Origin of the sequence: Pseudomonas sp. GM55, assembly GCF_000282395.1 — a bacterium.
GTDB classification, from domain to species: Bacteria; Pseudomonadota; Gammaproteobacteria; order Pseudomonadales; family Pseudomonadaceae; genus Aquipseudomonas; species Aquipseudomonas fluorescens_CC.
The window spans coordinates 1-114,311 of the sequence record NZ_AKJJ01000044.1 but is presented as its reverse complement, the minus strand read 5'-3'; the positions used below and the strand labels follow the sequence as shown (position 1 = coordinate 114,311).

The window sequence follows — 114,311 nt, the reverse complement described above, 5'->3', positions numbered from 1 at the left end:
CGAAATTGGTGCGCAAGCGCAACAGTCCTTGGTGATTACTTGCCTAGTCAGTACCTGACACCTCATTTATGGTCTGGTTAATTGATCAATCAGGTGGGCTTTGGGATGCTGCAAAAGGAACACTTCAAAACTCTGAGCGGCTTTGGCTCCGTGCATGGCGTACCAAAGCTGCCAACGGGTTTTGCTGACGTCTTTGATAGCTACGAGATCGCTGCCAACGGTGTGAAACTGCACGCTGTCATTGGCGGGCAGGGCAAGCCATTGTTACTGCTTGGGGGGTGGCCACAAAACTGGTTTGCGTGGCGCTACCTGATGCTACCGCTCGCTCGCACGTTCACCGTGATCGCCGTCGATCCGAGGGGCGTCGGGCTCTCGGAAAAAGCCCAGGAGGGTTATGACTCACGGACCCTGGCCCAGGACATGTTTGCGCTGATGGACGCCTTGGGGCATGAGTCCTTCGCTATGGCCGGCCATGACATCGGCATGTGGACCGGTTATGCCATGGCACACGATCAACCCGCCCGAATCGAGCGCATTGCGCTGGGCGAGGCGCTTATTCCTGGCGTTTCGGACTCTCCGCCATTGCTGCCCGAGCACCGCTGGCTCAGTGATTTTCTCTGGCATTTCAACTTCAATCGGGCACTTGGCATCAACGAGCAACTGGTCAGTGGCCGCGAAGAACTTTACTTCGGTCACCAGTTCGCAACCAAAGCAGGTTCGCCAGAGGCAGTGCCTCGTTACGCGGTTGATTTCTACATCGAACAACTCAAGCGCGATCCACAAGCGCTGCGGGCCAGCTTCGACTACTACCGTGCAATAGATCAGTCGATTCCACAGAATCAACAGCGTAAAGCCACGCGCTTGACGTTACCGGTTTTGGCGTTTTCGGGGGCGCTGGCCTGTGGTGACAGCGTCGAAGCCGAGTTGCGCACAGTCGCTTCAAATGTCGAATCCGTGGTCATTGCAAATTGCGGTCACTATCCGGCGGAAGAGCACCCGGAGGCATTGCTGGCCGCGTTTGAGGCGTTTTTCGCGCCCTATGCACAATGATCCACTGCCGTTTGGTGAGAAATGGTGAGTCCATACTCATTGGCTCGCTGAACGATACCATTCGTACCAGAGACTGCCGTCATGTCTGTCGTTATCGCCCAGCTTAATCGCGCCAATCTAGGCAGCCATTTCCACGGTTACGGTCTGCGTACCGAACCAGAGTTGATCTCCCCCTTCATCGGGGTCGACCACTACTGGATGAATGCACCGACCTTTGCGCCACACCGGCACGCCGGAATTTCGGCGCTGTCCTATCTGCTTCTCGATTCCGAGACAGGGATGGCCAATCGTGACTCGATCGGAACCCAGAATGTGATTCAACCAGGCGGTTTGCACTGGACGACCGCCGGTCGTGGCGTGGCGCATGAGGAGGTCCCGGCTGAAACCGGAAAAACGGTGCACGGACTGCAGATCTTCGTCGCTCTTGCCCCCTCACGCAGGGACATCGCGCCGTTCCCGCTGATACTCGAAGCGCAGGATGTGCCGGTCATGCACGTACCAGGTGCCAAGGTGCGGGTACCGTTGGGGAGCTATCGTGAAATGAGCTCCCCGCTGAGTCCACCGACCGAAGTTACGATGCTCGACATCACGCTGGAGGCGGGGGCTGAACTGAGTGTGCCGATTGCCGCAGGCCACAGCATGTTCATCATGCCAATTGAGGGCACGGTGGAGGTGGCGGCCCAGCGCTTCGATCGTGAGGATCTGAAGCTTCCGGTGTTCCCGGCGCAAGATGTTCCACGCGAGGTCAAGTTAAGAGCCCCGCAGGGAAGTGCCAACGTAGTGCTGTTCAGCGGACCTCCGCTACCCTTTGTTTGAACCCAACGAAACGAGGATTTGTACTATGGCCGACGTACGATTCACTGCAGAGAACGCCGCGTTGTTGCTGATCGACCATCAGGTCGGCACGATGCAACTGATCAAAAACATAGACCGTGAGTTTGCCGCGAAACAGTCGATTGCGCTGGCCAAGATGGCGAAGATACTCAACATGCCGGTCGTGATTACGTCCAGCCAGGAAGATCATGCCCAGGGCCCGATTCTCCCGGAAATCGCCAAGGTGCTTCCAGAAGCGCACGCAGCACGGATCAAGCGTCCAGGTGTGGTCAACGCCTGGGAATACGCCGACTTCCGCGATGCGGTGCTTGCCACTGGGCGCAAGCATCTGATCATGGCCGGTGTGACCACCGACGTTTGTCTTATCTTTCCGGCGATCGATGCTGCGCTCGAAGGCTTTGCCGTGCAGGCCGTACTGGATGCTTCGGGCTCGCCCAGTGATCTTTCCGAAGAGTTCGCCCGTCAACGAATGCACGATGCTGGCGTCGTGCTCACCGCCACCAATACACTCATGGCGGAGATCGGACAGGATTGGTCCACACCTAACGGACAGCAACTGATTGGCTTGTTGTTCACCGATGTCTTCCCGGCCTTGGGGGCTGGCATCCAATAAAGCACGAGCCCGTCACATTGCCCGAAGCGCGTGACGCTTCGGGCAATGCGAGAGTTCACCGATCAGTTGGCTGCCGCATAACGAACATATTCGGCGCTGATCCGGTTTGAATGAGTAACCAGCCCGCGGACGAAGGATAATCGTGTTTGCTCATAGCGGGCCAACACCGCGGCAAAGGGTTCGTCTGCGCCTCGGTCTGCGAGCATTCGGGCCAGCAACGCCGCATCTTCCACTCCGGTCAAAAAGCCGCGCCCGGTCATCGGAGAAACGACGTGAGCAGCATCCCCGATGATTGCCAGTGCGCCACGAGCCAACCGCTGCGGCTTGTATTCGGCAATCGGAGCGCCGCTCAATACATTCGCTGAGCGCACGCCGACAGTCACTGCCTCCGCCCACATCTCAGGCCAGACCTGTGGGATCAGGGCGACTAGTTCAGACCTCACGTCTTCGCCGATCGTGCCGCGCCCAAGTGTGCCCACGATGTGGCCATCGGCAGTCAGGCAGCCGGTGCGACGGAGCAATGCTTCCTGATGCACATCGAACCATGCGAATGTGACTTGACGCTGACCTGGCTCCATCGAGCCGTCGCGACCAGGAAGGACTGCAGCAACCAGACGATATCCAACCACAAACTCAATCCATAGGCCGCCATCCGATGGCCAGGGGACGGGACGCGTCAGCGTTCGCTCCTCGACCAGTCCACGCCACACGAGATAACCGGCGTAGCGGGCAAGCGGTGCGTCGGGCGTGACCGCCTGGCGAACGATGCTGCGATATCCGTCCGCACCGATCACCGCGGCGGCAACCCTCTGGGTTCCGTCGGCAAAGGAGAGTTGTGCCCGATCGCCAAGGTCTGTGACCAAGGTGACGGCGTTGCCTTCTTCGAGGACGATGCCTGGCGTTGCGACAGCCCGGTCCCGTAGCCAGCTGTAAAGCGCAGGCCAGGTCGTCAATTCGCGATAGGCGGGGACCACGGGCAGAATGGGCGCAGCCCGCGGATCATGACCAGCCGTCGTCGCGAGCAGTTCCAGATCGATACTCAGGCTGTCTCCACCGTGCACGCGCCCCACAGAACGCTCAACGACACGAACGGGCACGCCCCTGGTCGCACAAGCGAGCGCCAGCGTGAGGCCGGCAAGGGATCCGCCGACAATAATGATTTCCGGGGGTGTAGTGTTCATCGCGTGTATGCACCCGCATTCGTGAAGGTATTCTGGTTCATCTGAAAGTCTTCTGCGTGACTGAAATGATCAGCGCGATCACCGCCACGCCGATCACGACCCAGAAATATTCCAGACTGGCGACCAGGGTCGATTGCTGCTGCAGCATTTGTGCGTGCATCGCCACCGAGATTTGGTTCGCTGTCGTGGCGCCCACTTCGGATGACAGTGCTTGCGCCAGTTGTTGAGTTTGCTCCACATAGAGAGGGTCGCTGGCGCTGAAATGCACGTTGAGGTTGTTGTATTGCAGGGTCGTACGCCATTGCAGGAACAGTGTGGCGGCCGTGGTGCCAATCGCCATGGCGATCTGTCCCATCATGTTTTTGATCTGATAGGCATGCGCGAAGAGCTTCTCCTCTTGCATCACGTCCCGAAAGGTTTGCATGGCCGCGGTCGACATCACCAACATCACAAAGCATCCATTGAGAATCAATGCCGGCAGAATGTTCGACCACAGATTGGCGCTGGGCGTCAGCGAGGACAGCAGCCAGCCAAAGCCACCCAGCGCAATGAATCCCAGAATGAAGAACTTCTTAGGGGCAGGGTACTTTGGAAGGAGAGTCGCCATGATGACCCAGGTGGCCAGGGTGCCGGTCAGTCCGATGGCCTGGAATGTACCGATGGTATCCCAGGAGTAGCCCAGTCCTGTTTGCAGGAAGTACGGCAAGATGTAGTTATTGGCGCCCAGTACAACGTAGGCGTAGCAAAACAGCGCCACACCCTGGAGGTAACGAGGCTGCATCAAGTCTCTGACCTTCAGGAAGGGCTTTGCCTTGTTGTGCTCCGCGTGGAAGAAGGTGTACACGCCCAGTGCTGCCAAGAGTGCGCAACCGACGAGGATGAAGGTGTCGTTATAAAAGTCGTAGTAGGACCGCTGTAAAATGTAGAGCAGAAAGAAACTGCTGACCGACAACAAGAGAATGCTTGCCAGGCTTGAGGGGGTTCGGTCCTCTTCGGGGATAGGGCTCGTCGGCAGAAAACGCACGCAAAGTGCTGCTGCAACCAGAGCACCGGCGATCAATATCCAGAAGATTGCGTGCCAGGTATTTTCGGCAACCACCAACGACGAGATGAAAGGCGCCGCAGCCGTCCCGCCAGCGAGCCCCGTGGCAAATACTTTGATTCCCGTGAACCGGCCAGGGCCGGGGGGAAGCAGGTTGATCATGAGGCGTGCCGAAGTCATGAACGAGGCCCCACCCAAGGCCATGACGACTCGGCCTACGGTGAAGCTGGTCAAATCAACGCTCACGCCACACACAAAAGCGCCGAGTACGAAAATGCTGATTGAGCCGAGCATGAAATTGCGCCAGCCCAGACGCTCCGTCAACCAGTGCTGTTTCGAAATCACCACCACAGCGATACAGGCATACAGGGCGGCAACCAGACTGAATTCTTCGGGGCTGGCCTCGATTTCGCCGCGAATCGGTGCATTGGCAAAAGCGATCATGCCCGCCTGCAAATATTCCAGCGCACAGAGCAGGCCCACAGTGAACAACAAGGCAGCGTGTTTTCTGTACATGATCCCCCCGTCAAAATTTCAGGTTTTTGGGGTCATGGTCACTGCCCTCATTGGCACTGATCACGCGTTCCACCACTTCATTGGCGTCCTGAAGTTCGTTCTTGAAAATCTCGGTGCTGTAAACCGGTTGTTGTGCAGCAGTCTTGTTCAGGACAGGGCCATTGCGATCGGAGGTATCGACTGAAACCCGCATGGACAAACCCAGGCGCAAAGGATTTTGTGCGATTTCCTGTGACCGCAAGGCGATCCTTACCGGCACCCGTTGGGACACCTTGATCCAGTTGCCGGTAGCGTTCTGGGCTGGCAGCAAGGAGAAAGCACTGCCGGTACCGGCATCCAGGCCGATAATGGTCCCGTGGAATATGACGCTGCGGCTGTAGGCATCCGCGCGCAGTTCAACGGGTTGGCCAATACGCAAGTCTTCAATCTGCGATTCCTTGAAGTTGGCATTGACCCAGACTTGATCAACAGGCACCACCGACATCAGCGCGACGCCCGGAGTGATTTTTTGTCCGACCTGCACAGTGCGTTTGGTGATTACACCTGTAACCGGCGAATAGATTTGGGTGCGATGCAAGGCGATGTAGGCATCACGCAGGTTGCTTGCCGCCACCAGCACATCCGGGTGAGTAGGAAGTGTGGTGCCATCGACCATTGCGAGACGAACGGCGAGGGCGTGTTTGGTGCCCTCAAGCCCTGCGACAGCGTTTTTGAGTACGTCTGCGGTGTGACTGATCTCTTCACGAGAGACGGCACCACTAGCGGCGAGTTGGCTGCGTCGACGTACATCCTCTTGGGCCTTGCGTACGTCGGTTTGACGCTGGTCGACTTCAGCCTGGAGTTGCTGGACCTGATAGTACTGGGTGCGTGCCTGACGAACTGCGCGAGCCAGGTTCGACGTGGCGCGCTCGTACTGGATTTCGGCATCCACGGCGTTCAATGTCACCAGTGGCGAGTTGGTGTCGACATGATCGGTGTTGTCGGCGCTGATTGCCGTCACCGTACCGCTGACTTGTGAAGTCACCTGAACAACATTGCCGTCGACATAGGCATCGTCGGTGGATTCGGAATCCAGTCTCATCAGGTAGGCAACGCACAAGGCGGCGACCAGAAAGGCTATGGCCACAATCAGCAGCCATGTGGGGCGGTACAATGTTCGCTGTTGAGTGGCGGCTGGGGAGGGCGATTCTGTAGTCATAACATCAATTACCTGCCAAGGAAGGAGAGGCGTTTTCGGGGGCAGGGATTTCAGGCATGTAGCCGCCCCCCAACGCCCGGCTCAGATTGGCCTGAAGGGAAAGTGCTCTGGATTTCAGATCAACCAGTTGACGTGTTTCGGTCAGCGTTGAGTTCTCAGTTGCTAGTACCTGCAGATAGGTTGCCAGTCCTGCTGCGTACCGTTTGTTCACCAGGTCGGCAGCTGCCTGTGCAGTGGCTACGGCTTCATTTTGTTGAGCCAGGCGTTCTTTCAACCAACGCAGTGAAGACAACTGGTCGGCGATATCGCGCAGGGCATCGATGACTGTCTGGTTGTAGTTCTCGACCGCCAGATCGTATGCAGCGTCCTGGGCGTCCAGGTTCCCGCGCAATCGACCGCCTTCGAAGATCGGCAGGCTGATCGCTGGGGCGAATCCGACTATGCGGCTGCTGCGCTCGCTGAAAGTATCAAAACCAAGACTTTGCAGACCTATGAAAGACGTCAGGTTAACGTCGGGATAGAAGCGAGCTTTTGCCACATCGATTTCATGGCCCGAGGCTTCGACGCGCCAACGTTGCGCGACAACGTCAGGACGATGACCGATCAACTCGGCGGGGAGATTGGTCGGCAGCACCACGGTATTGCTGGACTGAAGCTGGGGTCTTGTGATCGTCCGTCCCCGATCAGGCCCCTTGCCCAGTAAGGAAGCCAGTTTGTTCTGGTTGAGTTCGATCAATTCTTTCAGTGCGGCAATATTGGCTCTACTGGCGGGCAGGGAAGCTTGGGACTGCTTGATGTCGATCTGCGTATCCAGTTCAGCTGCGAATCGCTGCCGGGTCAGTTTCTCGATTTGCTCCTGCTGCGCCAACAGTGTTTGAGCCACATCCATTTGCTCATAGCTGTTCTGCAACGCAATGTAGGTTTGCACGATCGATGCAGATAGCAACAGCACCGCCGCACGCTCATCGACTTCAAGTGCATGTCGACGACCTACGGCGGCTTCAACGGCCGCACGATTTTTGCCCCAAAAGTCCAGCTCATAACCCACATTCAGGGTGGCCTGATTGACATTCTGCCAAGTGCCCCTTACCGGCACAGGTGTAGTGCCGTTGGAGCTGAAACGCTCGCGGGTCGAGCTCATCGCAGCATCGACATGAGGCAGTAACCCGGCGCCTTCGATAGCCTCCAGAGCGTTGGCCTGACGCACTTTCGCCGCCGCTGATCGCAGGGAAGGGCTGTTCGCCAAAGCCTCCTTGATCAAAGCATCGAGTTGCGGATCCTTGAAACTGATCCACCAGTTTTCAGTGGGCCAGGCCGCCGGGGACAGCGTGATTGCACTGTCGGCAAGTGTCTGGCTGACATCGGTGGGCGCGAGCAGATGTGACTGCGGCTTCAGGTCACTGAAGGAGCATCCGGCGAGCAGGACCAACATCATCGCTAACGACGCTCGTGGGGCGAGCCAATTAGTGGATCGAACATCCGTTGGACCCTGTGCATTGGGGCTGTACATGAGCGATATTCTCCGACTCAGCAAGGCGGGGCGTTGCGATGTGTGCCATGACACGGAACGCAGTGGCCCATCTCCGGGATGTGTGGTGGGGATCGCTTTGATCAAAGGTTGTGCGGCGTAGCAGGGTGGCAGAACCGGAATTGGAGGTCCTGCCAGCCAGAAACGTCCTTAACCTTGCAGCGCTTCCATGAGTACCTGCACCAATTGCCCGCCTTCTGGGGTTGCCCAGCTTCCGGCGAGTTCCGCAATCAGTTGGTTGGTGGTGGTGAGCGTCACGCCGCCCTTATCCATCCGCCGCAGGGCGATGTCATCGGCCATCACACTTGGTGAGCCACCTCCGTCGGCCACCACCTGAACGTCATACCCTTCGCGCACCAGACTCAGCGCCGGATAGACCGTGCACACGTCATTGGTGACACCGGCAATGATGAGTTTTTTACGCCCTGTGGCTTTGACGGCGGTGGCGAAGTGTTCATCGTCCATGGCGTTGACGATACCCAGGCGTTTAATGCGGGAAGCGAATTGGGTCGGGAGGATTTGCTCCAATTCACTCAGCAGCGGTCCCTGAGCGTACTCTTCCATGCTGGAGGTCAGGACCACCGGAAGCTTCAGAATGGCCGCCGCTTTGGCGAGCATCAGCGCGTTGCGTTTGAGCTCGTCGAAGGGAATGGACTTTACCCAGCCCATGGTCCCCACCTGATGGTCGATCAACAGCAAGGCGGCATTGTCAGCACTGAATTTTTCGTACGTCATGATGATTCTCCTGGCAGTAAAGTCGGGGCACCTAGCGCCCCGGATTTGGGGTTGTTTCGATCAATCAACGAGGTTGCAGCTTTCCGAATGCACCACGCTGATAGCCGTCAATGGCTTCAGCCAGCGCATGCTGAGAGGCGAGCGCCAGTGGTCCTTGCCAAAACACGGGTTGGTTCAACGGGACACCAGAAAACAACACGGCCTTGGCGTTGCCCCTAGGTGCGCTCAACCCAACCACGCGATCGTCACGCAGCGGTAGATTCACCGGCAGCGAGAGTTCGCTGAGATTGAAGGGAAGCCCGTCGACCAGCACTTCGCCGTCAATCGGCATCACGAACGCCACGTGACCTTCCGGGATCGGGACGCTGACTTCAGCGCCGCCCTCAAGAGAGATGTCCAGCACGCTGACTTCGGTGGGTACCGACAAGGGCGACGACACCTCAGCGAAACTGCCCAGTGGCACGCGCACCTTGACCCCAGGCAATCGCACCACGGGCACTTCCTGCGCTTCGAGAGTGAGCGCAAACGGCGCGTCAGCTTGGCGCTCCTGCGGCAAGTTGATAAAAATTTGCAGCATGTGCACCGTCTTGCCCGGCTCGGCCGGTACCTCCTCATGCACCACACCTTTACCCGCCGCCGTCCAATGCAGCCCACCGGGTTTAATCAGGTTGCGATTACCCAGCGCGTCCCGGTTTTCAATTCCGGTTTCGGAATCTAGAAACAGATAGGACACAGCTGAGAAACCGGCATGCGGGTGTGGTGGAAAAGTTGGCCCGCTGATCCAGGCATGATCGACAGCAAGGAAGGGGTCGATAGGCTTGGCGAACTGATTTCCACGCAGACTGAAAGCCCGGAACTGACTGCCGTGATTCATGCGTTGCAGACGTGCAATGGGTGACATGACTGTGCTCCTCAGACGCCTTGCACTGCGGGCAAAGTCGGGTAGTCGATGTACCCTTGCGCACCTGGTGCGTAGAACGAATTCTTGTCCGGAACATTGAGTTCTGCGCCTGTACGAAAACGCTCGGGCAGATCCGGGTTGGCGAGGAATGCGCTGCCAAATACGGCAGCATCGGCGCGGCCGTCAGCGATCAGGGATTCGGCGGAGTGTTGATCGAGTCCGCCACCGATCAGGTAGCTGCCGTCAAACAGTGGACGTAACAAGGCGTGGTAGTCGACATTGGCGCCGAACAGCGCGACATGCAGATAGGCGAGATTCAGCCCATGCAGGTGTTCGACCAGATAGGTGTAAGTTTCTTGCGGGTTGGCATCGACGATGTCGTTGAAATTCATTTCAGGCGAGATCTTGAGGCCCACCCGGTCACCGCCGATTTCCGTCGCGATAGCGGACAGCACGTCCAATACAAAACGCACACGGTTTTCAACCGATCCACCGTATTCATCCGTGCGCTGATTGCTGCCAGTCGAGAGGAACTGTTCAGGCAGGTAGCCCGACGCGGCATGCAACTCGACACCGTCGAAGCCAGCTTCCATGGCCAGGCGCGCCGCTTGGCGATAGCCTTCAATGACCGAGGCAATCTCAACCACGCTGAGTGCATGGGGGGTAACGAAATCCTGAAGGCCCGTCGCGGTCCAGGTCTGGCCAGCGGGTTTGATCGCGGAAGGTGCCTGGGGCAGGGCGCCTTTCGGCAGCAACGAAGGGTGCGAAATGCGACCGCTGTGCATCAACTGCATGAAAATCCGTCCGCCACGAGCATGCACGGCCTCAGTGACGTGCTTCCATGCAGCGACCTGCTCGGCGGTTTCGATACCAGGGGTACGGACATACCCCTTGCCCATTGCAGTGGGGAACACGCCTTCACTGATGATCAGGCCGGCACTGGCACGCTGTGCGTAGTAAGTCGCAACCAGTTCGCTTGGCACGCCTGCATCGTCGGCACGCGAACGCGTCATAGGGGCCATGACCATACGATTGGAGAGGGTGTAGCGACTGACCTGGACTTGAGAAAAGAGAGAATTCATTGTGGGGCTCCTCAGTAGTGATGGAGCCATCATTGATCAATCCTGATCCGGGATAAACTGGGTAAAAATGAATTGACTGATCCACTATTGGAGCAATGTCTCTGGTGGATGCAGCGATAGGGTCGAAAAATTAAGCTGAACCTTCATGCGCGACCTTTCAGTGGGGTAAGGGCAGGGGAGAGAGCTCTAGGAAGTGGCGATACACGAGATAGCGCTCCGCGTACACGTCTCTCACACGAGCGAAAGATCCCTGGGCCATATAGTAAGTACGTAAGGAAAGATTGCCCATCGTATCGGCCGCCAACTTGCGCCCACCCAAGCGTTTGAACCGAGATTTGATCATGAGGCTGACCCAGTCCTAAGGCGGGTTTCATGAGTTGCTCCAAGTGTTTGACGTGTGTTCTGAAGGAGTTGAACGGTGACCGGTTGCCGGCGTATGACTTAAAGAAACTCCGCGCAACCAAGTAGCTGTAAGCGGCGACGCAGCTATGATCAACGTGATCAGCAAGACACACGAGTTCGATACATGGCTCGACGGTATGGCTTGGAGGATTTTGACTTTGGCACCTTCTTTGAAACATCAGTGACTGTGCCCGCCGACTTCACCCGAGAAAAATGCGATTACAAGCCACCGGTGGTAAATCATTGAACGAGTGGAAATGAAAACCAACAGTGTAGGCCGGCCATCGAAACCACCAGTTGCCACTAGGAAACCGTGACATGAATGATGATCTAAAGGCTCAAAGCAATCCTTTCTCAACTGGTGGTGGTGGGGTTAACTTCGAAACTCGTGTGCAAGCCGCCTTTGCCGTCGCGTTGCTGGCTGGCTGGCTCGCCCCTGCCTTGCCTTCCGTCCAATGCAAAGGCGCAGCAAATTAAGTTTCAGAACAAATACGATGGAATTCAAACCGACGACTTCGTCCTCGTAGCCGGCGACGAGCACAGCACTGTGAGTACGCTTTACGCGCAGGTTAAGCACGAAATCACGATCAGCGACGTTGAAGATTCAATGTTTGCGCAAGTGGTGAAGGGGGCTTGGGCGGATTTCACCAGTGATACGTTTGATCTGCAAAACGATGCGATTGCATTGATCACCGGACCACTCCCCAAACTCGATGTAAACCATACGCTGCCCGTGCTCGAGTGGGCTCGGTACTCAGCTAGCGCGGATGAATTCATCCGTAAATCCCAGACCGAAGGCTTCACCAGCAAGACCAAGCTCGAACGACTACGCATTTTCAAAAGCCAATTGCAGTCAGCCAACGGCGGTCACACGTGTCTTGCGCCCCAACGTCACCTTCAACCTGTATCCGATAAAAAACAAAATGCCGGTCAGCTTAACTAACCGGCATTAGCTCTGAGTCCTGTTTTTTCTTGAAATTCTTTTTGTTTATCGCCCCGTTGCCTGCAGCGGGTATCCCCTGTAACAATACCTCTTTGCATCTTTGGCAACCATGTTAGGGCTGAGGCGTAGCTCTAGCAGTTAGGCGTACCAATTCGCAAATGTTAACTAGGGACTCTAATTCAAAAACTTTCCGCTCTATCTCTTCAATTTTTGATAAGGGAAGATGCCCTTCACATAATGCCCGGAACTTGTTCGTGAGCCGTTTTTTCTGCGCGTTGAGGTCATTTTCCGGACGGCTCGAATCATGTTTTCGCTCTACTTCACGTCCGTCCCGCAACTTGATGCGCACTATGGTTTCCGGCACTCGCAATCCCGGATCGAAAATCACTTGTGTCAATTCTTGCAAAGCCAAAATCTGTGGATCTGCTATGTTTTCGTCATTGAAAGCACTTGGGTCTGCTGTGTTTTTGCCGAGCAAGGCCATCGCCACCGTATGTTTAAGGCTGAATTTGGCCTGCAGCGGCGTTAAAGGACAAGCAATATTACAGATATCGTCGCAATGTGGATTCACGCGAATATCTAGCGCAACAACATTGGATGCCTCTACATTTTCAGTGCGAGCGAGGTAGAGTGCGCATTCAATAGCTGAGTGAGTCTCGTAACATGAGTTGTGGTATTTGAAAAGATTGGTTTCCAGATGATAGTCATAAACAGGCGCTTCGTCCGTGGTCTTCACAGCGAAGTCCGCTACATAACGAGGAGACCTCAGTGCGCAAAGTTCAGCCCAATCGGACGAGTGCGTCCGGGCGAAGCCAAGGCGATGACCTATCATGTCCTCCGGCACATCTACCCCTTTCTGAGCCAACATTGCGGCTACAAGACCGCCACGTGCAGCCTCCCCAACTTGCAACGCCTTGCATGAAGATCCAAATGCTGCCTTCAACCCTGCCGCACGAGTTGATGCAATCCCCAGCGCCCGTGACGTAGCATCCGCGTCAAGTCCAAGCAAACGAGAAGCCGCAGCAGCAGCTCCGAAACAGCCCATTGTTGCTGTCGCGTGAAAGCCGCTCGAATAATGATTAGGTGCAATCAACTGGCCAACTCGACAGGAAATTTCGTAACCGGCAATAAACGCCTCCAAAACGCGTGCACCGCTGGCATGGAGTTCTTCGCCAAGCGCCAACGCCGCTGCAAGCACTGGCGCGGAGGCATGGCCAGGCACGGAAAAATTTACGTCGTCGTAGTCTAGCGCATGCGATGCCGTGCCATTGATCGACGCCGCCGCAGAGGCTGGAAGACGATCCAGACTGCCTATAAGAGTGCAGCGAGGGAGACCTCCTTCCGACACCATAAACTCGACAAGCTTATCTGTAATTGACTCATCGGCACCGGCTATGCTGACACCCAGCCAGTCAAGTACGGCTTGGCGAGCAATACCCAGCACGTGTGGAGGAATATTCTCTAACCGGATGCTAACTGCTAAAGAGGCCAACTCAAAGGTGATGTTTTCTTTTTTATTTTCCATAATACCCTAACCGAAATGTAATTTTTCGCTTTTCAGATGTTTGCCGAAACCAAAATTATCAAACGTGCGAACTATTTAAACGCCCCCTAAGTTTGGATTTTTTCTGAATCAGAACATTGCACCGCAATTTTTTAATGCGTTCGAGCCACTTATCTAAACTACGAACCGACTCAGGGAAGCATCAAGCAATGCTCGCGCAAGCTCAAGCGACTAAAAGTCTTGATTCGTTTGAAAAAAGCTCAACTGCTAGAGTGGAGTTAAACCATCCTCTTTAAAACCGATCTCCCTCTAGCTTGATTTTTCCTCAACCATCTGAGGCGTAAAACTCGATTGTCAGCAGCGTGCGTTAACTTTGTAATTGAGTCGTCACGTGACCATTTCAGCCTTTGTCGTCGAGATCTGAGACCAGAGACCCGAGACCCGAATTAATCTGTTGTTCTTAATTATAACTTTCCAGCTACAATAATAACGAGAGCACTTGCATGACCATAAAAAAAAGAAAGCCGGTTTACAAGAACCTGACTTTTCAGGTTGTCGCTGCCATGGGGTTGGGAATCGCTTTAGGGTTCTTCGCACCAGAACTAGCGACTAAATTCAAAATCTTTGGAGATATCTTTCTGAAGCTAATAAAGACTGCCGTGGCCCCCTTGGTCTTTTTTACGGTAGTTCAGGGTATCGCTTCCGCGGGCGATATTAAACGAGTCGGTAAGGTGGGCGTGAGGGCGATAGTTTATTTTGAAGTTGTTTCAACGATCGCATTAGCCATAGGACTCCTGTGGGGCAATCTGCTTAATATCGGTGCCAACATGCATGGCGCCCACCCCAGTAGCGCTGCAACGGCGGCGGCCAACTCGGCTGTAGCCAAGGCCCATGCCCCCACATCGACCATGGAGTTCTTTTTTGGAATTTTTCCAGATAATTTTGTGGGTGCGTTCTCAGGTGGGCAAATGCTCCAGGTGCTCGTTATTTCTGTGGTATTTGGCTTCGCCCTTCTGGCTCTTAAGCCGGAACGTCGAAATTTCATTGACGACGGATTGACTCGGATATCTGAATGCTTCTTTGAGTTCATCAACTTGATTATGAAACTTGCTCCACTCGGAGCCTTCGGTTCCGTTGCCTACGCCGTCGGGAGCAACGGCAGTGCCGTATTGATGTCGTTGGCAAATCTTGTACTTATGTTCTACGTCATTGTCGCTTTTTTTATCTTTGTAATTTTAGGTGTGATATGCCGTATGTCCGGGTTCAGTCTGTGGCGATTCTTGAAGTACATCAAGGACGAAATCCTAATCGTTTTAGGCACTGCCTCGTCAGAAAGTGCCCTACCTCGTCTTCTGCAAAAGCTTGAAAAATTTGGCTGCTCTAAGCAGAGCGTCGGATTGGTGTTGCCCACTGGCTACGCGTTTAATCTTGATGGCACTTCGATTTACATGTCGCTTTGCATGTTATTCATTGCCAATGCCTATGGCGTTCCACTCAGCTGGGACCAGCAACTAGGGATTCTAGCGATCATGCTACTGACATCCAAAGGAGCGGCAACAGTCAATGGTGGCAGTTTTGTCGTTTTCGCGGCAACGGTGAGCGCGATCGGGGTGTTGCCGGTCGAGGGGCTCGCGTTGATTTTTGGAGTGTATCGGTTTATGTCCATGGCGAATGCAATCTGCAACACAATCGGTAATAGTGTGGCTACCGTAGTGGTATCTAGATGGGCGGGAGAGTTTTCAGAACAGACCGCACAGATTGAATATGAACGCACACTTGGACGAACACCCAATGCAGCCCTTTAATTTTCTTCGACGCGGGCCAGTGATTTTCGAAATGTGATTTGGCACGACTGCCTCGATTTCACCGACGTGTGAATGCAGGAAGGATCCGTAAAATAGGCCTGACAGTGTGCCTACTTAAATTAAGTGCACCATGTCGAGGCCTTTACGGGGAAGAGTCTGCGTCGGTGCTTCCCGGGTGGCAGTGTATTGCGGCTGTCAAACAACGGTTTGACGTGTCCGTTATCGAAATCATTGACGGAAAGCCACCATGTACCAATGAAGCCAAACACTCGCACCGTGGCCGCCCCCAGCGATCGTTTTTTTCGAACCGTTAACTAATGTCTATTACTGGCGTTTCATTCTGGCCTAGGAAAAGCTTGACTCCGCCAAACGTCTGCATGCAAGGATTGCGTGCGCGGACGATATGGTTATCTGCTGCCACCCCGTATCCGTCCGGCCAAGTCATCTACCCAACCCTACAAAGCCAAGCTACGCGCTTATATTTAAGTGGGCACCAGTTTTAGCCTTTTAAGCTGGTACTCCAAATCCTTCAAGGTCCAATTTATTCAAGAGTGCGCCCAGCCCAGTGCCTCGATTGCCAGTGTCGCGCTGAGCCATAGCCTCAACGCGAACCTCGTCCACAAATTGATTCGAGTGTAAACGCAAAAAAACACGGAACTGCAAACTGCTTTATTCCGTTACCCATGCAGCTAGCCGGAGCAAATTCGCAAGCTGCGTCATCGAATTTCTGCGTTGAAATCCCACACCCGCGTGACACTGTCAAAGTGAACTGGCCGACCGAAAGCGCCTGCCTGCGCGACCTTTCTTCGAGACCTGTTGCGATGATCCGCATCGACTCCATCTGGCTCGCCCGATACCATGGACATGCGCGCCGGTTCCGAAACCGCTCTGGCGCGTGTGGTCGCCGTGTTCGGTGCGGTGCAACTGCACTGTGCTTATTTGTTTGCTAACCGCCGCGTCAATCGCAAGAAAGTGCAAATGGGCGACGGGTGGGTATCTGGCTAGCGGCGCGCCGCCCGCATCAAGGCAAGTTCTCGTGGCCGGGTTCTCGACACGGCTCTCACATGGAACTAGGTGCCGAACAACTGCATGCCCTGGCGCTGCGTTTGCCTTGGCAAAGAGTTGGGCCAGGCAGCGCGATTTACATCATATAACGCCTGGCTCGACCAGCCCAGGCCGTGTAATTGTCCGATGAGCCTATCGTCGCTATTAGGCTGCTCTGGCAAAGTCGTCGGAATGACTTCGCTTCCGAATCTCAACCAATCCGCCACAAGTGATGATCGAGGCAATCCCAACGTAGATTCACGCAGTGAATGGGGGGCTTAGGGAGGGATAGGCTTTAGTGCTCATGACGGCATATCTTCGCGATCTTTAGTGACTAAAGACTGTCTGTTGAAGTCGTCTCTCGAGGAATTAGTTAAAATCGCCAATCGGTGGTGTAAATACTCTCAGACGGTGATGTATTACCTGGCTAGACATTGGGTCAGGAAGGTCATTACAGACTGCACTGGTGCGCTACTACGAATGTCGCTATGAGTCACCAGCCATACTTCGCGCTCTAGTCCCGGCCCAAAAATGGCGGTGGGCCGAAGTGAATATTGTTCGCCGAGGAAGTAGGGTAGTGCTGCAAGTCCGACACCTGCTTTCGCTGCCATTGCCTGAATGTTCAGATCGTTGCTGCGTAGCAGAATTGGGCGATCACCGGCTTGTTTCAGCAACCATAGCTGCTGAGTGGTTTGGTCCATGCTTTCGTCATAGGCGATGAAGGTCAACTGATCGGCGGGTGTCCGATCCAGATAATCGGCGGAGCCATACAAGGCAAACGGAATGGTTGTGATTTTTCGCGCGACGAAGTCGGGCTCTGTAGGGCGGCTCAAGCGAACAGCGATGTCCGCTTCCCGACGAGTGAGGGACGCGCTGCCTAAATTGCCCAGCAGTTGCAGAGAAAGTTGAGGATGTTGCTGACGAAGTTTCCCTAGGTGCGGAGCAATTAATGAACAGGCCAACGCAGGCGGCGCGCTGACTGTCACCTCCCCGACAACCCCGACCTGACCTGCTAACGCACTGCGCTCCACTGCAAAGGATTCGACTTCCATGCGTTTGCCCAAAATGGCAATTCGTTCGCCGTCCGCTGTCAGCACGTAGGACCTGGGGCGACGGTCTACCAATTTAAGATTCAATGACGATTCCAGTGCACTGATTCGCCTTGCTACTGTCGCGTGATCAACTTTTAACCTGCGAGCTGCTGCGGATAACGACTGTTCTTGAGCAAACACCGAGAAGTAGCGCAGATCTTCCCAATCAAACATCACGTACGTCCTTTGCCGGATTATGGTGCCTGCCTGTCACGTGGCAACGCCACATTGCCACGGCTAGGCTTCCGATTGAGCGGTTAACAAACAGCATCAGTTCTGAAAGTTGCACGATTGGGCAAATTTTCGATAACTGATTCGTTTCACACTCCCTGCGGTCGTACTGTAGGTCATATACGCCTCGATCACTTGGCACGTTGCGGAATCAGGTTCATCCATGGCAATCACCTTGGCCACATCGAGCTTCATTGCATAGCTGTAAGGGGTGGTGGGGGGCACGGTGTCCTGGTCTGCATAAGCAAAAGCGCTAACGGTTGCAATCACCAGAGTGCCAAGGGTGGTTATAAATTTCATGATATTTCTCCAGAAGTCACGTTGTTTACCTTCATGAGCGTCGTCATGTCGGCTTGTGATCATTCTGATGAAACACCCCCATGCTGAAAATTCCCCATCCCTGCACACGTTCTATGCATTTTTGCACAAAGGAACATCACTCATGCCCGGTCCTCACCATCGTGCCTCCGAGTATCTGTCTTAATAGTATTACTTATCCCAGCACTCTCAGAAATGCCAATGCGAATACAACTATTATACCTAACAGCGGAACCATGAAGAGTTGATAGAAAAGTCTGCTGCGCTCGGCATCTTCCTGGACACCTGCCAGTGCCATGGCGCCTGCAGAAGAAAACGGCGAGAACCCAGTCATGATTGCGCAGGAAGTAATGACGGAAAATAGGACTGTTGGACCCACGCCCGTCTGTGCAGCCAGGCCCGGTACGATCGGATACAACGTTGGCATTACTACACCAAGCGTACTTGAAAAAAAGCTCATAATCCCAGCGCAGATTCCGGTGGCGTAAACCACGGAGTTACTTCCAACATGTAATCCCAACCATTGAGATAAAACGTCGATGGTGCCAGCCTTCGTTGCTACGGAGATGAGCATTCCCATTCCACACAGCAATATGATGATTGACCACGGCACTTTGGTCAGGGCAATGCGTTCATCTCCGATTTTGCAAATCAGCGCCAAGACAACACCCAGTATTGAGATGAATGTTGGATCTACTGCTGATCTGATAGTTGTGAAGATTCCTTGTCCAGGGATAATTACAGCCAAAAGGCTAGGTATAACGACGAGTCCCAATATGACTAGCACAAGAATGACCGTTTTACGCTGCACTGCATCTAATAGAGGCGGAGCATCCACCACTAAACATCGGGTCTTGTAGCCTTGCAGCAACAGATAGGAGGCAACAAAGATTACAGTTTGTACGATTAGTGAATCCAACAATAATTGGTGTGTAAAGAGTTCCGCAGTGGGGGTGTTGAAGCCCATTTGTTCAAAGATTCCTTGGGTTACTCGACCACCGAGGCTAATGCTATTGAAAGTAGTGGCCATTCCGCCGCATACAACGATCACAGCCCCCAGCAGTCGACTCATGCCGGTTTTGCTTGCGACTGCCATAACTAGGGGGGAGAGAAAAACAAATACAGCGTAGTGTCCTGGTCCCACGCCAGAAATCAGCATTACCAGTCCATATAAGGCAAAAGGTATCATCGCAGGACGATTGCGTGTCGCATAGACGACCCGGTTTGCTATTTGCTCAAGTGTGCCGTTTGCGATAGCAAAACCGAAGAAAAACGTGACACCAAAGATGATTAGGAACAGTTTTGTAGGCCAAAGTGAGACCAAATCGTTCAGCGATATACCGGGTATGCAAACGCTGAGTAAATAGGCGAATACAATCGCCAAGAGTCCGGTGTTGACGTTTAGCCAATAGCCAATACCGATGGACGCCACGATCGCTAATAAAATCAATACAGTAAGCATCGAAACCTCTTCCTTTTATTCTTGTTGTTGACCGGGACCGATCGGCCCCGGGGAAGGGCGAGTATTAGTGGTGAGGGAGGAAGCGCGGGACATCAACGCCTTGCTTCCATCCAAGCAAAGCGTCAGCAGCGGCGTCAGCGAATTGCGCATACATCTCATCGGTCGGCCAGCCGATATGGGAAGTGAGGATTACATTGGAGAGGCCAGTCAAGGCATGCCCTTTAGGCAGGGGTTCCTGATCGAATACATCCAGTGCTGCGCCAGCTATACGACCTTCTGCAAGAGTGTGCACAAGCGCGGCTTCATCGATAATGGGGCCGCGTGCGGTATTGACAATGTAGGCTGATGGTTTCATCAAGGCCAAACGTCGTGCGTCAATCAGGCCTCTCGATTCTGCAGCCAACGTAGCATGAACCGAAACGATGTCTGACTGCTTCATCAACTCATCCAGGTCCAATGCCTTGGCTCCAACCGCTGTAGCGATTTCCGCTGTAAGCCTGGGCCCCCAAGCGACGACATTCATGCCAAACACTTGGGCAACCTGCGCTACGTAACGACCGATATTGCCCATACCTACAATGCCCAGCGTTTTGCCGCGCAGCACTCGCGTCATGGGCGTCGGCCAATCACCATTTTTGACCGCGTTGTCGACCCATGGGATTTCTCTCATCAACGCCATCATCAATCCGAAGGTGAATTCACCCGCACTGGTGCAGAACCCCCCTGTTGCTTTGGCAATCACGATACCCAGCTTTTGCGCGGCTTCCAGATCGATATGATAAGCATGATTGCCCGTTTGAGCGATAATACGAAGATCTGGCAATTGTTCCAAAAACTCCGCAGTGAACAAGGTCCGCTCACGATTGGCAATGACCGCATCAAAACCTCTCAAATCGCTCGGCCCGCTAATAGGTCCAGTGAAGATCTTGACCTGAGCGTGTTCACGCAATCGGCGGATACCAGCGGTATTTTCGTAGGCATGGTGAATATCATTAAGGACGGCAATTCGCATTTTCATATTCCTAATAGTTTAGGGAGTAACTCGGGCGGTGATCTATCGTCCAAGTTAGCCAGTACACCCAATACAGACAACTGAGTTTTTTGCCAGTCTCGATTGCAAAAAAATCAAGAGCGGTAGCTTGGTCAACAATGGCATCCACGTTGTCAGACGGCAGAAAAATCTCAATTCTATTTAACTCCACCTTTAGGTTCCAAGTCATGCGAGATAAGGATTAAAGCGTATTATTAGTTGTGTGGGGAGGTTAGTGATGTCGCGCTCACACAGTTTTTATTATGCTGAATGCAACAAGTCTCAATCTCCTTGTAAGCGGAGTGATTAACTTTGTACCGCCGATCGCTTGTTGTCAGCGATGAATGAAGTTGCATATTTATTCATTTTGCCAAGTGCGTATTTTCGTTTCCTGTGGAGACGCAGTTGACTTGGCAGCTTTCAGTCATCGTTTAAGGTCAATAAGCGAGTCACCGCCCATTCGCTATCCCGTGGTGCATCTTGCGGAGTAGGGTAAACCTTCGGTGCCCAAGGGGAGTCAAGTTGATGTATGGCGCTACGAATGTGGGGGCACGAGTAGATCGACCAGGTGTTCAATAATTTCAATCACGTCCTGGCCAGGACCAAAACAAGCTTTGACTCCCAAGCGCAGTAACTGTCGCGCGTCGGCGTCCGGAATGATTCCTCCCACCACCACCGAAACGTCGAGTTCGCGTTCGTTCAACAGGTTCAACAGTTCAGTGAGTAATTCGTGATGTGCCCCGGCCAGGCTGGAAATTCCAATCAGGTCCACCGGGCTATCGTCATCCAGTGATTCAAGTAATTGAATCGGCGTTTGAAACAGCGGCAGAAGGCGCACCTGGAAGCCTGCATCGGATAGCGCCGCAGCCATTAGCCGAACCCCTCGGTCATGCCCGTCTTGACCCAGCTTGCTCAGAACAATCCTGGGCGGCCGCCCATGGTGAGAGGCAAAATTCGCGATGCACGCAGCGACCCGCGCCCAACCAGGTTGTTTGCACACGGAGGGGCCAAAGTGACCGCGGTGAAAGCTCAGGTCCTGCCGAAATCGTGGCCAGACTATTTCCAGTGCCTGGGTGCATTCACCCAATGTCGCCCGAGCTCTGATAGCCGCCACGGTCGCCTCCAGCAAGTTGCCCTGGCCCGAGCGTGCGCACTCAGTAATCGAATGCAGAAGGTCTTCAACCCGAGTAGTGTCGCGCCTCAGGCGCAAGTGGCTCAGGCGTTGGCACTGACGGTCGTGCAGTGCCTGGCTGTCGATGGCGGACGCTCCTTCTTGCGTTGTCTGTACTTGTTCGCTTAAAGCAACGCGCCGTTGAATCCCGCCGTCAAGGCGGGCCTGGGTGGCCATTGCTTGCAAATGAATGGCCTGACTGATCCAACCGTACTCTATCGACTGCAGCACGCCACCCCGGGCATCCATCTCCGCGATTCGTCGACGAACCAGCGAAGCTATTTTTGCTGTCAGTGATTCCATCAGGTAGGACCCAGCCCAAGGATCGACCACATCACAGAGTCCGGTTTCCTGTTGAAGGATGTGCTGGGTGTTGCTGGCCAATCTCGACGAGGCCTCACTGGGTAGTGTCAAGGCCTCGTCCCAGGCGTTGGTATGCAGAGACTGCGTACCGCCAAATACCGCGGCCATGGCCTGGACGGTGGTGCGCGTAACATTGTTGAGCGGATCCTGAGCACAGAGCGACCAGCCTGAGGTCTGGCAGTGCATGCGCAGTGCCCGGCCTTTTTCACTCTGCACGCCCAGGGCCTGGGTGATTTCGGACCAGAGCAGACGGGCCGCGCGACACTTGGCGATTTCGGTGAAAAAGTCGCTGCCGATGCCGAAAAAGAAACTGATTCGTTCACAGAAACTTTGCAGGTCCAGCCCGCTTTTTTGCACCTCCTCGGCATAGGTTCTGGCGTTGACCAAGGTCAATGCCAGCTCCAGCACCGCATCCGCACCGGCCTCCTGAAAGTGATAGCCGGACACCGAAATCGGGTTGAACCGCGGCACGTGTTCGTTCAAGTAGCCGATCACGTCCGTGGTAATGCGCATTGAGGGTTCTGGCGAAAAAATGTAGGTGTTGCGTACCGTGAACTCTTTGAGAATATCGTTCTGGATCGTGCCGCTGAGTTGAGTCGCAGCGACGCCAGATTCTTCTGCGGCAACGATGAACGCTGCCAACACCGGCAGCACTGCGCCGCTCATGGTAAGTGACACCGACACCTGGTCCAGAGCTATGCCGTCAAGCAGTTCGGCCATGTCCTCGACGCTATCGATGGCGACACCAGTCTTGCCGACATCCGCCTGCCATTGCGGATCACTTGAGTCGTAACCGCGATGAGTCGGCAGATCGAAGGCCAGTGATATACCCGTTGCGCCCTCGGACAAACGTTGCCGCAGACGCTGATTGCTGGCGTCGGCACTCGCGAATCCGGTGTACTGGCGCACGGTCCAAGGTTTTTCCGGGTACATGCTCGAATAGGGGCCGCGCACAAAAGGCGCTTTGCCGGGCAGGCTGTGCAGGTGCTCGAGACCGTCCAGGTCACTGCCGTGGTACACCGGCTTGAGTCGCAGGCCTTCGGGCCGCCAGAGAGGAGGATGGCTCATGGTCGGCTGCAATCGGAGAGGTGGATTTTCCGGGTGAAAATGTCAGCCAGCTTGAAGAGGTCGCTGCGCCGATACACTTCACACCAGTGCAACTCTCGATGACCTGACTGGCAGGTGTGCAGTCTGAGCTGCACGCTGTCGCTGATATTGAGGTTGCCGTAGAAGTGCAGCTCGCGTTGACGAATGTGGCCGGGGTGGCGCAATCCCAATAGTGCCCATTCCGCACGTTCGACCAGGGCCTGAAAGTTGGCGAAGTACAGAAGGTCGGCACCGTTGAAGTCGATGTCAGGGCAGGGCGTAAAATCAAACACGCGCGCTTCGGTTGATTGACGGTCAATGCCGAAATGACTGCACCAGTCGCCGCTGCGTATTCGACGATTGTCGGCTTGCAGTGCTTGCAACGCCTCAGGTAGCGGGGTCGCGGGTACTTGAGTGCCGTTCAAACATGCTTTGCTGACACTGCGATTATCGCCCGGTACTTGACGGCTCACAAAGGTGGACAGCAATGCCAGTTGCCCCACAAGGCGATCACCCAGTCTAACCTCATGTTCGCTGTAATGCCGGGCCTGTCCACCGCGCCCGATCCGCGTATGAATCTGGAACGAGCGATTCTCGATGATGGCTTCCAGCTGTAAATTCCATGTTTTGACTGCGGTGAACGCGGCATAGGCGATGCGCCCTTGCTCATCCACGAAATCAGGCAGAGGCCGATCATGCAGTTGGGCCAGTGCGAGCCAATGTTGATGCCCGCATTCTTTCAATAACCAGTTTTCCGACAGGCCGGTGAAGGCCAGGTTGGGCATCGAAGCCAGGTAGGTTTCTGAACGTGAGACGGTGAAAGCAGAGGTTGTCGGCATGGTAGGCATCCTGGATCTGCTGTTATCGATGGCCCGTTTGGCTTATCGGTTGCAGCACTCAGAAGCGAAGGTCGTGCCAGCACGTTGATGGTTTCAAGCTAGTCGCTAACTATTTGATAATAAATATTATTTTTTAGTGTCCGATACGCCAGGGCATCGCTGATGGCGTCGCAGAAATTACGTAATTGCGTGGAAATACGAATTTTCGTAGAGGCTTTTACGAGATTGCGTGGTCAAGTGCCAAACCATGCCCACGATCGAATCAGTTCTCCAACTTGATTTCCAGCCGCTTGAACCTCGACGCCAAGGTCGTGGGTTTCAGGCCCAGCAGTTCGGCTGCGCCACCTTTTCCAAACAGTTTGCCGTCGGAGGCCTTGAGCGCGGCCTTCATGTTGTTGCGCTCCAGCTCCCGAATCTGCGCGTCAGTCATGATCTGGGACGAGGGGAAAGGCTTTTGGGTGACGGTGGTTTTAGGTTCGTCGGGTAAGTCCAGGTTCAGATCCGCCCCGACGGAGGTGATCAGCGCGCGCTCAATGACGTTTTGCAGTTCGCGAATATTCCCCGGCCAGGAGTAGCTTTGCAGCCGCTCGATATCGCTGTTACGCAAGCGCCGCCCTGGCATGTTCAGGCGCTTGCCGGTCTGCTTGAGGAAGTGCGCCGCCAGGGGCGCAATATCAATCGGACGTTCACGCAGCGCCGGAGACTGGATCGGGAAAACGTTGAGCCGGAAATACAAGTCTTCACGAAAATGCTTCGCAGCGACTTCCTGGCGCAGATCGCGATTGGTCGCGGCAATGATCCGCACATCGACCTTGCGGGTGCGTTCTTCGCCGACCCGTTCGAACTGGCCTTCCTGCAAAACCCGCAGCAGTTTACTTTGCAGCTCCAGCGGGATTTCGCCGATTTCGTCGAGAAACAGCGTACCGCCATCGGCCAGTTCAAAGCGCCCGACGCGATCTCGCACAGCGCCGGTAAAGGCACCGCGAATGTGCCCGAAGAATTCGCTTTCGAACAATTCGGCAGGAATCGCCGCGCAATTGACCCGGATCAGCGGGCTGGCATTACGACGGCTGGCCTGATGGATGGCGCGAGCGATCAGTTCCTTTCCCGTCCCCGACTCGCCGTTGATCAACACGCTGGCATCGGTGGGGGCGACCACGTCGATCTGTTTGATGATTTTTTTGATCGGCTCGCTCTGGCCGACGATCTCGCGGAAGTTGTGTTCGATATGAATCTCTTCCTGCAAGTAGGCGTTCTGCTCCTCCAGGCGATCCTTGAGGACCTTGAGTTCATCGAGGGCATTTTGCAGTTGGTTTTCGGTACTGCGCCGCTCGGTGATGTCGCGAAATACCACCACCGCGCCGACGATTCGGCCGTCCGATATCACCGGCGTGCTGGTGAATTCCACCGGGAACGAGCTGCCGTCACGGCGCCAGAACACTTCCTGGCGACCTTCATGAACCACGCCGTCGCGCACGGCCTTGTAGATTGGGCACTCTTCGACCGGGTAATGGCTGCCGTCGGCGTGGGTATGGTGATGAATGCGATGGATGTTCTTGCCGATCATGTCCTGGGGTTCCCAGCCCAACATACGCGCGCCGGCCGGGTTGACGAAGGTGGCCAGGCCTTCGCTGTTGATGCTGTAGATGCCGTCGCCCACCGAACTGAGCAACAGCTGGTTATCGCGCTCGCTTTCCTGAAACAGGTTGAGAATGTTGCGCCACTCGATCAGCCCGCCGCGCATGGTGCGCTCGGTATGCGCCTGGTCGCGCTGGTACTTTTCATGACTCAACTCGCGCATCACCAGAATCAAGTGCTGCTCACCCTTGATCTGCAAGGTGGTGGCGGAGATTTCCAGCTCGATGCGCTCGCCGCTTTTGCAGTTGCAGCTCAACTCTTCGGTCCAGCCACGACCTTTGTCCATCACTGCCTGGGTGAACACGATCAGGTCGGCCAATTGATGGCCGAACAGCTTGCTCACCGGTAGCTCCAGCAACTCCTGACGCGGGTAGCCGAGCAACTTACAGGCAGCAATGTTCAGGTCACCCAGCCGATCAGAAAACGGGTTGAGCAGCGCGATGGCCTCGGCGCAATGCTCGAACACCATGTGCCGCGACGAATACGCCAGATCGGCCCAGCCGTTGAGAGAGTCTGTTTCAGTCATGGCTACGAAGTCTCGTGATTGGCCGCTACGAATATTCGTATTTCTACGGGAATGCGTGATTCACCGATAGCATCAGATGCGCAATATAAAACCGGATCAGATTGTCATTCGTAACCTAATCAATCACTTACCACTGCACAGAAAATAATTTTATTTCCTGGCACGGCATTCGCTCTCTCTCCTGTAACCCGGCAGCCAACACAGGCTGGCGTTCAAGCACGAAGCAACTGGAGAGCGACACTATGCCAACCGTGGACATCCCCCATTACAAAGACGGCGACTTCCTGGTCAATTACGAAGAGAAAGTCTTCGAAGACATCAAGGCCGAGCCCGGCGAAAAAGTCCTGATCACCTTCCACACCATCGCCTTCGAGGGCTCCATTGGCCTGGTAAATATGCTTCAGGCCAAACGCCTGCTGCGCAAAGGCTTCGAAACTAAGATTCTGCTGTACGGGCCGGGTGTGCAACTGGGTGTGCAGCGCGGTTTCCCGACGCTGGGTGCCGAAGCCTTCCCCGGTCACCTGGCGGTCAACAAGCAGCTCATTCAATTCATGGAAGAGGGCGGTGAGGTCTACGCCTGCCGCTTCGCCCTGCAAGCCCTGTACGGGCAGACCGAAAAAGCCCTGATCGAAGGCATCCGCCCGATCAATCCGTTGGACGTAATGGACCTGCGCCTGCTGATGCGCCGTGAGGGCGCGATGATTATCGATACCTGGACGGCCTGATATGTAGGAGCGAGCTTGTTCGCGATGGCGGTGCGTCTGATACACCGCACCGCCCGCATCGCAAGCAAGCTCCTACAGGACCGTTGTCGATCTTACAAACACTACTGACCTCAGGACCCCTCATGGCCATTATTCGCGCAGCCGCCGTACAAATCAGCCCGGTGCTTTACAGCCGCGAAGGCACCGTGGACAAGGTCTGCCAACAGATCATCGCACTCGGTCGAAAAGGCGTGCAGTTCGCCGTGTTTCCGGAAACGGTGGTGCCTTACTACCCGTACTTTTCGTTTGTGCAACCGGCGTTTGCCATGGGCGCACAGCACCTCAAATTGCTCGATCAATCGGTCACGGTGCCATCCGCCGCCACGCTGGCGATTGGCGAGGCCTGCAAGCAAGCGGGGATGGTCGTTTCCATCGGCGTCAACGAACGCGATGGCGGCACGATCTACAACGCGCAATTACTGTTCGATGCCGACGGCAGCCTGATTCAGCATCGACGCAAGATCACCCCGACCTACCACGAACGCATGGTCTGGGGTCAGGGCGATGGTTCGGGACTGCGCGCGATCGACAGTGCCGTGGGGCGCATAGGCTCGCTGGCCTGCTGGGAGCATTACAACCCGCTGGCCCGTTACGCCTTGATGGCGGACGGCGAGCAGATCCACGCTGCGATGTTTCCCGGCTCCTTGGTGGGCGATATTTTTGCCGAGCAAATCGAAGTCACCATCCGCCATCACGCCCTGGAATCCGGCTGCTTCGTGGTCAACGCCACCGCATGGCTGGATGCCGATCAGCAGGGCCAGATCATGCATGACACCGGTTGCGGCCTCGGCCCGATCTCGGGTGGCTGCTTCACCGCCATCGTCTCTCCCGAAGGCAAATTGCTCGGAGAACCGCTGCGTTCCGGCGAAGGCGTGGTGATTGCCGACCTCGATCTGGCACTGATCGACAAGCGCAAACGCATGATGGATTCGGTCGGGCACTACAGCCGTCCGGAGTTGCTCAGCCTGTTGATCGACCGCACGCCCACGGCGCATGTCCATGAGCGCGGCGGCCACTTTGCATCGGTTGCCGACGAGGAGTCCGATCATGCAAACCAATGAATTGCTCGCTGAACTGCAATGCCATGGCGTGCGTTGGCCGGCTGCGCAGAACGGCTTGTCCCGGCAAGGTGGCGCGGGACCGTCGGATCACAAGGCGCTGAGTTTTGGCAGCCGGACCATGATGGTGCCGATCCTCAATCAGGCCTCGCAGGATTCACCCTATCAAGCGCAACCCAGCGCCGATGGCAGCCAGGCGCTGATCTTTCGCGAAGGCCTGCAGGTCGGTCAAGTGCAGATGCCAGGCGTGCCGAAGTTCTATGGTTTGAGCACTGCCGACGGTATCCCTTATTGGAAAATAGCCACGTTGCACAGCAGTGATGTACTCGCTACCACGGTGTTGCAGCACTGCATTCGCTTCAATGACCGCGGCAGTTCCTGCCAGTTCTGCGCCATCGGCCAGTCGCTGGCAGCGGGTAAGACCATTGCCCGAAAACGTCCGCAGCAACTGGCCGAAGTGGCAAAAGCTGCAGTGGAACTCGACGGCGTCAAGCATATGGTGATGACCACCGGCACTCCACAAACCCCGGACCGTGGCGCGGCGATTTTGTGTGAATCCGCCGCGGCGGTCACAGCCGCCGTCGATCTCCCTATTCAGGCCCAGTGCGAGCCGCCGGACGACGATCACTGGTTCCAACGCTTGGCCGACAGCGGCGTAGTGTCGCTCGGCATGCACCTGGAAGCGGTCACCGATGAAGTGCGCCAACGGATCATGCCGGGCAAGGCCGAAGTCCCGTTGAGCCGTTATTTCGAAGCCTTCAGTGCGGCGGTCGAAGTGTTTGGCCGTGGCCAGGTCAGCACTTACATCCTCGCCGGCCTGGGTGACAGCGAAGCAGCGATCAGTGAAATGAGCGAGCGTTTATGCGCGCTGGGTGTGTACCCGTTCGTGGTGCCGTTCGTACCCATCGATGGCACACCGTTGGCTCATCACCCGAAACCCGACAGCGCGATGATGGCCAGGCTCTACCCGCAGATCGGCGCCAGCCTACGTCGCCACGGTTTGCACTCCGATCAGATCAACGCTGGGTGCGCCAAATGCGGCGCGTGCTCGGCCCTGAAAAGCTACGAATAAGCCGGAGAACACCCATGCTGAATCTCGCCTTTGCTTTGGTCGACAGCACGTTCGAACCGTTCCGTGCCGGTGAATTGCTGGTCAAACCCGCCAGCGAACACTGGGAGAAACAGGCCTATTTCGCCCTGCGCCGTTCGGTGTTTTCCGATGAGCAACAACTGCTGGTGCAGGACAAAGACAGCCATGATTTCCAGGCGATCGCCATCGTCGCCTTGGCCGGCAATTGCGGCATCGCTGATCAGGTGGTCGGTGCGGTGCGCATCTATCAGCCAGAGCCGGGTTTGTGGTACGGCGGACGCTTGTGCGTAGCGCCGGCGTATCGGCGGCACAGCATGATTGGTAGGGCGCTGGTCAATGAAGCGGTGTCTCGGGCCAAGGACCTGGGTTGCGAGATGTTTCGCGCCACTGTACAGACGCAAAACGAAACCTACTTTCACGGCTTGAGCTGGCAAACCCTCGAACAACTGGAATTGCTCGGCCAGCCGCATTACCTGATGCAGGCGGATTTGCCGAGCTACCCGTTGATGCCGCGCCAAGTGTCGTTACGTGCGCTGAAGGTGGCTCGCCATGACTGACGTCGTTGATTTACCCGCGCTGCTCGAGACCTTGCGCAACACCCCAGCGATGCGCTCGAAACAGGCGATCCAGCAACCTGCGGCCGTTATCGGCAGCGCAACACAAGCGCTGACCCGCGAGCAACTTTACGCCCTGCCCGGCGATGACACGGCAGCGATTGCCTGTGGCGATCATTTTCAGCTGCTGGCCATCGAAGGCATGTTGCCGGCCTTCGTCGAGGCGGCACCGTGGTTTGCCGGGTGGTCGGCGGTCATGGCCAATGTCAGCGACATCACCGCCATGGGCGGTCGCGCCACGGCGGTGGTCAACGCTTATTGGCATCACGACGACGCGGCCGCGCAGCAAATCCTCAAGGGTATTCGCGCTGCTTGCGAGGCCTATGGTTTGCTGCTGGCCGGTGGGCACACCAGCCTCACGGCGGGTAATCCAGCTGCGCTGGCGGTGGCCATTACCGGCAGCGCCCGAAAATTACTGTCGACCTTGCATGTCGGTCCCGGCCAGGTCATCGCCATGGCGGTGGACCTTGAAGGGCATTGGCATGCCAACAGCACGTACTGGAAAGCCTTCGATGGCGTACGCGCCGAACGCTTGCGCAGCAAGCTCGATGTGCTGCCGCGCCTGGCTGAAGCCGAGCGCCTGCACGCGGCTAAAGACATCAGCAACGCCGGTGTCCTCGGCAGCCTGTTGATGTTGCTGGAAACCACCGGCTGCGGCGCGACCATCGACCTGGCGTCGCTGCCGTGCCCGCCGGATGCCGATCTCGCTCGCTGGCTTCAGGTGTTTCCCAGCTATGGCTTTTTGATGACGCTGGATGAGCGTGACTGGCCGCAAGTGCAGAGCGCTTTTGCCTTTGAAGGCGTGCGCTGCGAACGCATTGGCCAGGTCAACGCCAGTGGCACGTTGCGTGTCCAGTCCGGCGCACAACACGGCGACTTCTGGAACCTGCGCGAGCAGCCGTTTACCGGCTTCAGCTATCCCCATCTCGATCTGACCGCTTTAAAACCTAATCAACAGGAGCACTGACATGCCCGCCGTCAATTTCAAAATCCGCTGGCCCAATGGCCGGGAAGCGACCGGTTATTCGCCTTCGACCGTGATCTATCAATACCTGGAGGAGGGCGCCAGTTACCCGCTGACGGACTTTCTGCAACGCATCGAAAGCGCATTGAACAATGCCTCGGAACGGGTCAAGCAGGTCAAGGGTTTCTATTGCAGTTCGGCGATGGACACCTTGAGTTCCCTCAAGGGCCAGGCCAGTTACCTAGTTGATCCAGCCCTCGCCGATGGCCAGGTGGACATTCTGAGCATGCGTACCGAAGGCGCCGGTCAGGTGTTCGGCACCGGCTGGGGTTCATTCTGATTCATCGATTTTTCCCTTAACCCTTTCGTTACCCAGTACCGGAGCACCCCATGACCAGCCACCTCACTTCAATCAAAACTCCACACCACAGCGTGATCGTCGTCGGCGGCGGTCAGGCCGGGTTGTCCGCCAGCTACTACCTGCAACAGCAGGGCATCGATCATCTGGTCCTGGAAAAACACAGCCTGACCCACACCTGGCGCAATCAGCGCTGGGATGCCTTCAGTCTGGTGACGCCCAACTGGCAATGCGCATTGCCTGGCTACAGTTACACAGACGGCTTCAACGGCAGCGATCCTCATGGGTTCATGAAGAAGGACGAGATCAACGAATACCTGGCCGGATTCGTCAAATCGGTCAATGCTCCGGCCCGTGAAGGTGTCACGGTCCAGCGCGTGGTGCCTCGAACCCAAGGTGGTTTCGAGGTGCATACTTCGCAAGGCGAATTCACCGCCGATCAGGTGATTGTCGCGTCGGGCGGTTATCACACACCGATCATCCCGCGCCTGGCCGAACGCTTGCCGGCGGGTATTCATCAGCTTCACTCCGAGCAATACCGCAATCCGCAGGCCTTGCCCATCGGCAATGTGCTGGTCGTTGGCTCCGGGCAGTCGGGTGCGCAAATCGCCGAGGACTTGCACCTGGCCGGGCGCAAAGTCTATCTGGCTGTCGGTGATGCGCCACGTTGCGCACGTTTCTACCGGGGCAAGGACGTGGTCGATTGGCTGGCGGAAATGGGTTACTACGAGATTGGCGTTGATACCCATCCGTTGCGTGAAGGCGTGCGCGATAACACCAACCACTACGTGACCGGTCGCGATGGTGGCCGTGATATTGACCTGCGCAACTTTGCCCGCGAAGGCATGGAGCTGTTCGGTCGGCTCGACGGCTTGCAAGGTACACGCCTGCAGTTCGCGAACAACCTGGCCGAGAATCTGGACAACGCCGATGCGGTGTACAACCGGATCAACGGCTCGATCGACAAGTACATCGAGCAACAAGGGATTGATGCGCCTTCCGGCGAGCGCTACCAGCCGAGTTGGGTACCCGTGCAGGAGCGTAGTGAGCTGGACCTGGTGAGCGAGGGCATCACCAGCATCATCTGGTGTATTGGCTTCAGTCCGGATTTCACTTGGGTCGAGGCACCGGTCTTCAATGGGCGTGGCCATCCTGGCCACCAACGCGGAGTAACGGCACAGTCTGGTTTGTACTTTCTTGGATTGCCGTGGTTGTACACCTGGGGATCAGGACGTTTCTCGGGTGTAGCGCGGGACGCGGAGTACCTGGTGCAGCACATTATCGAGGGAGCGCTTGAAGGCACCTCACGGAAACGACGTTTAGTGGCAGGGTAGGGCAGACCACCAAATCCTCTGGCTTGTGTGAGCAGGCCAGAGGCGTTTGCTTCTAGCACCGTGGATGGCTGAAACAAAGTTTATCGTGCATCCGGGTGCTGGGGATCTGGAGGATGACCGAAGCCCGCCCAAGGCAGGATCGTTCTCGTATCCATCACGATCTCCGGAGGACGAGCCGCATGAGGCGGTGTCAACAGTTGTAGGCACAGTACTAGATACGCCATCGGGTTCATGAGCGCTCCGGGAGGAAAATCCAACCCTTCCGACAGTGTCGACCATCGGATGGGACAAGTTCGATGGTGTATGGGGCGATCAGCTTTCATTGCTTGTATAACGCAGGGCGCGTTCGGTGAAATCGGCATATCCCAAACGACGCTCGAAGGTTTCGAAGTCTTCGAGAAGCACGTCCGATCGATCCGCATCCGGATCGCTCTTGTATTGTTTCAGCGCAACTTGAAGCGCCTTGGTCACTGCCAGCAGGCAGAAGCCATAATCGATGACTAGATCCGCTGCGCCGTCCCATTCATCACGATGACGAACGCTGGGTAGATTGATCACGATGTACTTGCCGGGAACTTTCTGTTTAATTTTCCGCAGGGTCGCAGGATCTGCACCGTTGGCAAAAAAGTGGGTGATCCCGATATTGGCGAATGCTTTTAAACGTTCGACGCATTCGTCGACATCATGCGTGGCCCAGATGGCGTCAGTTCGAGCAATGATCAAGAACTCAGGGTTGCGTCGAGCATCCAAGGCTGCTTGCAGGCGCTGTAGCATCAATTCAAGCGGAACCAGTTTTTGTTCCAGATCAGTGTGTTTACCACCGGCATGATCTTCAATGTGAATGGCCGACACGCCAGCCTCTTCAAACGCCTGTACTGTTCGCCAGATATTGGCAGGGTCGAAAAAACCGCCCTCGGCATCGGCAATCACCGGCACGCTGACGGCGCTACTGACAGACTTGGCATGACGGGCTAACTCCTCGAGCGTCAACACGCCGACGTCGGCAAGTCCGAATCCGGCTGCGGCTGTTGCATAGCTGCCAACGTAGACTGCCGGGTAACCTGCCGCCTGGACGAGCATGGCGCTCAAGGCATCATAGGCCCCAGGTATCACTAACGCCTTTGGACCGCTGAAGGCCTCGGTCAGCGGATAAAAGCCTTTCTTTGCATGCATTTCAACTCTCCTGTAAAGGGACGGCGCTAGGGGCATTGACGTTTCAGCTTGAGGTAAGGAATGAGCCCGCCAGCCTCGAGAACCAATAAATCCGAGGCACTGAATGGCTTGAAAATCAGTTCAGTGCCTCGACTGAGGTTGATGACCCGGTGCTCTTTCCAATCCACTTCTATTTCATCCCAGCGGCTCACCAGTCGGGTGATACCCGGGCACTCGATTTGTGCGAAGCCTTCGGCCATTTCGCCCCACCAGTAACCCGGGGAAAAAGATTCTGCGATGACGGCTGTTATGCCCAGCTTGCGCATGGCTATCATTGGCGGATAGTGCGGATGGCCGTAGCCGAAATTGGCTGCGCCGACTAACAGATCACCCGGCCGCATACGCTCGGCAAAGTGCTCGTCGTAAGCGTTCATGGCCACCTTGGCCAACACCTCGGCATCGCTTATCCGGATGTTTTTGACGCCGACGATTTGATCGATATCGAAATTTTCTTCTTCAAATACATAGGCGACGCGGCCGCGCAAATTGACCAAACTCATGACGAATCCTCAAAGGTAATGACGAGGGTCGGCAACCTTGCCTTCAATGGCGGCCGCCGCCACGGCAGCAGCACTGCACAGATAGATTTCGGAGTCGGAGCTGCCCATCCGCCCGCGAACATTCAAGGTGCCGGTGGAGACTGCGCGTTGTCCTGCATTCATGGTTCCGATGCGCCCGTAGCAATAATCGCAACTGGGCGAGGAGATGAATGCGCCGGCCTCGACCAGTGTGGTCAGCAACCCTTCTTTAGCTGCGGCCGCCATGATCTGTTGACTGGTGGGCACCACGTAGAGTGAAAACCCGGGCGCCAGCGTGCGGCCCTTGAGAATTTGCGCAGCAATGCGCAGGTCTTCGAGACGGCCAGAAGCACAGGAACCGAGGTAGCCGACATGCACCTCGAGACCGAGATAGTCAGTCAGATCGCGGGTTCCAGCGGAGCTGGGCGGAATCACAATCAAGGGTTCGATGGTGCCGAGGTCGATGGTGTGGACCGCCCGGTAGCGAGCATCCGCATCGCTGTAGACCGGTTCCAGCACTTTGCGCGACCTGGAACGGGCATAATCGAGCCTCACGGCATCCGGTGCGACGATCGCGGAAATCGCCCCGGTGAACATGGCCAGCCCGGTGATGGTCTGCAAGCCTTCCACCGACAGGCTGGCGAGCCCACTCCCTGCCAGTTCCATTACACAAAACTGGCACGCGCTGGGTCCCAGGGTTTTAACCAGATAATTGAGCACATCGCGAGCCATCACGCCTGCCTGCAATTGGCCATTGAAGTCGATACGTACCGTCTCGGGCACACGCAGGGAAACGGTGTCCTGAACATAGGCTTCCAGCATGTTGCGGTGAATACCCAGGGCGAGTGTGCCGAAGGTGCCCAGTTGTGAAATATGCGGGTCGAAATGCACCGCCAATGCGCCCGGTACGGCATAGCCGACTTCCGCCGCGACCTGATGGCCGATACCCCGACGCTCGAACACTTCAACTCCATTACGAGTCGCCCAGTCGCGGGTTTCTTTGTGGAATTGTTCTTCGCCCGGCGTAATAGCGGGAATCATATGGTCGATAAAAACACCAAAGCGCGCAGGTTCTTTTACTTGTATGACCTGGAACTCGCTTTCCATTTCCTTGAAGTAGCGATCAGTGTAACCCGGGAAGTCGTATGCCAGTACGAAGTCTGGTTTTACTTGAACTTCATCACCAGCATTGACTGTTGCCAGGCCCGCAGTTCGGGCCAGTATTTTCTCTGTCATGGTGTAGCCCATCGGAATACTCCTGCACGAGCATAAAATATAAGGGATTAAATGAAGTATTTGATTTTTGGCCCGGGCAGACAAACGCATAATTCTTATTGCAGCTAGTCACCGGGCTGATTGATAAATTAAAGACCGGAGTTTAAACGTGACAACTGCATCCTTCGATGCAGTTGTCTTTTCGCAGAATTCAGCGAAGTTCTCAGGCCACCACGGCGGTGATCCGCGGTTCAAGACGTACAAAACCCACCAATAACACGGCGCCAATCAGGAGCATCGCAGCGATGACGAACAGACCGTTATCCAGGCTGCCGGTGTTGGTTTTGATCAGGCCAAGCATGTACGGACTCACCACGCCGCCGAGCAGGCCGATGGTGTTGACGAATGCGATGCCGCCCGGCGCAGCTTTGCTGGATAAATAGCACATGGGCATTGCCAATGTGATCGGCATGGCCGAAAACACCGCGGTGCTGGCGAGGGTCAACGACAACATCGTCAACAGAAAGCTGCCATGGACGATTGGCAATAGAGCCAGCCCTACTGCTCCTAACAAAGCGCAGGCAGCCGCATGCCAACGACGCTCCATGGTTTTGTCCGAGTGTCGCGAAACGAGCACCATGCCGATGGCCGTAGCTCCGTAAGGAATGATCGACCACAGTCCGATTTCGGTTGAGGTCTTGATACCGGCGTCCTGCATGAGCATCGGCATCCAGAACGACACCGAATAAATCCCGCAGATAACGGTAAACCACGCGATAGCGATGTAATAGATCACGGGATCGCGAAGCGCGTCGATGAAGTCGTGGCTCGCTTTCGATGTCGGCGTAGCAAGCCTGGCGGTAACCTGAGCTTTTTCTTCATGCGAGAGCCAGGTTGCGGCCGAAGGACGATCAGGTAACAACAACAGTGCCAACGCACCGAGCAGCACCGAAGGCACGCCTTCCATCATGAACAGCCATTGCCAGCCGTGCAGGCCGCCGGCTTCGTCCATCGCGTCGAGGATCCATCCGGAAATCGGTGCCCCAACAACGCCTGCAATGGCGGCGCCGCTGAGGAAAATAGCAGCCATTTGCGCCCGGCGGGCAGGCGGATACCAGAGCGTCAGATACAGCAGGACCCCTGGCGCGAACCCGGCCTCGAAGATCCCGAGTAGCAATCGCACCAGGTAAAACGATGTCGAACTGGTCACCAGCATTGTGCAGCAGGACACCAGTCCCCAACAGATCATGATTCGGGCAATGGTCAAACGTGCGCCTATTTTGTTCATCAACAGATTACTGGGTATCTCACACATGAAATAACCGACGAAGAACATTCCCGCGCCCAAGCCATATACCGCATCCGAGAAGTTAAGGTCGGCCTTCATCTGTACGGCGGCGAACCCTATATTGACCCGGTCAAGGTAGGCAAATACGTAGCTGACAAACAGATAGGGAAGTAAGCGCCAGGTTATTTTTCGATAAGTGGCATCTAGTAGGTCGGCGTGTCCGATGGCGTTTTCAGGGTGCATTAGTTTGTCTCCGACAATTATTATTGGAAGAACGAGAGAGCATTAACGCTGGTTTAATAATGATTTAAATCAGTGGCTGCTTTTTTCGGGTGTACGAACTCCTTCACTAGTTAAAGCGTCAAACTCTCAAGTTCACGGCCTTGTGAGTATTTAAAGGTGTCTATCGAATAACTGATTAATGCGATGTTTAAGCGCCATCCGAATCGGGTGATGACGTTGCGTGCGAGGGCTTACTGCGCTTGCATGCGCAATGCCGCATCCAGCCGTATCACCGAGCCGTTCAGCATCGGATTTTCGATAATTGCCCGTACCATCGCGGAGTATTCGGTGGGCTTTCCGAAGCGATGAGGAAACGGAATGTCAGCGATGAGTCGATCTTTGATTTCTTCATCAATCGATTCAAGCATCGCCGTGCCAAACAAACCTGGGGCAATGGCAGTTACCCGAATGCCATATCGGGCGAGCTCCCTGGCCGCCGGGAGGGTCAGGGACACCACACCTCCTTTGGATGCGGCGTAAGCACTTTGGCCGATCTGGCCTTCGTAGGCAGCAATCGAGGCGGTATTGATGATGACGCCGCGTGCGCCGTCAGAGTCGGGGATGTTGTCTTTCATCGCATCCGCCGCCAGACGTAACCAGTTAAAGGTGCCCAGGAGGTTAATGCGGATGACGCGCTCAAAATCACTCAACGATGCCGGACCTTTTTTGGAGATGATCCGCGCAGACGGCGCAACACCCGCGCAATTGACCAGCACCGCGGGCAGTCCCACCGTATCTATGATTCGTTGCATGGCGGCACGGGAAGCGTCGTCATCGGCCACATCACAAGCGACCGCCATGCCATCGACGGCGTGAGCCACTTGGTTTACGGCTTGTTCGTTGAGGTCCACGATCACCACTTTGGCTCCACGTTCGGCCAAGTCCATGGACGTGGCTTGGCCAAGGCCTGAGCCGCCACCCGCGACAATCACTACTTTATTGACGATATCCATCCACTCGCTCCCGGGTTGGTTTAGTACAAGGTGTCGACGAATTGCGTGAATGCCTGCAACGGTGCACGCTCGGCAACAAATGTGTTTTCCGCGGCAGTCAAATCGCCGTAGCCGAGCGCCATGCCGCAGACCAGTTTCTGACTGTCGGCGAGGCCCAGGCGACGGGCGATAACGGCCTCGTATTTTACAAAGGCCTGCTGGGCGCAGGTGTCCAGCCCGTAGGCTTTTGCCGCGAGCATGATGTTCTGTAAAAACATGCCGTAATCGAGCCAGCGGTTGCTATCTAGGTCTCGATCAATGGTGAAAAACAGACCGACCGGGGCGTCGAAAAAAATGAAATTTCGCGACGTTTGCCTGAGCATTCCCTGTGTGTCATCTCGGGTGATGTCGAGTGATTCGTACAGATCCCGCGCGACTTTTCGCCGCCGGGAGCGATAGGGCTCACGGACGTGATGGGTTTGTGGTTGTTCCTTTTGATCGGAGCTGCCGGCAAGTGCCAACGCCTGTAGCTCAAGACCGAGATTGATCAACGGCGCATCGGTCAGCACCCACACCTGCCACGGCTGGACGTTCGAACCACTCGGTGCGCGCGCGGCGAGTTCCAGCACCTGCTCGACTGTTTCCCGTCGTACCGGGGTTCGCAAAAACGCGCGCACGGAGCGACGGGACGTAATGACCTGCCGGGCACTGAGTTCCGCGTCGTGCGCCTTCAGGGGCGGCTGCTTTGTATCCATGGTGACCTCATCGTTCTGGCATCAGCACCGGGCTGGCCATGTTCAGATTCGCCAGTTCGTACCCACGCTCGAAATCCTGGATATGCTTTTCCATCCACTCCCGGGCGTTCGCTGCGTCATGGGCACGAATCGCCTTGTATATCTGCTCATGTGCGGTCAAAAGCCGCTGGCCCGCATTAAGACGTGACATCACCGCGTAAAAAGGCGGATAGAACAGCGTGCTCAACGGTGCACGGGCCATTTGAATGGCACGATTGCGAGTGGCCGTGGCGACCAATTCGTGAAACTCGATGTCCAACTCCACCAGGCTGGCGCTGTCCTCCAACGCCTGGCGTGTCGCGGCGAGATTGGCTTCGATGGCGGCGAAGTCCTCGTCGTTGCCGCGTACCGCCGCGGCGGCTGCGGCGGCAGGCTCCAGGGCGTACATCGCTTCCCACAATTCCTCAAACGTCACCTGGTTCAGCACCATGGTCGCGGTGAGGCGCTGGGAAATATCTCCCGAATGGGGAATCGAGGTAATCAGCTTGCGTCGTCCCGGTTCCCTTTTGACGAACCCGTTCTGTTCCAGCACGCGGATGGCTTCGCGAATGGTCGAACGATTGACGCCCAGCTGTTCCGCAAGCCTGGATTCTGCCGGCAGGATGTCCCCGGGCGTAATTTCCCCGGAGATAATCCGCTGCTCGATCGTTCGAGCCACCATGCGGAAGCTGGACTCTGTCGGGTCGCTATTAACTGGACGTGCCATGGATGGACTGTTCTTCAAGGGTGAGTCTCTTTTTTTCAAGTGCCCTGAGTGCGCTGCGCTGGATCTTGCCTGTCTGGGTCTTGGGCAGCGCGTCGACGAACTCAATGGCGCGTGGATATTTATAGGGAGCGGTCATCTGTTTGACGTGTTCTTTCAGATGTCGGACCAGTTCCTCACTTGGCTTTGTACCCGGACGCAGTATTACGAAAGCCTTGACGATTTCACCCCGTTCCACATGTGGCGTTCCAATGACCGCACATTCAAGGACACTCAGGTGAGAGAGCAGGGCATTTTCAACTTCGGTTGGGCCGATGCGGTAACCCGCTGAATTGATGACATCATCGCGCCGGCCACTGTAGAAGAAGTATCCGTCCGCGTCTCGGCTTCCGATGTCTCCCGTGATAAACCAACGCTCGCCGTCCGCCTCGATATACGACTCGCGGGTACGCGCTTCGTCCTTGTAATAGCCAAGCATCAGCAGCGGATTGGGGACGCGCACCGCGATATCGCCTTCACTGCCCCGAGGCAGTCGTCGCCCTTGCGCGTCAATGATATCGACATCGCTGCCCGGCAAAGGCAAGCCCATCGAACCTTCACGGGTCGGAATGCAGGCATAGTTAGCCAGGGTCATGAGCGTTTCGGTCTGGCCGAACGCTTCCATGACTTGGATGCCGGTTTTTTTGTGCCACTTTTCGGCCACAAAGGCGTTGAGTCGCTCGCCGGCCGATACGGTGTGGCGCAGCCGCGATAGGTCGAAGCTAGCCACATCTTCATCCACCACCCGAAACAGCTCGGTGCCGGGCGCGCAATAGACGCTGACGTTGTACTTGGCCAGTAACGCCAGGCGCTGCGCGGGATCAAACGGGCCGTCGTAGAAAAAGGTGCAGGCCCCGGCGCTCCATGGGCCGAACAGGATAGACGTACCGGCCTTGCTCCAACCGACGTCGGCGGTGCACCAGATCACATCGCTGCGATCCAGGTCGAGCCAGTATTTCGCAGCTTCGCGCCAGGCATATAGACTGCGCGCGGGGTGCAATACGCCTTTGGGCTCTCCGGTGGAGCCACTGGTGTAATACAGAATGGCAGGATCGTCCAAAGACAACACGGCGGGTTCGAAGGCGCCGTCGGCTTCGATCATCGCGTTCTCACAGGATTCGAAACCTGCGGCGATTCCCAGCGATAACCTGACCGGTACTTCATTCAGCACATCGACGAACTTTTCCGCATGTTCGGCCCGGACCACCACGGCGCGCACCTCGGCGTGACGGACGCGGTAATTGATGTCCTTGCGGGTGAGCATTTCAACGGAAGGGATCGGGATCGCGCCCAACTTCAGGCAGCCGACCATCGCCACCTGCCAGTCCGGAATGCGCGGGAGCATGATCAACACCCGATCGCCTCGGCGTATGCCGCGTTTGGCCAGCACCGAAGCGAACCTGTCGGTGAGGCGTGACATGTCGGAATAGGAGAGGTGGATTTCCTCGCCTGCAGCATTCGCCCAGATCAGTGCGGGACCATCGGCTTCACGCGCGTAGCGGTCGACAACGTCTGTGCCGAAGTTAAAAGTCGACGGCAGCGCCCATTGAAAGTCCCGGTAGGTCTGGGTGTAATGAACCATATTGCGGGCCATGATTGTTCTCCTCGAGCTCCATTATTCTTGTTCTTCAGCATCATTGAGCGGGATCAGATCACCTTTGTTCGTCGCCACTCATCAAGTTGCGCGCTGCTGTAGCCAAGCGCACCAAGTACCCGTTCATTGTGTTCACCGAGCAGTGGCGGCGGACTCCTCAGGGAGCAGGGTGTCATCGAGTACTTGACCGGAAATCCCAGCTGCGGGATCAAGCCTTCTACAGGGTGTTCAATGTGCTGAAGCATGTGTCTATGACGTGCCTGCGGTGCGTCGAGGGCTTCGGCGACATCGAGCACCGGCCCGACAGGCAGGTCGATACCCTTGAAAGTGTCTACCCAGGCATCACGAGACCGGGTGGCGAACAAAGTGGCCAGTACTTGCTTTTGCAACAAGCAGCGGTCGCCGGTTGGCCATTGTTCATCCTTGAGTTGATCCAGTTGCAGATGCTCGCAAAAACGCAGCCAGAAATGCTGCTCTATCAGCCCCAGCGCGAGATACTTGCCATCGGCACAGAGGTAGACGTTGTAGCAAGGGGCCTGGCCGATAAAAGGGCGCTCGCCACCTCTGGGTTCGATGTCAGCGAACAATAGGTCGGCCGCATGCAGGGCCAGCCAGGAAATCGCCCCGTCATGCATCGACACATCCACCATTTGGCCCTTCCCTGTACGGTGACGGGCGTGCAGTGCCGCAAGAATGCCAGTGGTGGCCATCAGTGAACCGCCGCCTACATCAGCGATCGACAACCCTGGCACAATGGGCCCTTCACCGGCCCTACCGAATAGCTGCAATGCACCGGCCTCAGCCATGTAGTTGAGATCATGCCCGGCTTTCAGATGGTCGGGACCATCCTGGCCGTAGCCGGAAATGGCGCAATAGACCAGACGTGGATTGATCTCACTTAATGTCTCGTAGGACAGTCCCAGGCGTCGCATCACCCCGGGACGGAAACCCTCGATCAAAACGTCCGACTCACGCACCAGGTCGAGGAGGATCTGTTTGCCCGGTTCGCTTTTCAAGTTGAGCGTGACGCTTAGCTTGTTGCGGTTGAGCAGCAGAAAGGAACCGGATTCCACTTTGTTCAGTGGCGTAAACGCACGGTTGTAGTCCCCGGTCAGCGGCTGTTCGACCTTGATCACATCGGCGCCAAGATCGGCCAGCATCTGCGTGCAGAACGCTCCCGGCAACAAACGGGTCAGGTCCAGAATCTTCAACCCTTCAAGGGCCATACCTTCAGGTTTCATCGTCGATTCCTCGCTCAGCACGCCGTCCAGCCGCCATCAACGGCCAGTGAATGACCGGTGACATAGGCGGCTGCCGAAGAGGCCAGAAACAGACTGGCGCCCACAATTTCCTGTGGCTCGCCGAAACGTCCCATGGGGGTGCGATCCAACACCCGGCGCCCAAGCACCGGATGGGTGCGCAGGCCTTCAGTCAGGTCAGTGGCGAAATAGCCGGGTGCAACGGCATTCACTCGTATGCCTTTAGGTGCCCACTCTAGGGCCAATTGGCGGGTCAACATTTCGACGCCGCCCTTGGCAGCGCAATAGGCGGTGGTTTTAGCCAAGCCGACACGACCCGCCACTGAGGTGATGTTTATGATCGAACCCTGGCCTGCGTCGAGCATGAATTGCCCGACGTGCTTGCACGTAAGAAACACACCCGTGAGGTTGACGTCGAGAATCTGTCGCCACTCCTGCAGGGTGGTTTTTTCTGCAGACTTGTACCAAGGGTTGATACCCGCGTTGTTCACCAGAACGTCGATCCTGCCGTAGGTTTCATGCACTGATTTGCTCAGGGTCGACACGCTGTCTTCATCGGCGATGTCAGCCACAAAAGCAACGGCTTTGCCACCGGCCTCAACAATTTCGCTGGCGGCGATATTCAATTGCTCGAGATTGCGACCCACCAGAATCACGGTGGCACCCTGCTTCGCGAACCCATCGGCAATTGAGCGCCCCAGTCCGCGGCCACCGCCGGTGACGATCACCACTTTATCCGCGAGGTCTGTGAACACGGTCGCAGGGGTAAGAAGGGCCTGGTTCATTGGGCAGTCCTCCCCAGACGACGAGCGATACTCCAGCGATGCACCTCGGACGGACCGTCATAGATCCGGAATGCGCGGACATCACGAAAGATCCGCTCAACTTCGGTATCGGCGGTGACACCCATACCGCCGAGCACTTGTACGCAACGATCGACGATTCGCCAGATGGCCTCCGAAGCATGCACTTTGACCATGCTGCTTTGCGCGCTGGCGCGTTCGCCGGTATCGAGTAACCAGGCTGTGTGCCAGATGCTCAAGCGGGTGGTGTGCAAGTCGATCTCGTTATCGGCCAGCATGAAGCCGATACCCTCGTGAGCGACGATAGGATGACCAAAGGCCTCGCGTTTCTGCGCATAGGCCACAGCGATATCGTGGGCCCTTTGCGCAGCTCCCAGCCAACGCATGCAGTGGGTCAGGCGCGCCGGAACGAGGCGTACCTGTGCGTAGCGAAACCCTTCACCGATTTCGCCAAGCACGTCCGCTTTGGACACCCGCATGTTCTCCAGCCTGACTTCAGCGTGGCCGCCGGTGAACGATGAATCGAGCGTGTCCAGCGCGCGTTCGATGCGAAAACCCGGATTGGGCAGGTCAGCCAGGAACATGGTGGCACCGACATCCACGTCGTCCACGATCGTGCGGGCCATGATGATGGTGAACGCCGCACCGTCCGCACCGGTGATCAGCCATTTACGACCATTGATGACGAAATCGTCGCCGTCGTTGATTGCCGTGGTCTTGAGCAGTGTCGGATCAGAGCCAGCCCCCGGTGAAGGTTCGGTCATACAAAAGCAAGAACGTGTTTTGCCTTCTGCCAAAGGCTTTAGCCAGCGCTCCTTTTGCTCAGTGGATGCGACCGCTTGCATCAAATGCATGTTGCCCTCATCGGGCGCGGCACAGTTCAACGCCACGGGCCCCAGCATCGAGTAACCCGCCGCTTCGAAAATCACGGCGCGGCCAATGTGCGGCAAACCAAGGCCACCCAAAGAAGTGTCAACATGGGGGCTCAGCAAGCCTGTTTCGCGGGCATGCGCGATCAGCTCACTGCGCAACTCGTCGCTGGGCCCATGGGCAGTGCGCCGCGGGTCTTTCTCGTAGGGGATGACCACCTCTCGAATGAAAGTGAGGGTCTTGTCTCGCAACTGTACGAGTGAGTCGGGCAGCGTGAAGTCCATAGCAACGTCCTCAGAGAATTTTATCGTTAGCGATAGTAAGGGTGAATTCGAAGAGGTCTTCGGCCAGTTGGCCGAAGTCGGCGTAACGCGGATCTTTGGTTTCACCGAGCAGGTGGCGGCGGTGCAATTGTTGAAACACTACGGCCAGTTTGAACATCGTCAGGACCCGGTAGGGCTTCAAGTCTTCCAGGCCGCGTCCGGTCAGCGCGCTGTAGGTATTAGCGACTGCTTCGCGATTGGCAAAGCCCGGTTGCAGCGTCGGCATTTGCGCCAGACGGTGCATGCAGGAAGGATCGTCCGGTTCGCTCCAATAGCTCAGGAGCGTGGCCAGGTCGAACAACGCATCGCCCTGGGTGCCCATGTCCCAGTCAACGATGGCGCGGGGTTGCAGGGTTTGCGGGTCAATCAGAATGTTGTCCAGCTTGAAATCGTTGTGCAGCAAAACCGGTTTGCCCGCTGCAGGGTCGGGGACATCGGTCAGCCATTGAGCGAGGGTTTGGGCAGGGCAGCTCAAGCTGCCATTGGCAATCAATTGCGCGCGCTTGATCCAGCCAAGTGTATTACGCCTGAAGAAGCCTTGCGGGTGACCGAGCGCTTCCAGCCCAACACTGGCGAGGTCGACCGCATGCAATTGCGCGAGCGTTTCCACCAGCATATTTGACAGTTGATGGCCTGTGTTTTCGGTCGCAGGCAGTGGCTGGATGCTGTCCCCGCGCAAAGAAAGTCCGGCGCGATAGTCGATCAAAAGAAACGGCGCACCGGCGATGGCGGCATCAGAACAGAAGTGATGGCTGCGCGGAGCCAATGCGAATGTTCTCCAGAGTCGAAAAAGGATCCGGTGCTCACGCTGCATGTCGTTAGCGCCCGGCGGTAACGGACCGGCTGGAGGGCGACGCAGCACCATCCAGTTGTGGTTGATGCGTACCAGGAAATTCAGGTTCGCCAGGCCACCCGACAATTGTCGAGGGGCGACCCCGGGATCCATCTGCAAACGATGGCCAGCGAGATAACGCTCGATGGTTGGCCAGTCCAGCGCCTGGCTTGCCAACTCTGACCTCAGTGCAACGCCCTCGGGATATTGACGCCGGACAGTGGGAGTAAATCCGATCTCGACCATAACTGCTGTCTTCCAGATGTTGAGCTTTGGAGGATTATTGTCGGACCGAAAAATGATCGTCAAGCGATATAATCACCTGTTGCGCATATTCACGATACCGATTAAGAATATTGTCGGACTGAAATGACGATTGACGGAGAACCTGAAATGGTTGGCAATATCATAGGTTGGGCTCACACCCCCTTCGGCAAGCTAGCGAATGACACGCTTGAATCGCTGATTACGCGGGTTACTGTGGACGCTTTGGCACATGCGGGTCTTGAAGCTCTGGATGTGGATGAGATTGTCATCGGGCACTTCAACCAGGGGCTGGATCCTCAGGGATCTCCGGCGTCCCTGGTTCTGCAGGCCGACCCCGGCTTGCGCTACAAGCCTTCGACACGAGTGGAAAATGCCTGCGCCACGGGTTCCGCAGCGGTAAGACAGGCATCCAGCCTGATCATGTCCGGCCAGGCGAAGGTGGTTCTGGTGGTTGGCGTCGAGAAAATGACTGCGGTCGCTGAAGACGTCGTGCGCAAGGCGCTGGTTTCGGCCAGTTACGTAGCCCAGGAGGGCGGCCCCGAGGCATCGTTCGTCGGGTTGTTCGCGGGTATCGCCCAGCAGTATTTCGCCCGCTATGGCAATCAATCCCTGGCACTTGCCCACATCGCGGCAAAAAACCATCGCAATGGCAGTCTCAATCCATTGGCTCACTTGCGTAAAAACCTGGACGTGGATTTCTGTCACCAGGTGTCCACCGGCAACCCTTATGTCGTTGCTCCGTTGCGTCGCACGGACTGCTCGCTTGTGTCTGACGGGGCTGCGGCGTTGGTGCTCGTCAGCGACGACATGGCGGCACGAACAGAGCGGGTGATCAGCATTCGTGCGCTGGCACAAGTCAATGATTACCTGCCGATCAGTCGCCGAGACATTACCCGCTTCGAGGGTGCTGCCAAGGCCTGGCAAGCTGCGCTGGGCATGGCCGGGCTGGCACTCGACGACCTCGATTTCGTTGAAACCCATGACTGTTTCACGATTGCCGAACTGATCGAATATGAGGCGATGGGGCTCACCCCTCCAGGTCAGGGCGCCCGGGCCATTCTGGAAGGATGGACAGAGCCGGGTGGGCGATTACCGGTGAATCTGTCCGGTGGCTTGAAAGCCAAAGGGCATCCGATCGGCGCGACCGGGGTGTCCATGCACGTCATGACCGCCATGCAGCTGGCCGGCGAATCACCGGGCCTGCAACTGGCCGATACACCGCGGCTGGGCGGAATTTTCAACATGGGCGGAGCCGCCGTGGTCAATTACGTCAGCATTCTCGAACGTACCCGATAAGCACGGCTGACGCAGCCGATCAACGCAGGAGACTGGAATGGGAGACATCGCGGCCTTAGGCCTTTTGAATTACGTGCGCGTAAAACGGAGCGAACGGGTCGGATGGATCACGTTCGACCGTCCCGAGGCAATGAATGCATTGAACACCCAGATGATTCTGGAAATTTCCCAGGCGCTGGATTGTTTTGAAGAAGACGAAAGCATCGGCTGCATTGTCTTGACCGGCAGCAACAAGGCTTTCGCTGCGGGGGCAGATATTCTGGAAGCGCTCGATCAGGAATTCCCGCAAACCAGCGTCAATAATTTTCTCGGCGAATGGGACCGAATTGCCCGCTGCCGTAAGCCCATGATCGCTGCGGTGGCCGGTTATGCGCTGGGCGGAGGCTGCGAAGTGGCGATGATGTGCGACTTGATCGTGGCCGCAGACAACGCCAGTTTCGCGTTGCCGGAGATATCTCTGGGGTTGATACCCGGTGCGGGCGGAACTCAGCGTCTATCGCGCTGGGTCGGTAAAGCAAAAGCCATGGATCTGTGCCTGACGGGCCGTCGGATCGGTGCCGAAGAAGCCGAGGCTATCGGACTGGTATCGAGAGTGGTGCCCACGGGGCAGTTGCTGGACGAAGTCAGTGCGATTGCGAAGAAAATTGCCGAGCGTTCATTACCGAGTTTGTTGCTCCTTAAAGAGTGTGTGAATCGAGCGTATGAAACCGGATTGAGCGAAGGGCTCGGTTTCGAACGTCGCACGTTTCACTCGTTGTTCGCGACCCAGGATCAGAAAGAGGGTGCCCGCGCATTCGTTGAGAAACGATTGCCAGTCTTTCGGCATCGCTGATAGGCAATAAGACCTCTGTTAAAGCGAACAGGCCGGATCTTCAGATCTGGCCTGACGGTTTCGCACGTCTGAAAACCGAGTGTGTTTATTCATATACGACGTACCCATAACAATAAAACAGGTATACAAAACATGACTCCGAGAATGAATGTTGTCTGCTTGACGGGCATAGTGGCCGCGGTTCCGGCCCTGGCCCAAGCCGACTTTCTCAAAGACAGCCGCTTGAATTTCAGTACCAAAAACTACTATTTCAATCGCGATTACCGAGACGGCACTGGGCCCTCCAAGGCCGAGGAGTGGGCACAAGGTTTTGTTATGAAATACCAATCCGGTTATACCGATGGGCCGCTCGGGTTCGGACTGGACGCAATCGGCATGCTCGGCATCAAGCTTGACTCTGCGCCTGAGCGTTCGGGTACCGGCATACTGGCGCGCCAGGCTGTGTCCGATGATCCAGGTAAGCCCTACGCCAAACGCGCTGCTGATGACTACTCGAAGTTGGGATTGACGGCCAAGGCGCGCCTCTTTGACAGCAACGAACTATTCGTCGGTAGCCTCCAACCCGCAGGCATCGCGGTGATACAGCCAAACATCAGTCGTCTATTCCCCCAGACTTTTGAAGGCCAGCAACTGACCAGCAAGGCCATCGGAAACCTGACGTTGAACCTGGGCCATATCAGTCAAGTGAAGCAACGCGACTCTACCGATTTTGAAAAAATGGGAATCACCAGCCAATCCGGACAGTACTCCAGCGCGGCGCGCTCTGACGATTTCAAGTTTGCCGCGGCCGACTATCAAATCACCCGGGATCTGCTGGCGAGTTTGCATTTCGGCCGACTCCAGGACATCTACCAACAAGGTTTCGTGGGCCTCAAATACAACACGCCATTGGGCCCTGGTCGTCTATTGGGAGAGCTACGCTACTTTGATGGCAGCGACGCTGGTGCGGCACTGGGAGGCCATGTAGATAACCAGGCGCTCAGCACCAATATCGGGTATTCCATCGACGGTCATACCGTCAGTGGCGGGTATCAGAAACAGTGGGGCGATACAGCCTATCCGTTGATTGACGGCACGGTCAGTTACCTGTTCACCGAGTTGCAGGTCAGTAACTTCTCCCGCGCCAGGGAACGCTCCTGGCGCGCGCGTTATGACTACAACTTTGCCGCTGCGGGAATGCCTGGGCTGACGTTCACCACGGTCTATGTGCAGGGTGACCAAGCCAGGGTGGTGAACATGAATCAGGAAGGCCAGGAGTGGGAACGCGACACCTACATAACCTATGTCGTGCAGGACGGTCCGCTGAAGAATGTCGGAGTGCAATGGCTGAACGCGACTCAGCGCTCCAATTACACGCGCAACACCGATGAAAATCGCTTGATTTTCAGCTACAGCCTGGCGTTGAAATAGCGCTACACACATAAAAAAGCCGTCTTTTTAGACGGCTTTTGTCTGTAATGAGGCCGGCGTGATCAGACGCGAGATTGTTCACCCTCTGCCAGACAGACTTGCATGATCCGCAGGTTTTTGTCCGTCACGCGGGTAGGGAAAACCTCACTCAAACGGTCTTCGTGTACAGGGATGACTCGCTTGACTTCATAGTCGACCGCTTTGAGCATTTCCTCGGTCGCCAGCACCAAGTTGGTGTTGCTGTTTTGCGCCAGGCCAACGGGACGGTAGTCTAGCGTTCCAGTGATATCACTGTTGATGATCTGCGGATTGGCCACCATGTTGTCGTAGACGTACACAAGGTCTCCGGCCAACACCCAGCTGTTATGAGCGACCGCTGCCAGATCGTTGCGCACATGTACCCACATGCAGCCGAAGGTGTGGCTGTCGAACGCAACGCGTAGATCAATGCCAGGCGCTACATCTTCCATTTCGCCATCTACGCAAATCAGCCGTCCTTGGCGGGCCAGTTCCACTGCACGGAGAATGTCCGAGGGATCAAGCCCCGTGCGCGTCCAGCTCAGTCGATCCGGCAGGGCCATGGCCCAGATCCATTTCGACAGTTCACGTTCCTGAAGGTAGAACCGCGCATTGGGGAAAGCATCGGTGTTACCGAAATGGTCAAAGTGAGCGTGTGTGACAAACACGGTATCGATGTCTTCGGGGGTCACATCGCACTGAGCCAGAACCTCTCGCGCGGAATGCCAGTTAGTCACGCCAAACTGCCCAGCCAGGGCCTGGCCATAGTCACGATGGTTGTAACCGACGTCCACCATAATGGTCCGGCCATTTCCCTTTATCAGCACGTAGCAGTACGGCAACTTTCGAACACCTTCGTTATGGATGCCGTATTTGATACCGCTGACTGGAAAGTCAGGGATGTGGGCGTATTCGAGAATCCAGATCGAGTAGGGGGACATGACAGCCTCTTTTATTGGTCTTTGATTGACTGTGGTTTCACTGCTGCGAACAACAAAAACAGGTGTTTTGCAGGTCCACCGGCATAAGCCCTGAGTGCGGGATGGCGATGCAGCGCAAGAGTGCGTTGGCCTTGTTGAGTTCGCTCAGCCATCCGGGGGCGCGCGTTTTGAAAACAGCAGCGTTATTGATGTTGCGATGCAAGGCCCGAGAGAGGTCAAGCAGGTTTCTGGCCGCGAGTGAAAGGTGTTTGAAATGCGTTAACCCCATAGGCGGAACATTGAGTTGGTTCAGTAAATCCAGGGTCTCGATCAGCGCCTGTTCCGGGGTTTTGGCTAATTGCGCGTAGGTGGAAAAGCCATTGCGGGCATGCCCGAGAATTAGCAAGCCAGCCATTTGCGCAATGACCCGATTGAGCTGCCCATAAGGATGTTCGATCAAGGCGACGTAACGATTGAGCTCATCGGTGACATGCACCAACGAGCGGTCTGATGGGACGGGTATAGGCTGAACCGCTTCATCGCCGAAGGGGGCCAGGCGACCCTCCATACAGTCCTGACTGAACGACAATGAGTAAGGCGAGTCTTGCGAACGCATAGCATCAAACATGTGGGGGCTCTCTTATTGTAATCCGCTTGAGTATTTGAGCGGCCCGGCCCCTTGGCAAACGCATAAAACTGATCGCAGCTAATCGACTGGCTGATGGATATCCCTGGGTTTTTCCTGTGAACAAAATTCACATCCGGTGTGAATAACCGGGCGTATCCACGGATTCAGAGATGTAATAGTTTAAGCCCATGTGCTCCCAAAGCCGCCGGCACCGCCGTCGAAACTAATAAGAGAAGGAGGAGAGATCTGGACAACTATTCCCAAATGCTCGCCTTCATCCGAGCGGCCGAACATGGCAGTTTTTCCGCGGCGGCCCGTGCCGGCCATCTGACCCCCTCGGCCGTCAGCAAGCTGATTTCACGACTGGAAGATCGCTTGCAGGTGCGATTGTTTGTGCGAAGTTCTCGGGCACTGCTGCTGACGGAGGAGGGCGCGGCGTACCTCAAAAGTGCACTGGCCGTCGTCGATGCCATGAGCGAGGCGGACTCACTGGCCGAGCGATTGCCCACCAGGGTCAGTGGCATGCTGCGCGTGCATACGATGACCACGTTCGCCAAGCATCAGATAATGCCGTGGCTACCTGAATTTCTCGCCACTTACCCGCTCCTTGATCTCGACATTCAGCTGGGGCCGCAATACATCGATCTGTTCGAGCAAGGGGTGGATGTGGCGATTCACAGCGGGTTCTTGCCTGACTCTTCGCGGGTGGCGCAACGTCTGAATGACAATGAATGGATTGTGTGCGCTTCACCCGAATACCTGGCCCGTCAGGCGCCTCTGCTCCATCCGCAGGACTTGCTGGAGCATCAGTGCTTCGGGTTCAGTTTCGATAGTCAGTGGAGCGCCTGGTCGTTTCGGGAAAACGGTCGCTTGATCAAGGTGCCGTTCCGCAGTCGCACGTCATTCAGCCAGGGTGACCTGTTGCGAGATCTGGCGCTGCAAGGGGCGGGCGTCGTCAAATTAGCCGGGTTTCATATTGGCGAGGATATTCGTCAAGGTCGTCTCGTCCCTGTGCTGTCCGAGTTTTATATCGGAACAAAAGAATCAGTCAGTCTGATTTACGCGAACCGTAAATACTTAAGTCCGCGAATCAAAGTATTTAATGACTTCCTCAGCAGCCGCGTCAAAGGCTTGTGCTGGACGATTACATAACACATTTTAGCAAGACCCTCTTTCTTGCCCTGTTGCTTAAGTTGCATTGATTGAAAGTGCGCTCAATCGTTATCAAGTTGCACGTTTGCTGCCGACTTGATGGTGTCTGCGATAGCGATATCGCAATCTGGTAAATGTCTGACCGTGAGGTTGAATAAAAATGACTGTACAAGAACAAAGTTTGGCAAGGCCTGTGATGACTTCTCATCGTGGTGATCGATCCAAGGTGCCCTATCAATTCGACCAGCCGGCCGGTATGCCAGCCGACTTTTTGCTGGCGGGTGCGCTTAATCTCGACTGTGATGAACGCGAGTGGGTACCCCAGGCTGAAGGTGTCTGGTTTCGGCCATTGATACTGAGCCTGAGTGGCGGCTACTTCGTCAATCTCACCCGGGTGCGGCGCTCAGGTGTGCTGTCCCGCCACCGCCATGGTGGGCCGGTGCACGCGTTTACTTTGCGGGGCCACTGGCATTACCTCGAACACGAATGGGTGGCCACCGAAGGGAGCTACGCGTTTGAACCACCTGGAGAAACCCATACGCTGGTAGTGCCCGAAGAGGTCAGCGAAATGATTACCTTGTTTCATGTGACCGGCAACTATGTCTATGTAGATCCCTACGGTAATGCACTGGATTACGAAGACGTTTATACGAAACTGGAAAGTGCCCGTCAGCATTATGAAAGTGTCGGGTTAGGCGCTGACTATGCCGATCGTTTCATTCGTTGACACCTGACCCGTATCAACTGTACGCCGCGAACTCTAAATGAATTTACGAATTCGCATTGTTCGCGGATACCAGTTTTTCTAGCTTGCGTGAATTTTTATGCTGCTTGCGCAGCAAGCAATACTTTTTGAAATCCATGTCGCGGGGTATTAAAAGCGCGGCCCCGAGTTTGACTCGATGAAATCTTTCTTGCGCACTTCCAATAACAATATTTGCAGGAGATTCGATCCATGCAACTCCAATCCTCCGTCGCTCAAGGCGCCATGGCGTTGATCGATGACAACGATCCTGTTTACCGAAAAATTGCCTGGCGGCTCATGCCGTTTCTGTTCGTCTGTTACGTGTTCGCCTATCTGGACAGAGTGAACGTCGGGTTTGCCGCATTACATATGAAAGCCGACCTGAGTTTCTCCGACGCCGTCTACGGCTTGGGGGCGGGTATCTTTTTCTTCGGTTACGTGTGCTGCGAGATACCCAGTAATTTGTTGATGAAACGTCTGGGTGCCCGGGTCACTATCGCCCGAATCATGATCGGCTGGGGCTTTGTGTCGTGTTGCACCATGCTCGTTCATAGTCCCACCTCGTTCTATCTCATGCGCCTGTTGCTCGGCGCTTTTGAGGCCGGCTTCGCTCCGGGGGTATTGCTGTACTTGACGTTCTGGTTTCCACCGGCCCGACGGGCTCAAATGGCCGCGATTTTTCTCTGCGGGTCGGCTATCGCTGGCGTGGCAGGGGCGCCGTTGTCAGGGGTCATTCTGGATGCGTTCCATGGGATTGCCGGGCTGCAAGGCTGGCAATGGCTGTTTGTCATAGAAGGAGTTCCGTCCATCGTGCTGGGCCTCATCGCACTGGCGTTGCTCTCTGATGGCCCGAGTACCTGCAAGTGGCTCAGACCCGACGAAAAGGCCAAAGTAATACGGCATTTGGCGAGTTTCCAGCCGGCAGTCGATAGAGGTTTCCTGGCCGCTCTGCGAGAACCTCCGATCCACTTGATCGCCTTGACTTGGTTCACCATCGTTTGTGGCCACAACGCCGTCAACTTCTGGATGCCTATGATGTTGCGGGAAGCAGGCTTGACCACCGCGACGCAGATCGGCATGTGGGCCGTCGTGCCTTACGCCTTCACCACGATCGGAATGATCCTGATCTCACGACATTCCGATCAGCGACTCGAGCGGCGTATTCATATTTCTGCGTGTTCATTGCTGGCGGCGGTAGGTTTTGGGATGTTGCCATTTGTTCAGGGCCATTTTGGCCTGAGTATTTTCGGGCTGACACTGGCAGCGCTCGGTGTGTTCTCTGCAATGCCGATCATCCTCGCAATGCCAATGAGCTATCTGCCGGCCGGCGCCACCGCCGGGGGGATCGCTTATGTGAACACGATCGGGATGCTGGGTGGTTTTGTCGGGCCTTACATGATGGGCGCGATCAAGACGGCTACGGGCAGTTTTGCGAACGGGTTGTTCGCCGTTACCGGACTGTTGTTGATCGGAATATTGATCATGACCTTGATGGTACGAACTCCTCGCCTGGAACCTGTGCTGGATGCGCGAGTACCTGCCGCATAAAGCGAAGAAAATAGTGTGTGACATTGCCTGCTCGCGATGTGATTCGTTAGATAATTCGTCGAGTGATTACTCGGCGATTTAACTATTTCGTTTGTACTCGCAGGGGCGGAGAGGGGCTTGCTCTTGTTTTTATAATGCAAGCGGTGAGGCGTAAGGAGCCGTAGTCGTTTGATGCGCGGGTTTAACCGTTAACCGCCGAAGGTGTCGCAATCTGTTGACAACGAAAGGTATTCAAGCCCTTTGATGTGTCCACTGGAGTCGCGGTAGATCATGGTCACGGGAGCGGCATTGCACTTATCCGCTGGGGTCGTAATCGAAATCACACTGGCGATGTCCAGGTGCATTGCGTAGCGATACGGTTCAATTTCTACATGGCGTTCATCTGTTGACTGACCTGCCATGACTGTGGAACAGAACACCAGAACTGCCAATGGAAGCAGGTTTTTCATTGCAATAACCTCGTTGATCAAGACTCCCTCCGTACGTTGCGTGGACGAAACCGAGGGAGGTAAGCCGGGTGTTGATGCAGCGATTCGACCTTAGAGACCGATAACGTCGCGATGAACCTCAAGCGAATTGCGCTCTACCCAGTTGTGCGCCAGCAGACCGTCTGGGCGTACTTCCCAAACCGCAGTACCGAGCATTTCGAAAGGCGTGCTACACGAGCGAGCACCTATGAAGCCCTTGTTCTTGCCGGTGAGTTTCCACCGTGAGGCCACGCGAGTACCTTCTTTGTTCTGGAAGGTCTCGATGCTGCCAAATGTGAAATCTTCGATCTTCGACAGAAAGACGCCGATCCACTCAATAAAAGCTTCACGGCCGACGACATCGACCCCGCCAGAGGTAATGACAAAGTCTTCAGCAACAAAGCGCGCGGCGGCCTGGGGATCTTTCGCCTGCCAGACTTCGCGCCAGAAGCGTTCAACAATTTCTACAGCTTTATTGTCAGGCATTTTCTATCTCCTGGAATTTGGGCTCCGCGTCCCATTCAGTGGTGACGCCGGATTAATCGGTGAACGTCCCTGGGGGATGATCACAAGCACGATGTTCGGAGTTTGCTATCTATAATTCAAACGCATAAAGTTAATGGCATCTAGTTGATAGGCGAATTCATCATGCAAGCGGGCGACGTTGATATCGATTTGCTTCGGGCGTTTATCGCAGTCGCAGAAACGGGAAGCTTCACGGCGGCGGCTGAGGTGATTGCACGATCGCAATCAGCGGTGAGTCAGAAAATCATCCGGTTGGAAGAAGTACTTGGCATGCGCGTTTTCGAGCGTACCAGTCGTGCATTGACCCTGACCCCAGAGGGCGAACGTCTTCTGGTTGGCGCACGCAAAATGATGGTGCACTTTGACAATTTCGTCCGTGAAATCAGGGAGCCGGAGGGGGTGAATGTCCTGCGTCTGGGCATCTCTGAGAACCTGGTGCCTACCCAGTTGCCTCGACTGCTCTCCCGCTTCAGCAAGCTCTATCCGGATATCCAGCTGGAACTCACCACTGGCCTCAGCAACGACTTGTTGGCGGACCACGAAGCAGGACGGCTGGACGTGGTGATCGCTAAACGCAAGATCAGCGCCACGGCCCAGCGAGGCAGAATCATCTGGCGTGAACCACTGGTCTGGATTGCCGCAAAGGATTATGAAATTGAAGCATCGCGGCCGGTGCGCCTGGTGATGATGCGACCTCCATGCGCGTACCGCGCGATCATGATCGAGGCGATGGCTTCGGTAAGGCGCGAGTGGACTTCGGCCTGTCTGGCCAGCAATCTGATTGGCGTTCAAGCAGCCGTAGCAGGCGGATTGGGTATCACCGCCCTTGGCACTTCATTTCTGCAAGAAGGCATGAAAATCGTCGAGCCCTCGGAAAAATTGCCAACGCTGCCCACCACTGAAGTGGCGGTGATCGGAGATGATGTTCGCACTCAGCATTTAGTCCAGCCTTTGGTGTCGTTGCTGACTGAAGGACTAATGTCTGGCACTAGCCTGACCTGACATTCCAGATTTCATCCTTCTTGATCGCGTCTGCGAAGGGCGCCTTCAATGCTGATCTTGCAATAGCGCGATCAACGCCTTCACACAGCCGGGCAATGCTTCTATGTCACGAACCAGGATGCTGCGTTCGCGAACGACCCAAGGCTCGTCCAACGATAATATGGCCAGATTCATGGTTTTACTGTTACGGATGGCGGCCGACTCCGGTATGACGCCAATGCCGACACCCGCCTCAACCATTCGGCAAACGGCCTCGAAGCTCGACAACTGAATTCGCCATACCAGGGTTTCACCCAACAACTCGGCCTGGTCACGGACAAACGCCTGGAGCGTGCTGCCTTCTTGCAAGCCGACGTGATGGAACGCCACAGTGTCACGCAATTTTATGTGCTTGCGTTGTGTCAGCTCGTGCTCTTTGGGTACCACAAGCACCAGTCGGTCTGTACTGAAGTGCAACACTTGAAGGTTTTTCGCCGCAACAGGGCCGGCAATGATGCCGATATCCGTTGAGCCATCAAGTACCCCTCGAATGATGTCGCGCGATAGGCGCTCCCGTAAATCAACCGTCACACCAGGGCGTGCGGCGAGGAATCCTGCCAGCAGTTCCGGAAGGAACTCAGTGACAGCAGTTGTATTGGCGAAAATGCGAATGTGTCCGGAAGAATCGGTGCCGAATTCGGCGAACTCGGTTTTCAAGTAACCGACCTGACGCATGATCAATCGGGCATGCTGCAAAAGCTTCTTCCCGGCGTCCGTCAGATCGACACCCTTGCTGTCGCGATACAACAAGTGGCTGTTCAACTGCGCTTCCAGCGCCTTGATCCGCACGCTTGCAGCGGCAGGCGAGATGAAGGCTCGTCGCGCCCCCTGAGTCAGACTGGAGGCTTCTGCGATGTGTATGAACAACCGCAGATCGGTCAAATCAAAGTGCATCGGCAAAGCCCTTTTCCTACTAGCTGAAGCGTTAATATTGTATTAACGCCGGGTTAAATAAAAGTAGATTCACAGAACGCCAGGCCACTCGCATTATCGGCCTCGACCGAATAATCGAGGACGCACATTTCATGAGTAATCAGGACCTGAGCGCTTGGCTTGGCAAGACTGAACAGGCGGTGGATGATCTGGGATCAGGACAAATCAAGCGCGTAGCGGCAACTTTTGGTGCGCAGCCGATAATGCCCGGCGCGCCGCTTCCAGCGTTGTGGCACTGGTGCTTTTTTCAGGACCCCGTGGCCGAGTCTGGCCTGGGGGCAGACGGACATCCAGCCCGCGGCGGTTTCCTGCCTCCTGCCGACAATCGCAATCGAATGTGGGCCGGCAGCCGCGTCGAATTCTTTCAATCGCTACTTGCCGGTATTGAGGCGTCCCGCCTCTCGACCCTCACGCATATCGAAGAAAAAGTCGGGCGCAGCGGCCAGTTGTTGTTCGTGACGGTAAGGCACGAGTTTTTCCAAAACGGACACCTGTGCATTCGCGAAGAACAGGACATTGTGTATCGCGAGGCCAGCGCACCGAATCTGGCACCCGGCAATGCAGTGCCGGCAGCTCAGTGGAATGAATCCGTTTCTCCTACCGCCGTACTGTTGTTCCGTTATTCGGCCATCACGTTTAACGCGCACCGTATTCATTACGACGTTCCCTATGTCGTGGACGTTGAAGGCTATCCCGAAAAAGTCGTCCACGGCCCACTCATAGCCACACTGAATCTGCATGCATTTTTACGCGCCCATCCCACTGCACAACTGCGCACCTTCAGCTTTCGTGGCGTACGCCCATTGATCGCTCCCCAACTCTTTGAAGTTGGAGGAACACTAGTTGAATCCAACCACGCGCATTTATGGGCGAGCAATGAAGGCGGGATCGCGCAGGTCGCGGATCTGATTTTTGACTGAGTGAGCCAACACACTTGCTGGCATTTTGAGAGTGATTGCAATGCAAAACAAAAATGAAGAACTCAACGCAATTCGGGAAGGTGTACAGGCATTGTGCGCGGAGTTCGACGGCGCTTACTGGCGTGAGGTCGATGAGCGCAAGGGCTTCCCGGAAGCGTTTGTCAAAGCACTGACTGACGCCGGATGGTTGGCCGCAATGATTCCTTTGGAATATGGCGGATCTGGCCTGGGGTTGGCCGAAGCCTCGGTGATTCTCGAGGAGGTCAACCGTTGTGGCGGTAACTCCGGCACCGTGCACGGGCAGATGTACAACATGTTTACGCTCCTGCGTCACGGTAGCGAAGAGCAGAAAAGTTACTACCTCCCCAAAATCGCTGCAGGTGAACTGCGGCTGCAATCCATGGGGGTCACTGAGCCCTCTACGGGGACAGACACCACGAAGATCAAAACGACGGCCGTTCGCAAGGGCGACAGGTATGTAATCAATGGGCAGAAAGTCTGGATCTCGCGCATCCAGCATTCCGACCTGATGATCCTGCTAGCGCGGACCACGCCCCTGGCGGAAGTGAAAAAGAAGTCGGAAGGCATGTCGATCTTCCTGGTCGATCTGCGCGAAGCCATCGGAAACGGCCTGACTGTCCAGCCGATTGCAAACATGGTCAATCATGAAACCAATGAGTTGTTTTTTGACAATCTGGAATTGCCGCTCGACAGCTTGATTGGGGAGGAGGGCAAAGGATTCAGGTACATCCTTGACGGCCTGAATGCCGAACGGACGTTGATCGCCGCAGAGTGCATTGGTGACGGCCGCTGGTTTATTGAAAAAGCCAGTGCCTATGCCCAGGATCGCGTCGTTTTTGGGCGCCCGATCGGACAAAACCAAGGTGTCCAGTTTCCAATTGCCGAAGCGCATATCGAAATCGAAGCGGCAGATCTCATGCGCTGGCGTGCTTGTGAAGAGTACGACAGCGGCATTAACGCCGGTGCCAGTGCCAACATGGCCAAGTACCTCGCTGCAAAAGCTTCATGGGAAGCCGCCAATGCCTGCTTACAGACCCACGGAGGCTTCGGTTTTGCCTGTGAGTATGACGTTGAACGCAAGTTCCGCGAAACACGCCTTTATCAGGTCGCCCCGATTTCCACCAACTTGATCTTGTCGTACGTAGCCGAGCACTTGCTCGAGCTGCCTCGCAGTTTTTAAGGGAGTCAGCCCATGAGCCATACACAACAATTAGCGAGTTTTCTCGCTGATCTTAATTATTCCCACATCCCCGACAACGTGTTGAGCCGCACAGAGGAACTGTTTCTTGACTGGCTCGGCAGTGCGTTTGCGAGCCAGGGCGCGCACCCGATCCCGTTGTTTGAACGTTACACAGAAACAATGGGACCGACGCAAGGCAAGGCCATAATCGTCGTCAACGGTCGCAGCACTTCCGCGTACTTTGCGGCGTTGGTCAATGGCGCTTCGTCGCATCTGGTTGAGCAGGACGATTTACACAACAGTTCGGTACTGCACCCTGCAACCGTCGTATTTCCGGCGGTGTTAGCCGCCGCGCAAGAGCATGGGAAGTCGGGCCGTGACTTGCTTTTAGCGTCGATTGCGGGCTATGAGGCAGGCATCCGCATTGGTGAGTTTCTAGGGCGTTCGCATTATCGTATTTTCCACACTACAGCGACTGTCGGGACCTTGGCGTCGGCGGTTGGGGTGGGCAAGTTGCTTGGATTCGACCAGGAGCAATTTATAAATCTTCTGGGTACCGCCGGTACTCAAGCGGCCGGGCTTTGGGAGTTTTTGCGCGATGCCGCCGACTCCAAGCAATTGCACACGGCTAAGGCTGCCGCAGATGGTTTGCTCGCGGCCTATTTAACTCAAGACGGGCTTACCGGAGCGCGCAATATTCTGGAAGGCGATCAAGGCTTGGCTGCTGGAATGTCCAGTGATGCCGATCCAGGCAAATTGTCGAACGGCCTTGGCAGCCGATGGGCATTGCTTGAGACCTCTTTCAAATTCCACGCCTCATGTCGGCACACCCATCCTGCTGCTGACGCACTGCAGAACGTGATGCGCGAACACGAGCTTACCCATAAAAACATTTCCAAGGTGGTCACCCACGTCCATCAGGCGGCCATTGATGTGCTGGGGCGCGTAGTAGTGCCCAAGACTGTCCATCAGGCGAAATTTTCCATGGGAACGGTCTTGGGTTTAATCGCCGTTCACGCAAAGGCAGGGTTAATCGAGTTCGATCGTCTAGCGCTGACCGATCTGGATGTCGCGAGTTTTGCAAATAACGTCAGCATGGAACTGGATCTGGAAGTCGATCGCGCTTACCCGCAGCAGTGGCTCGGTCGAGTACAAGTCACCACAACAGATGGTCGGGTGTTTCTCGGCAAATGCGATGAGCCTAAAGGTGATCCGGGAAACACGCTGTCTCGCCTCGAACTGGAAGAAAAATTCCGTAGATTGCTGAGCTTTTCTGAAGCACGAACACCCGACCAGATCAATCAGCTGATCGAACGTATCTGGGCGCTCCAGTACACCGACAACCTGTCGACACTGTTGGAGTAGTCGTTAATGAATCAAAACAATAACGCAACGCGTCCGTTGGACGGGATCACGGTTGTCAGTCTTGAACACGCTATTGCAGCGCCATTCTGTACGCGCCAACTGGCGGATATGGGCGCGCGAGTGATCAAAATTGAAAGACCCGATGTTGGCGATTTTGCTCGCGGGTATGACACTCGAACCAACGGTTTGGCATCACATTTTGTGTGGAGCAATCGCTCGAAGGAAAGCCTCGCGTTGGACGTCAAGGCAGAAGGGGCGGACCGTGTACTCGACGCTTTACTTGCCAAGGCCGACGTCCTGGTGCAAAACCTGGCACCCGGTGCGGCTGCGCGAATGGGGTTGTCGTTTGAAGCGCTGCGCGACAGGTATCCGCGGCTTATCGTCTGCGACATCTCGGGGTACGGGGAGGGCGGGCCTTACTCGGACAAGAAAGCGTATGACTTGTTGATTCAAAGCGAGAGCGGCTTCTTGTCAGTCACAGGGGGGGCAGGCGAGGATGAGATGGCCAAGGCCGGGTGTTCGATCGCCGACATCGCGGCCGGTATGTATGCCTACAGCGGCATATTGTCCGCGTTGCTGTTGCGCGGGCGCACCGGGCTTGGCAGTCGGGTCGATGTCAGCATGCTTGAAAGTCTTGCTGAATGGATGGGCTTTCCAATGTATTACGCCTACGACGGTGCTCAGCCGCCACCGCGTGCCGGCGCCTCTCACGCCACCATTTACCCCTACGGACCGTTCCCGGCTGGCGACGGGGGAGCGGTGATGCTCGGTCTGCAAAATGAGCGCGAATGGGCAACTTTCTGCGACCAGGTGTTGCTGATGCCTTACCTGAAACTCGACGAGCGTTTTTCCGCCAACGTTCAGCGATCCGCCAATCGCAAGGTTTTACGGCAGATCATCGTAGATACCTTTGCCGATCTGAAGGCAGCGGAAATTGTCGAAAGGCTGGACCGCGCGCAGATTGCCAGCGCCAACGTCAACGATATGGCCGGATTGTGGAACCATCCACAACTAAAAGCGCGCAAACGCTGGGTACAGATTGACAGCCCCGCAGGGTTGCTTCCAGCAATGCTGCCTCCAGGCATTAACAGTGCGTTCGCTCCTCGCATGGACCCTGTCCCCGCGCTGGGCGAGCACAGTGAAGCCATTCTTGAAGAGCTCGGTTATACGGCCGAATCTATTGCGCAAATGAAGCGGGGGGCAGTGATATGAGTGGACGAAACTTACCGTCGGTGATCACTGCGTTGTTTGTTCCAGGGAGTCGACCGGACCGGTTTTCAAAGGCGCTGGCTTATGGCGCAGACCGGGTAATTGTCGATTTTGAAGACGCCGTTGAGGAGTCTCTCAAACAACAGGCACGCCACAATCTGGCAGCGTTTCTGCGTAGTCATCCGAAAGCGCAAGTCATGGTGCGCATTAATGCGCCCGATCATTGTGAGCACGCCGCCGATATTGACTTCTGCGCGGCGCACCCAGGTGTTATCGGCGTGATCTTACCCAAAGCCGAGTCGGTTGCTCAGGTCGAGGCACTCCTGCGTTGTGGCAAACCCGTATGGCCGCTGATTGAAAGTGCCAGGGGCCTGCTTGCGCTGCAGAGCATCGCAACGGCCAAAGGTGTTGAGCGCTTGAGTTTCGGGGGCCTGGACCTGGCTCTGGACTTGGGTATGAAGGGCGCTGAAGAAAGCGCAACGATCATGGATCAGGCTCGTTTTCAACTGCTGTTGCACAGCGTGAGCGCGGGTCTGGCGCCGCCGATCGACACCGTGTTTGCCAATATCAGTGATTTGCACGGGTTGTCTCTGGCAGCACATCGCGCACGGGGTATGGGGTTTGATGGTTTGCTGTGCATACATCCTGCTCAGCTGACAGTGGTCGCAACGGTGTACGCCCCTGCGGCGCGTGAGGTGGAGTGGGCACGTAACGTCCTTGCTGCGGCTGAAAAGGAAGGGGGAGCGTTTCGCTTCGATGGACAGATGGTTGACGCGCCAGTGCTACAGCGCGCTCGTCAGGTACTGGCTCATGCAAATTAACCGGAACATTTGCTTCAGATGCCGAAGGCTCTTGCGCAAGGTGCTTTTCGGATTGAGCAAGTTGCCTGCCTATGCATAGCGAGTGGGCATGGGCGGTGTGACGAATGAATTCGCTCCTTAAAGAACGGCCGGTGTTGTGCGACTCGGCAATCGTGCGAGTCGCCACCCAATTGATGCTCGAACAAGGCTACAGCGCCATGTCCATGCGCACATTGGCCAGAACGCTCGGGGTGCATGCAGGTAGCCTTTACTACCATTTCCCCGGAAAGCGGGAGTTGCTTGAACAGGTGCTGACGTCGGTGTTGCAGGAGCGGCTCGACGCCTGGCAAGCCTTCAAACCTGCACTTGGAGGCGTTCTGGACCAGTTCGATGCATTTGTACTGTTTCATCTGCGCCGCAGTATTGAGTTCGGAGGTGAAGAGCGTTTGGTTGAGCGGGACATGCGCCATATCGATGAAGCATCACAGTGTCAACTGATCAAGCTTCACGCACGTTATGTGGGCGAACTCCGTGAGATTATTACTCACGGCATTGAGCAGAAACTGTTTCAAGTGTGCAATATCGACCTGCTCGCGCAGTGCATGCTGTCGATGCTTTCAGGGGTCATCATTGCGATGGGTAGTGAGGCGGTGACGGTTCGATCCCTCACCGATCCCGTGGCGATGCTCTGTCGAAAACTGGTTCAGGTTAGGCATTAGCCTTGGCTGCGGCAAAACACTCGCTAGAGGCAGTCGCGCGTCTTGCTCGCGTGAGCCGCAGTAGGCTGGATCGCGATCAATGTACCCCTTGCGTCACGTCCCTGATTTTTTTCACCTGTTCAACCGTCACGCTCGAACCCTCCTTGTGCCACGCGGTGCGCAGATAAGTCACCACGTCGGCCACGTCTTGATTGTTCAGCGCGGCGTGGAAACCGGGCATGGGGAAGGGGGAGGGGATGCTATGGAGCACGATGAAGGGGGTGCCATTAAGGGTGACGTTGATCAACGATGATGGATCCGGCTCCAGCACATTGGGGTTCCCCGCTAACGGCGCCAGCCAAGGCGCTCGACCTTGGCCGTTGCTACCGTGACATTGAAGACAATGGTTGGCGTAGAGCAGGCGGCCACGATTGCCACTGAGGCTGGTTGCCAGGCCCGCTCCCGGTTGATAGGGTGCTCCATCATCGTCACGGGCTCCGGGCAGGGATTTCAGGTACACCGCGACGGCACGCAAATCCTGTTCAGTCAGGTGTTGGCTGCTATTGTTGACCACCTCGGTCATTGAGCCGAATGAGGTCGCGTGCCGATTAGCGCCGCTGCGCAGGAAGTTTTCAATGTCCTGGATGTCCCAGCGACCTAGCCCCGTGTTGTGATTGCCGGTCAGATTGGAAGCGAACCAATGGTCGACCTGTGCACCGCTCAGGTAGCGAGGGCTGTTTTGATCCAGACCCAGTTCCTGAAAACCGATTCCTCTCGGCGTGTGACAGGCACCGCAATGCCCTAGGGACTGGACCAGATAAGCGCCGCGGTTCCATTCTGAAGACTGCTGCGGGACGGCGGTGTAGCGTTCATCCTCTAGAAACGTCCAACTCCAGAACATCAATGGCCAGCGAATGCTAAGCGGCCAGGGAATGTCCGACGCTGTATTGGCCTGGGCGACGGGGGGGACTTCCTGCATGAACCAGGTATAGAGCGTATGCATGTCCTCGTCGCTGATTTTCGCATAGGAAGGAAATGGCATGGCCGGATAAAGGCGATGGCCGTCCTGGGCTACGCCTTCGCGAACCGCTCGTATGAATTCGGCCTCGCTGTAGCGACCAATGCCGGATTCACGATCAGGGGTAATGTTGGTGGAGTAAATGGCGCCCATGGGCGTCACCATTTTAAGCCCGCCGGCAAATGGCTTGCCTCCGGGAACAGTGTGGCAGGCGGCGCAATCTCCGGCCCTCGCCAGGTATTCGCCGGTACTGGCGAACGTACTGTCGGTGGCTGCGAATGCAGGCACAATTACTGCACTCAGCCAGACAAGGCAAAGGGCAGGAATCAGGTTCTTTTTCATGATCAGGTTCCTTATCTGGCGTTGACAAGGTCTATCTTGCGGAGGTGCGCTTTGCCTGGAAATTCGGCACGGCTGCTTATCACCTCAGCAAAAATTCCCAATGAGGTTTTGCCTCACCCTATGGCCGCAGGGTGTTTGCACAACGGTGTTATGTCGAGCGCCATGAAGGGGAACAGCGGCAGAGCGCTCAGGATTGCGTGAAGCTCGTCGATACTTTCGACATCGAAAACACTGACGTTTGCCCATTTTCCAGCCACCCGCCATAGATGTAGCCACTTCCCTTGATGCTGAAGTTCTTGCGCTTGCTTGACCTCCAGGGCGCTGAGGTTTCGAATTTTTTCCTGGTCCGCGTCATGCGGAATGTTGATCTGGATGTGTACGTGAAACAGCATGGGAATCTCCTGTCTGTCTGAGGGCGAATAAGCGACCTCCGTTCTTACAAACGGATAATCACTGATTTCAATTGCGTGTAATGAGACAGGGCATCAACACCTTGTTCGCGTCCATATCCGCTTTGTTTGAAGCCACCGCAGGGCGTCTGCACGAAGCCGCCGCTGTATTCGTTGACCACGATTCGCCCGGCCTCCAGTCTGCCTGCAACGCGATGGATGCGTCCGATGTCCCGACTCCATATCCCGGCCCCCAATCCAAACTCACTATCATTGGCAATGCGCAAGGCGTCGGCTTCATCCTTGAACGGTATGACACACACGATCGGTCCGAAGATCTCTTCCCGAGCCAGCGTCATATCGTTAGTGACGTGGGTGTAGACCGTAGGTTCGATGTACCACCCCTCATCCAGTCCTGGCCGGGATAGCACCTTGCCCCCGATAGCAAGCGTCATACCTTCGCGTTCGGCGATGGCGAAATAGCTTTTTATTTTTTCGAATTGCGCCTGAGTTGTGATGGGGCCTGAAGTGGCGTCATCTTCCGGGCCGACGCGCAGCGCTGCGACTTCGGCGACTAGCTTTTCCACAAAACGATCGTAGATATTTTCCTGAACCAGCAGGCGCGTGCCGGCCGCGCACCATTGACCACTGTTCCATGTGAAGGCAGTGGTCGAACCCCTTGCCGCAGCATCGAGGTCAGCATCGTCAAAGACGATATTGGCTGACTTGCCGCCCAATTCCAGGGTCAGTGGGAGAATGCGCTCTGCGGCGATATGTCCCAGTTCCTGACCTGCTCGCAACCCACCGGTGAAGGAGATCTTGCGAATATCAGGATGACGGGCCATGACCGGCCCTATAACGCTGCCTTTTCCAACGATGACGTTGAAAACGCCAGCGGGTATGCCGGCTTCTTCCACGGCAATGCGCGCCAACTCTACCAATGATGCGGAGGTATGCTCGGATGGTTTCGCAACGACGACATTGCCGGTGGCCAACGCTGGCGCGATTGCTCGTGCAGCTTGGTGGAGCGGGGCATTCCACGGCAAAATTACGCCGATAACGCCGAATGGATCGCGCCGAGTGTAAACATGGTAATTCGGGCCTTGGTTGATCACTTCGCCATCCATCACATTCACGATGCCGCCATAGAACTCGAAGTATTGGGCGGTGAGATCCATTAGCGTTGACATCTCACTGCGCGGCTTGCCAGTGTCTGCACTCTCCAGCGCGCCCAAGGTGCTTTCACTGCGCCGAATGATGCGAGCCAGGTCGTTGAGTAGACGTCCACGGTCAGCTGGGCGCATATCGCGCCACGCCTGCAATGCGCTGGATGCCGATTCGATAGCGAGCTCAACATCGCGTGCTTCACTGTTGGCGACTTCACTGAGTTTGAGCCCGCTGCGCGGATCGATTTTGTCCACATACGCGCCTTCCACCGGCTCCGAATATCTCCCGTGGATGTAACTCTTCACTTTTTCAAACATGGTCATTTCTCTCTGAATGAAATCTCGCAATTCGAGGCGACAAGCGAGCAGTGTCGGGTCAACCTTTATCGTCGGTACGCGGCAGACGATGCAGGCAGGGTGAATTTCATTACAGAAGCAAGCAGAGGGTTGTTCAACTGATTTTATGGCGTTGGAAGATTGAGAAAAAACCAATCGTCAGTGGATTACGGAACGAAAAAGAGCCTGGAAAAGAGCGGGGATAAGCATCTGAAACCACAACCGCGACATTATTGCCGGGGTTTTTCTTTGGGAAATCATTTAGTAGATCCACTCGCTTGGCCTCGCTGAGGTTCGTTATCAACCTCAACGCTCACGCTTGTGAAAATTTGCACATGAACTCCGCGCGCGTGGGCATATGTAAGTCAAAGAGCACTGTTTATGCTCCCTCCACTACGGGAATTTATGCGGAGTGTTAACGATGAATATCGAAGTGAAAGCTGACAACACACTGGGCGTCATGCGGGCCGCCTGGGTAATCACGGCAATATTTATACTTTCCAATGCTGCAACACCGTTATATGGAATATGGCAGGATGAATTAGGATTTGCTTCGGGAATACTGACTGTTATTTTCGGATGTTACATTCTCGGGTTGTTAATGACGTTAATTGTTGCTGGGCAACTTTCGGATCACTATGGGCGCAAAGCAATGTTGCTGCCATGCATTGTGATAGCCATCGCAGCCGCAGTGTTATTTGAGGCGGCTCAAAGCGTCTTCGTCCTGATGCTTGCGCGCTTCCTGACAGGCGTATCAGTGGGTATTGTCGTCTCTGCGGGTATGGCCAATGTAGTTGAACAGACCTCGTCCCATCGTAAGCATTTCGCGTCGTTAATGGCCTCTGTTGCCATGGTCGCGGGTGCGGGCTCGGGACCTTTGTTAGCGGGGGTAATAGCCCACTACTGCGCGGATCCGATTCGCCTGGTCTTCAGCACTGAAATCCTGCTGTTGTTGCTCGCGCTGATCGCCGTTCTTCGCCAACCCCATCGGAAGTTGGGTACCGGAACGTTCCGTCCCAAGCTTCCCTCTATACCAAAGCAGAGCATCGGCATTGTCTTGCTGGGAGTGACCTTTTTCGGGCCCGGGATCACAGCTACGTCTTTTGTGCTTTCGTTGGGACCGAAGATGCTCGCGACATTTTTACATACCAATCAACCCCTCCTGAGTGGTGTGATGGCGTTTTTCATGTTTCTTACCGCGGTGCTCGTGCAATTTGCGATGAAGCCATTCGGCGTTAAAAAAATGTTTTTGCTCAGCGGCCTCTCGACGATTTTAAGCATGCTGGGTCTGTGGTTTGCACTGCACTTTGGCTCTGCGGCGTGGCTTCTGGTAGGCGCTTTGTTTGCCGGAGCGGGTCAAGGTCTGGGGCAATTGGGCGGGTTGACGCTGATTGCCGATAATGTGTCGGCCAATCGCCGAGCTGAGGCGAATGCGATATTCAATATCGGCGGTTACATACCAGCCGGCATCATTCCAGTGGCCACGGGTTATCTCATTGAATTTTTCGGTTTGGAAATGGGAGTGACTGCCTTGGCCGGTTTTATTGCCAGCAGTGCTCTGCTGGCGCTGGCCGGCTTGGCAAAGTCTGCGAGGATCGCTTGATCCAGTGATGTTTATTCCCACAAAAAAAGGCGCGAGGCAACTCCTGCCTTTTTTCATCCGCCTCAGTATTGAGTTGATATTTTGTCAACTGACTCCTTTCTTCATATCGTTTGAGCGGTCACGCTTGATGTACGACCATTCCTGAAACGATCTGCTGCTGGCGGATACAACAGGAGGTCAAATGAACAAATCATCGCAACTTAATCGGTTTCAGCTGAAACACAAGTTGTGAACAGTTGGGTGGGTGAGGCGTATATTGAGCGCACGTCACCAGGCATTTTCTTGCAGAGAGGCGAGCACCATGAGTCAGTCACTATCGCTGGTTGTGAATCAAAAAACAGTTACAGTCGAAGTTGATGATCCAAATATGCCACTCCTATATGCTCTTCGCGATGAGCTTGGATTTCATGGTCCCAAGTTCGGCTGTGGCTTGGGCCAGTGTGGTGCTTGCACGGTATTGCTCAATGGAGAGGCGTTGCGGTCTTGCCTGATGCCCGTATCCGCCGTAGTAGGTTCTAGCGTCACCACGCTTGAAGGTTTGGCCGAAGGCGACACCTTGCATCCTCTGCAACAAGCGTTCATCGATGAACAAGCAGTGCAGTGCGGCTACTGCATCAACGGCATGATCATGCAGTCGGCGGCGTTGCTGCATCGCAACCCGACACCGAGCGACGAGCAAATCCGCCAGGAACTGGCCAATAACTTATGCAAGTGCGGCACTCATGTGCGGATCTTGCGCGCGGTAAAACGCGCCTCCGAATCGATGCAGGGAGGCCAACATGTTTGATATCTCAAGCAGTCGACGAGGGTTTCTCAAGGGTGGGGCGGTTGTGGTCGGCTTCAGCCTGCTACCTCAAGCCGCTCAGTTGCTTGCTCAAACAGGTACTCAGGAGAAAAGCGTCGACATCGATCAAGTCGACGCTTTTCTAGCTATCGATAAAACCGGTCAGGTCACGGTGTTCTCCGGCAAAGTTGATCTGGGTACCGGGGTTGAGACCGCGCTGGCGCAAATGGCCGCCGAAGAACTCGATGTAGCAATTGAACGGATCACGATCGTCCAGGGTGATACAGCATTGACCCCGGATCAAGGCACCACATACGGCAGCATGTCGATCACCAATGGCGGGTTGCAGATTCGCCAGGCTGCGGCGACTGCCCGTCAGGCATTGATAGCTAAAGCCGCCGTGCGCTTAAAGGTCGGAATTGATCGCTTGCAAGTCACTAACGGCGTGATCTCCACCGCACCTGGGGCACCTGGCCTCAGCTATGGCGAACTGGTTGGCGGCGATCAGTTGAACTTGCCCATCGCGACGACAGTGGTGCTCAAAGATGCCACGCAATACCGGAGCATCGGTAAGTCCGCGGCGCGTCGTGATATTCCACCAAAAGTCACCGGCGACTTTACCTACATGCAGGATTTCAAGGTGCCGGAGATGCTCCATGCCCGGGTCATTCGGCCACCAGCGATGGGGGCAACGCTAGTCAGCGTTGATGAGGCGTCGGTCAAGGACATTCCTGGTCTATTGAAAGTCGTGCGCGAAGGAAACTTCCTGGCAGTGGTGGGCAAGACGGAATGGTCAGTGATCCAGGCGATGAGAACCCTCAGCGCTTCGTGGACGAACTGGACGGGACTGCCTGAGCAGGAAAAGCTTTGGGAGCATGTGCGTGCTACACCCGTGACGAATACCGAAGTCTCCAGCAAGTTGGGCGATACCGGTGCGGCTTTGGGCAGCGCACATCGCACGTTGAAATCCACCTACGACTTCGCCATTCATACCCATGGCTCCATCGGCCCATCGTGTGCCATCGCTCAGTTCAAGGACGGTGATCTGACCTGCTGGACTGCATCCCAGGGCACCCACGCCTTGCGTCGGCAGTTGGCGGTGATGTTCAAGCTTGATCCAAAAAACGTACGCGCGATTTACCTGGAGGGCGCCGGTTGTTATGGCCGCAACGGTAATGAGGACGCAGCGGCAGATGCAGCTTTGTTGGCGAAGATCATGAACAAGCCGGTGCGCGTGCAATGGATGCGTGCCGATGAACACGGGTGGGACCCGAAGGGGCCTCCGACGCTCATCGATATGCAGGCCGGTTTCGACGCTGACAACCATTTGATCGCATGGCAAAGCGACTTCTTTGTGCCGGATGGCAAACCGGGTACGGTGGCGCTGATCGCCGCCGACCTGAGCGGCATGCCCCATGAAGACTTCATCTCGCCGGGCGGCGTGATGGGTAATTCAGGCATTCCTTATCGGTTTGCCAATATTCTCACTCAAGGTCATCGCTTGGCCAATACGCCGTTTCGTCCTGCATGGATTCGCTCCCCGGGGCGGATGCAGAACACTTTTGCCAACGAAAGTTTTCTTGACGAAATTGCAGCAGTTGAAGGAATTGATCCGATGACGATCCGCCTCGAAAGCATCGATCCCACCGACTTGCGTGGTGCCGAGGTGTTGCAACGGCTGGCAACGATCTCGAAGTGGCAGGCAGGGGCTTATCCTCGCCCGGCCGGTACCGACGAGACGGTAAGGGGGAGGGGACTGGCCTACGTCAAATACGACTTGTCGAAAACTTACGTGGCCATGGTGGCGGACGTTGAGGTAAACCGAAAAACCGGCAAGATCCTTGCGCGCAAGTTCTACGTCACTCATGACTGTGGGCTTGTCATCAATCCCGACGGGACCCGCAACCAGATCGAAGGCTGCATCGTGCAAACCCTCAGCCGGACCTTGCGCGAAGAACTCAAGTTCGATCAGGCGACCGTGACCAGCCGCGACTGGGCGTCCTATCCGATCCTCACCTTCCCGGAAGTTCCGGAGATCGAAATTGAGTTGATCGAACGTCCCACGGAACCTCCGCTGGGCGTAGGTGAAATTGCCGCGGCCGTGGTGTGTGCGGCGGTCGGTAACGCGGTATTCGACGCCACGGGAGTGCGTCTGCGGTCAATACCTTTCACCGAGGCCAAAGTGTTGGCCGCGTTGGGGCATACCGCAAGCACCAGTGTTTGACTGCCCGCAATAGCGGCAAAACTACCCGCTGCTGTGATGCAGTAGTGAGTGTTTTTTCTGGCTGCTCAGCGTGGGTTTTCAGCCACATTCCCACCCTGAATTAAGTCTCTATCCTTCAAGTATGTCCGGAGGCCCCATGGACAGCGTCGATCTCAACGTCTTGAAAAACGTCCTGCAATGGCGCCGCGACGGACATCTTGTCTGGCTCTATACGGTCATCCAGACATGGGGAAGTGCACCCCGTCCACCAGGCGCGATGTTAGCCTTGCGCGAAGATGGCATGGTGATCGGGTCAGTGTCGGGAGGGTGCATTGAAGATGATCTGATCGCTCGTCGTCAGTCAGAACGGGATCAAGATGTGCTCAATCTTCCCGTACAACTGATCACCTACGGATTGAGCAGAGAAGAAGCGGCCCGTTTTGGACTGCCCTGCGGAGGCACGTTACGGTTAACCGAAGAACGGATAACTGATTCGTCCTGGGTCGAAGAACTGTTGGCATGCTGCGAAAACCACGAAATTGTGAGTCGTGAACTGTCGTTAAGCACAGGTCAGTCGAAACTGGGTGCTGCGACGTGCGATGATCTCCTTGAGTTCGACGGAAAACGACTGAAGACTGTTTATGGGCCGCGCTGGCGTCTGCTGTTGATTGGCGCTGGACAACTGTCCCGCTACGTGGCGTCTATGGCTCGAATGCTGGATTTCGACGTCCTTATCTGCGATCCGCGAGAAGAGTTCGCCTATGGCTGGGAGGACGAAGGAGCCCGCTTTGTTCCAGGAATGCCCGACGATGCCGTGCAAGCGATCGTCCCTGATGCGCATACTGCCATCGTCGCGCTCACCCATGATCCAAGGTTGGATGACATGGCACTATTGACCGCACTGAAGTCCGATGCTTTCTATATCGGCGCGCTTGGCTCTCGAGTTAACACACTCAAACGTCGAGAAAACCTCCTGTTGCTTGGGTTGGCGGAGGACGAAATTGCTCGATTGTATGGGCCTGTTGGTTTACATATTGGTAGTCATACTCCGCCGGAAATAGCCTTGTCGCTGATGGCCGAAATCGTCTCGATCAAGAATGGAGTCCAAGCGGTGCAAAAGAAGTCCTTTGTTGAGCCGAATCTGTTATCGCTGATCGCAAGCGCCTGAATCTCTGTGATCTAACACCGACTGAACCAAAGCAGTGATTTATACCTTTGCTCGTTACCGTGCCCAAGCTCCCTAGAATCCCCCGTGGATGCAAAAGCTGTGGTCTCTACCTGCTTTGCAAAGAGGACACTATCTCTAGCCTTTTTAAGCGGACATCTATGCGACAAGTGCGCCGTCATCTCGCTCAAGGCATCTCTATCATGCCAATGGATAGTCGGTAAGTGGCTGCTGGGATCACTGATGCGGCCCCAACAGCTCTATGAGCCTTACTTTCTACTACCGATTTCGCAGCCAATCCAAAAAAATTCCAGCATTGAAAGTATTCAGTGTTTGTTCACCCTGAACCCAGAATGTGTGAAACCGCTTTTGGTCTTCATTGTCTTGCAGCGACGTTCATTGGCTGAGAGATTGCTCGGTTATTCACGCAAGGTGTGATTTGGCGGACGCGTAACGTCTTATTCGAAATATGGAAAGTCGGTATAGCCCTTCTCACCGTCGCGTGTATAGAAGGTGGAATGAGGAGCCTCAGCAAGCGGCCAATTGTTTCTCAAACGATCCACCAAGTCAGGATTGGCAATGAAAGGTCTGCCGAAAGCTATCAGGTCTGCCCAACCGTCATCCATTGCCGCCTGAGCCGCTTGTTGGTCAAATCCTCCACACCAGATCAATGTTCCCTGAAAGGCGTTACGGACCTCGCGCACTAAGTCGTCACTGAGATTATTTTCGTTGAACTCGCTGTCCACAGTGTTGCCTGCTGGTAACGGTTGGTAGACGACATGCAGATAGGCAATTTCACGGCGATTCAACTCGCTGCACAGGTAAAGCAAAGTTTCTTCTGCGAATGGATCAGAGGGCATGCTATTGAATTTTCCGAATGGGGAGACACGAACGCCGACCTTATCGGCCCCTAGTTCCTGAATCGCAATGTCGACCACATCCAGCAGCAGACGCGTTCGCGTTTGGGGTGTCTGCCCCCCGAATTGATCAGTACGCGTGTTTAGGCTCGAGTTCATGAACTGATCGAACAGATAACCATTGGCGCCGTGAATTTCCACACCATCAAACTCGGCAGCTTTCGCATTTCTGAAGGCGAGCGTGAACTCATCGAGCAGTCCTGCGACCTCGTCGGTCTCAATCTTGCGCGGAGTATCCGCGGGAACGAAAACCGCAGTACCTGTGCTGTCGTAGATAAATACATCGGATTGTGCTGCCCGCTCATCGGTCGCACCACGCGGTGCCTCTCCGTTAGGTAGCATTGTGTGGTGGGCCATTCTGCCGACGTGCCAGATTTGCAGAAAAATCGTACCGCCGTGGAGATGGACTCGGTCGGTTACCAGGCGCCAACCTTGAGTCTGCTCCGCTGTATAAATGCCTGGGGTGCAAGCGTAACCCTTGCTATACGCCGACACATCGGTAGCTTCCGTAATGATCAGGCCAGCACTCACTCGTTGCGCATAATAGGCCGCCATAAGCGCATTGGGGACGTCCCCGGTGGAGGTGCGTGATCTGGTCATCGGGGCCATGACGATGCGGTTTTGCAGCTTGCGGGTGCCTAGTGCATAGGCCTTGAACAAGGAGGACATCTGAATTATCTCCAAAGTGGACTGGAGAACCAGATTAGTTAGAGCTTATTCTCCTATCTACACACCCTTTGGTATGCAAGATTAAATCGCCCTATGACCCTTACAAAATTGCTTCCCCGGCTACCCATCGAACGAACCCTTGGAATCATTTCAGGACGCTGGAAAGCAGTCATCATCCATGTATTGCTGGAGGGTCCCAAGCGAACGTGTGAGATAGAGGCTCAAATTAGCGGCATCTCGCAGAAAGTCCTGATCCAGCAGCTCAAGGCGCTAGAAGAACACGGTATTGTTTGGCGAAAAACTTCTCTTGAAGAGCCGCAACGCGTCGATTACTCATTGACGCCATTGGGATTGAGTCTTGAACCTCTGATTTCGTCGCTCCAGGATTGGGGCCAGCAACATGCGCAAGAACTGGGGGACGCCCATCGACTGATATCGTGCGACGCGGTCGTGCGTTCACTTGATGGCCAGCGCTAGTGTGAGTCAAACAGCGTTCTAAAGGAAGAAAGCAGCTAGCCACTACCGTTCATCAAACCTGAGGAGAGCATCATGCTGTTCCATGTGAAAATGACCGTGAATTTGCCAGTCGACATGAACCCAGCACTCGCCGCCCAGCTCAAGGCCGATGAGGTGGCCTTGGCGCAGCGTCTGCAGCAGCAAGGGAAGTGGCGCCACCTATGGCGCATCGCCGGGCACTACGCCAATTACAGCGTCTTTGACGTCGACAGCGTTCAGGAATTGCACGACCTGTTGATGCAATTACCGCTACATCCCTACATGGCAATTGAGGTAGATGCGATGTGCCAGCATCCAGCCTCCATTCATGAGGATAATCGCTAGGCCAACGTTGTTCCGTTTTGCATGCTAATCAATGCACGATGAGGATCCATCATGACCAAGATTGCTATCGTTACCGGTGCAAGCCGGGGGCTCGGCCGAAGCACTGCACTGAGCATCGCTCGCCACGGCAGTGACGTCATTGTTACTTATCAGAGCCGTGGTGAAGACGCTGAGGCTGTCGTCGCAGAAATCAACGCCTTGGGGCGCAAGGCGATCGCCTTGCAACTCGATACCGGAAAAATTGCTGGTTTCGCGCCATTCGCTGGGCAGCTTCAGAAGGCATTACGCGAGATCTGGCAGCGCGAAACATTCGATCATTTGGTGAATAACGCCGGTCACGGTGATTACGCTCTGATCGAACAGACCACTGAGGAGCAGTTCGACGGGCTGGTCAACGTCCATTTCAAGGGTGTTTTCTTTTTGACTCAGACGCTGCTGCCATTGATCGCCAATGGCGGCCGTATCATTAACCTATCCTCCGGGTTGACGCGGGTTTCCTTTCCTGGCTATGCCGCTTATGCAGCAGTCAAGGGGGCGGTCGAGATACTTTCCGTGTACATGGCCAAGGAACTGGGTGGCCGAGGTATTGCGGTCAACACTGTGGCGCCGGGCGCAATCGAAACTGACTTTGGCGGCGGCGCCGTCCGCGACAATTCTGAGGTCAACAAATTGTTCGCGGATATGACCGCGCTCGGCCGCACCGGGCTACCGGACGATATTGGACCGATGATCGCGAGTTTGTTGTCTGAGGACAATCGCTGGGTCAACGCTCAGCGGATTGAAGTGTCCGGAGGCCAAGGCATATAAGCGGGATGATGATCGCGCTTCCCATGAGTGGGCCATCAAGGTTCATGGGTTGCGAAGCGGACAACCCCATGGACCACGCCACCCGTCAATCAGGCGCTGTATTCGCAGCGCTGGTTTCGTTCGACTTCGGCACTTTGCGAACCTCAATCAACAACATCAGCACGAGAACGACATTGATTAGCGCGAGGCCACCGAGGACCATCATGGTTACCGTTGCGCCGTAGCGCTCCTGCAAGTACCCCCCAGCCAAAGGTGTCAATGCTTGCGCAATCAATGTGGGACGAGCAATTCGGCCCAGTATGATCGGGTAGATACGTGTACCGAACAGCGCCAGGGGCAAGGTGCCGCGAACGATGGAACGAATGCCACTGCCAGCGCCGTAAAGCACGATGCCCAATGCTGCCATCCTGGGTGACAGGATCACGCACCCCAGACCAAGCGCGACGAGAACCGAAGAGCCTAACGCGCTCCAGATCGGGTGAGTTTGCCTGCCGATAAATATATCGATAGCGCGGGCACCCACTTGGCTGGGTCCGAGCAGTGCGGCAATACCCAGGGCTGCAGCGAGCGAGATGCCTTGCGCTTGTAGCACGGCGATCAGTTGTACCGAAATCGCGGTCATGATCACGGAGGCCAGGATGAAACCCGCCGTCAGTAGCTTGAACATCCTTTCTTGCGCCACGTTCGATAGAGCTTGTTCGATGCGTGGGTGAGCCGTTGTTGTTTGTGTTGCGGGGACGTGTTTGGGAAACACACACAGGTAGATCGGCAGTACTAGCAGCGCAAGTCCGGTGCTGTACACCAAACAGGTTTCACGCCAGCCGAAGCGCTCGATGAGGATGGCAATCAGCGGCCAGACTATGGTGGTACAGAACCCCGAAATCAGCGTGATACGGGTGATCGCGCTGCGAGCGTTGTCTCCATAGAGTTGTCCCAGAGCGGCAAACAAAGGGTCGTAGAGTCCGACAGCCATTCCGACACCGATCACCACCCAGGCCAGAACAAAACAGGGCAGGTTGGGTGCGCTGGCGAGCAAGACCAGGCCCAGCGCGATGATGAGGCCACTGCTTGCGAGGATCAGGCGACCACCGGTCCTGGCGACCCCGCGGCCGACCATCGGCGCCAGCAGCCCTGAGATCAGAATCCCTAGCGAAAGTGAACCGTACACCCATTGCTGCGACCAGCCCGTGTCCTTGACCACCGGCCCTGCCAGCATCGCCATTAAAAAGAATGAACCACCCCAGACCATAATCTGTGCGATGGCCAAAAAAACGGAAACAGCCACTGTTGGTTTTGGGTGCTGGTCTGTCACTGACATACTCGAAGGGCATAAAAAGAGTGATCGGGCATTCGACACCCCATTTTTGTCGCAAGACGTGCCCGCTCGCTAGCCAGAAAAAGTGCGGACGCCATCCGTAAAAATGCACATCCTTTACTGTGTAACGACTCAGTTTTCAACGCATGAAACGAGGAAACTCATCACCGCCTGGACGGCCTGGGATTACGAATTTTCGTATATCTACGGGAGTGCACGGTTCATTGATGGCATCAGGTAAGCAATTAAAGGCCATCTCATATTGATTTGAGTATTGGAGGGGGATGTGGCGGTTGCTCCGCGTCAAAACAGACACACCAAACTTTAAAAAAACAATATCAGATATGCCACGAGTACCGGATGGATTGCGCCAGATCTGATCCGGTTTTTTATGCATGACCTGATTCTGTAATGAGTATCAGCGCAAGCGCATATTGGCCCCATCGAAGTTGCCCCGTGTCAGAGGGCAAACACTGATGAGGACCCGAGCATGTATCAATACGACGACTACGACCGTGCACTGGTGCAGGAGCGCGTAGAACAGTTTCGCGATCAGGTCGAACGCTATCAGGCGGGCGAGTTGAGCGAAGAAGAGTTTCTGCCGCTGCGTCTGCAGAATGGTCTGTATATGCAGAAGCATGCCTATATGCTACGGGTCGCAATTCCCTACGGTACTTTGTCGGCGCGGCAGTTGCGCACTCTGGCGCGAATCGCTCGCGACTATGATCGTGGCTACGGGCATTTCACCACCCGGCAAAACCTGCAGTACAACTGGATCGAGCTGCATCAGGTGCCTGAGATTCTGCAGCATCTGGCGGAAGTGGATATGCATGCTATCCAGACCTCAGGTAATTGCGTGCGCAATATCACCACCGAAGCCTTTGCCGGCGTCGCCGCCGATGAATTGATGGATCCTCGACCTTTGGCAGAAATCCTGCGCCAGTGGTCAACGATTAACCCGGAGTTTCTATATCTGCCGCGCAAATTTAAGATTGCCATCTGTTCTGCAAAACAGGATCGTGCGGCGATCATGATGCACGACATCGGCCTGTACCTGTATGCCGACGAAGCAGGCCTTATGCGCTTGCGGGTAATGGTCGGCGGTGGATTGGGACGAACTCCGATCTTGTCGCAGCAGATTCGGGAAGACCTGCCCTGGGAGCATTTGCTGTCTTATGTCGAAGCGGTACTGCGGGTCTACAACCGCCACGGACGGCGTGACAACAAGTACAAGGCCCGAATCAAGATCCTGGTCAAGTCGCTGGGCATCGAAGCTTTCGCTGCTGAAGTCGAACAGGAATGGCAGCAAATCAAAGATGGTCCGGCGCAACTGACCGAAGTCGAATACCAACGTGTTGCCCGTGCTTTTGTCGCGCCCGCGTATCAATCCCTGAGTGATACCACGCTGAGTTTTGGCAGTGAGCTTATGGCTTTTCCTAACTTTGCACGGTGGGTCTCGCGTAATACCCAGGCGCATAAAGTCCCCGGCTACGTGAGTGTCGTACTGTCGACAAAACCCGGTGCGGATACTCCACCTGGTGACTTGACAGCAGTACAGATGGAGGCAGTAGCTGGCTGGTCGGAGCTTTTCGGTTTCGGTGAGATACGTATCGCTCATGAGCAGAACCTGATTTTACCGGACGTGCGCAAAAGCGATTTGCTCGCGTTGTGGATGCTGGCCTGCGATCACGGGCTGGGGGTGGCCAATGCTGGCTTGTTGACTGACATCATTGCCTGCCCCGGTGGCGATTTTTGCGCCTTGGCCAATGCTCGCTCGCTACCCATTACCGCTGCGATCCAGGCGCGGTTCAATGACCTGGACTTCCTGCATGATCTGGGTGATTTCAGCTTGAATATTTCGGGCTGCATGAATGCTTGCGGTCATCACCACATCGGCAATATAGGCATCCTTGGGGTCGATAAAAACGGCATGGAGTGGTACCAGATCACTCTGGGTGGCGCGCAGGGCAAAGCTGCGGCATTGGGCAAAGTGATCGGTCCGTCGTTCAGCGCCGAGCAAATACCGGATGTTATCGAGCGCATCGTCGACACCTTCGTCGACTATCGCGAAGTCGATGAAAACTTCATCGATACGTTCTCCCGCATCGGTATCGAGCCGTTCAAGGAACGGGTTTACCCAAAATACGCGGAGGCCGTGGCATGAACAACTTGCTGATGTTGTGCGAAGGCGGTGCTCGCCATGTTCTGGATGACCAGTGGACCCTGATCCGCGACATCGATGGCGAACTCCCGGCCGGCCCGCTGATCCTGCCACTCGCGCGTTGGCGCCAGAGACAGGAGAAGGGCACGCTGCAGGCAATCAGTGTGGATGGCGTTTGGCTTGGCCCCGATGACGATTTGGAAAGCCTTGAAATGTGGCTGGATGTATTGCCGCTTATCGCCCTGGATTTCCCCAGCTTTCGCGACGGACGCGGCTACAGCCAGGCGTATCTGCTGCGCACGAGGCTGGGCTGGGAGGGCGAGTTGCGCGCAATCGGCGATGTGCTGCGCGATCAGCTCAGCCACATGCGCCAGTGCGGTTTCACCAGCTTTGCCGTGCGTGAAGACAAATCCTCTGAAGATGCCCTTAAAGGACTGGCTGGTATGAGCGTGCTGTATGGGCGTTCGGTGATTGAGCCGCGGCCGTTGTTTCGGCGTCGTTGATCCTTTTCGCATTCGGTTCGCTGGCTTGAACTGATTGTTGCTCGACAAGGCTCATCAACGGTTAGGCAGCACATCGACCCCTGAACCGAAGACGGCACTGACACCCTGCTTAGTGAGTGAGGCGATGTCCCGATTGCGCAATGATCCCGCTCAGCACCACGGGGACGTCGATGCGCCGCCGACACAGATGTTCGAGCAGATCGTAGAGTATTTCGTTGTGCATGCCCGCCAAGCTGGAAAACCCGATCAGTTCGATCGGCCCGGCGCCGTCCTTGGACGCCAGCAATTCAGTGGGGCTCTGAAACAGTGGCAGCATCATGACCCGAAATCCTGCTTCGACGAGTACTGAGTTGATCAAGCGGATCCTGCGATCATGGCCATCCAGGCCCAGCTTTCCGAGCAGTACTTGTGGCGGTCGGCCATGATGCATCGTAAACCGTGAAGAAGCCCGCGACATGTGCAGCGAGTTTCAATAACGGAGTGTTTTGCAGAAAAGAAAACCCCCGGGCCCTTTCAGCGCATCGCGAAGAAAGGGCCCGGGGTTTAGCCACTGGCGATCAGAGGGGTTCGCTACAGTGCAACGCCTGCGATGCCTCCAGCGCGGCGATCTGCGCTTCGGAAAACGCAAAGTCGCGCAGCACCGAGCGAGAATGTTCACCGTTTTGCGGGGCTGGCGCATAGGGCGTTTGCGCAGCCTGAACGCTGTTGATGGGAAACCCCGGGACGCGCACGGCGCCATGTACAGGATGGTTGAGCTCAACCAGCATGCCATTGCTGGCGAGCTGCGGATGCTTCATCAGATCGCTGTAGTCGGCCACCTTCGAGCAGAGAATGTCCGCTTCATGCAATACCTGCAGCCAATGAGCCGTTGGCTTGCTCATGAACACGTCCGTCAATGCTGCGCACATTTCGGCGCGGTGGATGACCCGTTGCGCGGAGCTGACGTAGCGTGGGTCGGTAATCCATTCTTCGTGGTTCAGCACCTTGCACAATGTCGGCCAGCGGTTGCCGTTGTAGGCCGCAACCATCAGCCAGCCATCCTCGGTCTGGAAGGCTTCGTTGGGAGCCGAGTAGGGTGCGCCGCTGCCGATGCGAGTCGGCAACTTACCATCGCTCAGATAACTGGTGATGGACGACTGTTGCAGTGCCAGCGCCGAGTTCATCAGGCTGACATCCAGATGGCCGCCCAGCCCATCGTGCTGACGGGCGTGTAGCTTGGCCAATACGGCCATGCAGGCCATGTAGCCGGTGACTACGTCCACCACTGGAGCCTGCACTTTGCAGGGGGCCGAGCCTGGCGTGCCAATCAGGCTCATCAGTCCGGAATCCGCTTGTAGAATCCCGTCGACACCCGCCCTGTCCGAATAGGGACCTTCCTGGCCGTAGGCCGAGATTGAGCAATAGATCAGGTCAGGCTTGAGCGCGGCCAGGGTTTCATAACCCAGGCCCAGCCGGGTCATCACGCCCGGGCGCATGCTTTCGATCAGCACGTCGGCTTGCAGTACCAGCCGTTTGATGACCTCGATGCTGTCGGGATGCTTTAGGTCCAGGCCGATGCATTGCTTGCCACGGTTGAAAGCGTGGTAAAGCGCGCTGTCTTCGCCCACCCAGGCCGGCCCTAGGGTGCGCCCCAACTCTCCTTCGCGGGGTTCGACCTTGATCACCCGCGCCCCCATGTCGGCCAGCAGCATGGTCGCCGTAGGGCCTGCGGCGATCTGGGTGAAATCGAGGACGGTGAGGCCGTCCAGTGCGTTACGTAACATGATTACCTCCGCGGATCGACGCCCGGGGTTTCTTGAAGGTCCCTTGGGCGGTGGCCAGAAGTACGCCGGTGTCGGACAGCAGCTCGGCTTCGGCAAAGTAGAGGCTCCTGCCGGCGCGGCGAACCCGGCCCAATGCGCTAACGCTCCCCTCGAATGCCGGTTGCAGGTAGGCAATGTTCAACATCGCGGTGAGTCCATGAATCTCTGCTTCGCCTTCGCCAGTGTGCAGGCCGGCATAGCCGCAAGCCGCGTCCATCAACGTGGCGATCATCCCGCCGTGCAAGGCGCCCTGGCGGTTGAGATGTTGCTCGGAGATGTGCAACTGGAATTCAGCCTCTCCCGGCACCCAGCGGACCAACGTGACGCCCAGACCCTGAAGAAAGGGATTGTGCAATTGCATGATCGCTCCTCGGGCCATCTAGCGGCCCTTGTAGTGAGGTACACGTTTCTCGGCAAAGGCTTGACGCCCCTCGATACGATCTTCGGTATCGCGCAGTACCCCCCAATACAACTCGGTCAAACGCTGGGCATCGCGGTCGCTGAGGTGCGCTGTGCTGCGTGACAGGGTTTGCAGTGCCTGTATGGCCAAGGGCGCCTGCTGTGCAATACGTTCGGCGAGCTCCATGGCGCGCGCCAGCAATGCCTCGTGGCTGTCCAGCCGCTCGGAGATCAGCCCGACACTCAGTGCCTGATGTGCATCGATGCGTTGCCCAGTCAAGGCCATCTGCATGGCAGGGGCCGCCGGTATCGCCCGCATCAGTCGATGCAAACCACTGACTGCGGGGATAGAGCCCACGGCAGCCTCGGGCAGCCCGAAGGAGGCGCTGCTGCTGGCGATGCGCAGGTCGCATTGCAGCGCAAGCTCCAGGCCACCGCCCAGGCAGTGACCGTTCACAGCGGCAATCAACGGCTTGTGCAGGTCGAGGTCGGTGAGGTCCATCAAGCGGATGTACAGTCCGGCATCCGCCGCAGATTCATTCGCCAGGAACAGCGCCTGGGCATATGAGGCGGACGAAGAACGGGTGTTTTTAAGGTCTGCGCCGACGCAGAACGCCCTCTCGCCGGCGCCGGTGATGACGGCGACCCGCAACGCGGGGTTATCGCGCACATACACCAGGTGTTCGCGAAGGGCCTGGAGCGAATCCAGGTCTAGGGCATTCAAGGCCTGCGGGCGATCAAGGGTGATCAGTGCAATCGCACCCTGTATTTGCATTGAGACTGACATGGCGCTCACCTCAGACACTGGCCGACGACAGACTGCGTCCGCCGCAGACATACAAGGTTTGTCCGGTTACATAGGAACTGTCTGGGTCGAGGAAAAACTCCACGGCGTTGGCGATGTCATTGGGGGTGCCAATGCGTTTTACCGGCACGGTTTCCTTGAGTTTTGCCTGAACCTCAGGAGCGAAGCTCTGGAACAGCGGGGTATCGACAATGCCGGGCGCGATGGCGTTGACAGTAATGCCCTTGGCGGCGAACTCGATGGCCAGGCTGCGGGTTAAGCTCACCACGCCGCCCTTGGCCGCCGAGTAGTTGGCCTGGCCGAAACCGCCGAGCCAGGCCCTGGAGGACATGTTGACGATACGGCCGAAGCCTTTTTCCAGCATCAACGGCAGAGCGGCCTTGCAGCACAGAAATTGGGCACGCAGGTTGGTATCGACGACCAGGTCCCAGTCCTGCTCGGTCATGCTCAGGAAACGCTTGTCCCTGACCACACCGGCGTTATTAACCAGAAAGTCGAGCGACCCGTGGGCTTCGTGGATCCGTGCAAACGCCGCAGTGACAGCCTCACCTTCGGTCAAGTCCAGCGCAATGCCAGCGACCTTCAAACCATGCCCCGTCAAGGCCTCAACGCTTGCGGCGAGTGCTGCTTCGTCGCGGTCCAACAGATAGACAAATACGCCTTGGCGCGCCAGTCGTTCGGCGATAGCCAGGCCGATGCCGCGAGCGGCGCCGGTGATCGCGGCGACCTGTGTGGCAGTGAAATTTCGAGTGCTCATCTCAAACTCCCAGAATGTGGACGGCAGAAGCGGCGTGATCGACGCCAGCAATACCGCCACCGGTGCATTGCGCCAGGCCCAGCTTCGGTGTACCGGCCTGGCGGCTGCCGGCACGCCCCTGCAATTGCCAGGTCAGCTCGACCATTTGTGCGACGCCGGTGGCGCCCAGTGGATGGCCCTTGGCAAGTAGGCCACCGCTGGGGTTGACCGGTACGCGGCCGCCAAGGGCGGTGGCACCCGAGTGCAACAACGACACTGCTTCGCCCGGTGCCGCCAGACCGAGGGCTTCGTAATAGAGCAATTCGGCGATAGTGAAGGCGTCATGCAGTTCGACCACGCCGATGTCAGTGGGCGCCACGCCGGCTTGCTCATAGGCCATTCGTGCCGCCCGCGCGGTGATTTCGGCATCGAGAATGTCGTCATCTCCGGTTTCTCGCATGCCCGAGACAACGATCGACCCCAGCACCTTGACGGCTTTGGCCTGTGGTCCCGGCTGCGTTCCGAGCACCATTGCAGCAGCGCCGTCGACTTGCGACGGGCAGCACTGCAACAAGGTCAGCGGGTCGGCGATCATCCGCGAACTCAGCACCTGTTCCAGGGTGACTTCGGTACGCTGCTGCGCATACTCATTGAGCGTACCATGGTGGCGGTTTTTCACGGCGATAGCCGCGAGGTCGGCTGGTTTGGCATCGCGCTCATGGATAAAGCGAGTGGCACGCATGGCGTACACCGCAGGCAGCACCATACCGGCGGTTGCGTACAGGTCGGTCATGCGATCGTTGCGCTGCATGGGGATGGTACCGCCGCCCAGCGCGGTCAATTGCTCGATGCCAAACACCAGTACCCGCTCGTATTGCCCGGCCAGCAGTGCATGCCGAGCCAGGTGGACCGCCGTGGCGCCGCTAGCGCAGGCGTTTTCGATGTTGTAGACCGGAATGCCCTTGAGGCCCAGGTCACGCAGGATCACCTGGCCGAGAATCATCCCGCCCAACACATTGGCGCAATAAACCGCCTGGATGTCGGCCAAGGCAATGCCGGCGTCGGCCACCGCGTCAAGAATCGCTCGCTGGGCAAGCTCCGGTGCCATGACACCAACGTGGCGGCCAAATGGCGTCATCGCGGCGCCCATTACATGCATCTGGGTCATGGACGTACCTCCAGGGATTCGAATACGTAGCCAAAAGTCTCGTCGGCAATCACACGGCATTTTTCGCCAATGAACGGACGGCCGCTGTTGCCATTGAGGCGGCCGAACAGGCGGACCGGACCGGGCAGGTCGACGTAGGCCAGAACGAAGGGGTTGAGCCCGCTCTTGGGGCTGGGGTGCATGATGGTGAAGCTGTACACGCGGCCTTCCACGCTCAGGGTGGTGTCCTGGAACTGATCGGCCAGGGGCGAATCGGCAGGTACCGCGGGAAAGAAGATTTCGTCAGTGCCAAGATGTCGCGAGGCAGCAAGACCGGGCGGTGTGGTGGATGCCCAGATAGGTGACGGACTGTTCATGTGACCTCCTGTTTTTATTGACGCTCGATAGCGAACGTCTGGAGGTATGTTCGGGCACGCCTCAATGGGCGACAAACGATATAAAAACGCTGTTGAATTGAGAAAAAATCAAACCAACAGGGGCAAAGGGGCTCATTGAGTGACGTAGATGCAGGCGGGCCTTAGCGGCCCGCCTGGTTTATTTTACGCCTTGAAATCAGTGGACAAAGACAACTCACGCCACTGCTCCAGCTCAGAGGCAACGGCCGCGTTCTTTTGTGTAATCCGTTCTATGGCGTCACTGCCCAAAGGTAAACGCAAGGGTGGGTTGGGCGCGTCGACCAATGCCAGGATGGCCCCTGCAAGCTTCTCGGGATCACCGGGCTGACCATGATTGGCCGTTTCGGCAAACCGGCGCATGGCACCGACAGTGGCGTCGTAGTCCGCGATCACCAGGGGGGATGTGACAAGCGACTGCTCATCGAGAAAGTCGGTGCGGAAAAAACCCGGTTCAACCACCGTAGCCTTTACACCCAGTGGCGCCAGTTCCTGCGCCAAGGCTTCGGTCAAGCCCTCGACCGCGAACTTGGTCGCGCCATAAACCCCCCAACCGACGTAGGCCTGGTAACCACCGAGAGAGGAAAAGTTGATAATGTGCCCCGAGCGCTGCTTGCGCATATGCGGTAGCACGGCCCGCGTGACGTTAAGCAAACCGAAGACGTTGGTGCTGAAAATGTTGTGCACCTCAGTAGTGCTTGCTTCCTCGACCGCCCCCAGCAAGCCATAACCTGCGTTGTTGACCAGAATATCGATCCGGCCAAAGCGCTGGATACCTTCCGCAATTGCTTCATGGGCATCGCTCTCGCGCGTCACGTCCAGTTTCGCCACGAACAACCGCGGATGCTCGCCGAACCTGGCCGTCACATCGGCCGGCTTTCTTGCGGTGGCGATAACGTTGTCGCCAGCCTCCAGCGCCCGCTGCGTGAGCAAGGCACCAAAACCACGGGATGAACCGGTAATCAACCAAGTACGCATGACAGTGTCTCCACGTATCGAACGAATTGAATCGAAAAATCCTTCGTCGGTAACTTGCTTGCATCCATGGAAAAAGAGGAGGGTGAGGCTATGGGGATGTATGCCCGTCGATGGTCGCTCCGGCCATTTTCTCGAGCACCTTGACCACATGGGTCATATCGCGCGCCGGGTCGCCTTCGCTCATGGCCTGATCGAAGAACTGTTTGACCACGGCGCTGGTGAAAGCCGGTGTGCCGATGTTTTCCGCCTCGGCCAGGAACAGCCGTACATCCTTGCGCATCAGGTCCAGGCGAAAGCCGAAGTCGAATTGGCGCTGCAGGACGGTACCGGCCAGTATGTGCTCGCTGCTGAAACTGCGCGCGGTACTTGCGTTGAGCATTTCCAGCATTTGTCCGGGTTCGAGCCCGGACTTGATCCCGAACAGCAGCGCTTCGCTGGTGGCCACCAGGGTTGCACCAACGACCATGTTGTTGACCAGTTTCAAGGTCTGGCCCAGGCCCGGCGTTGTGCCAATATGTTCGACTTTTTTGCCAAAACAGGCGAACACCGGCTCGCACTGTTGATAAGCGCTCTTGTCCCCCCCCACCATCACCGAAAGGGTGCCATTGAGTGCGCCTGCTACGCCTCCAGCCAAGGGCGCGTCCAAGGCCTGGATGCCGCGTTCGCGTAGCGCCTGCTCCACACGCCTGGCCATACTCGGGCCGGTGGTCGAGTGGTCCACCAGGATTTTCACCTGTTCACCGTGGATGATCCCATCGTCGCCCAGCACCACGAGTTCGACGATATCCGGGGTCGGCACGCAAATCAGCACGATCCGGGCGTGATCGGCGACATCGCGGGGGCTGCCATGGTTGTGCGCTCCGCGGGCGAGCAAGGGAGCCAATACCTGCGGATTGGGGTCGTAGAGGCTCAGGACATACCCATTGTCGAGCAGGTGGTGGGCCATTTTCTGACCCATGGCGCCCAACCCGATAAAACCGATGGTTTCGTTCGATGCAGAGGCTAAATGCGCAGGAAGTGGGCTCATGGCGTGTCGTCCTTATTATTGGAAAGACATCATCCTAGGTGCGGCGATTACCTTGCGACAAAGGAGTTATTGGCTCGTTTTGGTTGACAAAAACTCAAGCGCCTTCGCGGGTCAAACGTGCCTGTTCGAGGATCCACTCGCGAAAAACCCGCGTGTCATCGCTTTCTTCGCGGTGCTTGGGTGTGAGCAGATAATAGGTGTACACGCCCATGTCGACGATTTGCTCGAAAGGCCTGATCAGGGTGCCGTCCCGCAGCTCTTTCTCGACCAGGAACAACTGCGCCATGGCAATACCCTGGCCACCGGCTGCAGCGGCATAGACCATCGAAGAACTCTGATATGACATGCCGGCAAGCGCATCGACGTCTCGGCTCACACCACTTGCCTCCAGCCAGTAGCGCCAGTCCTCGGGTCTGGCGATCGAATGCAGCATGGTGTACTGCGCGATGTCGGCGGGTGTGTTCAGGCCCGGGCCGTGTTGCAAAAGCGAAGGGCTGCAGACTGGTGCAAGGCGGTTGTCGCTCAACACGTAACAATTGCAATTGGGCCATTCTCCAGAACCAAGACGGATCGCGGCATCGATGTCTTCCTTGTAAAAGTCGACCGGCTCAAGCGATGCGGTCAGCAACACCTCGATCTTGGGATGTTCGGCGTGAAAGCTGGCCAGCCTGGGTATCAACCATTGCATGGCAAACGTGGTGTAGGCACGCACCTTGATTTGCCGACGCAAGGGCGGCGACATGAGTTTCTTCGTGGCGCCGCGCAAGTCTTCGATCATCCTGGCCACCGCACGGAAATATTGTTCGCCGGAATGGGTCAAGGTGATTTGCCGGTGCCCCCGGACAAACAGGTCGAGTCCGAGAAACTCTTCGAGCGCGCGAATCTGCCGACTGACCGCACCCGGCGTGACATTCAACTCATCGGCGGCATGGGTGATGCTCAAATGACGCGCTACGGACTCAAACGCGCGGATGGCATTCAGTGGCGGCAGTCGGTCCATGGAAGTCATCTCTTGTTGTTGGAAGTTACTGTATTGGAAAAAACGAAGACGCGGAGTGTATTTAATTGCCCGGTGCATCCCAACAATAAAGTGAACGATTGATAAAAGCTCAAGGTGGGCGCTCGTTTTAATCGATTGTCGTCCGGGGTCTGCGATTTCTACGATCGGCGCGCACGCGCCATCTGGTCGTGTTGCAGCTCCCGACAACAATAAGAGATCCATCTATGAAGATCGCTAGAACGCGCCATAGCAAGCATATTCAACGAGCCTCAGGACTGGCATTGTGCGGCGCAGTCAGCACTGTGCATTCGCCGGTTTATGCGGACTTCATCACCGATAGCAAAGCCAGCATGGATTTACGCAACTACTACTTCAATCGCGACTTTCGCCAATCAGGTGTGGCGCAAAGCAAGGCAGAAGAGTGGGCCCAAGGTTTTGTCCTGCGCTATGAATCCGGCTTTACCCCCGGAGCGATCGGCGTTGGCCTGGATGCATTGGGCATGCTCGGCATCAAGTTGGACTCGGGCCCATCACGGACCGGCACAGGGCTGCTCGTTACCGACCGTGATGGCCGCGTCCAGGATGAATACAGCAAGCTTGGGCTGACCGCCAAGATACGCATGGCGCAAAGCACGTTGAAAGCCGGCACCCTGATGCCAAAACTGCCCGTGGCGGTGTACAACGACACGCGCTTGTTGCCACAGACTTTTCGGGGTGCCTGGCTCAACAGTGCTGACCTGAGCAATACAACCTTCGATCTCGGGCGATTCGACCGCATCAATCTTCGCAACTCAACCGACAATGAGTCCATGACGGTTTCCAACGCCGCTGCACGCAATATCCAGTTTGGCCGGAAGACAAGCAGTGAGCGCTTCGATTTCGCAGGGGTGACCTATCGTTGGACGCCGGCATTGAGTACGGCCTACCACTACGGCGCTCTGGATGGCATCTACCAGCAGCATTACCTGACGTTAAACCACAAGCTGGCGCTTACCGAGCGACAATCGCTCACGTCCGATATCCGCTGGGCGCGTAGCCTTGATGAGGGCGGCAGCAACGTCGAAAACTCCGCCCTTGGCGCGATGTTCACCTACAGCGCGATCGGACATTCAGTGGGCCTGGGGTATCAACGTATGAGCGGCGCTACCGGCTTCGCCAACCTCTATGGCACCGATGCTTATTTGATCAACCTGGTGCAAATCAATGATTTCGGCAATCAGGATGAGCGTTCCTGGCAACTGCGCTACGACTACAACTTCACGGCGCTTGGCATTCCTGGCCTTACCTTCATGACCCGCTACCTGTCGGGCGACGAGGTGAGTGTGCGCAACCGGACTCAGGCTGGAAAGGAGTGGGAACGGGACACAGAACTGGCGTACGTCATTCAGAGTGGTGCGTTGAAAAACCTTGCCCTGAAATGGAAGAACGCCAGCACACGCAGCAACTTTGCCAGCGATATCGACGAGAACAGGTTGATTCTCAGCTACTCCCTGCCGATCTGGTAAGCAGTTAGCGAAAAGGGCACAGCCAATGGCTACGCCCTTTTTTTGTGTGAAAAGGACTTAAAGGCGAATAATCACGGACTTGAGTTGGGTGTAGTGGGAGAGGGCGTCGATGCCTTGCTCGCGACCGTAGCCACTTTGCTTGAAACCACCGCAAGGCGTCTGGACGAAACCGCCACTGTACTCGTTGACGACAATCCGACCGGCCTCCAGTTGCGCGGCAACCCGATGGACCCGGCCGATGTCACGGCTCCAGATGCCGGCACCAAGGCCGAATTCGCTGTCGTTGGCGATCCGCAACGCATCGGCTTCGTCCTTGAAGGGAATGACGCAGACGATAGGCCCGAAGATCTCCTCGCGCGCCAGAGTCATATCGTTGGTCACACCGGTGTATACCGTCGGCTCGATGTACCAGCCATCTTCATAGCCCGCGTGTACGGCCACCTTGCCGCCGATTGCAGGTTTGAGCCCCTCGCGTTCGGCGATGGCGAAGTAGCTCTGGATCTTCTCGAACTGCGCATGAGTGGTAATCGGCCCGGACGTCGAGTCATCCTCCGGGCCGACGCGCAGGGCACCCACCTCGGCAACCAGCTTGTCAACGAAGCGGTCATGGATGTTCTCCTGGACCAGCAACCGCGTGCCTGCCGCGCACCATTGACCGCTGTTCCAAGTAAATGCCTTGGTCGAGCCTTTGGCGGCCGCATCGAGGTCGGCGTCGTCGAACACGATGTTGGCGGACTTGCCGCCCAGTTCAAGGGTCAGTGGCAGGATGCGTTCAGCGGCGATGTGTCCCAATTCCTGCCCCGCACGCAGGCCGCCGGTAAAGGAAATCTTGCGGATATGCGGGTTGTGCGCCATGGCGGGGCCGATCACGCTGCCTTTACCCACGATGACGTTGAACACGCCGGCAGGCACTCCGGCTTGCACGGCAATGCGCGCCAGTTCCACCAGCGAGGCAGAGGTGTGTTCGGAGGGTTTGGCCACCACGGTATTGCCGGTAGCGAGGGCTGGCGCAATAGCGCGCGCTGCCTGGTGGAGCGGGGCGTTCCAAGGCAGAATGACGCCAATCACGCCAAAGGGATCACGGCGTGTATAGATGTGATAGTCAGGGCCTTGGTTGATCACATCCCCGTCCATAACGTTGACGATGCCACCATAAAACTCGAAGTACTGGGCGGTCAGGTCCATCAGCGCTGCCATCTCGCTGCCGGGTTTACCGGTATCGGCCTTTTCCAGCGCGCCCAGCGTTTTTTCGCTTTGACGGATGATGCGCCCGAATTCATTGAGGATGCGCCCACGTTCGGCCGGGCGCATGTCGCGCCAGCCTTGCAGCGCCGAGGCTGCCGACTCGATTGCCAGAGCCACATCCTTCGGCCCGCTGCTGGCGACCTCACTGATCTTGGCACCGGTGCGCGGATCGATCTTGTCGACATACTGCCCGTCAGCCGGCTCCAGGGAACGGCCATTGACGAAGCTGTTAACTTTTACAAACATTGTGTGTCTCCTCTGAAACTGCAGTGAGGCTCGTCTTTTTTATTTCAAACTCCATTACGAATACCTATTACAACCAGTGGCCTCATATTGCTCAACTGAGTTTTGTGGGGTGGGCAGTTGAGCAAGTGTCAATCGACTGCAAATCATCTGAAATATTCAATAGACGCCTATGCATTGAGATTTAGTCAACGATATAGAGCGTAAAACTCGATTCACTTGGGGAAGTGTAAATAGCAGTATTAACCCGTAACAAGGCCGTGACTAAAGGTCAATAATAATAGCGCCCACGGGAGCCGTAGAAATGAATAACGACAATAGTTTAATGAGTGCACTGACGCCGCAGCCAGCATCAGGCGCCACTGGGAATGCTCAAGGCCGACAACTGACCCATGGCGAAAAAAAAGCCATTGTCGCCGCAACGCTTGGCACCATCGTCGAATACACCGACTGGGTTATATACGCCACGTTTTCTTCCATTCTTGCCCGCCAGTTCTTCCCGGCGGGGGACGGTCTTACCAGCTTGCTGTCGGTGTTGGCGATCTTTGCCGTCGGCTTCATCATGCGGCCTATTGGTGGTGCGGTTCTCGGCCAGGTAGCCGACCGCTACGGTCGCAAGAAAGGTTTGACGCTTTCTATCCTGCTGATGTCGCTGGCCTCGCTGGTCATCGGCCTTTGCCCCAACTACGACAGCATTGGAATTGCCGCACCGATCATTCTGGTCTTCGCGCGCTTGGTTCAAGGGTTTTCCGCTGGAGGTGAATTCGGTTCCGCTTCGGCGTTCCTGATCGAGTCGGCACCTGCACACCGCCGCGCATTCGCCGGCTCCTGGCAATGGTTTGCGATCAATGCCGGGACCATGGTTTCGTTCCTGCTGGGCTTTGGTCTGGCATCACTGGGCAGTGACGCTGCGTTGAACGACTGGGGTTGGCGCGTTGCTTTTATCATTGCCGCCCTGATGGGACTGATCGCACTGTGGATCCGTCTGTCGGTGCGCGAGACTGAAATCTTTAAGGCACGCGCCGCGAGCAACGTGAAGAAACGACCTCTGCGTGATCTTTTTTTCAGCCACAGAAAAGATGCGATGCGAGTGATCGGCATCGCCATGGCTGGCAATTTGCTGAACTATGTATGGATGGTGAGCTATCCCTCGCAGGTACACCTGATCACCGGTATGTCGATCCGTGACACATTGCTTGCAGGCGTGATCTCGGTAGGGGTGTCACTGGTACTGCTGCCCTTTGCCGGGAAACTTGCCGACCGTGTCGGTCGCCGGCCGGTACTGATTGCATTCGCCGTCGCATCGGTGTTGTGGGCGTGGCCAAGCTTCGGTCTGTTGCATGCAGGCATCAGCCTGACGGAAGTGACCATCCTGCAAACCATCTCCATGGTCATCATGACAGGCTTCGGTGCAGCCTCTGCAGTAACCATGGCGGAACAATTTCCAGCTGAAGTTCGCGTGACCGGTATCGCTTTGCCGTACGCGTTGTCTGTGACGTTGTTTGGTGGAACCGCGCCATATCTCATGGCCGCGATGGCCGGTTGGGGCTATGGACACCTGTTCTGGATTTACCTGGCGGTGATCAGTGCCATAAGTGCAGTTGTCTATCTGCGCATGCCAGAAACCAAGGGACTGCCGCTGCGCTGATTATTTAGTATTACATCGGTTTAAACCAAACGCCCGATGCACCGCATCGGGCGTTTGGTATTTGAGTGATGAATATGGAGGGTGAGGGCGGTTTTGGGTGTTGCACAATGCTTTAATGCGATTAGAACCAGTCCAAACTTAGCTCAACTAAATAGATGTTTAGTTGAGTTGCATGATGTTCTCCATATAGAAACTGTTAAGGTGACTCTGGCGGTCGGTGGTGCATAGACTATGCTCAAACGCACAAATCACTTGTCAGACATGACGTTTCATGACGTTCTGATGAGCTCCAACCCAATCTAACAGGGTGCCAAGCAATGGAAAAGCCTGTTGAAATTTGCACGTTTGAGTTCGACGTTATATCGGTAGATAAGGCGGGAAAACGCCTACCGAACCCGATGCTTACGGTCGCTGTTGACCGTGAAACGCAAGTGATAATAGAGGTATGCATTTCGACTAGCAAACCCCGGAGTTCGAGCAGCAGAACGGAGCTTTAAATTCCCAGGCGCGCCAGGAGAATCAAGGGTTAACACGCAGGTTCAGTATTACCCCGTAAACTCGTTTTTTGACTTGTTAACCACCGTAGTTAACAAGTCAAAATTGTAGTTAACAACGGTACCGGACGAGCATTTTACAGAGCTTTTCATCTAGCCAAATTCTGGCGAGCTTCCAGGGTATTTGGTGGGAGGAAAACTCCACAGGCTTCAATCGCAAGGTGGCACCGCCTAATCTGCAGCATCTGCATAAATCAGCCGGCGTTTGTCTTTACCACGCATGGCAGCCCTTGAAATCTGGGTACCAACTCCACGCGGAACGCCGCAGATTTCACACAGCGACGTGCATGCACGTGGACCTGTGGCGTAAGCAGTGCCGTAAACGAACAAGCTGTTACCAAAAAGACCTTTTATATCAAACGAACAGACGAACTCGCATACGACGCACGATCACGCGAATCTAGGGCGATTTCCTGCGTTTTCTTCTGAGATCTGCGGGCTCCGACGACAGGCATGCTCACGTGAGGCCACGAAGAGCTAAAATGTCAGATGGAAGTAGTCCCTGGGTTAAGTCCAATGCATGTAGTCGAGGCGCTTAACGTTGGGTTGAAGCGCACGCGTATTTAAGCGAGTAGACGTCGACGCAGTCTTGATCTCCAGCACAAGTGTTTTTGCGTAACTGTCTGATTTTTTGACTTTCCTCATATTTAGCTGTTTTTTCGCATATTTCAGAAATCTCGACAAGAGCCCCCCAGCCCCGTATAGGACGATTCGCATAATGTATATTATGTTAAATGAGATATCTGGATATCGTAAAGCCGATCCTCTCAAGTTTCAGCATCTACTCTAATCGGGCTTTTCGTTCCCCCGCAATTGGCTGCATTGATTGAATCAAACCAGTAAATCCACAGTCTGCAACATCCGCCGATACGGCGAATGCGCCTGCCCCATCTCGCGCTGAATGGTTTCGATCAAACATTCCAGAAATCGCTCCGCAGCCAGCCTCAGGGGCTGCCCGCTACGACTGATGGCGCCTACCGAAGCGCTGCCCACCGATTCGCGTAACGGCAAGGTGCACAAACCTTCGCGTTGAGCGCAAATCTCCACCAGCGGCCAGGGAAAGATGCTCAACATGTCTGTTTCGCGCAGCAAGCTCATGATGATCGAGATCGAATGGGCGAAATGCACATGACCTTGAGTCGAAATCGCGCCATCTTGCTGTGAGGCCAGTATCCAGTCGGCTGATTCCAGTTCCCCCATGCTGTGGCAGTCGGACAACGGGTGTTGCTGACGAGCAACTACGGCACAATCAGCCGTGAACAACGGCTGATAGGTCAGGTCGGTGCTGGAAAAACGAGTATCCAGACGACCTATAAACAGATCGACTTTCGCCTCACGCAGCATTGGGCACGCCACAGATGAAAGCCCCTCGTACAATTCGAGTTGCACCTGTGGGAACAGTTGGCGAAAACGTACAACCGCCTTGGGCATGAGGGTCATCGCCAACCAAGGCGTGACAGCAACCGACAAACTTCCTGTCAGCTCCCCACTCTCTTCAGCCAATACCTGTTGCGCATTGCTCATTTGCGCCACCACCAGGCGCGCCTGAATCAACAGCTTCTTGCCCAGTTCAGTAAACACAATCCCTGTGGCATTACGGATCAGCAGTTGAGTCGCGCTGTCTTGCTCCAGCTTCTGGATGGCCTTGGTGACCGCCGCCGGAGACGTGTCGAGGCTTTTGGCAGCACCGCGGATGCTGCCGGCGTCCGCCACCGCAACCAGTGCATTGAGTTGATAGAACTTCATGGTATCCGCCACTGTTAACCTTGGGTTGTCGCGTTCACTTTCGATTGTCTGTCAGCAGTTGCCCTGGCCCTCTACTCTCGGACCCATACCGCCCGGGCTTCGATCCTCAACAAAGGACCGTACCAGAGGTACCTCCAACTGGTCATCAAGGAAAACGCTGCCAATGACAGACTCCATCGCGCTGTTAAAGGAAATTGAGCAGGAAATGCGCGAACTGCGCCACCAGATCCATGCCAACCCTGAACTGGGTTACCAGGAGGTCGAGACCAGCGAACTGGTCGCCCAACGGCTGCTGGAATGGGGTTACGAGGTGAACCGCGGGATCGCTGAAACCGGAATCATTGCCACACTGAAAAAGGGTACGAGCTCACGGGTGATCGGCATAAGGGCTGACATGGACGCCCTGCCGATTCTGGAAAAAACCGGACTGCCCTATGCCAGCCGCATACCCGGCAAGATGCACGCGTGTGGCCATGACGGGCATACGGTGATGCTCCTCGCCGCCGCATACGCCCTCGCCCATGGCCACTCGTTCAACGGCACTGTGCGCCTGATTTTCCAGCCCGCCGAAGAAGGCCTGGCCGGTGCCCGACGCATGATCCAGGAGGGCGTGCTGCAACAGTTCCCTTGCGACGCGGTGTTCGCGGCACACAATATGCCCGGTTACCCTGTCGGCAAACTCGGCTTCCGGGCCGGCCCCTTCATGGCATCCGCCGATCAGGTCAGCGTAACAATTCATGGTAAAGGTGGTCACGGCGCGATGCCGCACTTGAGCGTCGATCCGGTGGTGGTCTGCGCCAGTATCATCATGGCCTTGCAGACCATTGTCTCGCGCAACGTTTCGCCTCAAGAGATGAGCGTGATCACCGTCGGATCAATCAATGCAGGCAAGGTTTCCAACGTGATCCCGGACAGCGCACACATGCTGATTTCCGTACGCTCGCTGAACAATGCGGTCAGGGACCACCTGGAGCAGCAGATCTGCAAGCTCATTCACGCCCAGGCCGAGGCGTTCGGCGCGACCGCCGAAATCCAATACAGTGCCGATTACCCCTTGCTGGTCAACGATCACGAAATGACCAAATTCGCCAGCCAGGTGGCCGTCGACTGGTTGGGTGAAGATGAAGATGAAGTCATGAACGATATCGTGCCCTTCAATGGCAGCGAAGACTTTGCCTATTTCCTGCAGAAATGCCCCGGTTGTTACCTGATTATCGGCAATGGCGATGGCGAGAAGAGCTGCATGGCTCACGATCCGCGCTACGACTTCAACGATGACATCCTGATCCGGGGCGCGGGCTTCTGGGTCAAGCTAACCGAAGCTTTCCTGCCGCTGAACGCTTGAGATACGACCTGTCAAACCGCTAAAACCAATAAAAACGAGGTCATCATGCAGCTACTTAACCGTCATTACGCCGCCCTGCTCTTCGGATTGATCGTGGCCCCGCTGTCCCAAGCGCAGCCGGTGATCAAATTCGGGGTGGACCCCAGCTACCCGCCATTCGAGACAAAACAGCCGGATGGTTCATTGAGCGGTTTCGATATCGACCTGGGCAACGCCCTGTGCGCCCAGTTGCAGGTCAAGTGCATTTGGGTGGAGCAGAGTTTCGACGGCATGATCCCGGCTTTGAAGGCCAGAAAATTCGACGCCATCCTGTCCGCATTCAGCGCCACCGAAGTGCGTCGCCAGCAGGTCGACTTCAGCAACAAAATCTACACCGCCCCCTCTTCGCTGGTAGCGAGAAAGAACTCGGGACTGCTGCCGACGCCGCAGTCATTAGAAGGCAAGTCGGTCGGGGTCGTTCAAGGCTCGTTGCATGAAAGTTACGCCAAGACGCAATGGGGGCGCCAGGGCGTCAATATCCTTTCCTATCAGACCCAGGACCAGGTGTTTTCAGACCTCATCAATGGACGCCTGGATGCTGCGTTCCAGGCGTCGGTTCAAGCCGACATCGGTTTACTGCAGAAGCCTCAAGGCCAGGACTTTAGCTTTGCAGGCGACCCCATCACCGACAAAAGCATTATTGGCGATGGCGTCGCCATCGGTGTTCGGAAAAACCAGACACAGCTCAGGGAGCAACTCAACGCAGCCATTGCCGGCATTCGCCAGTCAGGCCAGTACGACCTGATCGCGAAGCAGTATTTCAACTTCGATATTTACGGCGAATGAGGCATACCCATGAATGATATGGCCCAACACATTCAATCAAGCGCTTTACCCGTCAGCGACGAAACGGTTCGTGCTTTCCGGCACGATGGCGCTGTGTGTATCCGCAACGCGTTTACGCCACAGCTCATCAGCGAATTGACCCAAGGTATCGAGCACAACCTGGCCCAACCCAGCCTTCGTGCCAAAGTGGCGAGCAACCCTGACGACCCGGGGTGGTTCTTCGAAGACTTCTGCAACTGGCAAACGAATGCGCACTATCGCAACTTCATCTTCAACTCCGCCATCGCGCCCATTGCGGCCGCGTTGCTGGACAGCCAACAGGTGCGCCTGCATCACGACCACTTACTGGTCAAGGAGCCCAATACACGTCAGCGAACCCCCTGGCACCAGGACCAGCCGTACTACAACATCAGCGGCGCAGATACCGTCAGCTTCTGGATTCCCGTCGACCCCGTACCACGGGAATCAACCCTCGAATTCATTGCCGGGTCCCACAAGGGACCCTGGTTGATGCCTCGATCTTTCATGGACAGCCAGGCGAAATGGTTTGCCGAAGGTACGCTCGACGAACTGCCGGATATTGAGAGTCATCGCGAGGATTTCCCTATATTGGGATGGGCTCTGTCACCAGGGGACATGGTGTGTTTCAACATGCTGACCTTGCATGCTTCGTCCGGGGTGGCGGGGCAAAACCGACGTCGTGCATTCTCAGTGAGAGTCATCGGCGATGACGTTCGGCATGCGCCAAGATCCTGGGTCACCTCCCCTCATTTCCCCGGTCTCGAGGAAACGCTGGCAGCCGATGCGCCCTTGGAACATCCGTTGTTTCCATCGCTCTGGCCTCGCTAGTTGCTTGCGCGCGGTTCGAACCGACCTGAAAGCTGATCGCCGGAAGACTGGATTGCAGTGTTCCGGCGTTTTGATGATAGCCACCCGCTTGAGTCATCCGCCGCTGAACGTGTTCTCACGAGGCAGGACGTTCCAAGCCAAGACATAATGGAAAGACGTTTTTACCGACCTTCATATTTTTGCAGGCGTGTTGAGTCGCCAGAGGTAGGGTCGGCAAGGCTTTGACAGGCGGAAAAACGAAGTCTATGAACATCAATCGATGAACACTTGCATTCATTACGGGAGCATTGAGCCAGCATTGATAATGCCCGCGAGGGACCTATGAACATATGACATCGCCCACTTGTTAAATCATGTATTGATACTAATAGCCAGGTAGCAATGCCGTCACGTTGACTGCCGCGTGACGCTGCGATCGCCGCATTTTGGGATTTCAGCGCCAATCGCGTATTGCTCAATGAATCAGAGCGTTCTGGGCGATCATCATTGTCGCCAGTGTTGCGCTGGTCATTTCCATCACTCAGAAAACCTACAAGTGAGGCCTGTTCCACTTGTCAGACTGCATCACTGCCAGTGCTCACATAGCTTGACCAACTCATCGACCACATACCTGACTTTTGGCCGCAGGTGAGACACACTTTAGCCATACGGCATGCACGTCGACAGCTTCGGGTTCATACACTTGCAAAACCTCCACCAGCCTGCCCGCAGCGCTGGATGAATTCGGTCGTTGGGGGATCTGCACTGCATGTGTACATGGCGCTGAAGAATCCGGAAAAGTTCTCGGCCGACCTTCGAGGCTTTCTGGATAAGTGCTGAGTCAGCCGCTGTTCGGCGAAGTCCTCTCTACTGCTCCCATTGAGGATGGGCAAATCGCTCAGCGAGAAAGTTGATCAGCACCCGGACCTTGGTTGCCAAATGCTTGCGCGAGGGATAGACCACGTAGATGCCCAGCTCGACGGATTGGTACTCCGGCAGAATCTCGACCAGGTTCCCTTTGCGCAAATCGTCGGCCACCATGAAGCTGGGCTGCAAGGCAATGCCGCCCCCCGCCAGGGCAATACTGCGACAGGTATCGCCATTATTGCAGCGCACAATCGAGCGGGTGCGCACGCTTTCGCTACCGTCAGGGCCGATGAACTGCCATTCATTGCCGCTGGCGAAGTTGGTATACGCAATCACCCCGTGCTCTGCCAAGTCTGCCAACGTGCGCAGTTGAGGGTGGCTCGCCAGGTAGTCGGGTGACGCACACAGGCACATCCGCGTGCCCGCTAGTCGACGTCCTACCAAGGAAGAGCTCTCCATGCGAGCAATACGAACAGCGGCGTCGAAGCCCTCCTCCACAAGATCCACCAGTCGGTCGTTCAAACTGATGTCCAACTCGACGTTGGGATAAGCCTTCATGAAGTCGCCCCAGATGGGCGCCAAATGGAGCACACCGAAACTGACCGGTGCATTCACCCTCAAAACGCCACTGGGCTCCGGTGCGGTGGACGATACGGCCTCTTCGGCCTGATCCATGAGCGCCAGGACTTCACGCGCCTGGTGATAAAACTGACGTCCCTCCTCCGTCAATGACAGCCGTCGGGTCGTACGGTGCAGCAGCCGCGCGCCGAGTCGCTCTTCGAGGCCGCTCACATAGCGAGAGATGGCCGCTTTAGACATTCCCAGTGGTTCGGCAGCCCCGATAAAACTGCCTTTATCGACCACGGTGCAGAAGACCTGCATCTCCAGCGCTCTGTCCATCATTGTCTCTATAAGTGGAACTGTTAATCACATTTGGCCTTATTTATCTCAATATCTCAACCTATAAACTGAGGCCATCGAAACGCACATCAAGGCAAATGAGGTCGCGATGAAAATCACAGTAGTGGGTACCGGCAACATGGGTTCAGCGTTCGCCAAACAACTGTCCAGTGTCGGCCACATTGTCCGGATCACAGGCCGCGACTTCGACAAGGCCAAAACCCTGGCCGCTCAATTTGAAAATGTTCGTGCTTATCCGGCTGCCGAGGCACTGGGTGACAGTGACGTCGTTGTTGTTGCAACCGCTTACGAAGACGCAGTCAAAGCTTTGCAAAGCCTGGGTGATCTGACAGGCAAGGTAGTCATAGACATCTCCAACCCCCTGAGTGCCGACTACATGTCGCTGACCATCGGTCACGTGACGAGCGCTGGCGAGGAAATTGCCAAAGCATTGCCTCAAGCCCATGTCGTCAAAGCGTTCAACACGTTATTCGCCCAAGTGCTCGCCGACGGCCCGAATTTCGCCAATGACCAGCGTGGCAGCGTGTTTGTCGCCAGCGACAGCGAACGCGCGAAACAAACCGCTATCGCCATGGCACAGAGCCTGGGTTGGAACACGGTTGACGCAGGCGCGTTGGTCAATGCCCGTTATCTGGAGCCATTGGCAGGACTGAATATCTACCTTGGCTATGGCGCTGGCTTGGGCACTTCCATCGCCCCTGCCTGGCTTAACAAGTAATCATTGAGAACAATCACCATGAACGCTTCGTTCCCACTGCTATTTGTGTCTCATGGTGCTCCTGTGTTCGCCATCGAGCCTGGTCTGGCGGGTCAACGTCTGGCCGAACTCGGTCGCGAACTGCCGCGACCTGATGCCATCGTCATCCTCTCCCCGCACTGGATGACCCGCGGCGAAATCAGCGTTACGGCGAGCACCGCCCCCGAAACCATTCACGATTTCGGTGGATTTCCCGACGCCTTGTACCAGTTGCGCTACCCGGCGCCGGGCGCTCCGGCCCTCGCCGCTCATATCGTGGGCCTGCTACAGAATGCGGGATGGAAGTCCCGGCTTGATGCCCGTCGAGGTCTCGATCACGGCGCCTGGGTGCCTCTGCTGTATCTGGCCCCTGAGGCCGACATACCTGTCGTTCAGGTATCGATGCCTGCCGGCCTCGACACCTGCCAGGCCTGGAAACTGGGCAAGGCCCTTACGCCACTGCGCGATATGAAAGTGCTGATCGTGGCTTCCGGAAGCCTGACCCATAACTTGTATGAGTTTCGGGGTGCTGCCAGCCATGGGGCTGACTACGTAAGAGAGTTTGCTGCCTGGACAGCCAAAACCCTGCAAGCAGGCAACACCGATTTACTGCTGGACTATAGGCAGCACGCCCCTTCTGCCGAACGTGCCCACCCGACCGATGAACATTTTTTACCATTGCTCATCGCCCTTGGCGCGGCCGGCGAACACTATGAAACACGTGTCCTGGACGGCGGCGTGAGCTACGGGGTGCTGTCGATGGACAGTTACCTTTTTTCCTCTAGCCACAAGAATGGATCTGAATCCATTCAACTCAGTCAAGGCATGACAGACCATGGGTGACATGACATTTTCTGAAGCGGCCCGCGAGCCGCAAACGGGCCTGTTTTTCCGTAAAGGAAGCAGTACTTCGACGCCCAAGGGCCGTCTGCTTTTACTGCATGGTGTTGGTTCAAACGAAGCGAATCTCGCCTCATTGGCGGCATGGTTACCTGAAGAGCTGGAAGTGATCCTGCTGCGCGGCCCGTTGCAAGTCGGCCCACAAGGCTACGCCTGGTACCAGGTGACCTTCACCGGTAACGGCCCATCGTTCAATCAAGAGCAAGCGGAGTCCAGCCGTCAACTGCTGCAGCGTTTTATTGAAGCGCTACCCAAGCTGCCGACGGTGATCGCCGGCTTCAGCCAGGGCGGCATCATGAGCGCGAGCCTTGGGCTCACCGAGCCTGAGCTGATTGCCGGTTTCGCCATTTTGAGCGGCCGAATGCTGCGTGAACTTGATCCTCGGATCGCCTCTGCCGATCGGCTCAAGTCCGTCTGCGCGTTCATCGCCCATGGTCATCAGGACAACGTCCTGCCAGTGACCTGGGCTAAAGAAGCGGACGCCTGGCTGGATCGGATCGGCGTCGTCCATGAAACACACTTCTACGACATGGCCCACGAGATCGTCGCTGAAGAACTGGCGGATTTTTCGCAATGGCTGAACCACACGCTGTCACTCTCCAAGTAAATAAAGGAACCACACCATGATCGACTCACGCACCGCTCCGTATGCCGCACTCGTTATGCGCCTGGCCCTCGGCATCATGTTCATTGCTCACGGCCTGACCAAAGTGCTTGTGTTCACCCCGGCAGGCACTGCAGGCTTTTTTGAATCCATTGGTTTCCCGGGCTTCCTGGCCTATCCGGTCATGGCCTTTGAAGTCATCGGCGGCTTGATGCTGGTGCTGGGTGTCTACGCACGTTGGGTGGCCGCTCTGGCGGTGGTTCAACTGTTCGTGGCCGCTACCGTCCACTTCGGTAATGGCTGGAGCTTCACTAACGCCAATGGCGGTTGGGAATACCCTGTCTACCTGGCGGCGACAGCGCTGGTCGTCGCGTTACTGGGTGACGGCGCCATGGCAACAAAAGCATCCAGCAACGCATAGTTACTGCTGACTTAAAATCCGCCTACGCCCTGCCCCCAGCGCGTCGGCGGTTTGGGTCTTGCGGCCTGGTGGGCAAGTCGGGCGATGCCCTGCCCGCGCAATAACTATCCATAACGATGGCGCAGGTCGAGCGCAGCACGATGAGCATCGCTGGGCGTTCCATCGCCTCGTTGATCCACAGCCAGGGCATCCGCGACCTCTACCGGATCTACGCCACCACCCAGCGCGACAGTGTGGACTTCAATCTTGGGTTCATACCGGCGAGCTTCAACTTGCCCCACAAGGAAGAGTTCGACAACGAGTACATGCGCAAGCTCTACGCCACCGGTTATGACATGGCGTTGCAGAGTTTCCCGTGGCTCAAAGTGCCGCCCGGGTTCGCTTCTCCGGGTACAACAACGGGAAAATAAGCTCGATTTCGTTGAGCAAGACCTTCTCCCTGCTCTGCTCTTCAAGATCAATCAGAACCAACTACACTTCGAAGCCGCGATCATGGAGGGAACGAACACAGCCCTTCGCCAAGGGTGGATGTGACATTTAATTATTACGGCATCGCGGGGGAAACACGGGGTTTTAGCCAGCTTGTGAATGCCGTCAAACCCTCGCAATTCCCCGAACTACCCCGACCCGCCCCGAAAGGTTGGCCCAAGAATTGGCCCAACCATCCCCGACGTTTTGCCCAACCAACACCCTCCCAAAAATCAGCTCAGTGCATAGCCGACGGTCTCAGCGGCTGAGCTTGCTAATCTTTGACCCCTGCAATCCCACCCCAGCCATTAAGCCCTTTTGATCAAAGATGAACGCATAGATATCAGACTGAATCGTTGAAGTAGTCAGCGACTTGGCCACGCCTGCATCTTCGACCACGATGCTTGGGCCCACGCCGACCTCAAACCCACTGCCGGTTTTCAGATCTTGCAGCGCAGAATCACTCATGAAGAACATCACATACCCAAATCTCTGCACGCCTGCCTGAAGGCCGTATGAGGCTGCTGTAGTCGAGTAGTACCCCGTGACTTTGCCGTTCTCGATCAATTCGCCTTCGCCATGGTGTGCGCCGGCGATGAACCCCGCTTTCACCACATCCGGGAAAACGAGAATACCCTTGGCTCGCTGCGCGAGGGCGCGCGATTTCGGTGTATTGGCGTACAAACTCTGTAACGCCGCTTTCGCTTCCTGGTCCATCGCAGCGTCCACAGCCTTTGTACCAGAGGCAGAAGTTGATTGATCCATTTGGCAGCCCGCAGTGATTGCGAGGATTGAAATCATTGCCATCATTCGAAGGTATTTGATCATGAAAAATACTCCGTTTCTGCTCTTGCCGTTGAGAAGCCTGAGTGACGACAGTTGCTGCGGATCAAAGACTGACGGGGCTGACCTTTATTGTGTCGCTACTCACAGACAATAAGACTTTAATCCTGATATGTGATTGGTCAAATGCTATGCAGATGGATGTTCAAATCAGTTCAATAGCGGTGTTGCACTTCGCCCCTGCAATCGCCAGACTTCCTTGCCTCGAAAGCCCGTCCAATCCAAGACAACCCAGACTTACCCTCCTCTGGCATCCTGCCAACCGAACACAATCCATCTTTCGCAGTAGTGAACCATCAAAAAATCGCTGGTAGTCTCGCCGTCACGTTCGCTCGACATTAAGGGATGCAGGCGAAAATAGAAGCCCCGGGGCCGCGAAGCTACGGGGCTTTGCTTTTTCTGTCTGGTGCTACGCTGACCTCATACCCGAGGAACTGCTATGCCAAATTCTGAGCTACGCCCTTCCCTGCTTTTCAAAATCAACGAAAACCAGCTTGCCCTTCAGGCTGCAATTCTTGAACTCTCCAACTGGGTCGTGCAGCTCTGACTGATCATCTCCCGCCGCCCCCAAAAAACTGGAGTATCCGGCACGCTCGACGAGCGCAGAGTGCCCTTACCCAGCGACCATTTATACGATCCAGCACCGTCATCACTCGGCTAATGTGAAATTGCACTCCACTTGACCACCTGATTGCATCGGATTTGACCAGCACGTTTAGCACCCTGATCTTGGTATCACCTGGGGTCAGGAAGGATTGACACCTTCAGGGCCCGTACCGGAAGAAATTAAACTTCGGATAGAAAGTTTTGGACCTGTATCGTCGAGTGGCTGTAGGCGAAGCGTCGACGACGTGTCTCGCTTCGCCTATTCGAGAGATCTTTGACCAAACATGCGCGAGCTATTAACAGCTGGTCGGCTGTTGACCGCACAGTACAGCCCTCCGGCCAACACCAACCCCATCGCCCAACTAATGTCGGCGCCTAGCCAGTTCGCTACAAAGCCTGTGTAGAACGAGAGTTTCATGAAGGGAATCGTGCCGATTATCGAAACGGCATAGACCATTAGGGTTCGCCCGTTGAAACGGGCGTAGCGGCCTTTAGGGTCGTACAGGTCACTTACTTCATAGTGGCCGCGACACACCCAGTAATAATCAACCAGGTTGATCGCACTCCAGGGGATCAGCAAATACAACTGACCGATCAGAATGTCCGCAAAAAACGTGTCAAAACGGTACTGGGTGGCTATGGCGATCAGGGTCGCAGCAACGGTCAACACGGCCATCACCAACGCTTTTGCTGGAGCCGTGACGTATTTGAGCCCGCCAAAAGCTCCGAATATCGTAACCGAAGACATATAGGCGCTGTACAAGCAGAGTACGTTGTACTGGATGACGCCAAGCGCGATCACGCCCAGTACCAAAGGTGCCCACGGGCCAAACAACATGGCAATGGCGGTTGCAGGGTCGCGCTCAAGCGCTGCAGGTATCGCTACTGCCAGTAAAGCGCCTAATGCCATCATGGCAAAAGAGCCCAGTGCGCAACCGCAATAGGTTGTCCAGAACGTGGCGCGGGTGCTCACGTTCGCGGGGAGGTAACGCGAGTAGTCTGCTACGTAGGGGCCGTAACCTAAAGTCCAGGAGGCAGCCTGCGCTATGACCAGATTAAAGGCCGCCAACGTAAAGCCCGTGCCTGAGACGGTTGTTGATGCCGCGTCGCTGGGGTGCAGCAGGATCAAGGCCAAGGCGCTTGCAAACACCAGGGTAGATAACAGGCTCATCCACGCCCCCATACGGTGGATCAGCTCGTAGCCTATAAAACCAATGATGAAAGTCAGAACGCCGACCACCACAATGGCCTGGTCGTCGCTCATTGGCACCAGCGCCTTTAAGGCATCGCGCATCAAGACGCCGCTGGCGGCAAGAAATAGCACCGCCGCCGTGACCATTACCAGCAGGGGGATCGCGGCTCCGTAAACACCGAACTGTGCCCGGCTCTGGATCATTTGAGGAACCCCCAAGTGGGGGCCCTGGGCGGAGTGCGCGGCCATGAACACAGTGCCGACCAGATTGCCAATCAGCAGGCCCAGCAATGTCCAGCCGAAGCTCAACCCCGAGGCGATACCCAGCGTACCGACCATCAAAGCGGTCACTTGGAAATTGGAACTGAACCAGATGGTGAACAACCGCCGTGGCGTTCCGTAACGTTCACTGTGAGGGACAAACTCGATACTACGCTTTTCCAGCTTCACGACCGCCTCCTGATTTATTTTCGTGATTATCAGATAGGCATCGATAGCTTTTCGGCCCAGCTGCGAACGCCTCATAGCTAGTAGCGCCATACCCTCACGTAAATTGCAGGTGATTTCACACAGCCTGGGTCGCTCTCTGCCGGTCATGGTTACGAAATGTGCTGGTCAAGTCCGATGCACATGGCTGGTCAGGTCGAATGCAAATGGCTGGTCAAGTCAGTGCAAGTAACCACGAAGGCTGACAGGCGTTTCAATAACGATGGGTTCATCTATGACACGACCAAAAACGAGTACATTTGTCCGGCTGGAGAACCGCTGATTTGGCGCTATAGCAACGTTGAAAAGGCCTGAAATTGCACCGTTACTGGAAGTTCGAACTGCCAGGGCTGCGCGGGACTCGGGCATCAATCGTAGCCTGGGAGATTTGTCCTGCGTCCATGCTGCATCTCCATGCGGTTGACCAAGGCACATTTCACCTCAGGCTGGATCAGATTCGGTGCGCTGCCAGGTGGCTTCCCAATCCACCTCGGAAGGTGCAAAAAACGACAGGCTCTTTTGCTTTCCGTTTAACATTCCAGACGACCGGCTACTGCCGCACTGGCAGGCGTGCCATAGGGGTGTCTACGCTGGATTCGTGCATTCGAAAATGACCAGTAGTGAATGCGATTGTGGATGCGGCTTCAGCGGTGCCGCAATGGACTGTACTGCAGCGCGCGGAGCCCCGGCCAATGCCTAGCGTCCAACGATTTCTCGTCAAAATGCTGCCTGCGCCTGTTAGCGCGAAGTTATCCCTGGCCGGCAGACAACTCAACGTCCTCCCCCTATACCAATGCAATTCGCAGGCTCAGCCCGGTGTGGCGGCACAGCCCGTATGGCATCTGGTCGAGCCCAGTACCCCACTCGACACCTTCAATCCGTGGGATGTCTGTCACGCGCTGGTCTCCAACGGCATGGGTATGAGCGGGGCGCCACATCCCGAATTTGCTGAACCCGACTTTGCCCAAACCTGGCTGTCCGGTTCCCGGGAGGATCAAGCGATAGTGCTGGCATCTTCTTGCACAGCTGAAGAACAAGAAAAGAAATATCCATGGGAAACGGACAAGTTCTGGTATCAGGACCCTCAGCACGGTCAGTTCGATAAACTGTTGGCGAAAATCGGTACTGTATCGTCAGCCAAGGCGGTACGGGTGGCGCATCTGGACACGGGATATGATCCCCACCACCGGTGTCTGCCGGTCAATCTGGAACACCATCTGGAGCGAAACTTTGTCGATGAAGATCGCCCCAATGATGCCTCTGACGATTCCTGCGGCCTGGTGAACAATCCTGGTCACGGCACTGCAACACTCAGCGTACTCGCCGGAAATCCGTTACCTGAAATGAACCGCCTTGGTGCGGCCCCTTTTGTGAAGGTCGTACCTATTCGGGTGGCCAACCGGTTTGAGCTGTTCTACAACAGCGCCATCGTCAACGCACTGAGGTATGTTCGAGACCTTTGCCAGGATCCCAAAACAGCCGTCCAGGTAGTGACGATGAGTATGGGCGGATTGCCCAGTCAGCTGTGGGCCGAAGAGGTCAATGCCCTTTATGAAGAAGGTGTGGTCCTGGTAGCCGCAGCTGGCAACAACTTCGGTAACGCACCCACTCACCACATCGTCTATCCGGCGAGATTCAATCGTGTCATTGCGGCGTGTGGCGTGATGGCGGATCACAAACCTTACGCTGATCTTCCAGTTACATTGATGGCCGGCAACCATGGGCCGGCCAGCACAATGCGCACGGCGATGGCAGCGTATACACCGAACATACCGCGAGCGAAATTCGGTTGTTCAAACACCATTGACTGGAATGGCGGCGGTACCTCCTCTGCCACGCCACAAATTGCAGCCGCTGCCGCTATATGGATACAAAAAAACCGGACGAAGTGGAACGCCTATCCAGACAAATGGATGCGGGTAGAGGCCGTACGCACGGCCTTGTTCAACAGCGCGAACAACACCAACTTTGCCAAGTTGGGACATGGGGAGCTACGAGCACTTGACGCCTATGGCGTCGCTCCTCCTACTGCCGTCGCCCTGCAAAACAAAAAAGAAGAAGTCGATGCCATCTCGTTCCCTTTTCTGCGGGTCCTGACGGGGCTTGGCATGGCGCAATTTGGCAACACACAGCAAAAAATGCTCGAACTGGAGTCCTTGCAACTTTCCCAGTCCGCCGCGATCCAGGCGATATTGCCGGACCCTGATGTCGATCCGGACACGCTCAGCCTGGCTCAGCGTGTTGCTCTGGCCCAAGCGCTATCTCAGCACCCCAGGGCTTCCCAAGCGCTTCGGCGAGCCCTTCAACTGGGTCAGTCCAACTCGCCGTCCGGACCGCATCAAACAACATCAGGACCGCACGCGGCTACAACGCCGATTACCGGTTTGAGGGATCATCACCTTCAACATGCGTTGCGCCCCGTGCCACCTGCACCCGAATTCCGCAGGCTGCGGGTTTACGCCTACGATCCATTGCTGGGTCGCACCTTGGAAACTGTGGGCATTAACGAAACAACGCTACAAATACCTTGGGAGACTGATCTGTTACCAGGGCCTGTCGGTGAGTACCTGGAAGTCGTGGATGTCGATCCCGCCAGTGGCTGCTGCTACGCGCCGGTGGACCTGAACGATCCACGTCTTCTGGCGACCGACGGCCTGCAACCCTCCGAAGCGAACCCACAGTTCCATCAACAAATGGCATATGCCGTTGCGATGAGGACAATCCGTTTCTTCGAAAACGCTTTGGGTCGCGTTGCATTATGGGCGCCACGTTTCGTTGGTAAAAATCCGGACTACGTACAGCGTCTGCGTATCTATCCGCATGCCTTGCGAGAGCCTAATGCTTACTATAGCCCGCAACGCAAAGCACTTTTGCTGGGCTACTTCAGTTCATCCGACAGGAATAGCGGCGTGGCCAGCGAGTACGTGTTCACGGCACTCTCCCACGACATCGTCGCTCATGAAACAACCCATGCGCTGCTTGACGGGCTGCATCGGCGCTTCATAGAGCCCACCAATCCAGATGTGCTGGCCTTTCACGAAGGGTTTGCCGACATCGTTGCCCTTTTCCAGCATTTCACCTTGCGCGATTCACTTCGGGAGTTGCTTGCATATTCCCGTGGCGATCTCAGCCAACAATCGATGCTGGCTTGGCTGGCGGTACAGTTCGGCCAAGCCACCGGTCACTACAAGGCGTTGAGGGATGCCATAGGCACTGGTGGAGTGAACGCCAACAGCCAACCGACCTGGACACGCCGAGTGCCGAAGTCGAATGACTACCAGAGTCAAACTGAAGCCCATGATCGAGGAGCAGTACTGGTGTCGGCAGTGTTCGACGCGTTCTTGCAGGTCTATACCAGACGAGCCCAAACGCCTATCCGACTCGCAACTCATGGCTCAGAAGTTCTACCCCAGGGTGCACTCCAGAGTGACCTCGTCGATGCACTGACAAACGTGGCCAGCACCGTGGCCAGGCACATTCTCACGATATGTATTCGGGCACTGGACTACTGCCCTCCGGTAGACATCACGTTCGGTGACTTCCTCAGAGCGCTGGTAACCGCAGATCATGATCTGGTGCCCTCGGACCCCTACGGTTACCGCGTTGCATTTTCTTCCGCTTTCATGGCACGCGGGATTTACCCCGAAGGATTGCGCAGCTACTCAGTCGACACATTGCGCTGGGAACCGCCCCTGGAACCAATGAGCACGTTGCAAAAACTCCTGCCTGAACTGAGCCTTCAATGGACGCTTCAGACAAGCCGTGAATCGGCATGGAACACATCGCGGGACAACGCCTGGGCGTTCCATCGCTGGTTGATGAATCCGAAGCTCGTGAGTGATACCGAACTGGGAGCACTCGGACTGTATCGTCATGCGGACCCAAATTATCAGCTTCAAATTGGCGACCGTGCCGTTGTATGCGATATGCACGGGATTGAGGTTCATTCGGTGCGGCCTCTACGACGTGTAGGACCGGATGGGCAGTTGTTGTCGCAAATGGTCGTTGAGTTGACCCAGTCTCTTCATGCGAAGGATGGCAGTGGCAATGTATTCCGTGGGGGTGTCACGTTGGTCATCGACTTGACCAGTCGGCAGGTGACCTATGTCGTACGCAAGCGTATCAATCAGCCAGCACGCCTTGCGCATCAACAACATTTCCAGCAAGAGCGCGCGCAATCGATGCAGGACAAGTACCGCGGACTTCGGGCGATGGCTGGTGAACCTTTTGCTCTCGTTCACCGAAGCATCGACGGAGGTGGTCATGAACGCTAGACCGCCTCGGGCAACGGTACGGATTTATCGTCATGGATTGGGTGACTGCCACCTGGTGACGCTGCACGGAGATGGGGGGGCCACCTACAGAATTCTGATCGACTGCGGAGTCATCATCGGTACTGCCAACGCCACGAAAATGATGACGGACGTGATGGAAAATGTTCGGCAGGAAAGCAATGACAAAATTGATCTTCTGGTGGCCACCCACAAACATTGGGATCACCTCTCCGGGTTTGTGCAAGCAAAGGATACTTTTGCAAAGCTGAACGTCGATGAAGTCTGGATGGCCTGGACAGAGAACCCTGACGATAAACAAGCTGGCGAGCTAAGAAAGGAGAACGACGAAGCGCTTGCCATGCTGCAATCAGCCGCCTTGCGCCTGCAAATGGACACTCCGGACATCGAACATCCCCTGCTTGAACTGCTTGGATTCTTCGGCGCTTCGGCGCGAATGACTACTCAGTCCGCGCTTGAAGCTGTGCGCAAAAAGTCTTCGAACGTAAGGTACTGTGATCCGGAGGATAAGCCTCGCGATCTGGAGAGTTTCGGCGCGAAAATCTACGTACTCGGCCCGCCGCGCGACGAAGCCAGGCTGAGAAACATGAACGCGCCTAAAACCCCCGGCGATAAGACCACCTACAAGATGGCCATGGATGCCTTCAATCGATACCTCACGCCGGCCATCAACGAAGACGAATCGCAACTACCTTTTTCCCGCCGCTACAACATTCCCACCCAGGCTGCACAGACGGTTCCTTTCTTTCAGGAGCGCTACTGGAACCCGCAAGACTGGAGGCGCATCGATGATGCCTGGTTAGACGATGCTACCAGCCTTGCCCTCCAACTGGACAACGTCGTCAACAATACGAGCCTGGTGATGGCCATCGAATTGGATGGGGGGGACGTCTTACTCTTCGCAGCCGATGCGCAGGTAGGCAACTGGCTCTCTTGGGGCGATCGCAAATGGACTGACCAGAATGGTATGGAAGTTACGGGGCCCGATTTGATAGGCCGCGCTGTCTTTTACAAAGTTGGGCATCACGGTAGTTCCAACGCCACCGGCCGCGAATGCGGAATTGAATTGATGAAAAATCTGGCGGTAGCTGTGGTCCCGGTCGACCATGAAATGGCGCTGAAACGTAAATGGGGGGATCTCCCCTTCAATACCTTGATGGATGCTTTGGAGGAAGCAACGAAGGCTCATGGCTATACCCTTCGAACCGACCAACCGCCGAGCAGTACCGCACTGACGAGAGGCCTGCGTAGTGATCCCCTCTACTTTGAGATTGATTTCTGAGCCGGTCTGATTCAGGCACCTTTCAGATTCACGAAGTGGGCGTTTCTCGAGTTGCGCTTGTACGATGAGGTGATCCTGCGCCCTACCCTACAAGAGTTCTGACTGTGAACCGTTTCTGCTAACCAAAACCTCCCCAGGTGTTCGACTACCCTGCTCAACAATTGAGCGGGGGCAGTCATGGTTATGATGGGTGGATCGACGCCTTGCATATGACAACCGGTGCTCCGCCTCATTCATTCGGAGTACTCTTCGAATGATTTCGCAAGAAAATCGATCAGGGTTCGCACTGAAGGCACCAGCCCTCGACGGGTCGGGAATACTGCCGTGATTACCCCGTCGATGGGATGCCACTGATCGATAACCTTGAGCAAGCGTCCGTCCGCTAGTTCGTCTTTGACGATAGTCCTCGGCAGGATCGCAATGCCTGCACCTTCGAGTACCGCGCTTTTAAGCACGGCCATATTGTCGCTGACCAGGCGCGGAGCATGACGGACTTGGGCAGTTTCACCGTTCGGACCGTTTAGTTGCCAGCTGTAGTGTGACTGTGTGGTACCCCAGACAATACTGGGTACGTCGCTAAGGTCTGCTGGTAGCTTCAGGGCCGGAAAACGTTGCAAAAAGGCCGAGCTCGCCACCAACACGTGTGGGCTTTTCGCCAGGACTTTCATCACTAATTCGCTGTCCTCCAACGGTGGAAAACACAGATTCAGGGCAAGGTCGTAACCCTCGTTGATCACATCGACTCGGCGATTGTAGCTTTTCACAAACAGTTCGATCGCCGGGTACTGTGCCATGAACCGGCCCAGTATGGGGGCAACCCAGAAACTCAGCAGTGGCGTGTTGCAACTCAGCCGGATAATGCCTCGCGGCTCAGAGCGGTTCTGCTCAATCACGTCTTCGGCCGACTCTGCTTCGGCCATCATTGCCACACAATGGCGATAGTAGGCCTGACCAATTTCAGTAACTTGAAACTGCCGCGTCGAACGCTGGATCAGTCGCACGCCCAGTCGGCGCTCCAGCTGATTGACCCGGCGACTCAAGGTGGACTTTGGCATGTCCAAGGCGCGACCTACGCTGGAAGTTACGGTCCTGTGCAGTTCGTCTTCCAGTATCAACACTGCCTGGGATTGCCCGAGCCTTCCACGTCCCATGGTTGGCCGGACCAGGAGCAGCAGCCTCATCCTTATGCTGCCCTGGTCATGCGACGGCCAGAATGGGGAGAGACCTGGCCGTCACACCCTTTCCTGCTTGCGTTAACTGGCGATCTTTATTGCAAGTTCAGCAACGTGCTTGCCTTGGAAACGCGCAATATCCAGTTCATTCTGTGACGGTTGCCGTTTCCCGTCGGCCCCGGCCAGAGTGGTGGCACCATAGGGTGTACCGCCGGTGATCTCATCCATATTGGTGAGCCCTGCGCAGGTGTAAGGCACACCCACGATGACCATTCCTTGATGCAGCAGTGTGCTGTGGAATGACGTAATCGTGGTTTCCTGGCCTCCGTGCTGGGTTCCAGTTGACGCGAAAACGCTACCGATTTTCCCGACGAGCGCGCCTTTCATCCACAGCCCACCGGTCTGGTCGAGAAATGTGCGCATCTGCCCGGCCATGTTGCCAAAGCGCGTCGGTGTACCAAAGATGATGGCGTCGTAATTGGCCAGCTCGTCAGGTGTTGCCACCGGGGCCTGCTGGTCGAGCTTGACACCGATGGCTGCCGCCTGCGACGCCGGAATGGTTTCAGCCACACGTTTGAGCGTCACATCGACGCCAGGTACGGACCGTGCGCCATCGACGACGGCGTTCGCCATGGTTTCCAGGTGACCGTACATTGAGTAATAGAGAACAAGTACTTTCGCCATGATTTTGTCCTGGGTTGAGGAACCATTCGGTCGATTTGAAGGACCTTGGATGACTCCGCTGCTAACGAACAACAGCGTAGGCGTAGCGTCGGCAGCCCCCCATTTGACGTAGAGACTTTGACGGCATGCGGTCTTAACCCTAGCAGCTTCGCGCGCTGCCTGCCGCCCAGATATGAAACTGACGTTACTGAGTATGACCCTGGCCGTCGTCTTTTAATCGAGATTCCAGTCTGCCCTTAAAATGGCCGGCTTTCACACCTGTCGATAGCGGCGCTGGCGAAATCGAACGTGGCTTACGAGCAGCCTTTCGCAGGTGCGCGCATGGGCTATACAGCCAACTTCAGTGATACCCAATTCGAGCCTGCCTTATAGCCTGCGAAGTCATCGCAGACCAGCTTGCCCTTCCAATTGCCCAGGAAGGCTCGGGCATGTTCACCAGCATGGCTCGGGCTGAAGTCGCAAACGACCGCTGCCAGGTCAGAGAACTGGCTGGTGGCATAGGCCCAGACATAAGCGCGATGAGTTTTCTTCGCGCCAGGTGTCAGCATTTGTACTGGCGTTTCGTCAGCGTGGAAAACGCCGTACGCCAGTACGCCAGTACGGCTTCGCGCAACGCATCAGCCAGCGACTGTAATTGCACACCGCAGTTGCCCAGCCACTGCGCCAAGGTCGAACGGGAGATGGGCAGTCCGGCACACCCAAAGATTTTCTCCTGCCGGTACAGCGGTAGATGATCGGCGAACTTGGCCACCATGACATGGGCCAGCAGACCCGTTGTCGGTATGCCTTTGTCGATGACATGCGGCGGTGTCGGTGCCAGCTCGCATATCCATGGGCTCAGTGGCGAGCCAGATGGTGTCGATGCGAATCATCGCAGCTCGTGGTGTCAGGCTGCGCGCATTCGGCAATGACCTGGGCCTTGAAGGATTTTGAATAGGAACGGCGTTCTTGTGGCATGGGCGTCCGCTTTAAAAGGCTAAAAATGGTGTCCACTTGAATTCAGGTGGACACCATCGCCTCAAGCAACGGTGTCAGGAAGGTGAATTGCCCGGACGGTTACCGTCAATTGATCAAGCAGCGCACTTCTGACATATCACTACCCGAGTTCTTGAACGCGAATCTGATGGGCAATCGAATGAAAGGAAAAAGGGAGGGCATCCATTGCCCTCCCTTCTTCTGTTCCGCCCTCCTGCGACAGCACTGACCAGGACCTCAAACGGCCAGAATGAAGTCCGTTTGATCAACGGCCGCACTGCTGACACCAACAAGGTGAATCGTGTCCGCCCCGATCCCGACCACCGTGTCCGCCCCGTTAGCCGTTATGGTCACGTTGGCAGCGAAGGTCGCGCTGGTGATCCCCAGCCCCGTGAGATTGAGCAAGTCCTGCCCTGCACCCGGATTGGCGCCGAAGTTCAGGAT

At 56.0% G+C, this 114,311-nt stretch carries 102 protein-coding genes and 4 pseudogenes; 49 read left to right on the top strand and 57 right to left on the bottom strand.

The features are described from left to right. Positions 1–105 precede the first annotated feature (105 nt). The 3 genes from PMI31_RS10915 to PMI31_RS10905 all read left to right on the top strand — a co-directional run bounded on the left by PMI31_RS10915 (position 106) and on the right by PMI31_RS10905 (position 2,497). Positions 106–1,050, top strand: a complete 945-nt coding sequence (locus PMI31_RS10915) for an alpha/beta fold hydrolase (protein WP_007985640.1) — start codon at positions 106–108, stop codon at positions 1,048–1,050. Positions 1,051–1,131: 81 nt separating this feature from the next. Next, the gene (locus tag PMI31_RS10910) at positions 1,132–1,866 is read left to right on the top strand and encodes a pirin family protein (protein WP_007985638.1); all 735 of its coding nucleotides are present in this window, start codon (positions 1,132–1,134) and stop codon (positions 1,864–1,866) included. Between the two features lie 25 nt (positions 1,867–1,891). Next, the gene (locus tag PMI31_RS10905) at positions 1,892–2,497 is read left to right on the top strand and encodes an isochorismatase family protein (RefSeq protein ID WP_007985637.1); all 606 of its coding nucleotides are present in this window, start codon (positions 1,892–1,894) and stop codon (positions 2,495–2,497) included. A gap of 62 nt (positions 2,498–2,559) precedes the next feature. On the opposite strand, the gene PMI31_RS10900 is transcribed toward PMI31_RS10905, so the two are convergent. From PMI31_RS10900 to PMI31_RS10870, 7 genes are all read right to left on the bottom strand, one after another. Next, positions 2,560–3,678, bottom strand: a complete 1,119-nt coding sequence (locus PMI31_RS10900; protein ID WP_008018074.1) for an FAD-dependent monooxygenase — start codon at positions 3,676–3,678, stop codon at positions 2,560–2,562. Positions 3,679–3,715: 37 nt separating this feature from the next. Beyond that, positions 3,716–5,236, bottom strand: coding sequence for an MFS transporter (locus tag PMI31_RS10895; protein WP_008018073.1), 1,521 nt, complete (start codon positions 5,234–5,236; stop codon positions 3,716–3,718). A 10-nt stretch (positions 5,237–5,246) separates the two neighbouring features. Continuing rightward, entirely contained in the window at positions 5,247–6,434 is a 1,188-nt protein-coding gene (locus PMI31_RS10890) for an efflux RND transporter periplasmic adaptor subunit (protein WP_008018071.1), read from the bottom strand. Positions 6,435–6,438: 4 nt separating this feature from the next. Beyond that, positions 6,439–7,944, bottom strand: coding sequence for an efflux transporter outer membrane subunit (locus PMI31_RS10885; protein WP_008018070.1), 1,506 nt, complete (start codon positions 7,942–7,944; stop codon positions 6,439–6,441). A gap of 168 nt (positions 7,945–8,112) precedes the next feature. Further along, a complete protein-coding gene (locus PMI31_RS10880; protein ID WP_008018069.1) occupies positions 8,113–8,697 on the bottom strand; it encodes an isochorismatase family protein in 585 nt (194 codons plus the stop codon). Between the two features lie 64 nt (positions 8,698–8,761). Continuing rightward, positions 8,762–9,598, bottom strand: a complete 837-nt coding sequence (locus PMI31_RS10875; protein WP_008018068.1) for a pirin family protein — start codon at positions 9,596–9,598, stop codon at positions 8,762–8,764. An 11-nt stretch (positions 9,599–9,609) separates the two neighbouring features. After that, positions 9,610–10,680, bottom strand: a complete 1,071-nt coding sequence (locus PMI31_RS10870; protein ID WP_008018067.1) for an alkene reductase — start codon at positions 10,678–10,680, stop codon at positions 9,610–9,612. 720 nt (positions 10,681–11,400) lie between these two features. Here PMI31_RS10870 and PMI31_RS31070 point away from each other — a divergent pair. Together PMI31_RS31070 and PMI31_RS31065 are read left to right on the top strand one after the other, a co-directional pair. Continuing rightward, on the top strand, positions 11,401–11,559 hold the full coding sequence (locus PMI31_RS31070) for a hypothetical protein (RefSeq protein WP_177323563.1): 159 nt from the start codon (positions 11,401–11,403) through the stop codon (positions 11,557–11,559). A 70-nt stretch (positions 11,560–11,629) separates the two neighbouring features. Beyond that, positions 11,630–12,025: a hypothetical protein gene (locus PMI31_RS31065; protein WP_177323562.1), complete on the top strand. Its 396-nt coding sequence runs from the start codon at positions 11,630–11,632 to the stop codon at positions 12,023–12,025. Positions 12,026–12,137: 112 nt separating this feature from the next. Here the strand turns inward: PMI31_RS31065 and PMI31_RS10855 are convergent, their stop codons facing one another. Then, a complete protein-coding gene (locus PMI31_RS10855) occupies positions 12,138–13,550 on the bottom strand; it encodes an MmgE/PrpD family protein (protein WP_008018062.1) in 1,413 nt (470 codons plus the stop codon). 482 nt (positions 13,551–14,032) lie between these two features. Here PMI31_RS10855 and PMI31_RS10850 point away from each other — a divergent pair, with 482 nt between their 5' ends. Both PMI31_RS10850 and tnpB read left to right on the top strand, forming a co-directional pair. After that, positions 14,033–15,334, top strand: coding sequence for a cation:dicarboxylate symporter family transporter (locus tag PMI31_RS10850; protein ID WP_008018061.1), 1,302 nt, complete (start codon positions 14,033–14,035; stop codon positions 15,332–15,334). 989 nt (positions 15,335–16,323) lie between these two features. After that, positions 16,324–16,488, top strand: a complete 165-nt coding sequence (gene tnpB / locus PMI31_RS31860; protein ID WP_147432530.1) for an IS66 family insertion sequence element accessory protein TnpB — start codon at positions 16,324–16,326, stop codon at positions 16,486–16,488. Positions 16,489–16,797: 309 nt separating this feature from the next. Here tnpB and PMI31_RS10840 read toward each other — a convergent pair whose 3' ends face one another. The 7 genes from PMI31_RS10840 to PMI31_RS10810 all read right to left on the bottom strand — a co-directional run bounded on the left by PMI31_RS10840 (position 16,798) and on the right by PMI31_RS10810 (position 26,133). Beyond that, complete coding sequence (locus PMI31_RS10840; RefSeq protein ID WP_008018059.1) at positions 16,798–17,643, bottom strand: LysR family transcriptional regulator; 846 nt, start codon at positions 17,641–17,643, stop codon at positions 16,798–16,800. 96 nt (positions 17,644–17,739) lie between these two features. Further along, positions 17,740–18,000: a DUF2790 domain-containing protein gene (locus tag PMI31_RS10835; RefSeq protein WP_008018058.1), complete on the bottom strand. Its 261-nt coding sequence runs from the start codon at positions 17,998–18,000 to the stop codon at positions 17,740–17,742. 193 nt (positions 18,001–18,193) lie between these two features. Then, positions 18,194–19,480, bottom strand: a complete 1,287-nt coding sequence (locus PMI31_RS10830; protein ID WP_008018057.1) for an SLC13 family permease — start codon at positions 19,478–19,480, stop codon at positions 18,194–18,196. A gap of 64 nt (positions 19,481–19,544) precedes the next feature. Then, a complete protein-coding gene (locus tag PMI31_RS10825) occupies positions 19,545–20,492 on the bottom strand; it encodes a D-2-hydroxyacid dehydrogenase family protein (RefSeq protein WP_008018055.1) in 948 nt (315 codons plus the stop codon). A gap of 553 nt (positions 20,493–21,045) precedes the next feature. Next, positions 21,046–23,112, bottom strand: coding sequence for a methylmalonyl-CoA mutase (gene scpA / locus PMI31_RS10820; protein ID WP_008018054.1), 2,067 nt, complete (start codon positions 23,110–23,112; stop codon positions 21,046–21,048). Continuing rightward, on the bottom strand, positions 23,109–23,969 hold the full coding sequence (locus PMI31_RS10815) for a Pnap_2097 family protein (protein WP_008018053.1): 861 nt from the start codon (positions 23,967–23,969) through the stop codon (positions 23,109–23,111). The genes scpA and PMI31_RS10815 overlap by 4 nt, the downstream gene beginning before the upstream one ends. A 262-nt stretch (positions 23,970–24,231) precedes the next feature. Continuing rightward, the gene (locus PMI31_RS10810; protein ID WP_008018052.1) at positions 24,232–26,133 is read right to left on the bottom strand and encodes a sigma 54-interacting transcriptional regulator; all 1,902 of its coding nucleotides are present in this window, start codon (positions 26,131–26,133) and stop codon (positions 24,232–24,234) included. A gap of 242 nt (positions 26,134–26,375) precedes the next feature. Between PMI31_RS10810 and PMI31_RS10805 the strand changes: the two genes are divergently transcribed. The 7 genes from PMI31_RS10805 to PMI31_RS10775 all read left to right on the top strand — a co-directional run bounded on the left by PMI31_RS10805 (position 26,376) and on the right by PMI31_RS10775 (position 32,315). After that, positions 26,376–26,858, top strand: a complete 483-nt coding sequence (locus PMI31_RS10805) for an MSMEG_0572/Sll0783 family nitrogen starvation response protein (RefSeq protein ID WP_007969977.1) — start codon at positions 26,376–26,378, stop codon at positions 26,856–26,858. 122 nt (positions 26,859–26,980) lie between these two features. Continuing rightward, positions 26,981–27,958 carry a Nit6803 family nitrilase gene (locus PMI31_RS10800; protein WP_008018051.1) on the top strand — a complete coding sequence of 326 codons (978 nt, stop codon included), beginning with the start codon at positions 26,981–26,983 and terminating at the stop codon, positions 27,956–27,958. Then, positions 27,945–29,027 (top strand): MSMEG_0568 family radical SAM protein, encoded by a 1,083-nt coding sequence (locus PMI31_RS10795; protein ID WP_008018050.1) that lies wholly within the window; start codon positions 27,945–27,947, stop codon positions 29,025–29,027. Before PMI31_RS10800 ends, PMI31_RS10795 begins: the two co-directional genes overlap by 14 nt. Before the next feature lie 14 nt (positions 29,028–29,041). After that, positions 29,042–29,602 carry an MSMEG_0567/Sll0786 family nitrogen starvation N-acetyltransferase gene (locus tag PMI31_RS10790; RefSeq protein WP_008018049.1) on the top strand — a complete coding sequence of 187 codons (561 nt, stop codon included), beginning with the start codon at positions 29,042–29,044 and terminating at the stop codon, positions 29,600–29,602. Then, on the top strand, positions 29,595–30,626 hold the full coding sequence (locus tag PMI31_RS10785) for a sll0787 family AIR synthase-like protein (protein WP_008018048.1): 1,032 nt from the start codon (positions 29,595–29,597) through the stop codon (positions 30,624–30,626). The genes PMI31_RS10790 and PMI31_RS10785 overlap by 8 nt, the downstream gene beginning before the upstream one ends. Position 30,627: 1 nt before the next feature. Then, entirely contained in the window at positions 30,628–30,963 is a 336-nt protein-coding gene (locus PMI31_RS10780) for an MSMEG_0570 family nitrogen starvation response protein (protein ID WP_008018046.1), read from the top strand. 50 nt (positions 30,964–31,013) lie between these two features. Next, positions 31,014–32,315, top strand: a complete 1,302-nt coding sequence (locus PMI31_RS10775) for an MSMEG_0569 family flavin-dependent oxidoreductase (protein WP_008018045.1) — start codon at positions 31,014–31,016, stop codon at positions 32,313–32,315. Between the two features lie 312 nt (positions 32,316–32,627). On the opposite strand, the gene PMI31_RS29445 is transcribed toward PMI31_RS10775, so the two are convergent. From PMI31_RS29445 to PMI31_RS10715, 12 genes are all read right to left on the bottom strand, one after another. After that, positions 32,628–33,488 carry an isocitrate lyase/PEP mutase family protein gene (locus tag PMI31_RS29445; protein ID WP_008018044.1) on the bottom strand — a complete coding sequence of 287 codons (861 nt, stop codon included), beginning with the start codon at positions 33,486–33,488 and terminating at the stop codon, positions 32,628–32,630. A 26-nt stretch (positions 33,489–33,514) separates the two neighbouring features. Further along, positions 33,515–34,027, bottom strand: a complete 513-nt coding sequence (locus tag PMI31_RS10765; RefSeq protein WP_008018043.1) for a hypothetical protein — start codon at positions 34,025–34,027, stop codon at positions 33,515–33,517. Between the two features lie 9 nt (positions 34,028–34,036). Next, complete coding sequence (locus PMI31_RS10760; protein WP_008018042.1) at positions 34,037–35,293, bottom strand: 3-isopropylmalate dehydratase large subunit; 1,257 nt, start codon at positions 35,291–35,293, stop codon at positions 34,037–34,039. Positions 35,294–35,483: 190 nt separating this feature from the next. Further along, positions 35,484–36,791 carry an MFS transporter gene (locus PMI31_RS10755; RefSeq protein WP_008018041.1) on the bottom strand — a complete coding sequence of 436 codons (1,308 nt, stop codon included), beginning with the start codon at positions 36,789–36,791 and terminating at the stop codon, positions 35,484–35,486. A 230-nt stretch (positions 36,792–37,021) separates the two neighbouring features. Then, positions 37,022–37,783 carry an SDR family NAD(P)-dependent oxidoreductase gene (locus PMI31_RS10750; protein ID WP_008018040.1) on the bottom strand — a complete coding sequence of 254 codons (762 nt, stop codon included), beginning with the start codon at positions 37,781–37,783 and terminating at the stop codon, positions 37,022–37,024. Positions 37,784–37,803: 20 nt separating this feature from the next. Beyond that, a complete protein-coding gene (locus tag PMI31_RS10745; RefSeq protein ID WP_008018039.1) occupies positions 37,804–38,517 on the bottom strand; it encodes a nitroreductase in 714 nt (237 codons plus the stop codon). A gap of 7 nt (positions 38,518–38,524) precedes the next feature. After that, positions 38,525–39,262: a FadR/GntR family transcriptional regulator gene (locus PMI31_RS10740; RefSeq protein WP_043302335.1), complete on the bottom strand. Its 738-nt coding sequence runs from the start codon at positions 39,260–39,262 to the stop codon at positions 38,525–38,527. After that, positions 39,246–40,892 carry an acyl-CoA synthetase gene (locus PMI31_RS10735; RefSeq protein ID WP_008018035.1) on the bottom strand — a complete coding sequence of 549 codons (1,647 nt, stop codon included), beginning with the start codon at positions 40,890–40,892 and terminating at the stop codon, positions 39,246–39,248. Before PMI31_RS10735 ends, PMI31_RS10740 begins: the two co-directional genes overlap by 17 nt. A 53-nt stretch (positions 40,893–40,945) precedes the next feature. Further along, positions 40,946–42,133 (bottom strand): CaiB/BaiF CoA transferase family protein, encoded by a 1,188-nt coding sequence (locus PMI31_RS10730; RefSeq protein WP_008018034.1) that lies wholly within the window; start codon positions 42,131–42,133, stop codon positions 40,946–40,948. 14 nt (positions 42,134–42,147) lie between these two features. After that, on the bottom strand, positions 42,148–42,936 hold the full coding sequence (locus tag PMI31_RS10725) for an SDR family NAD(P)-dependent oxidoreductase (protein WP_008018033.1): 789 nt from the start codon (positions 42,934–42,936) through the stop codon (positions 42,148–42,150). Beyond that, positions 42,933–44,108, bottom strand: coding sequence for an acyl-CoA dehydrogenase family protein (locus PMI31_RS10720; RefSeq protein WP_008018032.1), 1,176 nt, complete (start codon positions 44,106–44,108; stop codon positions 42,933–42,935). The genes PMI31_RS10725 and PMI31_RS10720 overlap by 4 nt, the downstream gene beginning before the upstream one ends. A 10-nt stretch (positions 44,109–44,118) precedes the next feature. Then, positions 44,119–45,225: a phosphotransferase family protein gene (locus PMI31_RS10715; protein WP_008018031.1), complete on the bottom strand. Its 1,107-nt coding sequence runs from the start codon at positions 45,223–45,225 to the stop codon at positions 44,119–44,121. A 147-nt stretch (positions 45,226–45,372) separates the two neighbouring features. On the opposite strand from PMI31_RS10715, the gene PMI31_RS10710 reads away from it, so the two are divergent. The 3 genes from PMI31_RS10710 (at position 45,373) to PMI31_RS10700 (ending at position 48,784) form a co-directional block, all read left to right on the top strand. After that, positions 45,373–46,542 (top strand): acetyl-CoA acetyltransferase, encoded by a 1,170-nt coding sequence (locus PMI31_RS10710; protein WP_008018030.1) that lies wholly within the window; start codon positions 45,373–45,375, stop codon positions 46,540–46,542. Positions 46,543–46,579: 37 nt separating this feature from the next. After that, positions 46,580–47,374, top strand: coding sequence for an enoyl-CoA hydratase-related protein (locus PMI31_RS10705; protein WP_008018029.1), 795 nt, complete (start codon positions 46,580–46,582; stop codon positions 47,372–47,374). A gap of 132 nt (positions 47,375–47,506) precedes the next feature. Continuing rightward, a complete protein-coding gene (locus PMI31_RS10700; protein ID WP_008018028.1) occupies positions 47,507–48,784 on the top strand; it encodes an OprD family porin in 1,278 nt (425 codons plus the stop codon). A 62-nt stretch (positions 48,785–48,846) separates the two neighbouring features. On the opposite strand, the gene PMI31_RS10695 is transcribed toward PMI31_RS10700, so the two are convergent. Next, on the bottom strand, positions 48,847–49,743 hold the full coding sequence (locus PMI31_RS10695; RefSeq protein WP_008018026.1) for an N-acyl homoserine lactonase family protein: 897 nt from the start codon (positions 49,741–49,743) through the stop codon (positions 48,847–48,849). A 37-nt stretch (positions 49,744–49,780) separates the two neighbouring features. Beyond that, positions 49,781–50,350: a hypothetical protein gene (locus PMI31_RS10690; protein WP_008018024.1), complete on the bottom strand. Its 570-nt coding sequence runs from the start codon at positions 50,348–50,350 to the stop codon at positions 49,781–49,783. 264 nt (positions 50,351–50,614) lie between these two features. Between PMI31_RS10690 and PMI31_RS10685 the strand changes: the two genes are divergently transcribed. From PMI31_RS10685 to PMI31_RS10675, 3 genes are all read left to right on the top strand, one after another. Continuing rightward, a complete protein-coding gene (locus tag PMI31_RS10685; RefSeq protein ID WP_008018022.1) occupies positions 50,615–51,502 on the top strand; it encodes a LysR family transcriptional regulator in 888 nt (295 codons plus the stop codon). Between the two features lie 160 nt (positions 51,503–51,662). Next, the gene (locus PMI31_RS10680) at positions 51,663–52,229 is read left to right on the top strand and encodes a 2,4'-dihydroxyacetophenone dioxygenase family protein (protein WP_008018021.1); all 567 of its coding nucleotides are present in this window, start codon (positions 51,663–51,665) and stop codon (positions 52,227–52,229) included. Positions 52,230–52,457: 228 nt separating this feature from the next. Then, on the top strand, positions 52,458–53,795 hold the full coding sequence (locus PMI31_RS10675; RefSeq protein WP_008018020.1) for an MFS transporter: 1,338 nt from the start codon (positions 52,458–52,460) through the stop codon (positions 53,793–53,795). 188 nt (positions 53,796–53,983) lie between these two features. Here PMI31_RS10675 and PMI31_RS10670 read toward each other — a convergent pair whose 3' ends face one another. Together PMI31_RS10670 and PMI31_RS10665 are read right to left on the bottom strand one after the other, a co-directional pair. After that, positions 53,984–54,265 (bottom strand): DUF2790 domain-containing protein, encoded by a 282-nt coding sequence (locus PMI31_RS10670; protein ID WP_008018019.1) that lies wholly within the window; start codon positions 54,263–54,265, stop codon positions 53,984–53,986. Between the two features lie 69 nt (positions 54,266–54,334). Continuing rightward, on the bottom strand, positions 54,335–54,748 hold the full coding sequence (locus tag PMI31_RS10665) for an ester cyclase (protein WP_008018018.1): 414 nt from the start codon (positions 54,746–54,748) through the stop codon (positions 54,335–54,337). A 162-nt stretch (positions 54,749–54,910) separates the two neighbouring features. Between PMI31_RS10665 and PMI31_RS10660 the strand changes: the two genes are divergently transcribed. Then, positions 54,911–55,789 (top strand): LysR substrate-binding domain-containing protein, encoded by an 879-nt coding sequence (locus PMI31_RS10660; protein ID WP_008018017.1) that lies wholly within the window; start codon positions 54,911–54,913, stop codon positions 55,787–55,789. Positions 55,790–55,834: 45 nt separating this feature from the next. Here PMI31_RS10660 and PMI31_RS10655 read toward each other — a convergent pair whose 3' ends face one another. After that, positions 55,835–56,722, bottom strand: coding sequence for a LysR family transcriptional regulator (locus PMI31_RS10655; RefSeq protein WP_008018016.1), 888 nt, complete (start codon positions 56,720–56,722; stop codon positions 55,835–55,837). A gap of 131 nt (positions 56,723–56,853) precedes the next feature. Here PMI31_RS10655 and PMI31_RS10650 point away from each other — a divergent pair, with 131 nt between their 5' ends. From PMI31_RS10650 to PMI31_RS10625, 6 genes are all read left to right on the top strand, one after another. Then, positions 56,854–57,681, top strand: coding sequence for an FAS1-like dehydratase domain-containing protein (locus PMI31_RS10650; RefSeq protein ID WP_008018014.1), 828 nt, complete (start codon positions 56,854–56,856; stop codon positions 57,679–57,681). Positions 57,682–57,721: 40 nt separating this feature from the next. Beyond that, on the top strand, positions 57,722–58,882 hold the full coding sequence (locus tag PMI31_RS10645) for an acyl-CoA dehydrogenase family protein (RefSeq protein WP_008018013.1): 1,161 nt from the start codon (positions 57,722–57,724) through the stop codon (positions 58,880–58,882). 12 nt (positions 58,883–58,894) lie between these two features. Continuing rightward, positions 58,895–60,247 (top strand): MmgE/PrpD family protein, encoded by a 1,353-nt coding sequence (locus PMI31_RS10640; RefSeq protein WP_008018012.1) that lies wholly within the window; start codon positions 58,895–58,897, stop codon positions 60,245–60,247. A gap of 6 nt (positions 60,248–60,253) precedes the next feature. Then, positions 60,254–61,459, top strand: coding sequence for a CaiB/BaiF CoA transferase family protein (locus PMI31_RS10635; RefSeq protein WP_008018011.1), 1,206 nt, complete (start codon positions 60,254–60,256; stop codon positions 61,457–61,459). After that, positions 61,456–62,277, top strand: coding sequence for an HpcH/HpaI aldolase/citrate lyase family protein (locus PMI31_RS10630; protein WP_008018010.1), 822 nt, complete (start codon positions 61,456–61,458; stop codon positions 62,275–62,277). Before PMI31_RS10635 ends, PMI31_RS10630 begins: the two co-directional genes overlap by 4 nt. Positions 62,278–62,381: 104 nt before the next feature. After that, positions 62,382–62,975, top strand: a complete 594-nt coding sequence (locus tag PMI31_RS10625; protein ID WP_008018008.1) for a TetR/AcrR family transcriptional regulator — start codon at positions 62,382–62,384, stop codon at positions 62,973–62,975. A gap of 76 nt (positions 62,976–63,051) precedes the next feature. Here PMI31_RS10625 and PMI31_RS10620 read toward each other — a convergent pair whose 3' ends face one another. From PMI31_RS10620 to PMI31_RS10610, 3 genes are all read right to left on the bottom strand, one after another. Continuing rightward, positions 63,052–64,314, bottom strand: a complete 1,263-nt coding sequence (locus tag PMI31_RS10620) for a c-type cytochrome (protein WP_008018006.1) — start codon at positions 64,312–64,314, stop codon at positions 63,052–63,054. Positions 64,315–64,427: 113 nt separating this feature from the next. Beyond that, positions 64,428–64,706: a muconolactone Delta-isomerase gene (locus PMI31_RS10615; RefSeq protein ID WP_008018005.1), complete on the bottom strand. Its 279-nt coding sequence runs from the start codon at positions 64,704–64,706 to the stop codon at positions 64,428–64,430. Between the two features lie 44 nt (positions 64,707–64,750). Next, the gene (locus PMI31_RS10610) at positions 64,751–66,187 is read right to left on the bottom strand and encodes an aldehyde dehydrogenase family protein (RefSeq protein WP_008018004.1); all 1,437 of its coding nucleotides are present in this window, start codon (positions 66,185–66,187) and stop codon (positions 64,751–64,753) included. A 439-nt stretch (positions 66,188–66,626) separates the two neighbouring features. Between PMI31_RS10610 and PMI31_RS10605 the strand changes: the two genes are divergently transcribed. The 4 genes from PMI31_RS10605 (at position 66,627) to PMI31_RS10590 (ending at position 71,963) form a co-directional block, all read left to right on the top strand. Further along, a complete protein-coding gene (locus tag PMI31_RS10605) occupies positions 66,627–67,808 on the top strand; it encodes an MFS transporter (RefSeq protein WP_008018003.1) in 1,182 nt (393 codons plus the stop codon). A gap of 301 nt (positions 67,809–68,109) precedes the next feature. Then, positions 68,110–68,595 carry a (2Fe-2S)-binding protein gene (locus PMI31_RS10600; protein WP_008018002.1) on the top strand — a complete coding sequence of 162 codons (486 nt, stop codon included), beginning with the start codon at positions 68,110–68,112 and terminating at the stop codon, positions 68,593–68,595. Further along, the gene (locus PMI31_RS10595) at positions 68,588–70,816 is read left to right on the top strand and encodes a xanthine dehydrogenase family protein molybdopterin-binding subunit (RefSeq protein ID WP_008018001.1); all 2,229 of its coding nucleotides are present in this window, start codon (positions 68,588–68,590) and stop codon (positions 70,814–70,816) included. The genes PMI31_RS10600 and PMI31_RS10595 overlap by 8 nt, the downstream gene beginning before the upstream one ends. A 136-nt stretch (positions 70,817–70,952) precedes the next feature. Further along, positions 70,953–71,963, top strand: a complete 1,011-nt coding sequence (locus PMI31_RS10590) for an XdhC family protein (protein WP_008018000.1) — start codon at positions 70,953–70,955, stop codon at positions 71,961–71,963. Between the two features lie 455 nt (positions 71,964–72,418). Here PMI31_RS10590 and PMI31_RS10585 read toward each other — a convergent pair whose 3' ends face one another. Beyond that, the gene (locus PMI31_RS10585; RefSeq protein WP_008017999.1) at positions 72,419–73,546 is read right to left on the bottom strand and encodes an alkene reductase; all 1,128 of its coding nucleotides are present in this window, start codon (positions 73,544–73,546) and stop codon (positions 72,419–72,421) included. A gap of 93 nt (positions 73,547–73,639) precedes the next feature. Between PMI31_RS10585 and PMI31_RS10580 the strand changes: the two genes are divergently transcribed. The 3 genes from PMI31_RS10580 (at position 73,640) to PMI31_RS10570 (ending at position 75,193) form a co-directional block, all read left to right on the top strand. Beyond that, positions 73,640–74,023, top strand: a complete 384-nt coding sequence (locus PMI31_RS10580; RefSeq protein ID WP_043302331.1) for a winged helix-turn-helix transcriptional regulator — start codon at positions 73,640–73,642, stop codon at positions 74,021–74,023. 72 nt (positions 74,024–74,095) lie between these two features. Next, the gene (gene catC / locus PMI31_RS10575; RefSeq protein ID WP_008017998.1) at positions 74,096–74,386 is read left to right on the top strand and encodes a muconolactone Delta-isomerase; all 291 of its coding nucleotides are present in this window, start codon (positions 74,096–74,098) and stop codon (positions 74,384–74,386) included. A 51-nt stretch (positions 74,387–74,437) separates the two neighbouring features. Beyond that, on the top strand, positions 74,438–75,193 hold the full coding sequence (locus PMI31_RS10570; RefSeq protein WP_008017997.1) for an SDR family oxidoreductase: 756 nt from the start codon (positions 74,438–74,440) through the stop codon (positions 75,191–75,193). Between the two features lie 85 nt (positions 75,194–75,278). Here PMI31_RS10570 and PMI31_RS10565 read toward each other — a convergent pair whose 3' ends face one another. Further along, a complete protein-coding gene (locus PMI31_RS10565; protein WP_052037650.1) occupies positions 75,279–76,454 on the bottom strand; it encodes an MFS transporter in 1,176 nt (391 codons plus the stop codon). 544 nt (positions 76,455–76,998) lie between these two features. Here PMI31_RS10565 and PMI31_RS10560 point away from each other — a divergent pair. Further along, complete coding sequence (locus PMI31_RS10560; RefSeq protein ID WP_008017995.1) at positions 76,999–78,672, top strand: nitrite/sulfite reductase; 1,674 nt, start codon at positions 76,999–77,001, stop codon at positions 78,670–78,672. Continuing rightward, positions 78,669–79,172: a DUF934 domain-containing protein gene (locus PMI31_RS10555; RefSeq protein WP_008017994.1), complete on the top strand. Its 504-nt coding sequence runs from the start codon at positions 78,669–78,671 to the stop codon at positions 79,170–79,172. The genes PMI31_RS10560 and PMI31_RS10555 overlap by 4 nt, the downstream gene beginning before the upstream one ends. 109 nt (positions 79,173–79,281) lie before the next feature. Here PMI31_RS10555 and PMI31_RS29895 read toward each other — a convergent pair whose 3' ends face one another. The 10 genes from PMI31_RS29895 to gcvA all read right to left on the bottom strand — a co-directional run bounded on the left by PMI31_RS29895 (position 79,282) and on the right by gcvA (position 87,479). Beyond that, positions 79,282–79,602, bottom strand: coding sequence for a cobalamin B12-binding domain-containing protein (locus PMI31_RS29895; protein ID WP_157213268.1), 321 nt, complete (start codon positions 79,600–79,602; stop codon positions 79,282–79,284). A gap of 127 nt (positions 79,603–79,729) precedes the next feature. Then, positions 79,730–80,935, bottom strand: coding sequence for a CaiB/BaiF CoA transferase family protein (locus tag PMI31_RS10545; protein WP_008017992.1), 1,206 nt, complete (start codon positions 80,933–80,935; stop codon positions 79,730–79,732). Next, entirely contained in the window at positions 80,925–81,335 is a 411-nt protein-coding gene (locus PMI31_RS10540) for a PaaI family thioesterase (RefSeq protein ID WP_007980444.1), read from the bottom strand. The genes PMI31_RS10545 and PMI31_RS10540 overlap by 11 nt, the downstream gene beginning before the upstream one ends. A gap of 18 nt (positions 81,336–81,353) precedes the next feature. Next, entirely contained in the window at positions 81,354–82,160 is an 807-nt protein-coding gene (locus tag PMI31_RS10535) for an enoyl-CoA hydratase/isomerase family protein (protein ID WP_008017991.1), read from the bottom strand. Between the two features lie 10 nt (positions 82,161–82,170). Next, entirely contained in the window at positions 82,171–82,935 is a 765-nt protein-coding gene (locus tag PMI31_RS10530) for an SDR family NAD(P)-dependent oxidoreductase (protein WP_008017990.1), read from the bottom strand. Between the two features lies 1 nt (position 82,936). After that, positions 82,937–84,082, bottom strand: coding sequence for a thiolase family protein (locus PMI31_RS10525; protein ID WP_008017988.1), 1,146 nt, complete (start codon positions 84,080–84,082; stop codon positions 82,937–82,939). After that, positions 84,079–84,438, bottom strand: a complete 360-nt coding sequence (locus tag PMI31_RS10520) for an OB-fold domain-containing protein (RefSeq protein WP_008017987.1) — start codon at positions 84,436–84,438, stop codon at positions 84,079–84,081. The genes PMI31_RS10525 and PMI31_RS10520 overlap by 4 nt, the downstream gene beginning before the upstream one ends. Positions 84,439–84,621: 183 nt before the next feature. After that, the gene (locus PMI31_RS10515; RefSeq protein ID WP_008017986.1) at positions 84,622–85,452 is read right to left on the bottom strand and encodes an oxidoreductase; all 831 of its coding nucleotides are present in this window, start codon (positions 85,450–85,452) and stop codon (positions 84,622–84,624) included. A gap of 88 nt (positions 85,453–85,540) precedes the next feature. After that, the gene (locus PMI31_RS10510; protein WP_008017985.1) at positions 85,541–86,479 is read right to left on the bottom strand and encodes an NAD(P)-dependent oxidoreductase; all 939 of its coding nucleotides are present in this window, start codon (positions 86,477–86,479) and stop codon (positions 85,541–85,543) included. A gap of 94 nt (positions 86,480–86,573) precedes the next feature. Then, a complete protein-coding gene (gene gcvA / locus PMI31_RS10505) occupies positions 86,574–87,479 on the bottom strand; it encodes a transcriptional regulator GcvA (RefSeq protein WP_008017984.1) in 906 nt (301 codons plus the stop codon). A gap of 224 nt (positions 87,480–87,703) precedes the next feature. Here gcvA and PMI31_RS10500 point away from each other — a divergent pair, with 224 nt between their 5' ends. Beyond that, positions 87,704–88,984 carry an OprD family porin gene (locus tag PMI31_RS10500; protein ID WP_052037648.1) on the top strand — a complete coding sequence of 427 codons (1,281 nt, stop codon included), beginning with the start codon at positions 87,704–87,706 and terminating at the stop codon, positions 88,982–88,984. Positions 88,985–89,041: 57 nt separating this feature from the next. Here PMI31_RS10500 and PMI31_RS10495 read toward each other — a convergent pair whose 3' ends face one another. Continuing rightward, positions 89,042–90,475, bottom strand: a complete 1,434-nt coding sequence (locus PMI31_RS10495) for an aldehyde dehydrogenase family protein (RefSeq protein ID WP_008017981.1) — start codon at positions 90,473–90,475, stop codon at positions 89,042–89,044. A gap of 301 nt (positions 90,476–90,776) precedes the next feature. Between PMI31_RS10495 and PMI31_RS10490 the strand changes: the two genes are divergently transcribed. Beyond that, the gene (locus PMI31_RS10490) at positions 90,777–92,120 is read left to right on the top strand and encodes an MFS transporter (RefSeq protein WP_008017979.1); all 1,344 of its coding nucleotides are present in this window, start codon (positions 90,777–90,779) and stop codon (positions 92,118–92,120) included. A gap of 1,385 nt (positions 92,121–93,505) precedes the next feature. On the opposite strand, the gene PMI31_RS10485 is transcribed toward PMI31_RS10490, so the two are convergent. Then, positions 93,506–94,420, bottom strand: coding sequence for a LysR family transcriptional regulator (locus tag PMI31_RS10485; RefSeq protein ID WP_008017976.1), 915 nt, complete (start codon positions 94,418–94,420; stop codon positions 93,506–93,508). A 163-nt stretch (positions 94,421–94,583) separates the two neighbouring features. On the opposite strand from PMI31_RS10485, the gene PMI31_RS10480 reads away from it, so the two are divergent. Genes PMI31_RS10480 through PMI31_RS10470 form a run of 3 tightly spaced genes read left to right on the top strand, consistent with a single transcriptional unit; the run spans position 94,584 to position 97,439 of the window. After that, positions 94,584–95,765 (top strand): M20 aminoacylase family protein, encoded by a 1,182-nt coding sequence (locus PMI31_RS10480; protein WP_008017975.1) that lies wholly within the window; start codon positions 94,584–94,586, stop codon positions 95,763–95,765. A 45-nt stretch (positions 95,766–95,810) separates the two neighbouring features. Continuing rightward, on the top strand, positions 95,811–96,590 hold the full coding sequence (locus tag PMI31_RS10475) for an ABC transporter substrate-binding protein (RefSeq protein ID WP_008017974.1): 780 nt from the start codon (positions 95,811–95,813) through the stop codon (positions 96,588–96,590). A 9-nt stretch (positions 96,591–96,599) separates the two neighbouring features. Beyond that, on the top strand, positions 96,600–97,439 hold the full coding sequence (locus PMI31_RS10470) for a phytanoyl-CoA dioxygenase family protein (RefSeq protein WP_008017973.1): 840 nt from the start codon (positions 96,600–96,602) through the stop codon (positions 97,437–97,439). A 564-nt stretch (positions 97,440–98,003) separates the two neighbouring features. Here PMI31_RS10470 and PMI31_RS31700 read toward each other — a convergent pair. Then, a pseudogene (locus PMI31_RS31700) lies at positions 98,004–98,148 on the bottom strand (LysR family transcriptional regulator); the annotation flags it as partial. Between the two features lie 137 nt (positions 98,149–98,285). After that, positions 98,286–99,185, bottom strand: coding sequence for a LysR family transcriptional regulator (locus PMI31_RS10465; RefSeq protein WP_008017972.1), 900 nt, complete (start codon positions 99,183–99,185; stop codon positions 98,286–98,288). 109 nt (positions 99,186–99,294) lie between these two features. Here PMI31_RS10465 and PMI31_RS10460 point away from each other — a divergent pair, with 109 nt between their 5' ends. From PMI31_RS10460 to PMI31_RS10440, 5 genes are all read left to right on the top strand, one after another. Next, on the top strand, positions 99,295–99,924 hold the full coding sequence (locus tag PMI31_RS10460) for an NADPH-dependent F420 reductase (protein WP_008017971.1): 630 nt from the start codon (positions 99,295–99,297) through the stop codon (positions 99,922–99,924). A gap of 18 nt (positions 99,925–99,942) precedes the next feature. Continuing rightward, the gene (locus PMI31_RS10455; protein WP_008017969.1) at positions 99,943–100,785 is read left to right on the top strand and encodes a DODA-type extradiol aromatic ring-opening family dioxygenase; all 843 of its coding nucleotides are present in this window, start codon (positions 99,943–99,945) and stop codon (positions 100,783–100,785) included. Beyond that, positions 100,778–101,449: an alpha/beta hydrolase gene (locus PMI31_RS10450; RefSeq protein ID WP_008017968.1), complete on the top strand. Its 672-nt coding sequence runs from the start codon at positions 100,778–100,780 to the stop codon at positions 101,447–101,449. The genes PMI31_RS10455 and PMI31_RS10450 overlap by 8 nt, the downstream gene beginning before the upstream one ends. 16 nt (positions 101,450–101,465) lie before the next feature. Further along, the gene (locus PMI31_RS10445) at positions 101,466–101,867 is read left to right on the top strand and encodes a DoxX family protein (RefSeq protein WP_008017967.1); all 402 of its coding nucleotides are present in this window, start codon (positions 101,466–101,468) and stop codon (positions 101,865–101,867) included. Between the two features lie 140 nt (positions 101,868–102,007). Next, a complete protein-coding gene (locus PMI31_RS10440) occupies positions 102,008–102,277 on the top strand; it encodes a hypothetical protein (protein ID WP_008017966.1) in 270 nt (89 codons plus the stop codon). A 316-nt stretch (positions 102,278–102,593) separates the two neighbouring features. Here the strand turns inward: PMI31_RS10440 and PMI31_RS10435 are convergent, their stop codons facing one another. Further along, entirely contained in the window at positions 102,594–103,163 is a 570-nt protein-coding gene (locus PMI31_RS10435; protein ID WP_008017965.1) for a YSC84-related protein, read from the bottom strand. Positions 103,164–104,043: 880 nt separating this feature from the next. Continuing rightward, positions 104,044–105,426 (bottom strand): purine-cytosine permease family protein, encoded by a 1,383-nt coding sequence (locus tag PMI31_RS10430; protein ID WP_008017962.1) that lies wholly within the window; start codon positions 105,424–105,426, stop codon positions 104,044–104,046. Between the two features lie 246 nt (positions 105,427–105,672). On the opposite strand from PMI31_RS10430, the pseudogene PMI31_RS31305 reads away from it, so the two are divergent. From PMI31_RS31305 to PMI31_RS10420, 3 genes and pseudogenes are all read left to right on the top strand, one after another. Further along, positions 105,673–105,819, top strand: a pseudogene (locus PMI31_RS31305) (IS5/IS1182 family transposase); the annotation flags it as partial. A 335-nt stretch (positions 105,820–106,154) separates the two neighbouring features. Next, entirely contained in the window at positions 106,155–109,736 is a 3,582-nt protein-coding gene (locus tag PMI31_RS10425) for a S8 family serine peptidase (RefSeq protein WP_008017961.1), read from the top strand. Then, positions 109,726–111,036, top strand: coding sequence for an MBL fold metallo-hydrolase (locus PMI31_RS10420; protein WP_008017960.1), 1,311 nt, complete (start codon positions 109,726–109,728; stop codon positions 111,034–111,036). Before PMI31_RS10425 ends, PMI31_RS10420 begins: the two co-directional genes overlap by 11 nt. Positions 111,037–111,269: 233 nt before the next feature. On the opposite strand, the gene PMI31_RS10415 is transcribed toward PMI31_RS10420, so the two are convergent. The 4 genes and pseudogenes from PMI31_RS10415 to PMI31_RS10395 all read right to left on the bottom strand — a co-directional run. After that, positions 111,270–112,217 (bottom strand): LysR substrate-binding domain-containing protein, encoded by a 948-nt coding sequence (locus PMI31_RS10415; RefSeq protein ID WP_008017959.1) that lies wholly within the window; start codon positions 112,215–112,217, stop codon positions 111,270–111,272. A 72-nt stretch (positions 112,218–112,289) separates the two neighbouring features. After that, positions 112,290–112,892 (bottom strand): NAD(P)H:quinone oxidoreductase, encoded by a 603-nt coding sequence (wrbA, locus tag PMI31_RS10410; RefSeq protein ID WP_008017957.1) that lies wholly within the window; start codon positions 112,890–112,892, stop codon positions 112,290–112,292. A gap of 315 nt (positions 112,893–113,207) precedes the next feature. Continuing rightward, a pseudogene (locus PMI31_RS29885) lies at positions 113,208–113,709 on the bottom strand (IS66 family transposase); the annotation flags it as partial. A 395-nt stretch (positions 113,710–114,104) separates the two neighbouring features. Continuing rightward, positions 114,105–114,311, bottom strand: a pseudogene (locus PMI31_RS10395) (calcium-binding protein); the annotation flags it as partial.

Excerpts from the sequence above, each read along its gene's own strand:
- PMI31_RS10760 (WP_008018042.1), bottom strand. The coding sequence starts at position 35,293 with ATGGGCTACACCATGACAGAGAAAATACTGGCCCGAACTGCGGGCCTG.
- PMI31_RS10915 (WP_007985640.1), top strand. The coding sequence starts at position 106 with ATGCTGCAAAAGGAACACTTCAAAACTCTGAGCGGCTTTGGCTCCGTG.
- PMI31_RS10795 (WP_008018050.1), top strand. The coding sequence starts at position 27,945 with ATGCAAACCAATGAATTGCTCGCTGAACTGCAATGCCATGGCGTGCGT.
- PMI31_RS10600 (WP_008018002.1), top strand. The coding sequence starts at position 68,110 with ATGAGTCAGTCACTATCGCTGGTTGTGAATCAAAAAACAGTTACAGTC.
- PMI31_RS10635 (WP_008018011.1), top strand. The coding sequence starts at position 60,254 with ATGAATCAAAACAATAACGCAACGCGTCCGTTGGACGGGATCACGGTT.
- PMI31_RS10875 (WP_008018068.1), bottom strand. The coding sequence starts at position 9,598 with ATGTCACCCATTGCACGTCTGCAACGCATGAATCACGGCAGTCAGTTC.
- PMI31_RS10780 (WP_008018046.1), top strand. The coding sequence starts at position 30,628 with ATGCCCGCCGTCAATTTCAAAATCCGCTGGCCCAATGGCCGGGAAGCG.
- PMI31_RS10415 (WP_008017959.1), bottom strand. The coding sequence starts at position 112,217 with ATGAGGCTGCTGCTCCTGGTCCGGCCAACCATGGGACGTGGAAGGCTC.
- PMI31_RS10455 (WP_008017969.1), top strand. The coding sequence starts at position 99,943 with ATGAACGCTTCGTTCCCACTGCTATTTGTGTCTCATGGTGCTCCTGTG.
- PMI31_RS10810 (WP_008018052.1), bottom strand. The coding sequence starts at position 26,133 with ATGACTGAAACAGACTCTCTCAACGGCTGGGCCGATCTGGCGTATTCG.
- PMI31_RS10750 (WP_008018040.1), bottom strand. The coding sequence starts at position 37,783 with ATGGATATCGTCAATAAAGTAGTGATTGTCGCGGGTGGCGGCTCAGGC.
- PMI31_RS10630 (WP_008018010.1), top strand. The coding sequence starts at position 61,456 with ATGAGTGGACGAAACTTACCGTCGGTGATCACTGCGTTGTTTGTTCCA.
- PMI31_RS10420 (WP_008017960.1), top strand. The coding sequence starts at position 109,726 with ATGAACGCTAGACCGCCTCGGGCAACGGTACGGATTTATCGTCATGGA.
- PMI31_RS10720 (WP_008018032.1), bottom strand. The coding sequence starts at position 44,108 with ATGGACTTCACGCTGCCCGACTCACTCGTACAGTTGCGAGACAAGACC.
- PMI31_RS10450 (WP_008017968.1), top strand. The coding sequence starts at position 100,778 with ATGGGTGACATGACATTTTCTGAAGCGGCCCGCGAGCCGCAAACGGGC.
- PMI31_RS10745 (WP_008018039.1), bottom strand. The coding sequence starts at position 38,517 with ATGGATACAAAGCAGCCGCCCCTGAAGGCGCACGACGCGGAACTCAGT.
- PMI31_RS10800 (WP_008018051.1), top strand. The coding sequence starts at position 26,981 with ATGGCCATTATTCGCGCAGCCGCCGTACAAATCAGCCCGGTGCTTTAC.
- PMI31_RS10910 (WP_007985638.1), top strand. The coding sequence starts at position 1,132 with ATGTCTGTCGTTATCGCCCAGCTTAATCGCGCCAATCTAGGCAGCCAT.
- PMI31_RS10785 (WP_008018048.1), top strand. The coding sequence starts at position 29,595 with ATGACTGACGTCGTTGATTTACCCGCGCTGCTCGAGACCTTGCGCAAC.
- PMI31_RS10475 (WP_008017974.1), top strand. The coding sequence starts at position 95,811 with ATGCAGCTACTTAACCGTCATTACGCCGCCCTGCTCTTCGGATTGATC.
- wrbA (WP_008017957.1), bottom strand. The coding sequence starts at position 112,892 with ATGGCGAAAGTACTTGTTCTCTATTACTCAATGTACGGTCACCTGGAA.
- PMI31_RS10690 (WP_008018024.1), bottom strand. The coding sequence starts at position 50,350 with ATGTTTGATGCTATGCGTTCGCAAGACTCGCCTTACTCATTGTCGTTC.
- PMI31_RS10425 (WP_008017961.1), top strand. The coding sequence starts at position 106,155 with ATGCCTAGCGTCCAACGATTTCTCGTCAAAATGCTGCCTGCGCCTGTT.
- PMI31_RS10620 (WP_008018006.1), bottom strand. The coding sequence starts at position 64,314 with ATGAAAAAGAACCTGATTCCTGCCCTTTGCCTTGTCTGGCTGAGTGCA.
- gcvA (WP_008017984.1), bottom strand. The coding sequence starts at position 87,479 with ATGGACCGACTGCCGCCACTGAATGCCATCCGCGCGTTTGAGTCCGTA.
- scpA (WP_008018054.1), bottom strand. The coding sequence starts at position 23,112 with ATGAGCCATCCTCCTCTCTGGCGGCCCGAAGGCCTGCGACTCAAGCCG.
- PMI31_RS10715 (WP_008018031.1), bottom strand. The coding sequence starts at position 45,225 with ATGGTCGAGATCGGATTTACTCCCACTGTCCGGCGTCAATATCCCGAG.
- PMI31_RS10480 (WP_008017975.1), top strand. The coding sequence starts at position 94,584 with ATGACAGACTCCATCGCGCTGTTAAAGGAAATTGAGCAGGAAATGCGC.
- PMI31_RS10775 (WP_008018045.1), top strand. The coding sequence starts at position 31,014 with ATGACCAGCCACCTCACTTCAATCAAAACTCCACACCACAGCGTGATC.
- PMI31_RS10640 (WP_008018012.1), top strand. The coding sequence starts at position 58,895 with ATGAGCCATACACAACAATTAGCGAGTTTTCTCGCTGATCTTAATTAT.
- PMI31_RS10530 (WP_008017990.1), bottom strand. The coding sequence starts at position 82,935 with ATGAGCACTCGAAATTTCACTGCCACACAGGTCGCCGCGATCACCGGC.
- PMI31_RS10605 (WP_008018003.1), top strand. The coding sequence starts at position 66,627 with ATGAATATCGAAGTGAAAGCTGACAACACACTGGGCGTCATGCGGGCC.
- PMI31_RS10840 (WP_008018059.1), bottom strand. The coding sequence starts at position 17,643 with ATGTTTGATTGGGAAGATCTGCGCTACTTCTCGGTGTTTGCTCAAGAA.
- PMI31_RS10535 (WP_008017991.1), bottom strand. The coding sequence starts at position 82,160 with ATGTCAGTCTCAATGCAAATACAGGGTGCGATTGCACTGATCACCCTT.
- PMI31_RS10855 (WP_008018062.1), bottom strand. The coding sequence starts at position 13,550 with ATGGAAAATAAAAAAGAAAACATCACCTTTGAGTTGGCCTCTTTAGCA.
- PMI31_RS10740 (WP_043302335.1), bottom strand. The coding sequence starts at position 39,262 with ATGGCACGTCCAGTTAATAGCGACCCGACAGAGTCCAGCTTCCGCATG.
- PMI31_RS10695 (WP_008018026.1), bottom strand. The coding sequence starts at position 49,743 with ATGTCCCCCTACTCGATCTGGATTCTCGAATACGCCCACATCCCTGAC.
- PMI31_RS10790 (WP_008018049.1), top strand. The coding sequence starts at position 29,042 with ATGCTGAATCTCGCCTTTGCTTTGGTCGACAGCACGTTCGAACCGTTC.
- PMI31_RS10895 (WP_008018073.1), bottom strand. The coding sequence starts at position 5,236 with ATGTACAGAAAACACGCTGCCTTGTTGTTCACTGTGGGCCTGCTCTGT.
- PMI31_RS10610 (WP_008018004.1), bottom strand. The coding sequence starts at position 66,187 with ATGTTTGAAAAAGTGAAGAGTTACATCCACGGGAGATATTCGGAGCCG.
- PMI31_RS10890 (WP_008018071.1), bottom strand. The coding sequence starts at position 6,434 with ATGACTACAGAATCGCCCTCCCCAGCCGCCACTCAACAGCGAACATTG.
- PMI31_RS10830 (WP_008018057.1), bottom strand. The coding sequence starts at position 19,480 with ATGCTTACTGTATTGATTTTATTAGCGATCGTGGCGTCCATCGGTATT.
- PMI31_RS10685 (WP_008018022.1), top strand. The coding sequence starts at position 50,615 with ATGCTCGCCTTCATCCGAGCGGCCGAACATGGCAGTTTTTCCGCGGCG.
- PMI31_RS10825 (WP_008018055.1), bottom strand. The coding sequence starts at position 20,492 with ATGCGAATTGCCGTCCTTAATGATATTCACCATGCCTACGAAAATACC.
- PMI31_RS10520 (WP_008017987.1), bottom strand. The coding sequence starts at position 84,438 with ATGAACAGTCCGTCACCTATCTGGGCATCCACCACACCGCCCGGTCTT.
- PMI31_RS10435 (WP_008017965.1), bottom strand. The coding sequence starts at position 103,163 with ATGATCAAATACCTTCGAATGATGGCAATGATTTCAATCCTCGCAATC.
- PMI31_RS10880 (WP_008018069.1), bottom strand. The coding sequence starts at position 8,697 with ATGACGTACGAAAAATTCAGTGCTGACAATGCCGCCTTGCTGTTGATC.
- PMI31_RS29895 (WP_157213268.1), bottom strand. The coding sequence starts at position 79,602 with ATGCATCATGGCCGACCGCCACAAGTACTGCTCGGAAAGCTGGGCCTG.
- PMI31_RS10515 (WP_008017986.1), bottom strand. The coding sequence starts at position 85,452 with ATGCGTACTTGGTTGATTACCGGTTCATCCCGTGGTTTTGGTGCCTTG.
- PMI31_RS10445 (WP_008017967.1), top strand. The coding sequence starts at position 101,466 with ATGATCGACTCACGCACCGCTCCGTATGCCGCACTCGTTATGCGCCTG.
- PMI31_RS10805 (WP_007969977.1), top strand. The coding sequence starts at position 26,376 with ATGCCAACCGTGGACATCCCCCATTACAAAGACGGCGACTTCCTGGTC.
- PMI31_RS10545 (WP_008017992.1), bottom strand. The coding sequence starts at position 80,935 with ATGTTACGTAACGCACTGGACGGCCTCACCGTCCTCGATTTCACCCAG.
- catC (WP_008017998.1), top strand. The coding sequence starts at position 74,096 with ATGCTGTTCCATGTGAAAATGACCGTGAATTTGCCAGTCGACATGAAC.
- PMI31_RS29445 (WP_008018044.1), bottom strand. The coding sequence starts at position 33,488 with ATGCATGCAAAGAAAGGCTTTTATCCGCTGACCGAGGCCTTCAGCGGT.
- PMI31_RS10870 (WP_008018067.1), bottom strand. The coding sequence starts at position 10,680 with ATGAATTCTCTCTTTTCTCAAGTCCAGGTCAGTCGCTACACCCTCTCC.
- PMI31_RS10705 (WP_008018029.1), top strand. The coding sequence starts at position 46,580 with ATGGGAGACATCGCGGCCTTAGGCCTTTTGAATTACGTGCGCGTAAAA.
- PMI31_RS10710 (WP_008018030.1), top strand. The coding sequence starts at position 45,373 with ATGGTTGGCAATATCATAGGTTGGGCTCACACCCCCTTCGGCAAGCTA.
- PMI31_RS10625 (WP_008018008.1), top strand. The coding sequence starts at position 62,382 with ATGAATTCGCTCCTTAAAGAACGGCCGGTGTTGTGCGACTCGGCAATC.
- PMI31_RS10680 (WP_008018021.1), top strand. The coding sequence starts at position 51,663 with ATGACTGTACAAGAACAAAGTTTGGCAAGGCCTGTGATGACTTCTCAT.
- PMI31_RS31070 (WP_177323563.1), top strand. The coding sequence starts at position 11,401 with ATGAATGATGATCTAAAGGCTCAAAGCAATCCTTTCTCAACTGGTGGT.
- PMI31_RS10490 (WP_008017979.1), top strand. The coding sequence starts at position 90,777 with ATGAATAACGACAATAGTTTAATGAGTGCACTGACGCCGCAGCCAGCA.
- PMI31_RS10885 (WP_008018070.1), bottom strand. The coding sequence starts at position 7,944 with ATGTACAGCCCCAATGCACAGGGTCCAACGGATGTTCGATCCACTAAT.
- PMI31_RS10725 (WP_008018033.1), bottom strand. The coding sequence starts at position 42,936 with ATGAACCAGGCCCTTCTTACCCCTGCGACCGTGTTCACAGACCTCGCG.
- PMI31_RS10465 (WP_008017972.1), bottom strand. The coding sequence starts at position 99,185 with ATGGACAGAGCGCTGGAGATGCAGGTCTTCTGCACCGTGGTCGATAAA.
- PMI31_RS10650 (WP_008018014.1), top strand. The coding sequence starts at position 56,854 with ATGAGTAATCAGGACCTGAGCGCTTGGCTTGGCAAGACTGAACAGGCG.
- PMI31_RS10495 (WP_008017981.1), bottom strand. The coding sequence starts at position 90,475 with ATGTTTGTAAAAGTTAACAGCTTCGTCAATGGCCGTTCCCTGGAGCCG.
- PMI31_RS10730 (WP_008018034.1), bottom strand. The coding sequence starts at position 42,133 with ATGAAACCTGAAGGTATGGCCCTTGAAGGGTTGAAGATTCTGGACCTG.
- PMI31_RS10595 (WP_008018001.1), top strand. The coding sequence starts at position 68,588 with ATGTTTGATATCTCAAGCAGTCGACGAGGGTTTCTCAAGGGTGGGGCG.
- PMI31_RS10580 (WP_043302331.1), top strand. The coding sequence starts at position 73,640 with ATGACCCTTACAAAATTGCTTCCCCGGCTACCCATCGAACGAACCCTT.
- PMI31_RS10560 (WP_008017995.1), top strand. The coding sequence starts at position 76,999 with ATGTATCAATACGACGACTACGACCGTGCACTGGTGCAGGAGCGCGTA.
- PMI31_RS10665 (WP_008018018.1), bottom strand. The coding sequence starts at position 54,748 with ATGCCTGACAATAAAGCTGTAGAAATTGTTGAACGCTTCTGGCGCGAA.
- PMI31_RS10460 (WP_008017971.1), top strand. The coding sequence starts at position 99,295 with ATGAAAATCACAGTAGTGGGTACCGGCAACATGGGTTCAGCGTTCGCC.
- PMI31_RS10645 (WP_008018013.1), top strand. The coding sequence starts at position 57,722 with ATGCAAAACAAAAATGAAGAACTCAACGCAATTCGGGAAGGTGTACAG.
- PMI31_RS10585 (WP_008017999.1), bottom strand. The coding sequence starts at position 73,546 with ATGTCCTCCTTGTTCAAGGCCTATGCACTAGGCACCCGCAAGCTGCAA.
- PMI31_RS10735 (WP_008018035.1), bottom strand. The coding sequence starts at position 40,892 with ATGGCCCGCAATATGGTTCATTACACCCAGACCTACCGGGACTTTCAA.
- PMI31_RS10765 (WP_008018043.1), bottom strand. The coding sequence starts at position 34,027 with ATGAGTTTGGTCAATTTGCGCGGCCGCGTCGCCTATGTATTTGAAGAA.
- PMI31_RS10700 (WP_008018028.1), top strand. The coding sequence starts at position 47,507 with ATGACTCCGAGAATGAATGTTGTCTGCTTGACGGGCATAGTGGCCGCG.
- PMI31_RS10660 (WP_008018017.1), top strand. The coding sequence starts at position 54,911 with ATGCAAGCGGGCGACGTTGATATCGATTTGCTTCGGGCGTTTATCGCA.
- PMI31_RS10470 (WP_008017973.1), top strand. The coding sequence starts at position 96,600 with ATGAATGATATGGCCCAACACATTCAATCAAGCGCTTTACCCGTCAGC.
- PMI31_RS10485 (WP_008017976.1), bottom strand. The coding sequence starts at position 94,420 with ATGAAGTTCTATCAACTCAATGCACTGGTTGCGGTGGCGGACGCCGGC.
- PMI31_RS10510 (WP_008017985.1), bottom strand. The coding sequence starts at position 86,479 with ATGAGCCCACTTCCTGCGCATTTAGCCTCTGCATCGAACGAAACCATC.
- PMI31_RS10555 (WP_008017994.1), top strand. The coding sequence starts at position 78,669 with ATGAACAACTTGCTGATGTTGTGCGAAGGCGGTGCTCGCCATGTTCTG.
- PMI31_RS10850 (WP_008018061.1), top strand. The coding sequence starts at position 14,033 with ATGACCATAAAAAAAAGAAAGCCGGTTTACAAGAACCTGACTTTTCAG.
- PMI31_RS10615 (WP_008018005.1), bottom strand. The coding sequence starts at position 64,706 with ATGCTGTTTCACGTACACATCCAGATCAACATTCCGCATGACGCGGAC.
- PMI31_RS10835 (WP_008018058.1), bottom strand. The coding sequence starts at position 18,000 with ATGAAATTTATAACCACCCTTGGCACTCTGGTGATTGCAACCGTTAGC.
- PMI31_RS10570 (WP_008017997.1), top strand. The coding sequence starts at position 74,438 with ATGACCAAGATTGCTATCGTTACCGGTGCAAGCCGGGGGCTCGGCCGA.
- PMI31_RS10905 (WP_007985637.1), top strand. The coding sequence starts at position 1,892 with ATGGCCGACGTACGATTCACTGCAGAGAACGCCGCGTTGTTGCTGATC.
- PMI31_RS10755 (WP_008018041.1), bottom strand. The coding sequence starts at position 36,791 with ATGCACCCTGAAAACGCCATCGGACACGCCGACCTACTAGATGCCACT.
- PMI31_RS10500 (WP_052037648.1), top strand. The coding sequence starts at position 87,704 with ATGAAGATCGCTAGAACGCGCCATAGCAAGCATATTCAACGAGCCTCA.
- PMI31_RS10540 (WP_007980444.1), bottom strand. The coding sequence starts at position 81,335 with ATGCAATTGCACAATCCCTTTCTTCAGGGTCTGGGCGTCACGTTGGTC.
- PMI31_RS10815 (WP_008018053.1), bottom strand. The coding sequence starts at position 23,969 with ATGCCGACAACCTCTGCTTTCACCGTCTCACGTTCAGAAACCTACCTG.
- PMI31_RS10900 (WP_008018074.1), bottom strand. The coding sequence starts at position 3,678 with ATGAACACTACACCCCCGGAAATCATTATTGTCGGCGGATCCCTTGCC.
- PMI31_RS10655 (WP_008018016.1), bottom strand. The coding sequence starts at position 56,722 with ATGCACTTTGATTTGACCGATCTGCGGTTGTTCATACACATCGCAGAA.
- PMI31_RS10675 (WP_008018020.1), top strand. The coding sequence starts at position 52,458 with ATGCAACTCCAATCCTCCGTCGCTCAAGGCGCCATGGCGTTGATCGAT.
- PMI31_RS10440 (WP_008017966.1), top strand. The coding sequence starts at position 102,008 with ATGAGCATCGCTGGGCGTTCCATCGCCTCGTTGATCCACAGCCAGGGC.
- PMI31_RS10525 (WP_008017988.1), bottom strand. The coding sequence starts at position 84,082 with ATGACCCAGATGCATGTAATGGGCGCCGCGATGACGCCATTTGGCCGC.
- PMI31_RS10590 (WP_008018000.1), top strand. The coding sequence starts at position 70,953 with ATGGACAGCGTCGATCTCAACGTCTTGAAAAACGTCCTGCAATGGCGC.